We start from the raw sequence: 113,769 nt of genomic DNA, 5'->3' as shown, positions 1-113,769 counted from the left end.
CGGTTGATTTCGCGGAAGGTATCAATAAAGCCGATGGGCCCCAGCACATGGTCCATCCAGGCGCGCTCTTCGGGGCGAAAGCCCGATGTCAGTTGATTATCCGACCAGTTGGCCAGATCCAGCGTCTTGTGCGCGACGTGCCAGGTACCGCAAATGATATACTCGCGGCGTTTGCGCGCCATTTTGCCCAGATATTCCTGGTACTGATCCATGAACTGCTGCTTGGCGCGCTGATCGCGGCCGTCGGGCATCAGGAAAGACACGATGCTGAAACGGTCGTAATCCGCCTGCAGAAAGCGCCCTTCATGATCACACTGGGGAAACCCCAGCCCGTACATGATTGCCTTGGGGATTTTGCGGCAATACAGCGCCACGCCGGCGAAGTCGTCATCCTCGGCATCCAGGAAATAACCTTCGTAACCGTCGGGATAGAGAATGTGATCGCTCAGCTCGAAGCTCTTGACCCGGGTATCCTGCACGCAGACCACATCGGCATCCTGCTGCGCCAGCCAGTCCAGGAAACCACGCTCGACGGCATCGCGAATACCGTTGACATTGATGCTGGCAATTTTCATAGATCGTCCCTTTTGCGTCGCTGGTGTATGATACCCGACGTTTCCACCTTTGGGTAAATCCCCCGGGCAAAAATAGCGAGGAAAGCCGTGGCCGCATCCCTGACAGACGATTCAACGGACGTCGGCACAGACGCTCCCGACAGCCGCCTCAAGCCCTACCAGCGCGATTTCATTGCCTTTGCCATCGAGCAGGGCGTGCTCCGATTCGGCGACTTTACCCTGAAATCCGGCCGTGTCAGTCCATACTTCTTCAACGCCGGGCTGTTCCGGACCGGCGGAGCACTGGCGCGCCTCGGGCGCTTTTATGCCCGGGCCATCGTCGACAGCGGCCTCTCCGCCGACGTGCTGTTCGGACCGGCGTACAAGGGCATTCCGCTGGCCGCCGTCACCGCTGCGGCGTTGGCCGACCACCACGAGCGCGATATGCCCTACGCCTTCAACCGCAAGGAAGCCAAGGCCCACGGCGAGGGCGGCAGCATCGTCGGCGCGCCGCTTGAAGGCGATATTTTCATCATCGACGACGTCATCACCGCGGGTACCGCAGTGCGCGAAGTCATGGACATCATCGAGCAGCACAGCGCCCGCGCCTCCGGGGTGATCATCGCCCTCGACCGCCAGGAGCGCGGCCAGGGCGAGCAAAGCGCGATCCAGGAAGTCGAGAGCACCTACGGCATGCCGGTGGTGAGCATCGTCGGCCTCGACCAGGTGCTGGCCTATCTGGAAGCGCACGCCGGTCCCGAGATGCAGCCCCACGCCGAGGCTATCCGCGACTACCGCGCGCGCTACGGCATCAGCTGATGTCGGGCGGCAGCGCAGCGCCGGCAAAGCCGTTCTGCCGCCAGGCCTCGAAACTCACCAGCGCCACGGCGTTGGACAGATTCAGGCTGCGGTTGTTGGGCTGCATGGGAATCAACAGCTTGTGCGACTCGGGCAGGTTTGAGTGGGCCTCGGCTGAAAGGCCGCCGGTTTCCGAACCGAACAGCAGCACGTCACCCGGCGCAAAGGCGGCATCGGTATAAAAGCGCGAGCCGTGGGTCGTCAGCGCCCAGATCGTGCGCCCCTGCATGACCGTTTGAAAAGCGCTAAAATCCGCGTGCCGAGTGACGTTGGCCGCGTCGCGGTAGTCCAGCCCCGCCCGGCGCAGCTTGCGCTCTTCCAGATCAAACCCCAGCGGCTCGATCAGATGCAGCCGGCAGCCGTTATTGGCGGCCAGGCGCATGATGTTGCCGGTGTTGGGCGCCATGCGCGGCTCGAACAGCGCAATCTCGAACATGCTGGCTCTCTCGGGGCAAACCGCCATTATGGCAGCCCGCGCGCTGAGCGCGCCAGCGGATCATTGGCTCGCCACGTCCTTTTCACTCCCGGCAGCCCTCGCTTTATGCGGAAGGAGTCAACGCCATGAACCCCGGTATCGCCCAGCGCCTGCGCGGCCTGAACCCCAGCCAGCAGGAAGCCGTGCGCGCCATCGACGGCCCCTGCCTGGTGCTGGCCGGCGCCGGATCGGGTAAAACCAGCGTGATTACCACCAAGATCGCCTACCTGGTGCAGGAATGCGGCATGAGCGCCCGGCGTATCGCCGCCGTCACCTTTACCAACAAGGCCGCGCGGGAAATGAAGGAGCGTGTGGGCAGCATTCTCAAGGGCAAGGAAAGCCACGGCCTGCGCGTCTCGACCTTTCACACCCTGGGGCTGAATATCATCCGCGGCGAACTCAAGGCGCTGGGCTACCGGCCGGGGTTTTCGCTGTTTGATCCGGAAGATGCCCGAGCGCTACTGCGCGACCTGATGAACAAGGACGCCCAGGTCGACGCCGACCAGATCAAGGCCGTGCAGGGGCAGATCTCCCAGTGGAAAAACGACCTGGTGCTGCCCGGCGAAGCGCTGTCCCACGCCGCCGATGACAATGCCGAGCTGGCCGCGCGGGTCTACGAAGCCTACGTGCGCCACTTGCGCGCCTACAACGCGGTGGACTTTGACGACCTGATTCTGCTGCCCGTGGTGCTGCTGCGGGATGACCCCGACGCGCTGGCGCGCTGGCGTCGCAGGATCCACTACATGCTGGTGGATGAATATCAGGACACCAACGTCAGCCAGTACCTGCTGGTCAAGCTCCTCATGGGCGAGCGCGCCACCTTTACCGTGGTCGGCGACGACGATCAGTCGATCTACGCCTGGCGCGGCGCGCGGCCGGAAAACCTCGTCACCCTGGGCGAGGACTTCCCCCGGCTCAAGGTGGTCAAGCTGGAGCAGAATTACCGCTCTACGGGTACCATTCTGCGCGCGGCCAACGCCCTGATTGACCACAACCCCCACGTCTACGAGAAAACGCTGTGGTCGCAAATGGGCGACGGCAGCGCCATTCGCGTGGTGGTCAACCGCCACGAAGAAGCCGAAGCCGAGCGCGTGGCAAGCGAAATTCTCACCCGCCGGATCAAGGAATCCGCCGCCTGGAAGGATTTTGCCGTGCTGTATCGGGGCAACTTTCAGGCCCGGCTGCTGGAGCTCAAGCTGCAGCACTACCAGATTCCCTACAAGCTGTCCGGCGGCACCTCGTTTTTCTCCCGGGGCGAAATCAAGGACGCCATGGCGTACCTGCGCCTGCTGATCAACCCGGGCGACGACAACGCCTTTCTGCGCATCGTCAACGTGCCCCGCCGGGAGATAGGCCCCTCGACCCTGGAGAAGCTGGCCAACTATGCCAACGACCAGGGTACCGAACGCGGCGTGTCGCTGTTCGATGCCTGCCACGAAATGGGGCTATCCCAGCACCTGCCCGAGCGCGCCGTGGAGCGGCTGACGCGCTTTACCCGGTTTATTGACGGCACCCGTCGGCGCATGGACGAGGGCGACGCCATGGCCGCCATTCGCCGGATGCTCACGGAGATGGACTACGAGGCCTGGCTGTACCAGAACGCCAGCGCGCCGAAAGTGGCCGAGCGGCGCATGGCCAACGTGTGGACGCTGATCGACCAGCTGGAAAAGTCTCTCGATCGCGAACCGGAAGACGAAGGCCCCGACGATACGGACTCCACGGCCACCCAGACCGACAGCGTGGAAGACGCGATTTCGCGGCTGGTGCTGCGCGATATCCTCGAACAGCAGGCCGAGGAAGACGACTCCGACCGCGTGCAGCTTTTGACCATGCACGCTTCCAAGGGCCTGGAGTTTCCTCATGTGTATTTGATGGGGCTGGAAGAAGACCTGCTGCCCCACCGCAACGCGGTGGAAAACGGCACCATAGAGGAGGAGCGTCGGCTGGCCTACGTGGGCATTACCCGAGCGCGCCGGACGCTGACGCTGACGCTGGCTCGCCAACGCAAAACCTACGGCGAGCTATCCGACTGTACGCCCAGCCGTTTTCTCGACGAACTGCCCGAAGCCGATCTGGAATGGGAAGGCCGCGCCGACAAGGAAGACCCGGAAAAAAAGCAGGCCCGGGGGCAGAATGCCATCGCCGGGCTGCGTTCGCTGCTGGATTAGCGTCGCCGGCCGTTTCAGCACGGCGAAGGCGTTATTCGTCGTCCGGCACGTCCATCACCGGCTCGACCATGTAGGTTACCGCCGTGTGCATGTCGTCATCGCTCAGGCTCGGGTTGCCGCCTTTCGCCGGCATGCCGTTATACCCATTGATGGCGTGGCTCAGCAGGGTGTCAAACCCCTGGTCGGTACGCGCGGCCCAGGCGTCCTCTTCACCGCGTATCGGGGCACCGGCCGCGCCGGTTTCGTGGCAGGCGGAGCACACGTTGTTGTAAATACTCTCGCCGCCGGCGGAACCGCCGCTATCCGCACTGTCAGCGCTGGCGTCGGTGGCCGCTGACGCCGAGGCGTTGCCGCAATCCTCACTGGCCAGGCAAACCTCGCCCACCGGCGCCAGGCGCTCGGCGATATCGTCTTTATTCATGGCTGCCTGGGCGCCGGCAACACCTGCCAGTACCCCCAGAGCCACCAGACCGCTTTTGATCAGCTTTGCATCCACTCTCATTACCCCTGTTGTCTTGATGCGATTGTTGAGACGCGACTGTCTTGATGAGACTGCCTTGATGCGACTGTCGTATCCTGGAACGTATTATCGCTTGAATCCGAACGAAACACGGCGCGCAGCGGCGGCGGTCTGCCGTAACGCTCGGGCGAGCCTGTGCAAACGAGTCCATGAAAACAGTATACCGGCAACGCACAGCCCGGGAAAATGCCCGGGCGGCGGCGTGTCACGGGGTTTTCCTGCTCCCGGGCGCCGGGGCCGGCGTTCGAAGCAGTTCCCGGGAGGCCTTCCACCGCCATCATCCTGCCGATCAAGCCCCCAACACACCGCCATCGCTCGCCAGCCGCTGTATCCAGCAGTTGACGAAACTTGACCCTGATCATAAAATTTAGCCTTAGCTAACTATTTTACATCATGCAGCCTCCTCGCCATTGCCATAGGTGCTATCTCCATACCTGCTGCCGCCATGCGCGCTTCGAGTACGGAGCGTTCCGGCGACCGTCCGGCCCCTTGGTGAAAGCACTGTTCTTTCCGGCTGTAGGCTGTCTTGCCCGGCTATAAAAAGCGGGTCCTGAAAGGTTCAACAAATGATATCCATACAAGACCTCACGGTCTCATACGGTAATTACAAGGCTCTGGATGGCATAACGCTGAGCACCGGCAGGGGCCGACTGGTGGGTGTCATTGGCCCCAACGGGTCGGGCAAGTCCACCTTCATCAAGGCGATGATGGGGCTTATCCCTCGTGACCGTGGCGATATCCGCCTATTGGATAAACCGCTAAAGAAAGTCAGAAAGCGGATCGCCTATGTCCCCCAGCACACCGGCGTTGACTGGGACTTTCCCATCAATGTGATCAATACGGTGCTGCTCGGCACCTACCCGAAGCTGGGCTATTTCCGCTGGCCCGGCCGTAAAGAGAAGGCGATGGCAGCGGCCTGCCTGGAAGAGGTGGGCTTGCAGGAATACGCCAAACGGCCGATCGGTGCCTTGTCCGGGGGGCAGCAGCAGCGGGTCTTTCTGGCTCGGGCGCTGGCCCAGCAGGCCGATCTGTTCCTGCTGGATGAGCCGTTTGTCGGCATCGACGTGGGTAGCGAGGCCACCATCATCGCGGTGCTGAAACGACTCCGCGATGAAGGCAAAACGGTGCTGATTGTTCATCACGACCTGTCCCGTGCAGCCGAATACTTCGACGACCTGATTCTGCTCAACAGGAAGCTGCTCGCCTACGGAACGGCCGCCGACGTGATCGAGCCGGACCGGCTGTTCCAGGCGTACGAAAGCCAGATACCTTTCCTGAATGCAGGCTGATATGACCGTTCCAGAATTCATCAACGACATCATTCAATACGATTTTGTGCGCAAGGGCCTGTTTGCCTCGATCATGGTCGGGATCATCTGTGGCGTGCTCGGCTGCTTCATCGTCCTCCGGGGGCTTTCGCTCATGGGTGATGCCGTATCGCATGCCATCGTTCCGGGCGTTGCCATTTCCTTCATCTTCTCGATCAACATCTTCTATGGTGCCGTAGCCGCCGGCACTCTGGCGGCTTTGGGGATCGGTTATGTCCAGCAAAACAGCCGCATCAAGCAGGATTCGTCCATCGGCATTATCTTCACGGCTTTTCTGGCGCTTGGCGTCCTGCTTATTCGCCACGCCAAAAGCGGCATCAAGCTCGACAGCATCATGTTCGGCAGCCTGACATCGGTCCAGAGCAACGACATGTGGCTGACGCTGGTCATCGGTGCGATTGTGCTGGCGGCCTTGCTGCTGTTCTACAAGGAGTTGGTGGTATCGACCTTCGATCCCATCATGGCGGCGGCCTACGGCCTGCCGACCAGGCTTATCCACTATGCGCTCATGGTGCTGCTGACCCTGGTGACCGTAGCCTCGATGCAGACGGTCGGCGTCATCCTGGTGGTCTCGCTGCTGATCATGCCCGCCTCAACGGCTTATCTGCTGACCAACCGGCTCAGCATCATGATGCTGTTATCGGCGGTTTTCGGCGTCATGTCGACCCTGGTCGGGCTGTATTACAGCTTCGCCTATGACCTGCAATCCGGCGCAGTCATCGTGCTGGCCGCCTTCGTCATCTTTGTTCTGGCATTTTTCCTCTCGCCCGGTAGAGGCATCCTGTGGCGGGGTATCGGGAAGCTGTTGCGGCTGTCGCAACCGGCGTCATCGAGTCAGCAGGCCATTATTAAACTGATCAGGAAGAGGGGTTAATCACCGTGATTTTTCAACCATCCATACGTTACGTCGGCACGGGGCTGCTGGCGCTCATACTCATGATGTCGGTGGGCCATGCCGGGGCAGCAGATGACAAGCTTCAGGCTGTCGGCGACTTCACCATCGTCTCGGCTATCGTGGAAGAGGTCGGCGGGGAGCGCGTGGATGTGTATAACATCATCGATTCGGGTAACGACCCGCACGAATGGGATCCGTCGCCCCGGGACACCAAAAAGACGGCCGATGCCGACGCCGTCTTCTATTTTGGCTGGAATCTGGAAGGGATTGAAGGCGATAGTGCCGAGTATAACTGGGTCAAAAAATTGCTGCGTGCGGTCGACAAGGATCCGGATACCGTATTCACCATCTCGGACGGCATCGAGCAAAAGACAATCGGCAAAATCGAGAAAAACCAGGGCACGATCAATCCGCACGCCTTCACCAGCCCCAAAGCCGGCACCATCATGGCGAAAAACGTTCGCGATGCCCTGATCAAGGTCGATCCGGATCACAAGGAAGACTACCAGGCGAATACGGCCGCCCTGTTGGACGAACTGAAAGCGATTGACCAGGCCTATCAGGACAGGATCGAGGCGCTACCGGAAGACAACCGTGTTCTGTTCACCGGCGAGCGCGCCTTCCAGTATCTGGCCGAGGACTACGGCCTGAAGGAAGGTTTCATCTGGGAGATCGACGGCAACGAAGAAGGCACACCTCGCCAGGTCAAGCGGGCCATCAATTTTGTCGAAACGCACAACCCGCCCGCCCTGTTCCACGAATACAACGATGACAAGCGACCCATGAATACCGTTGCCGATGCCACCGGCGTCGAGGTGTCGGGCACGTTGATTTCCGATGACATAGGGGAAGCCGACAGCTACGTGGAGTATCTGACGCATAACCTGGACACCATCATCGACGGTCTTTCCCACACCGAATAGCTGGCCAGTGCGGTTGCGTATCGACAATCAGCTGCGCTGGTGATAACAACAAAAGGGCGATCACTCCGCCTTTCGGCGGCTTACGGCGGTACGCCCAAATACGCTATGATGGAAAGTCAGCCGATTTTACTTATTAACCATTCTCATTCACTCTGGGTTCTCATCCGCTGCCCCTTTATCCCGAACTGATGCGTCCATGAGTCACGACAAAAAGCCCCAAAGGGCCGCCGCCAGCAGCCCGGGCGGCGACGCCCTGCCGCCGGTCGACCAGCACGCGCGCCAGTACACGACGGTGCGCCAGGCCCACGAAACCGAGCTGATCGAGGATTACGTCGAGCTGATTGGTGACCTGCTGACGCATCGCGGCGAAGCCCGGGCGGCCGATATTGCGGCGCGCATGAGCGTTAGCCAGGCCACGGTGTCGAAGATGATCCGCCGGCTCAACGAGCTGGAGCTGGTCACCAGCCGGCCGTACCGCTCGCTGTTCCTCACCGAGTCGGGCAAGGCGATGGCGGCCCAGTCCCGGCAACGCCACGATATCGTGCTCAACTTCCTCCGCGCGCTGGGGGTCAGCGACGATGCCGCGCGCATCGACGCCGAGGGCATGGAACACCACGTCAGCGATGAAACCCTCGGCATCATGCAGCGTTTTATTGCCGCGTCGCCCAGCGCGGACGACGCCTAGCCCGGTCTTCTCAGAAACGATGCCGCAAAAGGCGCATGGCGTTCAGCGTAACCAGCACCGTGGCGCCGGTATCGGCCATCACCGCAATCCACAGGCCGGTAATGCCCAGCGCGGTGGTCACCAGAAAGATCGCCTTTAGCCCCAGCGCCAGCGCCACGTTGGTTTTGACGTTGGCCAGCGTCGCCCGGGACAGCCGGATCAGCTCGGCAATGCCGGTCACGCGGTCCTTGAGCAGCGCGGCGTCGGCGGTTTCCAGCGCTACGTCGGTACCGCCGCCCATGGCAATACCTACCTCGGCAGTCGCCAGCGCCGGCGCATCGTTGATGCCGTCGCCGACCTTGCCGATGGGCCCTCGACCACTGGCCTGCCAGGCGGCAACGCGGCTGGCCTTGTCGTCGGGCAACAGCCCGCCATGCGCTTCAATGCCCAGTGTCTTGCCAATGGCCGCTGCGCTGCGCGGGTTATCGCCGCTGAGCATCACCGTGTTCACGCCCAGCCGGGACAGCGCGGCGAGCCCCTCCCGGGCATCTTCACGGGGCTCGTCACGCAGCGCTATCAGGCCCACGGCGACGGCATCCTGCACCAGCACGGTGATGCTTTTGCCCTCTTCCTCCAGGGCCTTAATCCGCGTAGTGGCCGCCGGCGCCAGGCTGACCATTCCACCGACGTGAGCCGGGCTGGCGAGCGTTATCTCCTGGCCGTCAACCTGCCCGGCAATACCGGCACCGGCCAGGGCACGCCCTCCCGTCACGGCGGGCAAGGTCAGGTCGCGCTCACCGGCACGCGCGACAATCGCAGCGGCGATGGGGTGGCCGGACTCGCGCTCGAGCGCGGCCGCCAGACGCAGCACGTCGTCCTCCCCGATGCCCTGCCAGGCTTCAATATCGGTCACCTCGGGCGCGCCGGCGGTCAGGGTGCCGGTTTTATCCAGCACCAGGGTTTTCACCTGGCCCAGGGTTTCCAGCACCGCGCCGCCCTTGATCAGCAGCCCGCGCCGGGCACCGCTGGAAAGCCCGGCGGCAATCGCCGCGGGGGTGGAAATCACCAGCGCACAGGGGCAGGCGATCAGCAGCAGCGCCAATGCCCGGTAGACCGACTCCGACCAGGCCATGCCGACCACCAGCGGTGGCAGCAGCGCCAGCAGCAGCGCCAGCGCCACTACCGCGGGCATGTACCAGCGGGCAAAGCGGTCGATAAAGCGCGCTACCGGCGCCTTGGCGGCCTGGGCGTCTTCCACCAGGCGGATAATGCGCGCAATGGTGTTGTCTTCCGCCCGGCGGGTGACCTCGACGGTGAGCGCGCCATCATGGTTGATGGTACCCGCCAGCACCGCATCACCGGCGGTTTTATACAGGGGCTCGGCCTCGCCGCTGACCGGTGACTCGTCGAGATAGGCACCGCCCTGCTCGATACGCCCGTCGCAGGGCACCCGGTCGCCCGGGCGGATGAGCACCCGCTGCCCCGGCGCCAGGGTGTCCGCCGGTACTTCCGTGGGCTCATCGCCGTCCAGCCGCCGCGCGGTACTCGGCGCCAGGCTGGAAAGCGCCGAAATGCTTTGCCGCGCCCGGGAAGACGCCACGCCTTCCAGCAGCTCGCCCACGGCAAACAGCACCACCACCACGGCAGATTCCGCCGCCGCGCCAATCATTAGCGCCCCGACAGCGGCAATGCTCATCAGCGCTTCAATGGTAAAGATTTCCCCCACGCGCAGCGCCTGCCACGCCGACCTGACAATGGGATAAAGCCCGACCAGGGTCGCCGCCACAAAGGGCCAGCTGCCCAGCGCCGGCCAGAACAGGCGGAGCACGGCCGCCGCCGCCAGCAGCGCACCGCTGACCAGCACCAGCTTGCCCTTGGCGCTTTGCCACCAGGCGGTTTCCGGCGTCGCAACGCCGGCCGCAGACGACGTCTGTTCGTCGTGCACTACCTCGTAGCCCAGCCCGCGCATCGCCTGATCGATCGCTGCCTCATCGGGGGGCGTCTGTGCCTCAAGGAACACATCCAGCGTGCCCGCCGCGGCGTTGGCCTCGGCATCGATCACACCCTTGACGCGAGTCGCGGCCGCCACCGCCTTGCGCTCGCAGCCGCCACAGTCCATGCCGCTCACGCGGAAGCGCGCGTGCGGCGTCTGTTCGCCTTCGCCACGGTGGGCATTCAGGGTCTCGCTGGTGGATAGCGTCATTTACCTCTCCCGGCCGACTGGCCTTGCATTCCGGGTATCCACGCTCAACATAGGACCTAAAGCCACTATAGGTTCAATGCCCGTGGCAACATCCGATGGAAGACGCGAGTCGGGAGACAGACGGGGAGGCAGACATGCAGCAACAGAATACGCCGACGTTCGGCATCGGCACCCTGGCCCAGCGGGCCGGCTGCCAGGTGCAAACCGTACGCTACTACGAAAAGATCGGGCTGCTGCCCGACGCCACGCGAAACGCCGGCAACCAGCGCCGCTACCACGACGCAACGCTACGCCGGCTGACGTTTATCCGCCACGCGCGGGATTTCGGCTTTTCGGTGGAGGCGGTGCGCGAGCTGCTGGGCATGGCCGACCACCCCGACATGCCCTGCGATCACGCCGACGCCATTGCCAGACGTCATCTGGAAGAGGTGGAAGCGCGCCTCGAGCGGCTCGGCGCGCTCCGCGATGAACTCCAGCGCATGGTGGCCCAGTGCGCCGGCGGCCGGGTGGATGAATGCCGTATTGTCGAAGTGCTGAGCGACCACGACCAGTGCCTGCATACCGCCGCCCACGGCGGTCAGCGGGCGATTCGCTAACGCAGCGCGGCGCTTAAAACAGCCCCGCGTTGACCCACAGATGCACCCCCACGCTGGCCGCGTAGCCCAGCAGAATGGCGGGTGTCCAACGCAGGTGCACGGCAAAGGTATAAATGCCCCGTGCCTGCCCCATCAGCGCCACGCCGGCCGCCGAGCCCATCGCCAGCAGGCTGCCGCCCACGCCGGCGGTCAGGGTAATCAGCAGCCAGTTGCCTTCGGCCATGTCCGGCGCCATGGAGAGCACGGCAAACATCACCGGAATGTTATCCACCACGGCGGAGATCATACCCAGCACCACGTTGGCCAACACCGGGCTGCCGCCGCCATAGAGGGTTTCGGAAAGCAGGCTGAGGTAGCCGAGAAATCCCAGGCCGCCGACCGACATCACCACGCCGTAGAAGAACAGCAGGGTATCCCACTCCGACCGCGCTATGCGGCTGAAAATATCAAACGGCACCACACTGCCCAGCTGCTCGAGCTTGCGCCAGTCGCCCCGGCGGGAATAGCGCTCGCGCTTGCGCTCCAGCGAGCGCGGCAGGCTGCGGCGCAGGTAATAGCCGAAAAACTGCAAAAGCCCCAGGCCGAACATCATGCCCATGGCCGGCGGCAGGTTGAGTACCGAGTGGCACAGCACCGAAATCGCCACGGTAAACAGAAACAGCGCCACGATGCGCCGTGCTCCGCGTTTGAGCCATACGGTTTCGTTCAGCGACTCCGGCTTCTGATTGACGATAAAGAAGTTCATGATCACCGCCGGCACCATGAAATTCACGATCGCCGGAATCAACAGAGCAAAAAAACCGCCGAACGGAATCTGCCCGTCCTGCCATACCATCAGCGTGGTAATGTCGCCGAAGGGGCTGAACGCCCCGCCGGCGTTGGCGGCGACCACCACGTTCACGCAGCACAGGCTGATAAAGCGATTATCGCCTTCGGCGACTTTCAGCACCACGGCGCACATCAGCATCGCCGTGGTCATGTTGTTGGCCACGGCGGATATCCAGAACGCCAGAATCCCGGTAATCCAGAAGAGGCTGCGATAGCTGAAGCCCTTGTACACCAGCCAGGATCGCAGCTTATCGAATACCCGGCGTTCCTCCATGGCATTGATGTAAGTCATCGCCACCAGCAGAAACAACAGCAGCTCGGTATATTCCAGCAGGGTTTCGCGGAAGGCCCGCTCGGACACATCCGACATCCCGGCCTTCATGTACATCCACGCCACCAGCGTCCAGATCAGTCCGGCGGCCACCAGCACCGGCTTGGACTTGCGCATGTGCAGCACTTCCTCGCCCATGACCAGCGCATAGGCCAGCAGGAAGATGGCCACCGAGGCAATGCCGGCCACCGACAGGGTCAGATCCAGCGGCCCGGCCTCGGCAAAGGCCAGGGAGGGAAAACACAACAGACAGGCAGCAAAAAACTGCCGGCGAACCCGAAGCAAACGGGGCCGAGAAGCGGGACGGGTGGGGAGCATGGCACGGACCTTGGGGCGCGGGGGAAGGATGGAAAAGCGAAGAAAACGCGTAATGATAAGCGCCCTGAAGAAAGGCTGCAATCGCCCTGTTGCGGCCCAACGGGCCTCGACTGGGCAATATCACGAGCCGCACCGGCAGCGTGCGGCCCGGCGTGCCGAGCCTTTTAAACGGTCAGGTCCACATGCTGAAGCGTATCAACGGCGCCGTTTTCCTTCAGATAGACACCGCTGCTGCGTATTTGGCCATCCTGCTGATAATTGCTGTCATTGAGTTCAAACGGCGTAGCGGCGTTATCCAGCCCCAGAGCGCCGACGCCGTTCTCCGCCAGCGTCTCCTGGTGCATGTCACCCGACGCGTCCTGGCGCCAGATACGCAGCCGGGCAAAAACGGGATCCTGCTCATCGATCCAGCCGTTGCCATCCTCGTCGTGGGCCGCCAGATCGGCAAAACCGTCGCCGCTTTGCGGCCCGAACAGTTCCGAGCCGTCATCAATTCGGCCGTTGCCGTTACGATCCAGCGCCAGAAAACCGCTGCCCGCATCCACCACGGAAATGTTGTCTTCTTCGCCGTCGGCATCCAGGTCAAACGCCATCTTCTGACCTACCAGGTCCGCGGCATTGCCGTCGAGATTGATCACCAGCGGATCGACCTGTTCGCCGTCACCCGCGGCAAAATAGGTATCCGTCTGCTGTGTAAAGGAGCGCTGCATCTGCAAATCGAGGCTGAAGTCGAGCGAGCGGCCGTCGGCGGTATTGATCACACCCCGGGCGGAAAAGTCGGTCTGCTCGGCTTCATGGACGCGGGTATGGCGCTCATACTCGACGCCCCAGCCCTGCGATGCCTCGGACGTTTCGGCAGCTTCCTCCGGGGGAGTGTCGGCGGATTCGGACGCTTCACGGGCGGCATCCATTTTCGCCACGGCCTCGGGAGACAGCAGCTCGACCTTCCTGTCCGTGAGCGTTTCCACCACCGAGATCAACGCGCGCATACCGGGGTCGTTACGCACCTCATCCATCGCATTTTCGATTTCGCCAGCGGCGTCGGAGCCTTCCGCTGCCTTGCCCTCTGCCGGACCGGCCGAGCTTTTTTCAGCCTCGGATTGCGCCTCGGCTTTTGCCGCCGCGACGGCGGCTTCACGCGAGGCCGACGACAGAGTAACCCGCGTGGAAGCGGCCGGGGCGTCATCCTCCGACCGTGACGCTGTGGCATCCGGCGGCGAGCCGCCTACCCAGGCGCGCAATGCTTCCCGGGTCGATGATTGCCGGGTCAGCGAATGCTCGCCGGCCAACTGAATACTGGAATTGATGACCTGCATGCGACCCCCGTTGAAATGCCCTGCATGACTTTTCTCTGCATGACTTTGCCCTGCATAATCGCTTCATCGGCCGGACATCGCTTGACTTGAGCCAGCGGTTGACACCTTCCCCGGATGCTGATCGCTTAACGGCACGTTGCCGACCAGGCGAGAACTGAACTGACCCCATAAAGTTGGACGGTTCATTTAGCTGGCACCCAAGGCCTGAGTCCTGTACTGCACAGGGCTCAGGCCTTTTAGCGTCAACTTAATGCGTTCGTGATTATAGTAGTGGATGTAGTGGTCGAGTCCTCGCTGCAGTTGCTCAAGCGTCTCGAACCGATTCAGATAAAAGTACTCGGCCTTGAGGGTGCCAAAAAAGCTCTCCATCGCTGCATTGTCCAGGCAGTTGCCTTTACGTGACATGCTTTGAATCAGGGATCGCTCCTTCAGCAAGCGCCGGTAAGCCGGGTGCTGATAATGCCAGCCTTGATCGGAGTGCAGCTGCGGCTTGTCCGCTGGCTCCAACCGAGTCAACGCCTTGTGCATCATATCGATCACCAGGGAGAGCACGGGGCGCTTGCCGGTCTGGTAGGCCACGATTTCGCCGTTATAGAGATCCATGACCGGCGATAGATAGAGCTTCTGGCCGTTGACGCTGAACTCCGTGATATCGGTGACCCACTTCTGGTTCGGACGTTGTGCCTGGAACTGACGATCGAGCAGATTGGGCGCGATTCGTCCTGCGCTTCCTCGATAGGATCGGTATCGTTTTCGGCGTACCAGTGACCTCAGGCCCAGACTCTTCATCAGTCGCTGCACGGTCTTGTGGTTGACTGTCTCGCCCGCCTGTTTCAAGGCCGCGGTGATGCGACGGTAACCGTAACGCCCCCGATGGTGGTCGTAGATTTGGCGTATACGCGTTTTCAGAGCCGCGTATTTGTCACCGGTGTTCTGGGCCTTGCGTTGATAGTAAAACGTGCTGCGCGAGAGACCGGCCGCTCGCAGCAGCAAGGCGAGGGTGTGCTCATGCCTTAATCCCTGGACGACTTGCGCTTTTTGCCTCGCGCCACGTCCTGCTCTGCCTGGATCAAGGCATCGAGCTTTTTAGATAGGCGTTCTCGGCACGCAGGTAGGCGAGTTCTTTCAGCAACGCCTCTTGAGAGCGCTCTTTATCAGGTAGGGGCGGTGAAGGAGGCTTCTTTGACATCGGGCGGCGTCCTTTGCGCTGAGGTTCCAGGGCAGTCAGACCCCCACTATGGTACTGACGCTCCCATCTGCCAATAGCGCTGCGCTCACGGATATCGAACAGGGCCGCAGCCTGGCGTTGTGACAAGCCATCCCGCCACATTCGCTCAAGCACCTCCCGCTTGAAGGCCGCACTGTGGTGACTGTACTTCTTGCGCAGGCCCGACACGCCATGCTGTCGATAGGTTGCCAGCCATTGCCGGATGGTGGACACATCCACGCCATACTGGCGAGCCACTTCCCCCTGGCTGATGTCCTCGCGTAAACACTGCTGAATAACCCGCAGCTTGAAGCTCTCGTCATATTTCGCCATCAAAAACACCCCGAAGGTTGGATGATGTCCAACTTTCGGGGTGCAGTTCAGAGTCAACATGACGGGCTTTGGCCTGGCAATTGGCAGCCTGCGGCATCAGCGACGCCGACGCTGCTCCTGCCCACGACCCTGGCTCTGGCCACGGCCACGGTTATTGCCGGCGCCTTCGGTGGGCGTCAATGTTATTTCCACCCGGCGGTTTTGGGCACGACCGGCATCGGTATTGTTGCTCGCCACCGGGTTGTTCTCGCCGTAGCCTCGGGTATTCAGCCGCGAGGATGAAACGCCGTTGCGTACGAGATAGTTACCCACGGACTCTGCCCGGCGTTCGGAAAGCTTCCGGTTATAGTCGGCATCCCCGGTGCTGTCGGTATAGCCGCCGATGTTGACGCGGGTGTCGCGATACTCGCCGAGCACGCTGGATACTTCATTGAGCGCGTTTGCCGCCTGCGACGACAGATCGGACGAGTCAAAACCGAAGGTCACCTTGCTGGGCATGTTGAGCACGATGTCGTCGCCGCGACGATCCACCTCGATGCGCGACCCTTCCAGCCCCTGGCGCAGGTCCTTTTCCTGGCGATCCATGTAGGCCCCCACGCCGGCCCCGGCGGCAGCGCCCACGGCGGCGCCAACCAGCGCACGGTCACGGCGGCTGGTGCTGCCGTCACCGGACAGCGCGCCGGCGGCGGCACCGATGGCCGCCCCGATGCCCGAGCCCTTGGCCGTTGTGGAAGCACCGCCACCGTTGCGGTTATTATAGCCGCCCTGGCCGGCACAGCCGGCGAGCAGAACAGCCGCTGCCAGTGTTGCCATTACTCGCGTCATTCGCATTGCTCTCTCCTTTCTTTCGGGAGGTCATGAAACATCATCGGCGTCGTGTCTCAGCCGTCGCTGATATCCGCCAACAGTTCGTTCAAGAATAATAAACCCCGAGGCGTGGGTCGTAACATTTTGGCGGTTTCCTGCAAAAGTCCTTTTTTCACGCTGCCCTGTAACTGTTTCTGTAATACGGCCCAGGGTTGCCCCGTATGTCGCTGCCAGAGTGCTGCATCCACGCCGTCGGTCAACCTCAGCGCATTCATGCAGAACTCCAGCGGCAGCTCGTCCTCCGCTACCCTCTGCTTGCCGGCGACAAAGCCGCGCATGTCGTGCCGGCGCTGCAAGTAGGCAGTTGGCTGGCGGGTTTTCCAGCGCCGTTCGATGATCCATTCGCCCTGGTCATCAATCCGGCTGAGCTTGCCGTGGGCGCCGGCCCCGATGCCCAGATAATCGCCAAAGGTCCAGTAGTTGAGGTTATGCCGGCTATGCCGACCAGGGCGGGCATAGGCCGAAATTTCGTAGCGTGAATATCCCGCCTGCTCCAGCCGTTGATGACCCAGGTCGTTGATATCGGCGAGGGTGTCGTCTTCGGGCAGCTGCGGCGGCCGAGCATGGAACGCCGTATTGGGCTCCACCGTGAGCTGATACCAGGACAGATGCTCGGGCTTCAGCGCCAGCGCCTGCTCCAGATCGTCCAGCGCCAGCGCCGGCGTCTGGTCCGGCAGGCCGTGCATGATGTCGATATTGATATTGTCGAACCCGGCGTCGCGGGCCTGACCCACTGCGTGGATGGCCTCATCACCGCCGTGGATGCGCCCCAGCGCTGTCAGCTGTTGGGTCTGAAAACTTTGCACACCCAGCGACAGCCGGTTGATACCGGCGTCCCGATAGCCGCTGAAGCGGTGGCGCTCGGTGGTGCCGGGGTTGGCTTCCAGAGTGATTTCAATATCCGCAGCCAGCGTCAGGCGCTTGCCGACTTCGGCGAGCAGGGTCTGATAAAACGCCGGCGACAGCAGGCTCGGCGTGCCGCCGCCGATAAAAATCGCGACCAGCTCGCGTTCACCGGCCAGCGCCAGGTCCTGATCCAGGTCTTTCAGCAGTGCTGCCAGGTAGTCGCTTTCCGGCAGGTCGCGGCGGCCCGATTCGTGGGAGTTGAAATCGCAGTAGGGGCATTTGCGCACGCACCAGGGCGTGTGGATATACAGCGACAGCGGCGGCAGATTGGAGGCGGCCATCGCGCTTAACCCGCCTTGCCGTAGGCGGCCTGGAGGGCGTCGACCAGCGCCTGCATGGCGCGGCCGCGGTGGCTTAAACGGTTTTTGTCATCGGCCGGCAGCTCGGCGGCGCTCATGGCCTGACAGGGCAGCCAGAACAATGGGTCGTATCCAAAACCGCCTTCGCCGCGAGCCTGAGACAAAACCTCGCCTTCCCAGCTGCGCTGAACGATGATCGGCACCGGATCATCGGCGCGGCGCAAGTAGACCAGCACGCACCAGTAGCGCGCAGAGCGCTGCCGACCGTCGCGGCAGTCGGCCAGCGCTTCCAGCAGTTGGGCGTTGTTGCGCGCGTCACTTTTGGGCTCGCCGGCGTAGCGCGCGGAATAGATACCCGGCTGCCCGTTCAGCGCATCAACCGCCAGGCCGGAATCATCCGCCAGCGCCGGCAGACCGCTGACTCGGCTGGCCTCGCGGGCCTTGAGCAGGGCGTTTTCCACAAAGGTGAGCCCGGTTTCTTCAACATCGGGAACGCTGAAGTCTGCCTGGGGACGGACATCCAGCCCCAGCGGCTGCAGTATCCGGTCGAATTCCTTGAGCTTGCCGGCATTGCCGCTGGCAAGTATCAGGGTGCGTGTTGCGGTCATGGTGTGTCTCCCTGGTGGCCGGCCAGTGTACGCCGTGCACCGGCTGACCAAAAGAGCGCCACCCGGCGGGTATTTCACGGACAAAAAACCGCCCGACGTGACGGGCGGCTTCTGCGACAGGCGCCGGGCGGTTGCCGGCGTCAAAGTTGCCGAAACGGCGCTACGGCTCAGGTCATGCTGGCAAAGACGCTTTCGGCGGCGTCCAGGGTGTGCTGGATATCTTCGGCGGTATGGGCGCTGGACATGAATCCCGCCTCGAACGCCGAAGGCGCCAGATATACGCCCTGGTCGAGCATGCCGGTGAAAAAGCGGCGGAAGGCGTCGGGATCGCAGGCGGTGGCCTGGGCGAAGTTATCCACCCGGCTTTGGGCGGTGAAAAACAGCCCGAACATGCCGCCGGCGGACTGCGTTACCAGAGGCACGCCGGCAGCGTCGGCGCGCTCCTGAAGCCCGCTGAGCAGGGTATCGACGCGCTGGGTCAGGGCATCGTGGAAGCCCGGCACCTGAAGCTTGGTCAGCAGCGTGGTGCCCGCGGCCATGGCCAGCGGATTCCCCGACAGCGTACCGGCGTGATACACCGGCCCCAGCGGCGAGATCTGCTCCATGATCTGACGGCTGCCGCCGAAGGCGCCCACCGGCATGCCGCCGCCGACGATCTTGCCCAGGCAGGTCAGGTCCGGGGTCACGCCGTAGTGCGCCTGGGCACCGCCCATGGCCACGCGGAAACCGGTCATGACCTCGTCGAAAATCAGCAGACTGCCGTGCTCGTTGCACACCCGGCGCAGGGTCTCGAGAAACTCGGGCTGTGAAGGAATGCAGTTCATGTTGCCGGCCACCGGCTCGACAATGACGCAGGCGACCTGGTCGCCGATTTCGTCAAAGCAGGCCTCGACGCCGTCGGGGTCGTTGAACGACAGCGTCACCGTATGCTCGGCCAGCGACGCCGGCACCCCGGGGGAGTTGGGCACGCCGTGGGTCAGCGCGCCGGAGCCGGCCTTGACCAGCAGCGAATCCGAGTGGCCGTGGTAGTTGCCTTCAAACTTGACGATCTTGTCGCGGCCGGTATAGCCCCGCGCCAGGCGGATCGCCGACATCGTCGCCTCGGTTCCCGAGCTGGTCATGCGCACCATTTCCATGCTCGGAATCATCTCGCAGATGAGGTCGGCCATGGTGGTTTCCACCTCGGTGGGCGTACCGAACGACAGGCCGTTATCCAGCCGGGCGCGGACGGCGGCGAGCACGTCGCGGTCCGCGTGGCCGGTAATCATCGGCCCCCAGGAGCTGACATAGTCCACGTAGCGGTTGCCTTCCACGTCAAACAGGTAGGCGTCCTGGGCGCGCTCCATGAACACCGGCGGACGATGCATGCCCTTGAACGCACGCACCGGGGAGTTGATACCGCCGGGAATACGGCGGCTGGCCAGCTCAAACAGTTCAGCGGAAGTCGTCATGGAATCCTCTCTTGTGAACAAGTGTGGGTCGATAAGGGTTGGCGATAGAAATTAGCGATGGGGTCGGCGATACAGGTCGATGTGGACCGCCGGGAATATGGGCCAAAAAAGCTGCGATCCCGCCAAGCGTGGCAGAAAAACCCCGGCCGGCCATTAACGATACGCAAAAAAGCGATTGGGCAAACGCTGGCCGTGCGCCGGCCGGTAACCGTGTGACAGGCTTTGCCAGGCGAAATGCTGCGCCTGCTCGCAGGCAACAGTCAGCGTATCACCGGCGGCCAACCGAGTGGCCAGCGCAGCGGCCAGGGTGCAGCCGGAGCCGTGATAGGCGGCCGCCAGACGCGGCCACTGCCACTGGCGGGCGTTGTCCGGCGTGTGCAGGGTGTGGGTGACCGTTGCGTCGTTGCTGCTCGGCAGCGGATCGTCGGTGGCGGTCACCAGCACGCCCTGGCAGCCGGCCGAGAGCAGCGCCACGGCGCGTTCGGTGTCGTTGTCATCCGGCAGCTCGGGCGTCAACCGGGCGAGCTCGTGGCGGTTGGGCGTGAGGATATCCGCCTGCCCGATCAGGTTATCCACAAAGCGTTGGCACAGATCGGGAGTGGATAACTCGGCCCCGCCGCCGGCCTTGAGCACCGGGTCGATCACCACCGGTACGCCGGGAAAGCGGCGCACGATCCGCGCCGCCGCGTCGAGCGTCGCCGCATCGGCCAGCAGGCCGATCTTGATCGCCGCCACCGGCATATCGCCGAGCGTATCGACGGTTTCCTGCATGATTGCCGAGTCGACGGGCACCACCCGGCGCACATTATCGCCGTTTTGCACGGTCAGCGCCGTGGGCACGGTGAGCGCCCAGCCGCCGTTGGCGGCCACGGCTTCGCTGTCGGCCACCAGTCCGGCACCGCTGGTGGGGTCATGCCCGGCCAGCACCAGCACCGCAGGAGGCAGCGGGCGCGCCATTAAAAGGGCTTGACCACGGCAAAAATCATGATTGCTACCAGCGCCAGCACCGGCAGCTCGTTAAACCAGCGGAAAAACACCTGGGAACGCGAGCAGCGATCCTCGGCAAACTGCTTGAGATAGATCAGGCAGACGTGGTGGTAGGCGATCAGCAGCACCACGAAGAACAGCTTGGCGTGCATCCAGCCCTGGCTGAGCCAATGGGGCTGTAGCGCCAGCAGAGCGATACCCAGCACGATGACCGCAATCATCGACGGCGTCATGATGCCGCGATACAGCTTGCGCTCCATGGTCTTGAAAGTGTTCATGCTGGCGTTTTCGCCCTTGTCCCGGGCAATGGCGTGGTAAACGTAAAGGCGCGGGAGATAAAACAGCGCAGCAAACCATGTCACAACGGCCATGAGGTGAATGGCCTTCACCCATAAGTACATGCGGGCTCCTTGAGTATTCCGGCAGAATCAAGCGGTATTGCCGCTATCGGGGTTGAGCAACCGGGCCGCCTGCCGCCGCAGCGGCCAGAGCCGATTCACGGGCTGCGCCCCTCGGGGCTGCGACTCTCGGGCAGCCGGTCGGTAAAGTGGTAATAGCGTTCGATGGCGCCACGGGTGATGATACCTGAAATCCGTGCCTTGTTGAGACGCTGCCCGTGGGTCACGTACAGCGCCCCCAGGTCATCATTCTGCAGTGCCAGAAAGGCTTCGGACAGCGTGGCCTGAAGGCCGATGGGCGCAAGCTCCAGGCGCCTGCCGGGAATCTCCAGAAGGTCAATCTGGCGAAAGCCCGGCCGCCGTTGCTCAATGGCCGCTTCGTGCTCCAGCAGCCAGCGTGCCAGGATCGCGCCTTTCAGCGCCAGCAGCGGCTTGCCTTCGCCCTTGCGCTCGATAACCAGCCAGACCGGATTGTTATCCAACAGCTTGCGCGCCGTTTCCGGCGCGATGACACGCGGCGTTCGCACCAGATTGCGCTCCATGACCGCGGGAACCGAAATCCGCGACAGGGCCTGCATCAGCGGATGCTGAAGCGGGTGGCGGCTGCCGTGTACCGCGCTGATGAAAAAGCCCTTGCAGCCGGTGAGCTGGCGCGTGGTCAAGCACGCAATCACCACGGCGAGCATGCCCGGAAGCATCATGTTGGGCGTGTGGGTCAGCTCCAGCAGCGCCATCAACGCGGCCAGCGGTGCCTGCAGAATAGCCCCCATCATCGCCGCCATGCCCAGCATGGCGTACACCGTGGGGCTCGCCGAGAGCTCCGGCATCAGCTGGGTGCCCGCCAGGCCGAACAGCGCCCCGGCCGCTCCGCCGGCCACCAGAATCGGACCGATGATACTCACCGGGATGCCGCACGCCACGGTAAAGGCGGTCAGCAGCAGCTTGCCCACTGCCACGGCAATCAGTACGTCGACCGCAAGTTCGCCGCTGAAGGTCAGGCCCAGGGTGTCATAGCCCATGCCCTGCACCTGGGGGTAAAACCAGGCCACCAGGCCGACCAGCACGCCCACCAGGGCAAAACGCGCCGGCAGGGAAAGCCGGCTGAAACGCTCGGCCGCGCGCGCCAGGCGCACAAACCCCGAGGCCAGCAGGCCGATACCGAAGCCGCTGACCACGATCCAGGGCAGATTGATCAGCGATCCGAGCATTACGTCACTGGCCTGGAACGGGCGCTCAAAACCGAACGCCAGCTGCGCCATCAGCCCGCTGACGGTTGCCGCCATGATCACCGGCATGAAGCCCACAATGGTGTACTCCATCATCACCACTTCCATGGCGAAAATCACCCCGGCAATGGGCGTATTGAACGAGGCGGAAATGCCCGCGGCGGTACCGCAGGCCACCAGCACTCGCAGACTGTTGTGGGGCAGGCGCAGCTTCTGGCCCAGCCCGCTGGCCGCTGCCGCGCCGAGGTGAATGGCCGGTCCTTCGCGGCCGGCCGAGAGCCCGCCGAGGACCGAAATCAGCCCCACCCACCACTGGGTCAACCAGTTGCGCCGCGGGAAGCGCCCCTGGTGATACGTCAGCCTGTCGATGACGTGGGCCACGCCGATCTTGCGCGCGGCAGGGGTCTGACGAATCAGCCAGGCGCCGATCAACAGCACTGCCACCAGCGGCAGCAGCGCCCGCCACAGCGGCGCCAGCTGCTCAAAGGCCTCGGGGTTGCCATCGGGCATATAAACCAGCGCCCCGAGGCTCAGCATGAAGCGAAACCCGACCATGAGCGACCCGGTAATCATCCCGGCGACCAGCCCCAGAATACAGAGCTGGGGCAGCGCATCCACGTTGGCCAGCTGGCGCCGGAAACGCTCAAGGGTAAAAAACGATCGTAATACGGGTGGCACTCTGGATGTCCTTGTGTGACGTTGCTCCTGTCAGCCTGCCATTGTGTATCATAGGCGTATGAACTTCGACAGCCAGGCGCCGGACACCCGCGGCGCGAGCTCAGGCAATCAGACGGGCACCCGATAATAAGGAGGCAAACGTGATCAAGGTTGGCATAGTAGGCGGTACCGGCTATACGGGCGTAGAGCTTCTGCGCCTGCTCGCGCGGCATTCCGGCGTCAGCGTCGAGGCGATTACCTCGCGCTCCGAAGCCGGCGTCAGGGTCTGCGATATCTATCCGAACCTGCGCGGCCACTATCAAGAGCTGGCCTTCAGCGAACCCAATGCCGAGCAGCTGGGCGAAATGGACGCGGTATTTTTTGCCACCCCCCACGGCGTGGCCCACGCCCTGGCCGGCGACCTGCTGGACCGCGGCACCCGCGTGATTGACCTTTCGGCCGACTTCCGCCTGCGCGATATCGCCGAATGGGAAGCCTGGTACGGCCAGGCCCACGGCGCGCCGTCGCTGGTGAAGGAAGCCGTCTACGGCCTGCCGGAAATGAACCGCAATGCGATCAAACAGGCGCGTCTGATTGCTGTCCCCGGCTGCTACCCGACGGCCGTGCAGCTGGGCTTCATCCCGCTGCTACAGGCCGGTATGGTCGACCCCGGCCAGCTGATCGCCGACTGCAAGACCGGCGTTACCGGAGCCGGACGCGCCGCCAAGGTGGGGTCGCTGCTGGCCGAGGCGGGTGAGTCGCTCAAGGCCTACGCGGCGGGCGGCCACCGCCATCTGCCGGAAATCCGCCAGGGGCTGGTGGAGGCCCACAACGGCGAAGTCGACCTGACGTTCATGCCCCATCTGACGCCGATGATTCGGGGTATCCATGCCACGCTGTACGGCCGGCTGACCGCCGAGCCGGAAGTTGATCTCCAGGCCATGCTGGAAAGCTGGTATGCACAGGAACCGTTTGTCGACGTCATGCCGGCGGGCAGCCATCCGGAAACCCGCAGCGTCAAGGGCAACAACGTCTGCCGGCTGGCGGTGCATCGCCCGGCAGGCGGCGATACCGTGGTCGTCCTCTCGGTCATTGATAACCTGGTCAAGGGAGCTTCCGGTCAGGCGATTCAAAACCTCAACCTGATGTTCGGACTCGACGAAACGACCGGCCTTGACGCACCGGCGATAATGCCCTGACACGCGCTCTCTACCAGGCATTGTTCATACCGGCCCTGCCCGGTAAAAGTTGACCCTTTTACCGGGAATTACCCATAATCTAACGATCAGACAAGCGATTATTGACCTCCGTTACCTCTCACGCTTGCGGGAGACCACCATGAGTAGTGCCGAATCCTTTATCCCCACCCCGCTGCTGCTCTCCGACAGCGCCCGCCTGCAGCTCAAGGCGCTGGGCCAGTCGGACGGCAACCCCGAACCCCGGCTGCGCGTTTACGTCACCGGCGGCGGCTGCTCGGGTTTCCAGTACGGCTTCGACTTTGCCGACAAGGTGGCCGACGACGATACGCTGATCGAATTCGGCGACGCGGCGCTGGTCGTGGACCCGCTCTCCTACCAGTACCTGGTCGGCTCGACCGTGGACTATGAAGAAGGCCTGGCGGGTGCGCGCTTCCGCGTGGAAAACCCCAACGCCAGCTCAACCTGCGGCTGTGGCGCTTCGTTTATGGTTTAAGGACCCCACCGGGTTCAAACATGGCAACGGGCGGTTAGCGTTAAACCTTCGTTCAATCGTCCGCTTGACGCTCCGCCGGTTTCTCGCCAGAGTTGGCTTGTCCGTTACGAAAAAATCCAATAATTGCCGCGATATCAGGGCGCAGGCGCTTCTTTCTGACCCTGTTATCGGGCGCTTATCAACACGGGAAGCAGACATCATGGCGAACAAGACGCATCGCACACCGCATACCGCACCGCTGACCGGCACCCTGCTGGCCGCCGCCGTGGCGCTGGGCATGGGCAGCGCCACGGCCACCGCTGCCGAGGATCAACCCAGCGTCAACGTGGCGACCGATCCGAGCTTTGTGCCCTTCGAGATGCTCGACGAGGAAACCGATGAAATGGTCGGTTTCGACATGGATATCATCAACGAAGTGGCCGATCGCGCCGGTTTCGAGGTCAACCTGACCACCATGAAGTTTTCCGGCATCATTCCCGCCGTGCAAACCGGCAGCCAGGAAATCGCCATTGCCGGCACCACCATCACCGACAAGCGCGACAAGGTAGTGGATTTTTCCGACCCCTACTACGATTCCGGTCTGCGCCTGATGGTGCGCGACGGCAACGAGGATATCCGATCCCTCGATGACCTCGACGGCAAGACGGTGGCCACCAAGATCGGCTCCACCAGCTACGACTACCTCGAGGAAAATCTCGACGACAGTACCGAGATCACGCCCTACCCGGGCACCTCCGACATGTACATGGCACTGCTGGGCCGCAACGTCGACGCTGCCTTCTATGACGCGCCCAACGTCGGCTACTTTGCCCAAACCCAGGGCGAAGGCCGCGCCAAGGTGGTCGGCCCGCTATACGAAGGCCAGCAATACGGCATCGTCTTTCACGAGGGCAGCGAATGGATCGAGCCGGCCAACGAAGCGCTGGCCGCGATGAAGGAAGACGGTACCTACGACGACATCTATACCCAGTGGTTCGGTGAAGCGCCCGACGCCGACTGAATCTCGCCGAGCCTGATTTTACTAGTGTTTTCCCCAGGGCCGGAGGGCATTGCTCCCGGCCCTGGGTTGTTTTGATCCACCGGTTTGTATCGTCCCCTTTCAGGAGAAAACAACGTGGACGTATCCTTCAACTTTGACTGGACAGCCGCCATTGCTGCGGTACCGCACCTGCTGCCCGGCATTCCCTGGACGCTTTTGATCTCGTTCGGCGGCCTTGCCATCGGCTTTATCATCGGGATTATCTTCGGCCTGATGCGCATCAGCCGGCTACGCGGGCTGCGCTGGATGGCCGTGGTCTACATCGAGGTATTCCGCGGCACCCCGATTCTGGTGCAGGTGCTGTTCATCTTTTACGGCCTGCCCCAGCTGCTGGGCGGACCGATCAACGCGCTGACCGCGGGTATTGCTGCCGTGGCCATCAACTCCGGGGCGTATATTTCCGAGATCGTGCGCGGCGGCGTGCAATCCATCGCCCAGGGCCAGCGCGAAGCGGCGCTGTCGCTGGGGCTGTCGCGCCGCCAGACCTTTCGCCATGTCATCTGGCCTCAGGCGCTGCGGCGCATGGTGCCGCCGCTAGGCAACCAGGCGATTATCAGCATCAAGGATACCTCGCTGTTCTCGGTCATCGGCGTGGGTGAGCTGGTCCGCCAGGGGCAGATCTACATCGCCACCACCTTCACCGCCATGGAAGTGTATTTCATGGTGGCGATCCTCTATCTGGCCATTACCTGGACGCTTTCCATCCTGCTCGCACAGCTTGAGCGCAAAGGCCTCGCCGGAGAATAAGGACGCTTCATGACGACCCCAACACAATCCGATTCAAGCAATGCTCCCATTGTGGACATGCAAAAGCTCAACAAGCACTTTGGCAGCCTGCACGTCCTCAAGGATATCGACATGGAGATCACCCCCGGCGAAGTCGTGGTGGTGATCGGCGCCAGCGGCTCGGGCAAATCCACCCTGATACGCTGTATCAACGGGCTGGAAGAGTTTCAGCAGGGGGCCCTCGAGGTCGCGGGCAAGACGCTGTTGCCCCACGGCAAGGGCGGCCAGGCGCTACAGCAGATCCGCACCGAAGTAGGCATGGTGTTTCAGCAGTTCAACCTGTTTCCCCACCTCAGCGTGCGCGACAACGTCACCCTGGCCCCCATGAAGGTCCGCCGGATCAACCAGCAACAGGCAAGGGACAACGCCTTGAAGCTGCTCAAGCGCGTGGGTATCGAGGATCAGGCGGACAAATATCCGACCCAGCTATCCGGCGGGCAGCAGCAGCGCGTGGCGCTGGCTCGCGCCCTGGCCATGGAACCCCGGCTGATGCTGTTTGACGAGCCGACGTCGGCGCTGGACCCGGAGATGATCGGCGAAGTGCTCGATGCCATGCGCGAGCTGGCCCGAGAGGGCATGACCATGGTGGTGGTCACCCACGAGATGGGCTTTGCCCGGGAAGTCGCCGACCGCGTGATTTATATCCACCAGGGCGAAATTACCGAACAGGGGCCACCGGAGCAGCTGTTTGACGCCCCGCAACACGAACGCACGCAGAACTTTCTGGGCCGGATACTCAAGCACTGACTACCCGGCCTTACGGGGCCGGGGTGTGCTATTCCACCGCCGGCGTGGGGCGTACCAGAATTTCGTTGACGTCCACATGCGCCGGCTGGTCGAGGGCATACATCGCCGCATTGGCGATATCGGTATCCTTCATGGCATGGGTCGGCGGCTCATCGAAGAAGGGGGTATCCACCATGCCCGGCTCAAGCAGGGTAACGCGAATACCGGTGCCGCGAAGCTCTTCGCGCAGGTTGTAGCCGATGCCGGTTACTGCCCATTTGCTGGCGCTGTACATGGACCCGGGAATGGTGGCGCGCCCGGCGGCTGAGCCGGTCAACAGCACCTGCCCACGGCTCTCTCTGAGCGCCGGCAGCGTTGCCTGCAGGGTCAGGCCAACAGCGTAAACGTTGGTCAGCAGCATATCCTTCCACTGCTCGTGATCCGCCTCGCTGAAACCGCCCGGTGAACCGCCGCGCCCGGCGTTGGCGAATACCGCATCCAGGCGGCCAAAAGCAGCTAGCGCCTGTTCGACCATGGCGCGCTGGTCGTCCATCGACGTGACATCGCAGCTCACGGTGACCACCTGCTGCCGGCCGATCTCATCGGCGAGGGCATCGAGCTTCTCACCGCTGCGTGCGGCGAGCACCAGACGATAGCCCTTCTCCGCAGCGGCTCGGGCCGTTGCCGCGCCGATACCGCTGGAAGCGCCGGTAATCAACAATACGCGCTCGTTCATGCTGAACTCCTGTTGCAGCTAAAAGGCATAAGGCGCTCAGGTTAACGCCGCCGATTTCCCGCCCTCAACGTCTCGCTCTCTATCAGCAGGATAGTCCTGCTCGATTTCTGTTCAATACTCCCGCTTTCCGACCGTCATGGTTCGCTGTTTTGGCGTCCAACAATCGCGTTTTTCGCCCTCAGCAAGACTTTCAGCCGTTATTCCTGCCTGTGGATACGATTCTTTACACGGCTGGCCGACCACCCTTCCCGACCGCGCACTGAGCGCTTTCAGCGCTGTTCAGACAGCCGACCCCATGTTGTTCACACCCGCGGTAACAAGGGCGGTATGAATCGGTGGAAAAGCGGTAGCCAGGTGGCGCGGTGGATAAAACGGCATGTTGTCCACCGTTGATTCAAGGCTTATACGCGTCTTTCCAGCGCTTTCATCACGATGGTATCCACGTCTCAAGCAATTGATAAAATTATTAAAAGTTAGGTTTTCCACAGATTTTATCAACACCAGTAATTACAACAACAACAGAACTTCTTTTATATATATTATATTAACTGTTAACAGGCGCTCTGATGCCAAAACCGAGGTGTGGAAAAACCTGACGGTTACCCACAGGAGGTTTATACTGCCCGGCCATAAACAACCATGGTGCCTGTGCGCCGTTCCTCGATACTCATGCTCAACGGTGCCCAACGCACAAGACGAGGTGTCTCTTGAATTACCCCGACCGCTTTGACGTTATCGTCATCGGCGGTGGCCATGCGGGAACCGAAGCCGCACTGGCCTCCGCCCGCACCGGCTGTCAGACTCTGCTGCTGACCCATAACATCGAAACTCTGGGCCAGATGTCGTGTAACCCTGCGATCGGCGGGATCGGCAAAAGTCACCTGGTCAAGGAAATCGATGCGCTGGGCGGCGCCATGGGGCTGGCCACGGACCAGGGCGGCATCCAGTTTCGCGTGCTCAACGCGCGCAAGGGGCCGGCCGTGCGTGCCACTCGCGCCCAGGCCGACCGGGTTCGCTACAAGGGCGCTATTCGCCGCGTGCTGGAAAATCAACCCAATCTGACCATTTTCCAGCAGGCCGCCGGCGACCTGATCATGGACGGCGACAGCACAAGAGGCGTGGTGACCGAAACCGGTATTCATTTCCACGGCGAAACCGTCGTGCTCTGTACCGGGACTTTTCTCGGCGGGGTGATTCACATCGGGACGGATACCACCCGTGGGGGCCGCGCCGGCGATGCGCCCTCCAACGCTCTGGCCGAACGCCTGCGTGCGCTGCCGTTTCGCGTCGATCGGCTGAAAACCGGCACGCCGCCGCGGCTGGATGCCAAAACCGTGGATTTTTCCCGGCTGGATGAGCAGCCCGGCGATGATCCCGCACCGGTAATGTCGTATCTGGGCAGCCGCGATATGCATCCGCGGCAGATGAGCTGCCACATTGCCCATACCAACGAGCGCACCCACGCGATTATCCGCGATAATATCGATCGCTCGCCGATGTATTCGGGCAGCATCGAAGGCATTGGTCCACGCTATTGCCCGTCGATCGAGGACAAGGTCGACCGCTTTGCCGACAAGAGCAGCCATCAGATTTTCATTGAGCCCGAGGGTCTGGATACCCACGAACTGTATCCCAACGGTATTTCCACCTCGCTGCCGTTTGACGTTCAGCTGGAGCTGGTGCGCTCCATCGAGGGGCTGGAAAACGCGCATATTACCCGCCCGGGCTACGCCATCGAATACGATTTTTTCGACCCGCGAGACCTGCATCATTCGCTGGAAACCCGATTTGTCCACAACCTGTTTTTTGCCGGGCAGATCAACGGCACCACCGGCTACGAAGAGGCCGGTGCTCAGGGCCTGCTGGCGGGGCTCAACGCTGCCCGCCGCGCCCAGGGCCTGAACGCCTGGTGGCCGCGTCGCGACGAGGCCTATCTGGGCGTGCTGGTCGACGACCTGATTACCATGGGTACCAAAGAGCCCTACCGCATGTTCACCTCCCGGGCGGAATACCGCCTGCTGCTGCGCGAGGACAACGCCGACCTGCGTCTCACCGAAATCGGTCGCGAACTGGGGCTGATTGACGACGAGCGCTGGGAAGCGTTTTGCCGCAAGCGCGATGCCATCGAAGCGGAAACCCGCCGGCTGGCGGCCACCCGGGTGCAGCCGGCCTCCGCAGCGGGCCAGCAGCTGGCACAAACGCTGGGGAAATCGCTGACCAAGGACACCAGCCTGGCCGGTCTGCTCAAGCGTCCGGAGCTCGGCTATGCCGACGTGGCGGCCCTGCCGGGCGTCGAAGGGCAGGCGGTTGACGACCCCACCGTGGCCGAGCAGGTACAGATTCAGGCCAAGTATCAGGGCTATATCGATCGTCAGCAGGATGAGATCAACAAGCTCAAGCGTCACGAAGCCACGCCGCTCCCGGCGGTGCTGGACTACGAACAGGTCGACGGCCTCTCCAACGAAATGCAGCAAAAACTTGGTGAAGCACGCCCGGCAACGCTGGCTCAGGCATCGCGGATCGCCGGCGTGACCCCCGCGGCGATATCGATGTTGCTGGTCCACCTGAAAAAACACCGGATGCTGGAAACAGCCAGGGTGGCCAACGGATGACCACGGCCGCTCCCTACCCGTCCGAGGCGTTGCTGGCGTCCCTGGCTCCCGCCATCGGCGAGCGTCTCGAAGAAGGCCTGGCCGACCTGGGCCTGGCGGTGGATGATCAGCAACACCGCCGGCTGCTGGGGCTGGTTGCCTTGTTGCACAAGTGGAACCGGGCTTATAACCTCACCGCGGTACGCGACCCGGGCGAGATGGTTTCCCGCCATGTGCTCGACAGCGCTGCGGTGCTGCCCTTTATCCGGCCGGGGGCGCTGCTGGACGTGGGCGCCGGGCCGGGATTGCCGGGGCTGGTCCTCGCCATCCTGATGCCCGATCTCGACGTCACCCTGCTGGACAGCAACGGCAAGAAAGTCCGCTTTCAGCGCCAGGCGATCATCGAACTGGGGCTGACCAACGTGACCGCTACCCAGCAACGGGTGCAAGCCCTCGACGTTGGCGGTTTTGACCAGGTGATCTCAAGGGCGTTTGCCAGTCTGGCAGACTTCATCAGCCTGACGCGGCATTTGCCGGCGGCCGGCGGCGAGTGGCTGGCAATGAAAGGCCCGGGCGCCGATGATGAACTGGACGCTTTGCCCGCCGGAGTAACGCTCAGCCAGCACCGGCGGCTGGCGGTTCCTTTCGCCGACGCCCAACGCCAGCTTTTGATTCTGACCCCGCAAGGAGGGGAATAAGTGAGCCAAATTATTGCCCTGACCAATCAGAAAGGCGGCGTGGGCAAAACCACGTCGGCCGTTAACCTTGCTGCCAGCCTGGTCGCGCTGGGGCGTCGCGTGCTGCTGGTCGATCTTGACCCCCAGGGGCATGCCAGCATGGGCAGCGGCATTGACAAGCACGACCTCGATATCAGCGTACTTGACGTGTTGCTGGGCGAGGCCAACGCCCGGGATGCGGTTGTCGGCAATCTGCCGGCGGGCCACGATGTTCTGCCCGGTAACGGCGACCTGACCGCCGCGGAAGTCGAGCTGTTGCAGCGCGACGAACGCCAGGGCCGTCTGGCCGTGGCTCTTGGGTCGTTGAAGGACGACTACGATCTGATCCTGATCGATTGCCCACCATCGCTCAATATGCTCACGGTCAACGCCCTGACCGCCGCCGATGGCGTGCTGATTCCGCTACAGTGCGAATTTTACGCCCTGGAAGGGCTTTCGGCGCTGCTGGGCACCATCGAACAGATCCAGCAAAGCGTGAATCCCGCTCTGCAAATTTCGGGTATCCTGCGCACCATGTACGACAAGCGCATGAGCCTGACCCGGGAAGTCGACAGCCAGCTGCGCAGCTACTTCGGTGACCGGCTGCTCAAGGCCACGATTCCGCGCAACGTCAAGCTGGCCGAAGCGCCCAGCCACGGCCTGCCGGTCAACCAGTACGCGCGCCTGTCCCGTGGCAACCAGGCGTATCGTGTACTCGCCCGGGAAATGCTCAAGCGCCTGGCAGCGTGATGCCCGGGTACCGGGCCTTTGTTGAACCTTCGGTTGATGATGAGGAAAAGCCATGACGCGTAAACGCGCGCTGGGGCGCGGGCTGGATGCCCTGATCGGGACGGGGGCCGGCCCCGGGGATGACGGCCAGGTGGCGGCAGACGCCGCCAGTGTTCCCGCTGACGATCAGGCGCCGTCGGCTGCCGCCCCCGGTGCAGAAACCGAACGCCTGGAGCGACTGCCGCTCTGGCAGCTGGCCCGGGGCAAGTATCAGCCAAGGCGCGATTTTCCTCCCGAGGCCCTGGAGGAACTTGCCGATTCCATCCGCGCTCAGGGCATCATGCAGCCCATTGTGGTGCGCGCGGTAGACCGGCAGCGCTACGAAATTATTGCCGGCGAGCGCCGTTTCCGCGCCGCCCAGCTCGCCGAGCTCGACGTGATTCCCGCGATCGTCCGCGACGTTGACGACGATGCGGCGCTGGCGCTGGCGCTGATCGAAAACATCCAGCGCGAAAACCTCAACGCCGTGGAAGAGGCGCTGGCGCTCAAGCGCCTGGGTGATGAGTTCGACCTCAGGCAGCAACAAATCGCCGACACCGTGGGCAAGTCACGCACCCAGGTCGCCAACCTGCTGCGTTTGCTGACGCTGGAAAAAGAAGTGCAAACGCTGCTGGAGCGCGGCGACCTGGACATGGGCCATGCCCGGGCGCTGCTGGCGTTATCAGGCGGTCAGCAGGTAAGCGTCGCCCGGGACGTGGTCAATCGCGACCTGACCGTGCGCGCCACCGAAGCGCTGGTGAAAAGCGTCATCGATCAGGCAGCCGCGCCTCAAAAGTCGCCGGCGTCACAGCCGGCTTCGCCGGACGTGGCGCGGTTGGAGACAACGCTCAGCGAGCGGCTCGGCGCGCCGGTATCGATCCGGCAGGGAAAAAAGGGCAGGGGCGCGCTGACCATTCGCTATTCCAGCCTGGAAGAGCTCGACGGGATTCTGGGGCACATCAAATAGCAGGCTTATTAAATATCTCGCGGGCAACGCCCCCTAACTCTTCCGCTTTGGTCGTAAAAACTGCGATAACGTCGAAAAAACGCGCAGCTTGGTTGAAGGAGGGATAGCGCTTCCCTATAATCGCGCATGATTTTGCAGGCTGTGATCTCAAGCGCTTGCGCCCTGGAGACGCATGCCCTTGAAAGTGGCCTGAAGGACTATGCAACGAAACCGTTTCAAGCGCCGCCGGGGCTATGTCTACCGGCTCGCTGCCGCGCAGGTAAGCGTTACTTTTGTCTGCCTGCTGGCAGGGTTTGCCGCGGGGGGCAGCATCGGGGTGCTTTCCGCGCTGAAGGGTGCGCTCGTTGCCCTTATTCCGCAGGCGCTGTTTGTGTTGCGGGCGGGTATTCTGAATCCGCGCCTGGGCGCGCTGCAGGGCGCCAAGCGCTTGCTGCGCGCTGAAATGGGCAAGTTTGGTTTGACGGTGGCACTTTTTACTCTGACGTTCGTGCTAGCGCCCCCCTCAAACCCCGCTTTCTTCTTTAGTGCTTACGTAGCGGTTGTTCTCACGCATTGGCTGGGCCCCTGGCTTTTGCGGCGGCATCGCTCAACTTATCGAGGTAACTAGCGCCATGGCAGCAGGAAACGAAGTCGCCCCGGCTGAGTATATTCAGCATCACTTGCAGAACCTGACGTTCGGCCTCCATCCGGAAAACGGCTGGTCGCTTGCGCAAACTGCCGAGCAGGCAAGCGATATGGGGTTCTGGGCCATCCACCTGGACACCATGGGCTGGTCCCTGGGCATGGGGTTTCTGTTTATCTGGCTGTTCCGCAAGGTGGGTAACGCGGCGACTACCGGCGTGCCCGGCGTGCTGCAAAGCATGATCGAGGTGATCTTCGAATTCGTGGAAAACCTCACCCGTTCCACTTTCCACCACACCAACCCCATTATCGGGCCGCTGGCGCTGACGCTGTTCGTCTGGATCCTGATGATGAACACGCTGAAAATCATTCCGGTGGACTACTTCCCGGGCGTGTTCGCGGAGATCGGTATCGATCAGATGAAGATCGTCCCCACCACCGATATCAACGCCACCTTCGGCATGGCGCTGGGCGTGTTTATCCTGGTGCTTTACTACAACTTCAAGATCAAGGGGGCCGGCGGCTTTGCCCGGGAACTTTCGCTAAAACCGTTTAACCACTGGGCGCTGATCCCGTTCAATCTGCTGCTCGAGGTTGTCGCGCTGCTGGTGCAGCCGTTCAGCCTCGCCATGCGTCTGTTCGGCAACATGTTTGCCGGCGAAGTCATCTTCATCCTGATTGCTCTGCTGCCGTTCTGGGCAATCTGGCTGTTGGATGTGCCCTGGGCGATCTTCCACATCCTGATCGTCACTCTGCAGGCCTTCATCTTTACCGTGCTGTCCGTTGTGTACCTGAACGCTGCACACGAACGCCACTAACCCAGCAACACTTTTCACCCATAACCTGACCTAACCTCTAGGAGCACTACCATGGAACTCATCTACGTTGCCGCTTCCCTCATGATCGGCCTGGGCGCTTTGGGCACCGGCATCGGCTTTGCCATCCTGGGTGGCAAGCTGATCGAATCGACCGCACGTCAGCCGGAAATGGGCGATGAGCTGCAGGTGAAAACCTTCCTGATGGCGGGTCTGCTTGACGCCGTACCGATGATCGGCGTGGGCATCGCGATGTACCTCATCTTCGTTGTTGCCGGTTAAAACGAGCTCAGCCGAGCGCTAGCCGCTCGGTTTTGTTTCATCCCGGTCGCCACGAACTTGTCAGAGGTACATCCCTGTGAATATCAACATGACGCTAATCGGGCAGACGATCGCCTTCGCGATCTTTGTCTGGTTTTGCATAAAGTATGTGTGGCCGCCGATCAGCAATGCGCTCCATGAGCGGCAGAAAAGAATTGCTGATGGTCTGGACGCCGCAAGCCGTGCATCGCGTGACCTCGAAGTGGCGCAGGAACAGGCCAACCAGACGCTGCGCGAAAGCAAGGAGCAGGCGTCCGAGATTCTCGAGCAGGCGAATAACCGCTCTGCCCAGATTATCGAAGACGCACGCGAGGAAGCCCGCGCCGAAGGCGAACGCATGATCGACGGCGCCCGCGCCGCTATCGATCAGGACATGCAGCGTGCCCGCGAAGAGCTGCGTAGTCAGGTTGCCGATCTGGCCGTACTCGGCGCCGAGCGCGTACTGGAAAGCGCCGTCGACGAAAAAGCGCATCGCAAGCTGCTGGATAATCTGGCTGCTGAACTGTAAGGAGGAGGTAAATCATGGCGGAACAACTTACCGTCGCTCGTCCTTACGCCCAGGCAGCGTTTGACTATGCGCGCGATAATGATGTGCTCGAAGCCTGGTCAAATGCCCTGACCCTGCTGGGACAGACAACACGCGATGCAGATGCAAGTAGCCTGCTGAGCAGTCCCCGGCTGGTTAATGAGCAGAAAGTCGCCTTGCTGACCGGTATTCTGGCCGATGGCAAATTGGCCAAGGCCGCCGGCAAGGCCTTTGAACGCTTTCTGGCCAACCTGGCAGCCGAGCATCGTCTGGGCGCGCTGGACGCCATTGCCGCCCAGTTCGAGCGGCTGCGTGCAGGGCACGAGCAGCGTATCGACGTAAACGTGACGTCAGCCTTTAAGCTCGATGACAAGCAGCAAACGACGCTGCTGAACGCGCTTAAAAAACGTCTGAATCGCGAAATCTCCATTACCACTCAGGTGGATGAATCGCTGATCGGCGGCGCTATTCTGCGCGCCGGCGACACCGTTATCGATGGCTCGGTGCGCGGTCGATTGAACCGTCTTTCCGAAGCGTTGACCACTTGAGTTTGAGGGACATGGCATGCAGCAACTGAATCCTTCCGAGATCAGCGACATCATCAAGCAGCGTATCGAGAAGCTTGACGTCGCATCCGAAGCCCGTAATCAGGGTACCATCGTCAGCGTCTCCGACGGCATCGTGAAAGTTCACGGCCTCGAAGACGCGATGTTTGGTGAAATGATTGAATTTCCCGGCAGCATTTACGGCATGGTGCTCAACCTCGAGCGCGACTCCGTCGGTGCAGTCGTGCTGGGCGACTACCTGCAGCTGGAAGAAGGCATGGTCGCCGAGTGCACCGGCCGCATTCTGGAAGTGCCGGTAGGCCCCGAGCTGATCGGCCGCGTGGTCGACGCCCTGGGCAACCCCATCGACGGCAAGGGCGACATCGACGCCAAGGAAACCGACGCGGTCGAAAAGGTAGCGCCGGGCGTTATCACCCGCGAAGGCGTCGACCAGCCGATCCAGACCGGTTTCAAGGCCATCGACGCCATGGTGCCGATCGGCCGCGGCCAGCGTGAGCTGATCATCGGCGACCGCCAGATCGGTAAATCGGCCATCGCCATCGACGCCATCATCAACCAGAAAGGCAAGGGTGTGACCTGCGTTTACGTGGCCATCGGCCAGAAGCAGTCCACCGTTGCCAACATGGTGCGCAAGCTCGAAGAGCACGGCGCGATGGACCACACCATCATCGTCTGTGCCGGCGCTGCCGACCCGGCGCCCATGCAGTTCCTCGCGGCCTACGCGGGTTGCACCATGGGCGAGTACTTCCGCGACCGCGGCGAAGACGCGCTGATTACCTACGACGACCTGTCCAAGCAGGCCGTGGCCTACCGCCAGGTATCGCTGCTGCTGCGCCGTCCGCCGGGCCGTGAAGCCTTCCCGGGCGACGTCTTCTATCTCCACTCGCGTCTGCTCGAGCGTGCGGCACGGGTCAACGAAGACTACGTCGAGAAGTTCACCAACGGCGAAGTCAAGGGCAAGACCGGTTCGCTGACCGCGCTGCCGATCATCGAGACCCAGGGCGGCGACGTTTCCGCGTTCGTTCCCACCAACGTGATCTCGATCACCGACGGCCAGATTTTCCTGCAGACCGACCTGTTCAATTCGGGCATCCGCCCGGCGATCAACGCCGGCCTGTCGGTATCTCGTGTCGGCGGCTCGGCGCAGACCAAGGTGATCAAGAAGCTCGGCGGCAGCATCCGTCTGGCGCTGGCCCAGTACCGCGAGCTCGCGGCCTTTGCCCAGTTTGCTTCGGATCTCGACGAAGCCACGCGCAAGCAGCTGGAGCACGGCCAGCGCGTTACCGAGCTGATGAAGCAGAAGCAGTATTCGCCGATGTCCGTGGCGCAGATGGCGTTGACGCTATATGCGGCCAACGAGGGCCACCTGGAAGAAGTCGAGGTGGATAAAGTGCTGGACTTTGAAAGCGCCCTGCACGATTACGCCCGCGACGAGCACGCAGAGCTGATGGACAGCATCAGCCAGTCCGGCGACTACAACGACGAGACCAGGGAAGGCTTGAAGACGGTCCTCGAACAGTTCAAGGCGACTCAGACCTGGTAAAGGATTGGGCTCACCCGTGGCGGTGGGCCTGCCTGCTTTTCTGAGAGCCACGAACGAGAGGTAGATCGCTATGGCAGCTGCCAAAGAGATACGCTCCCAGATCGGGAGCATCAAGAATACGCAAAAGATTACCAGCGCCATGGAGATGGTCGCTGCATCAAAAATGCGTAAAGCGCAAGATTTGATGAAGGCCAGCCATCCTTACGCCAGGGAAATCCGCAACGTGGTGGCTCACCTTGCCGACGCCAATCCCGAGTACCGCCACGCCTACACGCTGCCGCGCGATGAAGTAAAGCGCGTGGGCTACATCGTGGTGTCCTCGGATCGTGGCCTGTGCGGCGGTTTGAACACCAACCTGTTCAAGGCCACGGTCAAGGACGCCGGCGCCTGGCGCGATCAGGACGTGGAAATGGATTTCTGCGCGCTGGGTGGCAAGGCCAGCCATTTTTTCAACAAGTATGGCGGCAGGCTGGTGGCAGCCAAAAGCGGCCTGGGGGAAGCTCCCCGGGTCGAAGACCTGATTGGTAGCGTCAAGGTCATGCTGGAAGCGTATGACGAAGGCCAGCTCGATCGTCTCTACGTGGTGCACAACGAATTCGTTAACACCATGACGCAAAAACCGGTGGTGCGTCAGCTTCTGCCGCTGTCAACCGACGTGGGCGATGACGAGACGAATCAGGAAAACGCCCGTCCCCGGAGCTGGGACTACCTGTATGAACCGGATGCCAAGGCGTTGCTTGATAGCCTGCTGGTTCGCTTTATCGAATCGCAGGTATATCAGGCGGTGGTGGAAAACGGTGCCTGTGAACAGGCGGCGCGGATGATTGCCATGAAAAGCGCGACCGACAACGCCGGCGACCTGGTCGACGATCTGGAGATGGTTTACAACAAGGCCCGTCAGGCCGCCATTACCCAGGAAATTTCCGAAATCGTCGGCGGTGCTGCTGCCGTATAACGCCTCGGGAGGCGCTGCTTCCCGGCACACAGGTTTCATTGACAGGTTTTAAAGAGGAACCAAGATGAGCGGACGTATCGTACAAATCATCGGCGCGGTGATTGACGTAGAATTCCCGCGGGACTCGGTGCCCAAGGTCTACGACGCGCTGGATATCTCCCAGTCCGAGACCGTTCTCGAAGTCCAGCAGCAGCTGGGCGACGGCGTGGTACGCACCATCGCCATGGGTACCACCGAAGGGCTCAAGCGCGGCACTGATGTAACCAACACCGGCGCGGCAATTTCCGTGCCCGTGGGCGAAGCCACGCTTGGCCGGATCATGAACGTGCTCGGCGAACCCATCGACGAGCAGGGCAAGATCGGCGAAGAAAAGCGCATGCCGATCCACCGCAAGGCGCCGGGCTATGCCGACCAGGCGGCATCGGAAGAGCTGCTGGAAACCGGCATCAAGGTCATCGACCTGGTGTGCCCCTTTGCCAAGGGCGGCAAGGTCGGCCTGTTCGGCGGCGCCGGTGTGGGCAAGACCGTCAACATGATGGAACTGATCCGCAACATCGCCACCGAGCATAGCGGCTATTCCGTATTTGCCGGCGTGGGCGAGCGTACCCGCGAGGGTAACGACTTCTACCACGAGATGACCGAATCCAACGTGCTGGACAAGGTATCGCTGGTCTACGGTCAGATGAACGAGCCGCCGGGCAACCGCCTGCGCGTGGCGCTGACCGGCCTGACCATTGCGGAAAACTTCCGCGATGAAGGCCGCGACGTGCTGCTGTTCGTCGACAACATCTACCGCTATACCCTGGCGGGCACCGAGGTATCGGCGCTGCTGGGCCGGATGCCGTCCGCGGTGGGTTACCAGCCGACGCTGGCCGAGGAAATGGGCGTTCTCCAGGAGCGTATCACCTCGACTCGCGAAGGCTCTATCACATCCGTTCAGGCCGTTTACGTGCCTGCGGATGACCTGACCGACCCCTCGCCGGCAACCACCTTCTCGCACCTGGATGCGACCGTGGTACTCGCGCGTTCCATCGCCGAGCTGGGTATCTACCCGGCCATCGACCCGCTGGACTCCACTTCCCGCCAGCTGGCACCGGAAGTGGTCGGCGACGAGCACTATGCCGTGGCCCGGGGCGTGCAGGGCGTGCTGCAGCGCTATAAGGAGCTCAAGGACATCATCGCGATTCTGGGCATGGACGAGCTGTCCGACGAAGACAAGCTGTCCGTTTCCCGGGCGCGCAAGATCCAGCGCTTCCTGTCGCAGCCGTTCTTCGTTGCCGAGGTGTTTACCGGCTCGCCGGGCACCTACGTATCGCTGAAAGACACCATTGCGAGCTTCCAGGGCATCCTCAACGGTGACTACGACGAGCTGCCGGAGCAGGCGTTCTACATGGTTGGCACCATCGACGAAGCCGTCGAAAAAGCCAACAAGATGCAGCAGTAAGCCCGTTCCCCAGGGAGGTTCGCCATGGCGAATAGTGTGAATTGCAACATCGTCAGCGCCGAAGCATCGATTTACTCGGGCAGCGTTGAACAGGTGATTGCGGCTGGCTCGGCGGGTGATCTCGGTATTCTGCCGGGCCACACTCCGCTGCTGACGTCGCTGAAACCGGGGCCGGTACGCGTGAAGATCGAAGGCGGCGACGAGGAAAACTTCTTCGTTTCCGGTGGCTTCATGGAAGTACAGCCCGACGTTGTGACGATTCTGGCGGATTCGGCCATTCGGGCGCACGATCTCGATGAAAAGGCCGCCGAAGAGTCTCGCCGCGAAGCGCTGCACTCGCTGAACGAAAAATCGGCCGAGCTCGATTACACCCGGGCATCGGCCGAGCTGGCCGAAGCGGTCGCCAAACTGCGTACGATACAGCAGTTGCGCAATCGGCTTGGCTAGCGCATAGCGCGGTAGATACCCGATAGCGCCCTCTGGCTCTCCGACGGAGCTAGGGGGCGCTTTTTTTGTCCGAGCGGTGTTTTCCCTGTCTGGTAGTATTGGGAAACAGAACAGCAGACGATACCCGTTTGTCGTAATAACCGCTTCCTGCACAAGCCGCGACGCGCCATTGTCGTGTGATGCGGATGCACCGGTCCTTGCGGCAAACGACCCTGTCGTCATAGCAACCGCTGCGCGGAGGATAGCCCATGGCGCTCGATGACAAGACGCTGGATGCGTTGAAACAGGATTTGCTCAGGCTGCACGACACCGCCGCGCCTGAGCAGGGATTCGGGTCGGCGGACCGCGAAATGCTGGCCGAGCGGCTGAGTGAAATCCGCTCCCCGGATATCGGCGAGATAGTCGAAAGCCTGATCGAGGATGAGGATGCGCCGCAGGCGGCGATGGCCACCCTGGGCTTGCTCGCCAATGATCGTGCGGCCAACGTGCTGGGCTATCTGCCCGGCAACCATCAGCTGATGATCATCGGTGCGCTGGACGATGTGAGCGGGCTCAAGCTGCTGGAAGAAATGGGCTCGGACGAGCGCGCCGACCTGTTCAATCTGCTGGACGACGACCGTCGTGAAGCCCTGCTGCGGCGCATGGCGCGCAAGGAACGCGAAGACCTCAAGCGTTTGGCCAGCTATGAGGAGGGCTGTGCCGGCGCCATCATGACCTCCGACTATGTTCCCATTGCCAGCGGCATGACGGTATCCCGGGCGCTGATGCGGGTGCGCCAGACCGCGCCCGATGCCGAAACCGTGTATCAGCTGTATATCCTCGCCGCCGACGGCGGTCTGATCGGCACCATGTCGCTGCGCCAGCTGATGGTGGCACGCCCCGGTGCGGTCGTTGATGACCTCATGATTCGCGACGTTATCAGCGCCACGGTGGACGAGCTGCAGGAAGAAGTGGCGCGTATTGTCGCCCGCTATGACCTGATCGCCCTGCCGGTAATCGACGATGAGAACCGCATGGTGGGAATTGTCACCCACGACGACGCCATGGACGTGGCGGAGTCCGAGGCTACCGAGGATATCCACAAGGGGATGTCGATCGGGCAGCTGGAAGACGGCATCAGCCGGGTACCGCTGCGCACGCTGTACCGCAAGCGGGTGTTCTGGCTGGTACTGCTGGTGTTTGCCAACCTGTTTTCCGGTGCCGGCATTGCCTATTTCGAGGACACCATTGCCGCCCAGGTCGCGCTGGTGTTCTTTTTACCGCTGCTGATCGGCAGCGGGGGTAACGCCGGCGCCCAGGCCGCTACGCTGATGGTGCGCGGCATGGCCACCGGCGACGTGGGCGTCAAGGACTGGGGCAAAATGCTCGGCCGCGAACTGCTTGTCGCCGGCTCGCTGGGACTGACCATGGCGATTGCCGTGGCGCCTATCGGCATCATGCGGGGCGGCAATGCGGTGGCGCTGATTGTGGCCACCAGCATGATCACCATTGTGCTGTTCGGCAGCCTGTTGGGCATGTGCTTGCCGTTTGTGCTGGAGCGCTTCAAGCTTGACCCGGCGACGGCCTCGGCGCCGCTGGTGACCACCCTGATCGACGCCTCGGGCGTGGTGATCTACTTCAGCATTGCCACGGCGGTGCTGTCCGGGGTCGGCGGCTAGCCGGGCGATGACCGTCAATCGGCAGCGTGGCTGGTCGCTCGGGTAATGAACAGCACCTCGACGTTACCCAGCCATGTCACATCGTCGGCCAGCGCCTTGAGCTGGCTGGCCAGACATTGCGGCGGCTGATGCACAGGATCGCCGATAATCAGCGAAACCGAGACGCGACCGCCGAGATAATGCAGCTGGAGCTCCGCCCGGGTACGCCATACCGGGTGGGCATACCAGCGATTATCCAGAGTCGCCTCGACCTCGGGGCGCAGCGGCAGCCCGGGTAGCTGGCTGGGATCGCCTTCGCCGGCGTCGTCTTCGGGGTCGATGTGGAAGGTGACATCGGTGAGCGAAGGGAAGGTGTGGCGCAGCCGGCGGCTGACTTCGTTGCCGATTTCGTGGGCTTCGGAAACGCTTACCCGCCGGGCGACCACGACGTGCAGGTCGACGATCACCCAGCCCGCCGATCGGCGTGTGCGCAGGTCGTGGACGCTTTCCACGCCCGGGACGCCTTCCGCGACGTCGTGCATTTGGCGCTGGGCATCGTCGGGCAGGGCAGTGTCGACCAGCTCCCGGGCCGATTCCCACAGCAGGTCCCAGCCAACTTTGCCCACCAGCAGGCCAACGATGGTAGCCGCGGCGGCATCGACCCAGCCCAGCCCCATCTGGGCGGCGATCATGGCAATCAATACCACCACCGTGGACAGCGCATCGCTGCGGGCGTGCCAGGCGTTGGCTTCCAGCAGCCGGGAACGCACTCGCTTGGCCACGCGCATGGTATAGCGGAAAATCCATTCCTTGGCGACCAGCGCCAGCCCGGCCAGGAGTATGGCCCAGAGCCCCGGTTGGGGTACCTGTCGGCCGCTGAACAGCCGTTCCAGACTCGACCAGGCAATTCCCCCGGCGACAAAGATCAGCACGCTGCCTAGCAGCAGGGTGGTCAGGGTTTCAATGCGGCCGTGACCGTACTGGTGGTCGTGATCGGGCGCCTGATGGCCATAATGAATCGCGGCCAGCACAAAACCGTTGGTGACCAGGTCGGAAAGCGAGTGGACGCCGTCGGCGATCAGCGCCGACGAGCCCACCCAGAATCCCGTGGCCATCTTGAGCAGGCCCAGCCCGCCATCCAGCCAGGCACCCACATGGGTGACGTGCCTGGCGTCGCGGCTCATCTGTTCTTCCTGCCGTTCAGCGCTGTGGTGCATGGGTCACCTTGACCGAATCACTGGTTTGAATCACTGGTAAAAAGGAGGCGGTAGCCATTGTAACGCAACCGGCCGCCGCTTTGCCGGCGGTGAGGACGGACCAGGGCGGACAGTACGTCGTTATACCTGTATTCTGAGGCGCCAGTGATACAATCAACGGGCCCCGGTATCAACGCACCTCGGTGCCTACTGACTCTTGCAGGTTAATGGAATGGATTGGCTACAAGTCGTTGTGTTGGCCGTGGTGCAGGGATTCACCGAGTTCTTGCCGGTCTCGAGCTCGGCGCACCTGATTTTAATCCCCGCGCTGACGCCCTGGAATGATCAGGGCCTGGCCTTCGACGTCGCTCTGCATCTGGGTAGCCTGCTGGCGGTGATGGCCTGCTTTCGTCACCAAATCATCGCCATGCTGCAAAGCAGCCTCGCCGCGCTGAGAGGGCGCGGCGTCGATACCGAAGCGCGGCTGGCGCTGGCCCTGGTATTGGCGACGCTGCCGGTGTGCGCCATCGGCTTTGTGCTGCACGACCTTATCGAAGGCCAGCTGCGCACTACGCCGGTTATCGCCGCGGCAATGATCGGCTTTGGTCTCCTGCTGGGCTATGCCGACCGTGGCGAGGTCGGGCAGCGGGACGAATACCGGGTGCGCGGTCGCGATATCGCGATTATCGGCTTGGCGCAGGCGCTGGCGCTGATTCCCGGCACGTCGCGCTCGGGCATTACCATGACCGCCGCTTTATTGCTGGGGCTGGGACGTGAAGCGGCGGCGCGGTTTTCGTTTCTACTCTCGATCCCGGTGATCATCCTCGCCAGCGGTATGGAAATCCTGACCCTGAGCCGCCAGACGGCGCCCATCGACTGGGCCACGCTATTGTGGGGTACGGCACTGGCGGGAATCAGTGCCTATCTGTGTATTCGCCTGTTCCTGGCGTTTATTACCCGGCTGGGTATGCAGCCCTTTGTGGTGTATCGCCTGATTCTGGGCGCATGGCTACTGTGGTTGTTTTATGGATAAAGGCAGGTCATTCCCGAGTCACTCTTCTGCTCAAGAGCAAGCCGGATTCAGATACAGGCAATCATCATGCGTTACGTAACAGTCAGACCCCTGGTCGTCGGGGTGAGCATTTTGCTGCTGGCAGCGCTTTCCGGCTGTCAGGACGGGGCTACGACCGGGGAGCCGGTACGCTTCGAGGGCAGCGTGTTCGGCACCTTTTACCAGGTGACCCTGGCCCGGTCGTTGGGTCAGGACGAGAAGGCTGCGCTGGAAGAGGGGTTTCTGGAAGAGCTGGAGAGCGTCGACAAAACCATGTCGACCTACCGCGATGACAGCAACCTGGTCGCCTTTAATCAGGCGCCGCTGGATGAATGGCAGCCGTTACCGGCGCCACTGGTCAAAGTCATGTCGATCAGTCAGCAAATATCCCGGCAAAGCGACGGCGCGTTTGACGTGACCATCGGCGGGCTGGTCAATCTGTGGAGTTTCGGCCCCGAGGCGCGCCCGGAAAAAAGCCCCGACGATGACGAGCTGAACACCCGTCTTGCCCAGGTGGGCTTTGATGCCCTGGAAGTGGACGACAACAACCGCCGAGCCCGGCGTGAGCGCGATGTCTTCGTCGACCTTTCCGCCGTGGCCAAGGGGTATGCCACCGACCGCGTGGCCGCCTACCTGGACGCCCAGGGTATCGAAAACTACCTGATCAATCTGGGCGGTGATCTGCTCACCCGCGGGTATCGCGACCCCGACGACAGGACCCCGTGGCGGATCGGCATCGAAAAGCCGCAGGCAAACGGCCGCAGCGCCCAGTACATCATCCCGCTGTCGGGCATGTCGGTGGCCACATCGGGGGATTACCGCAACTATTTCGAGGAAGACGGCCAGCGGTTCTCGCACACTATCGACCCGCGCACCGGTCGGCCCGTTACCCATTCGCTGGCTTCCGCGACCGTGGTGCACCCGTCCAATGCCCGAGCTGACGCCTGGGCCACGGCGATGACCGTACTCGGCAGTGAAGACGGTATGGCGCTGGCGCGCTCGCTGGATCTCCGGGTGCTGATGCTGGTGCGCGACGGCGACGGCTGGCAAAGTCTGGCCAGCCCGACCTTTGCCGACTTTATCGGCGATAACTTCATGGCCGGCCACAACGTTCGGGTGGCCAACGACCCCGCCGAGACACAAGGAAATGCTGATGCACGATGAGCTGGATATTGTCGTTCTTGCCGCCGGTCAAGGCACGCGTATGCGTTCGCGCCTGCCCAAGGTGCTGCATAAGCTGGCCGGCAAACCCATGGTTCGCCACGTTCTCGATACCGCCTCGGGCCTGAACCCGCGGCAAACGCAGGTGGTGATCGGCCACGGTGGCGATACCCTGCGCGAGGCGCTGGCCGATCTGCCGGTACGTTTCAGCTTTCAGGCCGAACAGAAGGGCACCGGCCATGCGGTAGCGCAAACGCTGGAACAGCTGGGTCACGGCAAGGTGCTGGTGCTTTACGGTGATGTACCGCTGATTCGCCGGGATACGCTGGCTGCGCTGCTCGAGCGCGTGGACGAGGAGCAGATGGGGCTTCTGACCGTCACCATGGACAACCCCGACGGCTACGGGCGGATCAAGCGCGACGCGGCCGGCAACGCCGCGGCGATTGTCGAGCAGAAGGACGCCAGCGCCGCAGAACTGGCGCTGACCGAGTGCAATACCGGCATCATGGCGATGACCGCCGCCCAGCTCAAGCGCTGGATGCCTCGTCTCTCTGCCGATAACGCCCAGGGTGAATACTACCTCACCGACGTGATCACCATGGCCGCCGACGACGGCGTCGGCGTGGCCACGGCCCAGCCGGCCACCAGGGTCGAAGTCCAGGGGGTGAACAATCGCGCTCAGATGGCCGAGCTCGAGCGCGCCTGCCAGCGCGGCTACGCCGAACAGCTGATGGCCGACGGTGTCGCCCTTGCCGATCCTTCAAGAGTCGACGTGCGCGGCACTCTCAGCTGTGGTCACGACGTGTTTATCGACGTGGGCTGCGTGTTTGAAGGCGACGTCAGTCTTGGCGAAGGCGTACAGGTAGGCCCCTACTGCGTGATCCGAGACGCCACCCTGGGAGCCGACAGCGTGGTGGCAAGCCACAGCGTGCTGGAACACTGCGTGGCCGCCGGGCGTAACGCCATCGGCCCCTACGCCCGATTGCGCCCGGGGACTCGGCTGGCGGTGGCCGCCAAAGTGGGCAACTTCGTCGAAACCAAAAACGCCGACGTGGGGGAAGGTAGCAAGATCAATCATTTGAGCTACATTGGCGACGCCGCTCTGGGAAGCGGGGTAAACATCGGCGCGGGGACGATTACCTGTAATTACGACGGGGTCAACAAGCACCGCACGCGGATCGATGATCACGCCTTTATCGGTTCCAATACTTCGTTGGTAGCCCCGGTCAGCGTCGGCCAGGGCGCGACCGTGGGCGCCGGCTCAACCATCGCCCGGGACGTGTCCGACCATGCGCTGGGCCTGACGCGAGCGCCCCAGCGAGAAAAGGCCGACTGGCCGCGTCCGCAAAAACGCGATTGAGACAGCGATTCAACCGCGACGCGTCCTCCCACCCGGCGCGTCCGCCGTCCGGATACCGGTACTGAACAAGGAGAAACGCCATGTGTGGCATTGTCGCCGCCGTTGCCCAGCGCAACGTGGAAGGCATCCTGCTGGAAGGCCTCAAACGCCTGGAGTATCGCGGCTACGACTCTGCGGGCATGACGGTGATGCACCGTGACGCGTTAACGCGTCATCGCGCCGTGGGCAAGGTCGCGGCGCTGGAAGAATGTCTGACGGACGCGCCGCTGCCGGGCAGAGCGGGCATTGCTCATACCCGCTGGGCCACCCACGGCAAGCCCACGGCGGCCAACGCCCACCCGCACCACAGCGATGATCAGGTAGCGGTGGTGCACAACGGTATTATCGAAAACTTCGAGGGGCTCAAGCGCGAGCTGGAAGCCGACGGCTACACCTTTACCTCTCAGACCGACACCGAAGTCATCGCCCACCGCCTGGCGGCGATGCTGGCCGAGGGCGTGACGCTATTCGAAGCGGTGCAGCAAACCCTGGGCACGCTGGGCGGAGCTTATGCGCTCGGGGTAATGAGCCCGCAGGAGCCCGACGTGGTGATCGGTGCTCGCCAGGGCAGCCCGCTGGTGGTGGGCGTCGGCATCGACGAGGCCTTTCTGGCGTCGGACCCGCTGGCGCTTTTGCAGGTGACCGACCGCTTTATCTACCTCGAAGAAGGCGACCTGGTCGAGCTGAAAGACGGCGGCCATATCTGCATCATCGACCGCCAGGGTCAGCGCGTCGAGCGGCCGGTGCATACTTTCGAATACGCCGACGGCGCGGCGAGCAAGGGCGACTATCGCCACTTCATGCTCAAGGAAATTTTCGAGCAGCCCGCCGTCATACGTACCGCCCTGGAAGGCCGGCTGGGCAAAACCGGCGTGCCGGCGGAAAGTTTTGGCCCCGACGCGCCGGGGCTTTTTGCCCGCACCCGCCAGATTCAGATCATCGCTTGCGGCACCAGCTATCATGCCGGGCTGGTAGCGCGCTACTGGCTGGAGCGCTACGCCGGCGTGCCGGTGCAGGTTGAGGTGGCCTCGGAGTTTCGTTATCGCCATCCGGTGGTGGCCGACGGTACTCTTTTTGTCACGCTGTCGCAGTCCGGCGAGACCGCCGATACCTTGGCGGCGCTGCGCTTTGCCAAGGGGCTGGGCTACGTGGGGTCGTTGGCCATCTGCAATGTGCCCGGCAGCTCGCTGGTGCGTGAATCCGATATTGCCCTGATGACTCACGCCGGCCCCGAGATCGGCGTCGCTTCGACCAAGGCGTTTACCACCCAGCTGGTGGCACTGATGCTGCTGACGCTGGCACTGGGCAGGGACCGGGCGTCGGGCGATGAACAGGCCGCGATGGTCAACGCGCTCAAGACCCTGCCGGACACCTGCCGGCAGGTGCTGTTGCTGGATGATGACATCGAGGCGCTGGCGCAGGCGTTTGCCGAAAAGCGTCACGCGCTGTTTCTGGGGCGCGGGGCGCACTTCCCCGTGGCGCTGGAAGGCGCGCTCAAGCTCAAGGAAATCTCCTACATCCACGCCGAGGGCTATCCCGCCGGCGAGCTCAAGCACGGTCCGCTGGCGCTGGTGGACAGCGACATGCCGGTGATCTCGGTGGCGCCCAACGACGCCCTGCTGGAAAAGCTCAAGTCCAATCTTCAGGAAGTTCGCGCTCGCGGGGGGCAGCTGTTCGTTTTCGCCGATGAGGGTGTTGGTATTGATGACAGTGACGACGACGTCCAGGTACTTCACCTGCCCGGCGTTCACGAAGCGCTGGCGCCGCTGCTCTACACCCTGCCGCTGCAACTCTTGAGCTACCATGTTGCAGTGCTCAAGGGAACCGACGTTGACCAGCCGCGTAACCTGGCCAAATCGGTCACGGTGGAATAGAGCGCAAGCCCAACCAGTACGCAGGGAGGATCATGAGTCTCAAGCTGCCGGTGAGCCGTTATCAGTCGTTATCGTTGACCTCCGGCCCGGCGCCGCTGCGCGATGCTTCGGTAGACTCCACGAGTATGCGCGCGGCCAGATGCTTAAGCTTGTTCCATACGGCGTCGTCGATGGTGATGCCGTCGAGCATGGCGCGTTCCCGGCTGGCCAGCAGTGCCGATTCCCGATGACAGGCCAGCAGCTCGTAGTCGTAGGCCGAGCGCATATCGGGCAGTAGTTCGACGTGATTGGCCAGAATTAGTGTCACGCCGTCGTTGTGCGCGTTTTCGACCGGCACCTGGTTGATCGCATATACGCGGATCTCGGGCACCTGACCATTGGCGCGAAATCCCACGACCTGCTCGATCAGCGGGCGTTGACCGTTGCGCCAGAAGGCGGTGACGTTCATACCACGCCCGGCAATCCGCGCCAGATAGCCCATGATCAGCTGGCGATTGTGGCAGCGGCGTATCTTGATCACCGCCAGACCCCGCGCCCGCGCCTTGGCAAAGCCCAGTTCCAGCGCCAGGCTGGAGCTGCTTAGTACGCTGTAACTTTGGCCGTCGAGCACTGCCAGGTCATCATCGGCATAGATCGTCGCCGGTGCGCGCGCCGGCTCCTGCTGTTCGGCGAGCACATGGTCGAGGCCGCGGTTGAGCGCTTCCAGCCCGTCGAGCTCGTGTAGCTGCATCCACGCCACCATATCGGCAGCATCGCTGGCATCGCCGTCGGCAAAGCCCATACCCAGAAACGCCTTGCGGCAGAGCCCCTGTAGTTCGTTGTAGGAGACCTTCATGATGCGACTCCGTTGGTTGCCTGGGTGTCCGTCATGGCGCCCTGCGCCGTAGCGCAAGAGCTTGCCTCGAGCACGGGTTCCAGCGGGAACCCCCAGTCGTCGAAATCACGCAGGTCGTCGGGCTCGGCGTTGAGCTCCTCGACCAGCGGCGCGCCCTGAAACAGCGTAATACGCACCCAGCGGTCCGATTTGGGATCGAAGCGCCCGGCACCGAAAAACGAGAGTTTGGTACGCAGCAGGTGCATGGGCTGCATATTACGGTCCCAGAGGTTGGCTCGAATGTCGCCGAAGCGTGTTTCCGCCATGGTCTGGATGCGCCGCACGATATCCTTGTAGCGCGAATGCTCGATCAGAAAATCCACGACAGTAGCGTGGGGTTGAGCGTCGAGATACGCGATGACAGCGCGATGGGTGTCGACGACCCGAGGAGCAATGGCCAGTTTGAGTTCACGGTCAACGCCGGGGTCGTGCCCGCGCACCCCAAGGCGCGGCTCTTCCTTTTCCACCGAGCGGTACCAGAACCAGTAGCGGCTGTCGGGGTCGTCGAAGTCGTAGGCCAGCGCCCAGTCGTAGTGGGTTTCAATGAGCTGTTTCAAGCGCACCAGCGGCATTTCCGGCGTTAGCTCCAGCTCTTCGTCCACGCCCATGCGATTTTCGAACGGCTCGACAATCGCCGGGTACAGCTCCAGCAGCAGAGTATTGATCAGTTCCTGGGTTTCCAGCGAAAAGGCTCGGTGGCCCCATTCGGTCAGTTCCTGCCAGAGGTTGTCGGTGAGCGGGACCTGCGCCAGCCAGGTAGACACCTCGGGCAGCTCCGATACCGTCGCGGCGTTGCGCTTTTCCTGGTCGGCATCGGCGGTCAGGGTCTGCGCCAGATGGCATCCGGCACGGTCGAGAAGCGCCAGCAGCCGCTCGCGCTGATCCTCGCTCGGCGGCTGGGCGTGGATCTGGGCCAGCGCCTGTTCGCGGCTGGCTACCCAACGCTCGATCAGCTGCGGGTGATTGATCAAAAACGGCGCCATGCCCAGCCCCGTGGAGTTGCCGATACCCAGGTAGCGTTTCAGCGGCGTTGCCAGGTCAACGGCAACACCCGGCGCCTGGCAGCGGGCAATATGCTCGACCTGCTGGATGGAAAAGTGGCGCAGCAGGTAGACTGCGAGCATCTGTGCGGAAAACGGCCGCTGAAAGTCGGGGTTGTCCCTGAGCCGGCCGAAGTCGGCGATGCCGAACTTGCCGTTGCCGTACACCGCAGTAGTGCGGTAAAGATAGCCCACCCGAGTCAGCCAGGCCGGATCCGGCTGGCGACCCGCTGAAAGCGCCTGGCTAAAGGCATTGAAGTTGCGCAGGCTGCGGTTGGCCCGGGACAGTACCAGCAGGCGCGGGTGCTGGCGGCCGGCTTCCTGCAGCGGCACGTTGGCCGCCATCTGTTCCAGCAGGGCATCGTCCACCTCGCCTTCGACAACGCCGAAGGTGACGTCCCAGGCCTCGGCAATCACCCGGTCCGAGCGTGCGTCATCGGGCAGCGGCTGGGAAAAGATGACCCCGTGATAGCGCCCGCACGGCGTTTGCAGCCGGTAAATGGCGGTGCCGTGGCCGTTGCTGTCCAGCTCAAAACGGGTGGCGCTGATCTGCCAGCGCTGGCGCGCCATCTGGCGTATCAGGCTGCGGGTAAAGCTCAGACGGCTGGCGTGCAGGCTGCCAAGCCGTTCAAGATCCATCACCCGCTCCGGCGCGCGCAGGCGCAGGCTTTCTTCGCGCGGGGAAATACGTTCCATCATGTTACACCTCCCGTGACGGCGCGCGTCAGGCAACCGAGGCCACCGCGCGTCGGGGCGCGGTGGTGCGTTCCAGCAGGGCGACCCAGTTTTGCCCCATGATGCCGGCGACTTCGTGCTCGGCGAAGCCAACGTCTCGCAGCCCGGCGACCAGATTGGGGAAGTCGCGGTTATCGCGCAGCCAGGGCAGCGGAGCGGGCCAGCCGGCGTTGCTGGCACTGCCTTCGCCGTAGTCCATGTCCTTCGACCAGCGGCCGTTGCGCATCCACTCGAGTACCGAGGTGGGCTGGTTCTGGCACAGGTCGGTGCCGATGCCCAGATGCTCCACGCCGACCTTGTCCGCGGTGCGGGCGATCATCGCGCAGTACTCGGCCAGGGTGCAGTCGGGGCCGTTCTTCAGGTGGAAGGGGTAGGCCGAGAAGCCCAGCAGGCCGTTGCTCTCGGCGATGGCGCCGAGCACCCTGTCCGACTTGTTGCGCCTGGCCGGCTGCCAGGCCGCCGGGTTGGCGTGGGAGATAATCACCGGGCGCTCGGAGAGTTCAATCGCCTCAAGGGTCGAGCGCTCGGCGCTGTGGGACATGTCGATGACCATCCCTACCCGGTTCATTTCGCGGATGACCTGGCGGCCAAAGCGGGTAATACCGCTGTCTTCGGTCTCGTAGCAGCCGCAGGCCAGCAGGGTCTGATTGTTGTAGGTCAGCTGCATGATCAGAAGGCCCAGATCGCGCATGACCGCGACCATGTCGATATCGTCCTCGATGGGCGAGCAGTTCTGCGCGCCGAGGAACACACCCACGCGGCCCTGCTGGCGTGCGCGGTGGATGTCCGCCGGCTCGCGTACCGGCATGATCAAATCGCTGTGCGCCTCGAAGCGGCGGTTCCACTCGCCCATCCGCGAGAGCGTTTCGCGGATGGTTTCGTGGTAGACCAGCGTGGCGTGTACGGCGTCGACGCCGCCTTCGCGCATCTGCTGGAAAATCTCGCGCGACCAGTTGGAATACTGCAAGCCGTCGACGATCAGCATGTCCCGTGACATATCGGCCTCCTCACGCTTTGACTCGGTTGGCTTTGGCTCAGTTGGCCTTGATATAACTGGTTTTGACCACGGTGTAGAACTCCCGGGCGTAGCGCCCCTGCTCGCGCGGGCCGAAGCTGGAGTTCTTGCGCCCGCCGAAGGGCACGTGGTAATCGGTACCGGCGGTGGCCAGGTTGACCATCACGCAGCCGGTTTCGGCGCGCGCCTTGAACTCGGTGGCCAGCGCCAGCGAATCGGTGATGATGCCCGCAGTCAGGCCGTACTGGGTGTCGTTGAGCACCTCGATGGCCTCGTTGGCATCGGCTACCCGAATGACGCAGGCGACGGGGCCGAAGACTTCCTCGCGGTTGACCGCCATGTCGTTGGTGGTGTCGACCAGCAGCGTTGGCGCCATGAAGTAGCCGTCGGTGTCGCGCGCCAGGCGCTCGCCGCCGAAGGCCAGGGTGGCGCCGTCGTTTTGCGCGCGCTCGACCCATTCGAGGTTCGAATCAAGCTGGCTCTGGCTGGCCAGGGGACCGACGTTCACGCCGTCTTCCAACGCTCGGCCGACTTTTGCCTGTTCCAGTTTCTGCGTCAGCTTCTCAACGAAGGTGTCGTGCACCTTGTCGGTGACGATCAGCCGGGAGGAGGCGGTGCATTTCTGCCCGGTGCCCGAGTAAGCGCCGGCGAAGGCGGCCTCCACGGCCAGGTCGAGATCGGCGTCGTCGGCGACGATCAGTGCGTTCTTGGAGCCCATTTCCAGCTGGCACTTGACCAGGTTGGCCGCGGTGGCAGAAGCCACTCGGCGGCCCACTTCCAGCGAGCCGGTAAAGCTCAGGGCGTGAATGTCCGGGTGTGAAATCAGCGCGTCGCCCACCGAACTACCGGTGCCCATGACCAGGTTGAAGGTACCGGCGGGCAGGTTCTGGCGGCTGATAATCTCGGCCAGCGCCCAGGCGCTGGCGGGCACCAGGTTGGCGGGCTTGAAAATCACCGCGTTGCCGAAGGCCAGCGCCGGGGCGATCTTCCACACCGCGGTAGCCAGCGGGAAGTTCCACGGGCTGATGATGCCCACCACGCCCACCGGCTCGCGGGTAATATCGACCTCGACACCCGGGCGTACCGACTCGGCGCGCTCGTCGATCTGGCGCAGCACCTCGGCGGCGTAGTAGTGGAAAAACTGCCCCGAACGGTGCACCTCGCCCACGCCTTCGGCCAGCGGTTTGCCTTCTTCGCGGGAAAGCTGTTCACCCAGCTCGGCCTTGCGCGCAATCAGCTCATCGCCGATCGCCATCAGCGCGCCGTAGCGGTGCTCCAGGCCGGTTTTGCCCCAGACTTTTTGCCCTTCACGAGCGGCAGCGACGGCTTCGTTCATTTGGCCTACGCTTGCCTGGGCGTAGTGGCCAAGGACGTCGCTCAAGTCGGACGGGTTGCGGTTTTCAACCTGACTTTCGCCCTCTACCCACTGGCCGTTGAGGTAAAGCGCATGGATCCGGGAATGAGACGGGGACTGTGCCTGTGTCATGACTACCTCCTTGAACGTTGGTAATGACAGGCTAGGCGCGCAGTCTGTATAAAGATAATCAATAATAAATACTGATTGATCAGCTTTACTTACCATCCTGCCATGTTCGGGGATAGCCGCTGTGTCAGTCGTTTCAGGAGGAGTGTGATGCTGCCCGAGCTCAAGATAACACCGCTGCGCTACGTGCTGGCGGTGGTGGATCAGGGCGGTTTCCACGCCGCCGCACGCCAGGTGCACCGCACCCAGCCGGCGCTGTCGATGGCGATCCGCGAGCTGGAAAACCGCCTGGGCGAAGCGCTTTTCGAGCGTGGCAACCAGGCGACGCTAACGCCTTTTGGCCGCTACTGCGTACCGCGCTTTCGCGAACTGCTGACCCAGCACGACCGGCTGAGCGGCGAGCTTGTCGCCCAGGTCGAGCGCCAGGCCGGGCATCTGGACATGGCCGCGGTGCCCTCGGTTGCCAGCCGCTTGATGCCCCGGCTGCTGGCCGACTTTGTCGCCGACTATCCGGGCATCCGCGTGAGCCTGCACGACGGTACCGCCGATTTTGTCCGCGACCAGGTGTTGGCCGGTGAGGTCGATCTGGGATTGACGAGCCTGGGGGAAGGAAACGCCGCGTTGAGCTTTACCCCGTTGCTACGCGACGCGCTGGGCGTGGTCTGCCGCGACGATCATCCGTTCGCCGGCCGGGAGGCGGTGCACTGGCAGGAGTTGATGGGAGAAAGTCTGATCGGCAACGGCACCTCAAGGCTGCTGCAGGGCACCGATGCTGCGGCGCTGCGCGATCACCATGCCTTTTATATTTCCAACATGGTGTCGCTGACGGCGATGCTGGTGGCGGGGCTGGGGGTGACCACGCTGCCGCAGCTGGCGTTTCCCGAGGAGTACCAGCGGCTGCGGTTTGTGCCGCTTAGCGAGCCCCGGGTCGCGCGTGAAATCGGCCTGCTGCAGCTTGCCGGGCGCAGCCTGTCGCCCGGCGCCAGTGCCATGGCCGATTTCATCACCCGCGCGCTGGCCTAGCTTTATCGCCCTTCAAGGCCCGCCGCGCGGTCTTTGGGTGCCGCCGCCGGGCGCCAGAATCGCCGTAGGCCGGTGATGACGACCAGCAGCGTGGCAACACCGGCGAGGCCGCCAAGCCAGGCGGCACCCGTCGCTCCGGCGACGAAGAACGCCACGATCCCCGAAGTGCCGGCGCTCAGCGCGTAGGGCAGCTGGGTGCGAACGTGGTCGATGTGATCGCAGGACGACCCCGCCGAGGAAAGGATGGTGGTATCCGAAATCGGCGAGCAGTGGTCGCCGAAGATGCCGCCGCTGAGCACCGCGGCGATGGCCAGCGCCAGCGGCATGTCCAGCGCCATGGCGACCGGCATGGCAATGGGGATCATGATGGCGAAGGTGCCGTAGGAGGTACCGGTGGTAAAGGCGACGAGCGAGCCGATAAGAAACAGCAGCACGGGAATCAGGCTCGGCGCGACCCCGGCCTGGGCCAGCGAGACCAGATAGTCGGCGGTGCCCAGCGCCTCGGTTACGCTACCGATTGACCAGGCCAGCGTGAGGATGATGTAGACCAGCGTCATGCTCTTGATGCCGGTCACCAACAGCTCCATCGCTTCACGAAAATCGAACAATCGCTGCGCAAGGCCCATGCCCAAAGCAACGCTGACGGCGAGGAAGGTCGCGATGAGGATCGACTTGCCGCCGTCGGCCTCGCCCATGGCGGTAATCAGGCCGTTGTCGGGGAAGCCCCCGGTCCACAGGAACAGCACCGGAATGAGCCCCACCAGCACCGCGATGGGCACCAGCATGTTGCGCTTGAGCGAATGTTCTTCGGCGACGCCGGCCATCTCGGTAACTTCGCGATCCGAGGGAGGCTGGGCATCGTCCGCCAGCAGCTTGCCTGTTTCCCGGGCGCGTTTTTCGGCCTGGGCCATGGGGCCGAAGTCGCGCTGGGTAACGACGATGATCAGAATCAGCAGCAGCGCCAGCCAGGCATAGAAGTTGAGCGGAATCGACGACAGATAGATCAGGTATTCAGAGCCCGTCATGTCCATTTTGGTCAGCTGGGTGCCGATCAGCCCCATGACGAAAACCACCCAGGTGGAGACCGGCCCCAGCAAGCACATCGGCGCCGAGGTCGAGTCGACCACGTAGGCCAGCTTTTCCCGGGAGACGCGCATGCGGTCGGTAATCGGCCGCATGACGCTGCCCACCGTCAGCGCATTGAAGTAGTCCTCGAAGAAGATCAGCACGCCGAACCCCAGGGTGGCGCCCTGGGCGCCCCGGGACGTCGCCACCCGCGAGGCAATCGCCCGCGCAATGGCGTGGGCGCCGCCGGTTCGCTGCAGCACGGTAATCAACACCCCGAACAGGCCGCAGTAGATCAGCACGGTGACGCTCCATTCGTCGCCCACACTGGGGATGATGAAGTCGTCGAAGCTGCTGTAGAGCCCGGCCGCCGGGTTGCCGCCGCTGAGCATGGTGGCGCCCAGCCAGACCCCGCAGAACAGCGCGGGAATAACGTTGCGGGTTACCAGCGCCAGCACGATGGCCAGCAAGGGGGGAAGCAGGGAGTACAGGCCAAAGGACATTGTGAATATCTCTTGGAGGATTGTTATGGCTGTTATCGGGGACGCGGCGGCAGGCCCAAACGCTCGCCCGGAGTGCCCAGGCAGCGTTCGACGGCGGCGGCCACCGCCAGCAGCTGCGGCTCGGCAAACCCGGGCACGGCGAGCTGTAGCCCCACCGGCATGCCCACATTATCCGCGCCGATAGGCAGACTCAAGGCGCACCAGCGCAGGTAGTTGATGAAGGCCGTATGCCGCAGAATCTGCGCGTCGGCGGCGGCGTAGGTCGAGGGTGTTGCTACCTCGTCACGACGCGGCGGCGTCAGCGGTGTGGTAGGCAATACCAGCGCATCGATGCCCGCCGCGCGAAAGCGCAGCGCCGCTCTCTGCCCCAGATGCTGAAAGTCGGCCAGGCGCTGGCGGTAATCGGCTGCCGAGAGGTCTCCCCCCTGTGCCACCGACTCGGCCAAAAGAGGCCCCAGCTGCCGGCGCCGGGACGGCAGCTTGAGCGCCAGAAATGCCTCCAGCTCGGCGGCGACCAGCCCGCCCGACCGAAACAGCGCGTCGGCGTCGCGCGCCTCGGGAAAATCGATATCGACGCACCGGGCGCCCGTGGTCTCCAGCTCGCGTAGCACTCGGGCAAAGGTCTCGTCGATCCCCGCCTCGGCGTTGACTCGCGGTGCGCTATTCAACACGCCCAGCCGCAGCCTGTCCAGCGGTCGCGGCGCTTTTGGCACCATGGGATCACCGCAGGCGCTGAGGGCGGCCTCAAGGTCGGCAACGCTGGCGGTCATCACGCCCAGACTGTCGAGGGTGTGGCTGAGTGGCACCACGCCCTTCATCGGCCAGCGGCCGGCGGTCAGCTTGAGCCCTACCCCGCCGGTCATCGCCGCCGGCACGCGGATCGATCCCGCGGTGTCCGACCCCAGCGCCAGCCAGGCGCTGCCCTCGGCAATACTGACCGCCGCGCCGCTCGACGAGCCGCCGCATACGCGGTCGGTATCCCAGGGGTTGCGCGGCCCCTGGCCGTCCGGGGTGACGCCAACGCTGGTAAAGGCAAAGGGAACGCTGCGGGTGATCCCGGTAAACAGCGCGCCGTCGCGGCGGCATCGGGCAGTGACCGTGGCATCACCCTGCCAGGCAGCGGGCAACGGCTCTGCGCAGCCGGCGTGCAGCGGCCAGACGGCGAGGCCGATATTATCCTTGACCGCAACCGGCAGTCCGTACCAGGGGCCGCAGGCAGTGCCGGAGCGGGCCTGCGATACCAGGCTTTTAGCCTGCTCGCGCACCCTGTCCGGCGCCCAGGCGGTGTAGCCCTGCCAGGCAGGCACCCGGGCTGCCAGCGCATGCTCGGCGACGTCGATGAGCGACTCGGGGCGGTGGCGTAGCTTTTCCAGCGCCGCCGCCAGGGGAGACGAGTCCGGGGAATTAGCCATGCTTACGTTTTGTTTACTTCCCGATACAAAAGCTGCCGAAGATCTCACCCAGGAGGTCGTCGGCGCTGAACTCGCCGGTAATTTCTCCCAGCGCCTGCTGGGCGTCGCGCAGGTCCTCGGCAAGCAGCTCACCGGCGCCAAAGCCGGACAGTTGGCCCTGACCGTTGGTCAACGCCTCGGCCGCGCGATCCAGCGCGTCCAGATGCCGTCGGCGCGCGGAGAAGCGACCCTCGGGGGTGGCGTTGAAGCCCATGATGGCCTTCAGATGCTCTTTCAGGTTATCCACACCCGCTCCGGTTTTGGCCGAGAGACGGACGATAGGATGAGGTGTGGATAAGTCGGTTTCCGGGGGTTCTTCGCTGGTATCGATCTTGTTGCGCACCAGCGTCAGACGGTTGGTATCCGGCAGGCGGTCGACAAACTCCGGCCATATAGCGTGGGGGTCGGTGGCATCGGTGGCCGAGGCGTCTACCAGCAGCAACACGCGGTCGGCGGTTTCGATTTCTTCCCAGGCACGAGCGACGCCGATTTTTTCCACCGCGTCCGGCGTGTCGCGCAGCCCCGCGGTATCGATGACGTGCAGCGGCATGCCGTCGATGTGGATATGTTCGCGCAGCACGTCGCGGGTGGTGCCGGCGACGTCGGTGACAATCGCCGTGTCCTGCTCGGTCAGCATGTTGAGCAGGCTCGATTTACCCGCGTTGGGTCGCCCGGCAATTACCACGCTCATGCCCTCGCGCATCAGCGCGCCCTGGCCGGCCGCAGCGCGAACCGCGCCCAGCTCGTCCATCACTGCGTTCAGCATGGCGGCAACCCGGCCGTCGCCAAGAAAGTCGATTTCCTCTTCGGGGAAGTCGATGGCTGCCTCGACATAGATGCGCAGTTCGATCAGCTTTTCCACCAGCGCTGCCACTCGTCGGGAAAATTCCCCCTGAAGCGAGCGCACGGCGTTTTCCGCTGCCGAGCGCGAGTTGGCCTCGATCAGGTCGGCAATGGCTTCAGCCTGAGCCAGGTCGAGCTTATCGTTGAGAAACGCCCGTTCGGAAAATTCGCCGGGGCGTGCGAGGCGCGCGCTCAGCGCTACACAGCGCGATAACAGCAGATCCATGATCACCGGGCCGCCGTGGCCGTGGAGCTCCAGGACGTCTTCGCCGGTGAAGGAGTGCGGTCCGGGGAAATACAGCGCCAGGCCTTCGTCGATAATATCGCGCTCGCCGTGAAAGGCGTCCCTGTAGAAAGGACCATAGTGGGCGTAGCGCGGCGCCGGGCACTGGCCAAGCATGGTAGCGGCTATTTGCCGGCAGTCAGGGCCGGATACGCGGATGATGCCGACACCGCCGCGCCCGGGCGGCGTGGCCAGAGCCGCGATGGTATCGGGAGCGTAAAGGGTTGGGGGCATGGTGCGCCTCGTGGTGTGAATAGGTGCCTCCCTGAACGCCAAACCCCCGCCTTGAGCGGGGGTTGGATCAAACAGGAAAGCACCGGGTCAGCGGGTTTCCTTGCCTTTGCCGATATTGGGATCGTTTTCAATCTGTCGCGTAATGAAATACTGCTGGGTGATGGAAATGCAGTTGTTGACCACCCAGTAGATCACCAGACCGGCGGGGAACCACAGGAAGAAGAACGTAAAGATGATCGGCAGCATCTTCATGATCTTGGCCTGCATCGGATCCGGTGGCGTCGGGTTCAGCTGCTGCTGAACAAACATCGAGGTGCCCATGAGGATCGGCAGGATGAAGTACGGATCCTTGATCGACAGGTCCTGAATCCAGAACATGAACGGCGCGTGGCGCAGCTCAACGGATTCCAGCAACATCCAGTAAAGCGCGATGAAGACCGGCATCTGCACGACAATCGGCAGACAGCCCCCCAGCGGATTGATTTTCTCCTTCTGGTAGAACTTCATCATTTCCTGGGACATTTTCTGGCGATCGTCGCTGTAGCGCTCCTTGAGGCGCTTCATTTCCGGGCCAAGCTTGCGCATCCGTCCCATGGAACGGTAGGCCTTGGCCGACAGCGGGAAAAGCGCGGCCTTGACCAGCACGGTCAGCAACACGATGGACCAGCCCCAGTTACCGATCACGCTGTGGATCTTGTTCAGCAGCCAGAAAAGCGGGTTGGCAATAAACCACAGCCAGCCGTAATCCACGGTCAGGCGCAGGTTGGGGGCCACCTCTTCCAGGTAGTCCTGAACCTTGGGTCCCATGTAAAGCGTGGCGCTAAGCGTTGACGTATCGTCGGCGCCGACATCCCGGGTAGGGCCGGCAAAGGCGGCCACGTTGCGATCCTTCGAATCGGTCGTGGCGTAGAACAGATTCTGCTGGTTCTGCGGTGGTGCCCAGGCCGAGGTAAAGTAGTGCTGGATAATCGCTACCCAGCCGCCTTCCGCTTCGCGGTTTTCCACGCTGTCGGCCTGAATATCCTCGAAGTCGACCTTCTCGTAGCGGTTTTCCGGCGTGGAGTAGGCGGCCCCCAGAAAAGAGCGCATGCGCACGCCCGAGCCGCTGGTGGGATCCGGGCTGTCATCGCGTACCAGCTGGCCGATAAAGCGCGCACTGACCGGCTTATCTCCCTGGTTATCCACCATATAACGCACGTTGACGGCGTAGTCGCCGCGCTCAAAGCTCAAGCGCTTGGTGATGGCGACGCCGTTGACTTCCGCCGTCAGGTCGACGTCGAGTTTGTCCTGGCCTTCACCCAGGTGGTACTCGGTGCTCTCGGGCGTGAAGGCGATACGGCTGGCCTCGCCGTCAAGCTGCAGGCCGGAGCGCGCAACATAGCTGCGGACACTGTTATCCGACAGCAGCACGTAGTTGCGCCCGGTCTCCAGCGCTTGCTTGTGCTGCGGCAGAGCCGCATAGACGATATCGCCACCGTGCGGATCAATGCGCACGTCAAGCACGTCGGTGGTGACGGCAATAAAGTCACGGCCTTCGTTCTCGTTGGCGTCGGTATCATCGGCGAGGGACTGGTTATCGCCGCTGTTGGCTGACGTCGTCTTGCTGGGTACAGACAGGCTGCCGTTTTCCGCATCGCTGTCCGGGGGCGTGTTGTCGCCGGCCGACGTATTTTCCCGGGTACTTTCGACGGCGGCTGAAGGCTCAGCTGACTGGCCGTAGTCCTGGTTCCATTGAACCACCAGCAGATACGCCAGCACTGCCAATGGAATCACTAATATCAGTCGTTTAACGTCCATGAGGGTTCTGCCCGCTGGGTGATGATCATGCAATGGCGCAGTGTCGTTTTACTCGACCCATGACACACGAAAGCCTGCCGTGCGGCAGGCCGGGGTCGAGCGGCGAAGTGTTGACATCAAGCATCACGTTTTGTGCCGGTCGGCGCGGACGCGGTGTCGAAACGTCGGGCATCGCGCTGCAGCCGTTTCCACATGCCGTGCAGTTGGCGCTGTAGCGTGGCGTTATCCAGATCATCAACGCCGCGTCGTGCCAATAACACGATATCGAGTGTGGGCAGCTGTTGCTGGCGCAAGCGGAACGATTCGCGTGCCAGACGCTTGAAGCGATTACGCTGTACGGCCAGCTTCACGTTTTTTTTACCGGCAACCAGTCCGATCCGGGTATGACCGCAGGAGTTGAAGCGCGCCAGCGCCAGCATACCCTTGGCATGAACCTTGAGATCGGCCTGTGCGAAAACGTAACGGAAATCCCCGGCGTTCAGCAGACGTAATGACCGGGGAAAACCTTGACGGGACACACGCAAGCTGAAATCAGGCGCTCAGACGCTTGCGGCCCTTTGCACGGCGACGTGCGATGACGGCACGGCCGCTTTTGGTAGCCATACGGGCACGGAAGCCGTGCATGCGCTTGCGCTTGATAACGCTGGGTTGAAAAGTGCGTTTCATAACTTATTCCCACGTGGTTTGAAGACGGGTTTGAGGACTGGTTTCAAGGACTGGCTTCACAGGGAGCGTCAATACATGAAAACCCGTGGCGGCACCTTGCCGAACGGGAGGATCCAATTCAAGACCGTGAATTGTAGAGCTTTCATTGGTCCGGTGCAATTTTTCCATGCCGGAGCCCGGGAAGCGGTTGTGGATAGCGGCCCTGGCAGGCGTTGAAACCCGCCCATGTCGGCACTGAGCGGCTTTTGTCCTTGATCGGGATCTTGAATCAAGCGTCTTGAATAAGGGCTTTGATAAAGCCCGGGTTTCAGGGCTCGGGTAGGGCTCAGCAAATCGGAAATGACTTAACTACGTCGCAGCGGGTCGTTTGCCGGTGACGATGGCGCATGGCGCAACAATTACTATAATTATAACAGATTAATGCTGTTATTATTGATGGGGATAATTTTTGTGGATAAACGCATATTTATAATTTTATACAAGAGGTTATTGTTATAATAACCCGGTGTAAAACCATCGGAAAACAAGCGTATCAGCTGTGGGGCAGTGGTGAACAGAAATCGCCAGGGCAAATAAACGCCCGGTTGTGCATAAATTATAACGGGGAGGTCCCTGTGTTGACCATAGGGTTATCCACAGGTGTTTTCGGCGCTTTTGGTATGTGGATAACAGGGGCTTTGGGCGCTACAATGGCCGGCCTTTTTCAACTTCAACCGATGGTGAAATGAGTGTCGCTCGCGCTTTGGCATCAGTGTCTGGACTATTTGCAAGATGAGCTGAGCTCCCAGCAGTTCAACACCTGGATACGTCCGCTGCAGGCGGAGCAGGGAGAGACCAACGAGATTTTCCTGCTGGCACCCAACCGCTTTGTACGCGACTGGGTAAGCGACAAGTACGCCGGGCGTATCAGCGAGCTGATGCGTGAGCTGGCCCCCACCAGACCGCCGCGAGTCAGCTTGAGTGTGGGCAGCCGTCGAGCCGCGGCGCCGGCCCCTCAGCCGCGGGATCTGGGGCATCCGGTATCTGCGGTGCCGTCCGGAAAGAGCGCACCGTCGGTTCAGCCGCCGCCCCGTGGGGATATCGCCGATGAGCGTGAGATCAATCGGTTGAGTCAGGAAACCACGCATCGCCAGGGCGGCGGCCGTCAGGTGCAGGTCGAAGGTAGCCTCAAGCACGGAAGCGGACTCAACCCCAACTTCACCTTTGATACCTTTGTAGAGGGTAAGTCCAACCAGCTGGCCCGGGCGGCGTCGCGTCAGGTATCGGAAAATCCGGGCGGCGCCTATAACCCGCTGTTTCTGTATGGCGGCGTCGGGCTGGGTAAGACCCACCTGATGCACGCTGTGGGCAACGCCCTGGCCGGGCAGAGAGAAAACGCGCGAGTGGTTTATCTGCATTCCGAACGCTTTGTCGCCGACATGGTCAAGGCGCTGCAGCTCAACGCCATCAACGATTTCAAGCGTTTTTACCGCAGCGTGGATGCCCTGCTGATTGATGATATTCAGTTTTTTGCCGGCAAGGAGCGCTCCCAGGAAGAGTTTTTCCACACTTTCAACGCTCTGCTAGAGGGCGGTCAGCAGATGATCCTGACGTCCGATCGCTATCCCAAGGAAATCAACGGCGTTGAAGAGCGTTTGAAGTCGCGCTTTGGCTGGGGGCTGACCGTGGCTATCGAGCCGCCCGAGCTGGAAACGCGGGTCGCGATTCTGATGAAGAAGGCCGACCAGGCAAAAGTGGATCTGCCCCACGACGCGGCGTTTTTCATCGGGCAAAAAATCCGCTCCAACGTCCGCGAGCTTGAGGGTGCCCTGAAAAAGGTTATTGCCGATTCACACTTCATGGGCAAGCCCATCACCCAGGATTTCATTCGCGAGTCGCTGAAGGATTTGCTGGCACTTCAGGATAAGCAGGTCGGTGTGGATAACATTCAGCGAACCGTCGCCGAGTACTATAAAATCAAGGTGGCAGACCTGTTGTCCAAGCGGCGTTCGCGCTCGGTGGCTCGCCCCCGACAGGTCGCCATGTCGTTGGCCAAGGAGCTGACCAATCACAGCCTGCCCGAAATTGGCGATGCCTTCGGGGGACGCGACCATACAACGGTGCTGCACGCCTGTCGCAAGGTGAAGGCGCTGCAGGAAGACAACGCCGATATCCGCGAAGATTACAAGAACCTGCTGCGCCTGCTGACCAGCTGAAACCACTGATCGCCCGGGATTCCAGCCCGAGTCACAACTTAACGTCAAAACCGGAGCCCTGATGCAATTTTCCATTTCCCGAGAAGCACTGCTGCGGCCGCTGACATTGGTGGCGGGCGTCGTTGAACGTCGCCAGACGCTGCCGGTGCTGTCCAACGTACTGATTGAGCTCGATGGCGATCAGGTTGCCCTGACCGGCACCGACCTCGAGGTTGAGCTGATCGGCCGGACCGTGGCCAGCGTGGTCGAGCAGCAGGGCGCGGCGACTGTGCCGGCGCGCAAGTTGATGGATATCTGCAAATCGCTGCCCGAGCAGTCCGACATTCAACTGTCCGTGGAAGACGGACGCGCAGTGCTGACCAGTGGACGTTCGCGTTTCACGCTATCGACCCTCCCGGCGGCTGAATTTCCCAATATCGAGGAAACCGATGCCAGTCAGGAACTCAGCATTCCTCGGGGTACGCTCAAGCACCTGATCGAGTCCACGGCTTTTGCCATGGCGCAGCAGGACGTGCGCTATTATCTCAACGGCATGCTGCTGGAAATGCAGAGCCAGCTGCTGCGTGCCGTGTCAACCGACGGACACCGTCTGGCCATGTGTTCCCGCGAGCTGGAAGTCAACGTCGATGAGCCGCAGAAGCTTATCGTGCCGCGCAAGGGCATCCTCGAACTCTCCCGCCTGCTCGATGACAGTGACGAGCCGCTCAGCCTGACGCTGGGCGCCACGCATATCCGCGCGCATACCGGCGATTTCACGTTCACCTCGAAGCTGATTGATGGCAAATTTCCCGACTATGAACGGGTCATCCCGCGCGGCGGCGACAAGGTTGTACTGGCCGAGCGTACCGAGCTGCGTCAGGTGTTGTCGCGCACGGCGATTCTCTCCAACGAGAAGTATCGCGGTATTCGCCTCTACCTGGAACCGGGTAACCTCAAGGTAATGGCCAATAACCCCGAACAGGAAGAAGCCGAGGAAAGCGTCGCGGTGGAATACGATGGCCCGGCGATGGAGATGGGATTCAACGTGGGGTATCTCATCGATGTCATGGGCGTGATCAATGAAGATCGCGTACAGATGACCTTTGCCGATCCCAATAGCAGCGCCCTGCTCGAAGAGCCCGGCGGCGGCGATGCGCTTTACGTAATTATGCCAATGAGGCTGTAATGAGCCACCCGCCCGAATGAGCATCGAACGGCTAAGCTGTCATGGCCTGCGTAATCTGCAGCCGTTGACGCTGCATCCCGCCCCGGGCATCAATCTGGTGACCGGCGCCAATGGCAGCGGCAAAACCAGTTTGCTGGAAGGCTTGTACATTCTGGGAATGGGACGCTCTTTTCGCACTCGCCAACTGAAAAACGTGATTCAGCACGAGGCGGACGAGTTGACCCTGTTCGGCCGTTTGGCGGGGGATGATGAGAACCCCGGTACCAGCCTGGGCGTGCGCCGGCCAAGAGAAGATCGGGAGCTGGAGCTGCGTCTCGGGGGTGAACGCCCGGCGCGCCTTTCCGAGCTGGTGGGAACTCTGCCGCTACAGCTGATCAACCCGGATGCGTTTCGTCTGCTGGAAGGGCCGCCGGCCAGGCGGCGTGAGTTTCTCGACTGGGGTGTGTTTCACGTGAAACACGAGTTTCTTACTGGCTGGAAGCGTATGCGCCGGGCGCTGAAACATCGGAATGCCCTCCTCAGACGTGGTAAACTGGGGGGCGGTACCGACGTCAGCCAGCTGGATGCATGGGAGCATGAGTTGGCAACCCGGGGAGAGCAGGTCGACCGGTTGAGGCGTGATTGGTTCAGCGCTTTTTTACCCCTGTTTGAGCAGACGCTGGATGCGCTGATGCCGCTGGAGCGGCTGACCCTGCACTATGCTCGCGGTTGGGATAAAAAGCGATCCCTCGCCGAGGTGTTGCAGGCCGCTCGGGAAACCGATGAACACATGGGTTTTACCCAGCAGGGGCCTCAGCGTGCGGACCTGCGCATTCGCGTCAATAAAAAGCCGGCAGTCGAAGTGCTTTCCAGAGGCCAGCAGAAGCTGGTAGTGAGCGCCATGAAGCTCGCTCAGGGCCGGCTTCTGGAAAGTCAGTCAGGACCGGGTGCCGCACAGCGGCACTGCGTTTATCTGATTGATGACCTGCCCGCAGAGCTGGACAGCTACTATCAACAGCGCTTCTGCGAGCTGCTTGAATCAATGCAGTGTCAGGCATTTATTACCAGCGTCGAACCGAACGTCCGCTGGCTCCCTGAAACAAAAGCCTCTGTGTTTCACGTGAAACAATCGGCTCCGGGAGAGCCGGGCCAGAGTTGGCTGGTCGACGGACACTAGGCAGCAGGGTGCAAGACAGATGTCACAACGGAGTGGTCAATGAGCGATCAGGCTTACGATTCATCGAGTATCAAGGTGCTCAAGGGACTGGACGCAGTGCGCAAGCGTCCGGGCATGTATATCGGTGATACCGACGACGGCACCGGCCTGCACCACATGGTCTTCGAGCTGGTGGATAACTCCATCGACGAAGCGCTTGCCGGCTATTGCAGCGAAATTCGGGTCATTATTCACCCGGATGAATCTGTCACCGTCAGCGATAACGGCCGCGGTATTCCCACCGAAATCCACAAGGAAGAGGGTGTTTCGGCTGCCGAAGTCATCATGACGGTGCTCCACGCCGGCGGTAAGTTCGATGACAATTCGTACAAGGTATCGGGCGGGCTGCACGGCGTGGGTATCTCCGTGGTCAACGCGCTGTCGGAAGAGTTGCGCCTGACTGTCTGGCGCCAGGGCGATGTGTTCGAGCAGATCTATAACGACGGCACGCCACGGGCGCCGCTTGATGTTGTCGGTACCACCGAAAAAAGCGGGACCCGGGTGCATTTCCAGCCGTCGGTGGAAACCTTTACCAACATTGAATTCCATTACGACATTCTGGCCAAACGCCTGCGTGAGCTGTCTTTCCTCAACTCCGGCGTTGCCATTCGCCTGACCGACGAGCGCAGTGGCAAGGAAGAGCTGTTCCATTATGAGGGCGGGCTCAAGGCCTTTGTGGAATACATCAACACCACCAAGACGGTGCTGAACCCGGTGTTCCATTTCACTTCGGACGAGCGGGAAGACGGCATTGAAGTGGAAGTGGCCATGCAGTGGAGCGATACCTTCACTGAAAGCATCTTCTGCTATACCAACAACATTCCCCAGCGCGATGGCGGCGCCCACCTGGCGGGATTCCGGGCATCGCTGACGCGTACGCTCAACCACTATATCGAGGCCGAGGGCCTGCTGAAAAAGGCCAAGGTCAGCACGGCGGGAGACGACGCCCGGGAAGGGCTGACGGCCATTGTCTCGATCAAGGCGCCCGATCCCAAGTTTTCCTCGCAGACCAAGGAAAAGCTGGTATCCAGCGAAGTTAAAACGGCTGTCGAGCAGGAAATGGGGCGCCTGTTTGCCGATTACCTGGTCGAAAAGCCCAACGAAGCCAAGGCCATCGTCAACAAGATGCTGGATGCCGCCCGGGCCCGTGAAGCCGCGCGCAAGGCGCGGGACATGACCCGGCGCAAGGGCGCGCTGGATATCGCCGGCCTGCCCGGCAAGCTGGCCGACTGCCAGGAAAAGGATCCCAATCTGTCCGAGCTCTACCTGGTGGAGGGCGACTCCGCCGGCGGTAGCGCCAAGCAGGGCCGCGATCGGCGCACCCAGGCCATTCTGCCGCTCAAGGGCAAGATCCTTAACGTGGAAAAGGCGCGCTTCGACAAGATGCTGTCATCCGCCGAAGTGGGCACGCTGATTACCGCGCTGGGGTGCGGCATTGGCCGTGAGGAGTTCAATCCGGACAAGCTGCGCTACCATTCGATCATCATCATGACCGATGCCGACGTTGACGGCTCGCATATTCGTACGCTGCTGTTGACGTTCTTCTTCCGCCAGATGCCTGAACTGATCGAGCGCGGCCATGTGTATATTGCCCAGCCGCCGCTGTACAAGATCAAGCGCGGCAAGCAGGAGCTGTATCTCAAGGACGAGCAGGCCATGGTCGACTACCTCACCAGCACGGCGCTGGACGGCGCACAGCTGCACGTTAACGCCGATGCCCCGGGCATTGGGGGGTCGCAGCTCGAAGCGTTGGTGACCGAGTATCGCGGGGTGATGAGCCGTATTGAGCGGCTGTCGCGGATCTATCCGCTCGCCGTGCTGGAAGAGGCCGTGTCAGTGTCGGCGCTGTCCGGTGAGAGCTGCCTCAAGGATCGCGTCACCATGCAGAACTGGATCGACGAGCTCCAGCAGGCCATGGACAACAAGGCGGCCCGGGAAGGCGGGGCGCGTTACCATTTTTACCTCCATGAAGACGAAGAGCGCGGGCTTCATCTGCCGGCGGTTGCACTGGTCGCCCACGGCGTTACCACCAACTATGTCTGGGGGCTGGATTTCTTTGAAAGTGCCGACTACCGGGCAATGACCGCGCTGGGGGAAACCCTGGACGGCTTGCTGGAAGAGGGCGCCTGGATTGCCCGGGGCGAGCGCAAGAAGCCGGTTGCCAGCCTGTCGGAAGTGCTGGCCTGGCTGATGCACGAAGGGCAGCGCGGACTTTCGGTTCAGCGCTACAAGGGGCTGGGGGAAATGAACCCCGAGCAGCTGTGGGAAACCACTATGGACCCCGACGGCCGGCGTATGCTTCGCGTCACCATCGAAGACGCCATGGCGGCAGACATGATGTTCAATACCCTGATGGGGGACGAGGTAGAGCCGCGCCGTGACTTTATCGAGTCCAATGCGTTGGTCGCCAATCTGGATATTTAACTCCAGCGTAAAACCTTAAAAAGCCGTGTTTCACGTGAAACACGGCTTTTTTTTGCACAACCAACCTGGAGATTGTCTTACTGCGTTCGCAATGAACCAGCGTAGAGGGTAGCCACCTGTTGGTTTGCTAACCCAGCAGCCAGTCAACAAAAGCCGCCAGGTCATCAAAAATCGGCGTATCCCCAGCGTATCCTCCTTTGGCCTCGGTTCGCGCGCCCTTGCCGGTACGTACCAGCGCCGGGCGGGCTCCGGCGGCTTCGCCCGCCTGGAGGTCGCGCAGGCTGTCGCCCACCATCCAGCTGTTTTGCAAGTCGGGCAGGTTGAGCGCTTCCTGTATTTGATATAGCAGTCCCGGCAGCGGCTTGCGACAGTCGCAGCTGTCTTCGGGGCCGTGGGGGCAGTAGGCAATGGTATCGAGTCGACCGCCGGCGTTTTCCACCACCGTGTTCAGTTGCGCATGCATTGTGTCGAGCGTGGTGGCGTTTAGATAGCCCCGAGCGATACCCGACTGGTTGGTGGCAACGGCCAGGGTGTAGCCGGCTTGGGTCAGCCGGGCGATGGCGTCAATCGCCTGTGGGTAGACGATGAATTCGTCCAGGGTTTTGACGTAGGCGTCGGAGTCCTGGTTGATGACGCCGTCGCGGTCGAGAATGATCAAGCGCTCGGCGGCAAGAGACGGGGATATGTTGGCGGTCACGGGTATATCAACTCGGGGCTATTGGTCATGAATGTTTCACGTGAAACACGCTAAAGAGAACACGGGATGACAAAAAAAGCCCGGCAACAGCCGGGCTTGAATCGGGCCTGATAATATCAGCCAGCTTGGCTGGCGTTACTGAGGCAGCTCGGCAATATCCGCGACTTCGAGGAACAGCGCTTGCAGGCTGGCCAGCAGCGCCAGGCGGTTGTGGCGCACGGCGTCGTCGTCGGTCATGACCATCACCTGATCAAATAAGCTGTCTACCGGCTTGCGTAGCGTGGCCAGCGCATCCAGCGTCTCGGTGTAGCGGTCATCGGCCAGCAGTGGTGCGACGCTTTTCCGGCGCTCGCTTAGCGCTTCGAATAGCGCCTTTTCCGCCGGCTCGCTGAGCCGGTCGGCGTTCACATCCGTGCTGCCGTCGTGGTTCTGTTTGGCGAGGATGTTCGACACGCGCTTGTTGGCCGCAGCCAGCGCGGCGGCTTCGTCGCGCTGGGCAAACGTCTTGACCGCGTACAGCCGGCGGGCAAAATCCAGCGGCCGTGTGACCGGGCGCTTGCGTACCGACAGGTACATCTCGGCGCTGATGCCGTCGTCCTGACCCCAGGCGCGGAAGCGGTCGAGCGTGTAGGTCAGCACGTCGTCGACCACCGTCTCTGCCCTGGGCAGATCGGTGTGCTGCTCGGCGGCAAGTGTCAGCAGTTCGCGCAGGTCCAGATCCAACTCGCCCTTGACCAGGATGTTGATCACGGCGATGGACGCCCGGCGCAGTGCGAACGGGTCCTTGGCGCCGGTGGGGCGCTGACCAATGCCGAAGATGCCGGTCAGCGTATCCAGGCGGTCGGCCAACGCCACCGCCTTGCCGGTCGCGGTTTGCGGGATCGAATCGCTCGCGAAGCGCGGCAGATACTGCTCTTCCAGCGCGATGGTGACATCACTGGCCTCGCCGTCTTCGGCGGCGTAGTAGCGGCCCATTACGCCCTGAAGTTCGGCAAATTCCTGCACCATTTCGGTGACCAGGTCGCACTTGGCCAGCTGGGTGGCGCGCTTGGCGTGGGCCGGCTCGCCGCCGATTTTATCGGCAATAAAGGCGGCCACGGCCTCGCTGCGCTGTGCCTTGTCGGCCAGGGTGCCCAGCTTGTGCTGGAAAACCATGCTGCCCAGTTCGGGCAGGCGGCTCGCCAGGGTGCGCTTGCGGTCGGCGTCGAAGAAGAAGACGGCGTCGGCCAGGCGCGGACGAATGACCTTTTCGTTACCCGCAATCACCTGGTCCGGGTCGAGGCTTTCGATGTTGGCCACGGTAATGAAAAGCGGCTTGAGCTGGCCGTTGTCGTCGAGCAGGTGGAAATACTTCTGGTGTTCCTGCATCGAGGACACCAGGCATTCCGCCGGCACTTCTAGAAAGCGCTGATCGAAGCTGCCGGTCAGCGCGACCGGCCATTCCACCAGGCCGGCGACTTCGCGCAGCAGATCTTCGTCAATCACCGCCCGGGCGTCGTTGACTTCGGCCTCGGCCAGGACCTGCTCGCGGATGCGCTCACGTCGCTGCTCGCGGTCGGCCAGCACATAGGCGTTTTCCAGCGCGGCGACATAGTCGTCGGCGTGTTTCAGCGGCAGCGCCTCCGGGGCGTGGAAGCGGTGGCCGTAGGTGGTGCGGCCGGCGGTGAGGTTCAGCGCCTCGGCGGGGATGACCTCGCTACCATACAGCGCAACCAGCCAGTGCACCGGGCGGGAAAACTCGGTGCGCGAATCGCCCCAGCGCATGTATTTGGGGACCGGCAGGTCGCCGATGGCCTTGTGCAGAATACCGGGCAGCAGAGCCTGAATCCCTTCGCCGGTCTGCTGTTCGCGAAAGCCCAGCCAGGTGCCTTTCGGTGTTTCCAGCTCGATCAGCTGGTCCACACCGACGCCGCAGGAGCGGGCAAAGCCCTCGGCGGCTTTGGTCGGCGCGCCGTCCTTGAACGCCGCAGCGAGCGCCGGGCCCCGGCGTTCGACTTCGCGGTCGGGCTGCCGGGCGGCAAGCTCGGTAACTTCCACCGCCAGCCGGCGCGGCGAAGCCAGCGCGCGGACTCGGCCAAAGGGAATCTCGGCGGCTGCCAGGCCGTTTTGAATGCCGCTGGCAAAGGCGTCGGACAGGGCATCCAGGGCCACCGGCGGCAGTTCTTCACAGCCGAGTTCGAGTAACAGCGTATCCGTGGCCATCAGGCATCTCCCTGGTCGTTCACAGGTTCTTTGTTTATCGGGTCGTCGTTGAGCAGCTCGTTGCGCAGCGCTTCGGCGGCCAGCGGGAACCCCGCTGCCTTGCGCGAGGCGTAGTAGGCGCTGGCCACGTTGCGGGCCAGGGTGCGCACGCGCAGGATGAAACGCTGACGTTCGGTGACCGAAACGGCATGGCGAGCATCCAGCAGGTTGAAGGTGTGCGAAGCCTTGAGCACCTGCTCGTAGGCGGGCAGTGGCAGTTCGGCCTCCAGCAGGCGCGCACATTCGCCTTCCTGGTGGTCGAAAGCCTTGAACAGGTAGTCCACGTCGGCGTGTTCAAAGTTATACGCCGACTGCTCGCGCTCGTTTTGCAGGTAGACATCGCCGTAGGTGACCTTGCTGCCGTCCGGGGCGACGGTCCATACCAGATCATAGACGCTGTCGACATCCTGGAGGTACATGGCGATGCGTTCCAGACCGTAGGTCAGCTCGCCGGTCACCGGATGGCATTCGATGCCGCCGGCCTGCTGAAAGTAGGTAAACTGGGTGACTTCCATGCCGTTGAGCCAGACTTCCCAGCCCAGTCCCCAGGCGCCGAGTGTGGGCGACTCCCAGTTATCCTCGACAAAGCGCACGTCGTGAACCTGCAAGTCGAGCCCCAGGCTTCTGAGCGAGCCCAGGTAAAGCTCCTGAAAACGGGCCGGGGACGGCTTCATCACCACCTGAAACTGGTAGTAATGTTGCAGGCGGTTGGGGTTTTCCCCGTAGCGGCCGTCGGTGGGGCGCCGCGACGGCTGCACGTAGGCGGCGTTCCAGTTTTCCGGGCCGATGGCGCGCAGGAACGTGGCCGGGTGGAAGGTGCCCGCCCCCACTTCCATATCCAGCGGCTGCAGTACCACGCAGCCCTGTTCGGCCCAGTATTGTTGCAGGGCCAGGATTAATCCCTGGAACGTCGACACGTCGGGTGTCGAGCTATTGGTTGAAGCACTCATCGCGAAGTCCCGTTGGCCATGAATTCAGAGGGCGTCAAGTATACAATTCATGGCAGGCAGGTTATAGGCGCGCGCCGTTCGAGCGTGCTCTTACAGTTCATCAGTAAACAGCCCACAGAAATCAGCATGCTTCAGGAGCCAGTATGATTGTAGTCACAGGCGGGGCCGGGTTTATCGGCGCCAATATTGTCAAGGCGCTGAACGCGCGGGGGCGCACCGACATCATGGTGGTGGACGACCTGCGCGACGGCACCAAGTTCGTCAACCTGGCAGACTTGACGCTTGCCGACTACCGCGACAAGGACGCCTTTATTGACGATGTGCGCGCCGCCCTGGCCGGCGAGCACACCGACCTTCCGCCGATCGAGGCGATTTTCCATGAAGGCGCCTGTTCGGATACCACTGAGTGGGACGGCCAGTTCATGCTGGAAAACAACTACGCCTATTCGCGCACGCTGCTCGATTACTGCGACCGCTACGGCGTGGCGTTTTTGTACGCCTCCTCGGCGGCGACCTACGGCGGCAGCAGCGTGTTCAAGGAAGCCTCCGAATTCGAGAAACCGCTCAACGTCTACGGCTATTCCAAGTTGCTGTTCGACCAGCACGTGCGCGAGCGCTGGGACGATCTGGGCTGTCAGGTCGTGGGTTTTCGCTACTTCAACGTCTACGGCCCCCGCGAGCAGCACAAGGGCAAGATGGCAAGCGTGGCGTTCCATCACCACACGCAAATCAGCAACGGCGAAAATCTCAAGCTGTTCGGTGCCTACGACGGCTACGAGGCGGGCATGCAGAGCCGTGATTTTGTCTACGTGGGCGATGTGGTCGACGTCAATCTGTGGTTTCTGGATCACCCCGAGCGCTCGGGCATCTTCAACCTGGGCACCGGCCGGGCCGAGCCGTTCAAGGCCATCGGCGAAGCCGTGATCGACTTCCACGGCAAGGGGCGTATCGACTACATCAATTTCCCCGAAAGGCTGAAAGGCCGCTACCAGAGCTATACTCGGGCGGATATCGAGCACCTGCGCGGGTCCGGCTGCGACGTTGAGTTCAGCACCGTGGCCGAAGGCGTGGCGGCGTACCTGGAGTGGCTGAATGGCTGAAGAAGCACCCCGCTTTCTGGTGGTGGGTCCGTCCTGGGTGGGCGATATGGTCATGGCCCAGAGCCTGTTTATCACGCTCAAACGCTGCTACCCGGCGGCGACCATCGGCGTGGTGGCGCCACCCTGGTCGCAGCCGATTTTGGCGCGTATGGCCGAAGTCGACGCCGTGCATCCGCTGGCGGTGAAACACGGCGAGTTCGGCTGGAAAACCCGCCGGGTGCTTGCCCGAAAGCTGCGCGGCCGCTACGACCGTGCCATCGTGCTGCCGCGCTCGTGGAAGTCGGCGCTGGTACCGTTTCTTGCGCGTATTCCCGAACGGGTGGGATTTCTCGGCGAACAGCGTTACGGGCTGCTGAACGAGCGCCGGACGCTGGACAGGCAGCGGCTCGACCAGACAGTCAAGCGGTTTGTGTCGCTGGGGTTGCCCGATTCGCCAACCGGCAGCGGTGACTTCGACTGCCCCGCGCCGCAGCTGCGTATCGACAGCGATAATCGCGCGCAGCTGCGACAGCGCCTCGGACTCAGCGAACGCCCGGCCATCGCCATGATGCCCGGCGCCGAGTACGGCCCGGCAAAGCAGTGGCCGCTGGCGTACTTTCATGAACTCGCCGAGCGGCTGATCGACGACGGTTTCGCCGTGCGAGTGGTCGGCGGACCCGGCGATCATGCGGCGGGGGACGACATCGTTGGCGGGCTGTCTCACGCGCACAGCGCCCATGCCCACAATCTGTGCGGTGCGACCTCGCTGGTGGATGCGGTCGATCTGTTGGCAGACTGCGAGCAGGCGGTAACCAACGACTCCGGCCTGATGCACGTTGCCGCCGCGGTGGGCACCCGGGTCCAGGCGATTTACGGTTCCTCGACGCCGGACTACACGCCGCCGCTGACCGAGAATACCCGCGTGCATTATCTGGCGCTATCCTGTTCGCCGTGTTTTCAGCGTGTCTGCCCGCTGGGGCATACCAACTGCCTCTGGCATCTGGGCGTCGAGCGGCTCTATCAGGGCATCCATCAGGATCAGGCCAGCGTTTAGCCGGTGCCGGTGAGCACGCTAGCGGGATTCATCCGCCGAGGAATCGGCGTCCCGGCGCCGGGGCGCCAGTCCTTCCCAGAGGCGGTGCTGCAGGCCGTTTTCTTCCAGCAGCCGGGCGTTGATCTTTTCCTTGCCATAGCGCTCCAGCAGCGTATGGGTATCCGGTTGCAGCAGTGAGACGCCGAGCCCGGCCTGGTGGTGTGAGGGCGGATAGCCCAGGGCGTCGAGAATCGTGGGAAAGAGGTCCACAATCGAGGCGCGCCGGGAAATCCGCCGGGTTTCCAGGCCGTTGCCCAGCAACATGAAGGTATTTTCCCGCGGCAGGCTGACCAGCTGATCCCACACCGAGACGCGCATGGACAGATGATCGCTGGCCACCACGACGAGGGTATCGTCCAGCAGCCCGTCGTCCTCGAGCCGCTCGACCAGCTGGCGAGCCAGCCAGGCGGAACACTTGACCGAATAGAGGATATCTTCGCCGTCCCACTCGCCCTGGCGCTCGCGGCAGCTGCGAGCGGGAAAGCCCACCGGCGCGTGGCCGGCAAGGCTGATGTTGACCACCCCCCAGGGAGCATCGCTGTCGGCATCCAGGCGCTCGATCTCGTCGGCGGTCAAGTCGTAGAGGGTGTCGTCGTACAGCCCCCAGTCATTGATATAGGCGGGATCTTCAAGCCCTTCCTTGAGTTCGTCGAGGCCGCGGACGTTGTCAAAACCGTGGCCTTCGTAGAAACGACCCTTGCCGGCAAAGGCCTTGCTGGCACCGCCGAGATAGCTCAGCCGATAGCCCTGGTCATCCAGCAGGTCGCCCAGGCAGTCAACGCCCGGCACTACCTCGGCCAGGGGTTCAAACTGGCGGTCGTGCACCAGCCCGGCCGGCATCAGGGGCGTGCCGCATTGGCTGCCGATCATCCCGGCCATGGTCCAGCCGGTGTTGTTGGTCTGCTCCACGCCCTCGAACACGACGCCTTTTTTGCCCAGCGCGTGCAGGTCGTCGTAGGCATCACCGAATTCAGGGTTGCCGTAGGTGCGTTCCAGGCTTTCCAGGTACAGGATCAGCAGGTTGGGCGGATCCTCCTGGCGGTGAATCACCGGCGCCTCGTAGTGGCTGTCCAGCCAGTCGCCGTCTTCGGTTACCACCGCCGCACTGCGCTGCCCCACGCCCAGCAGCAGCGGGTTGCCGACAAGCAGCGCCAGGGCAATCAACGGCTCGATACGTCGCAGGCGCGAGTCGTGACGTACCAGCCAGGTAAAGGCGCCCAGCAGTCCCAGCATGGACAATGAATAGAGCCCTGCCGCGACCAGGCGCTCGCTGCCGCCGTGGTCGGTAATACCCGCCTGTATATGAAAAAAGACGGCGCCCAAGTCCACGTTGCCAAAGCTGTCGGCGAGATAGACGTAAAGCCCCCAGAGGCATAGCGGCACCAGCGACCAGGGCCAGGCCTTGCGATAGCCACCGGCACCGCTGCCTGCCCGCAGCTTCAAGCCCAGCGCACCGGCGAGTACGGCCACGCACGGCAGCGACCACCAGGGCAGGCGCGTCAGGGTGATCAGGCTGTAACCCAGACCCAGGCCGAGCGCGGTGGTCGGTATCCAGTTCACGGGCGTCAAGCGGGCAGACATGGGCAAGCGGCTTCCTTGGAGAGTGCGTCGTGCGCGGTCGGGCAGCATGTTGATCAGCCGCTTTGACGACCGACGCCGATGTAACGCAGCCCGGCTTCTGCGGCACTGTCCAGCTGATACAGATTGCGTCCGTCGATAACCAGTCGATCGTTAAGCTCAGCGGCCAGCCAGTGCAGGTCGACGCTGCGAAATGCTTTCCATTCGGTACAGATGACCAGCGCATCGGCGCCCTTGATGGCCTGAATGCGGTCGAAAGTGAGCACCAGATCGTCGCGTTCGCCGTAAATCCGCCGGCACTCGGCCATGGCTTCGGGATCGAAGGCCTGCACATTGGCACCAACCTGCCACAGGGCTTCCATCAGTTCGCGGCTGGGAGCCTCGCGCATGTCGTCGGTATCCGGCTTGAACGCCAGCCCCCAGACGGCAATAGTTTTGCCCGCCAGGTTGCCCAGTGCGTTTTCGAGTTTGGCAAACAGGGTGCGTTTCTGGGCGTAGTTGACCGTTTCCACCGCGCTGAGCAGTGTCGTTGGGTAATCGTGTTCCCGGGCCGTGCGCTCAAGGGCCTGAACATCCTTGGGAAAGCAGGAGCCGCCGTAGCCGCAGCCCGGGTAGATGAAGTGATAGCCGATGCGCGGGTCGCTGCCCATGCCACGACGGACTTCTTCTACATCGACGTCCAGCCGTTCGGCCAGGCAGGCGATTTCGTTCATGAAGCTGATCTTGGTCGCGAGCATGGCGTTGGCCGCGTACTTGGTCAGCTCGGCGGCGCGTACGCTCATGAACATCAGCTTGTCGTGGTTGCGGTTGTAGGGTGCGTAGCAGGCGCGCATGCGCTCTTTTACATGCTCGCTCTCGGTACCCACGATAATCCGTGCGCCTCGGGTAAAGTCGTCAATTGCCGCGCCTTCCTTGAGAAATTCCGGATTGGAGCAAACGTCGAAGGGCAGCGCCTCGTTGCGTTCGGCGAGCGCCTTGGCCACCGCCGCGTGGACCCTGTCGGCGGTGCCTACCGGCACGGTGGATTTGTCCACAATCAGCTTGTAGCCGTTCATGTGCTCGCCGATACTTCCGGCCACGGTAAGCACGTGGCGTAAATCAGCGCTACCGTCTTCGTCCGGCGGCGTGCCTACGGCGATGAACAGCACTTCGCTGTGGGTAACGGCCAGAGCGGTATCGGTGGTAAAGCGCAGCCGGCCGGCGGCCACGTTGTCCTGGATCAGCCCTTCCAGGCCGGGCTCGAAAATGGGCACTTCCCCGGCTTCAAGACGTTGGATGCGCGCGGCGTCAACGTCCATGCAGATAACCTGGTGGCCCACATCGGCCAGGCAGGCGCCGGCAACCAGCCCGACATAGCCGCTGCCGAAAACGCTAATGTCCATGTTGTGACCTTGTCTGAAGTGATAAGCGCACGTGAATAACGGTAAAAATCTTATCACGCAGACAAAAAAACGGCACGACCCGTAAAGGCCCGTGCCGTCTTGTTCATCGTCGCCGGCCAGGTGCGTGGCCGGAGCGCAAGGGCTCAGTGTTGGGATGCGTGGTTGGCTGCCAGCACGTCGGCCTTGATCACGTTCTGCTCGGCGATCAGATCGTTAACCACCGCGCGGCTTTCCTTGTAGTGCTCGGTGGTCTTGTGCTCGGCAAGCGCTTCCTTGCTGGCGTAGATTTCGTACAGATGAATCAGGTCGGGATTTTCCTGGTCTTCCAGCACGTCAAACACATGGCAGCCCGGCTCTTCACGTACGGAGGCCTCGGCGTTGGGTAGCATGGCGCGCAAAAACGCTTCGCGCTTGCCGGGTTTGAGCTGGGTCTGAACAATAATGCAGTACATGTTGACTCCCTGAGTTGAAAACTACCGGTTGACGGCCGGACTGGCGGCCCATATCTTCTAGGTAAGAGGTAGTGGAAAATATTTCCACAAATGTTCGGTAACGGCAATTTTCCACCAAAAGCCCCCTGCGTTTCAACTTACAGGATTCCAACTCACGGGGTTTCAACTCATAGGGTTTCAAATCACAGGAGAATTCATGCAACGTCCACCCGCGTTTAACGGCATGCGCCATATCGCCCTGCAGGTGCAGGACCTGGAAGCCTGCGAGCGTTTCTATACCGATGTGCTGGGCATGTCGCTGCTGCGCCGCGCCCACGAAAACCTCGTTTACCTGACGCTGGGCAACGATAATTTCTCGCTCGCTCGCGCCAAACAGGATACCGGCAGCAATCCTCAGCGCCTCGACCACTTCGGCTTTGTGGTCGACAACAAGGCTGATGTCGACAAGTGGTACGACTATCTGGTTGAGCAGGGTATCAAGGTATCCCGCGAGCCCCATGAACACGGTGATGGCGGTTATAGCTTCTACTGCCTCGACCCCGACGGCAACAGCGTCCAGCCGCTGTACCACCCCAGCGTCTCCGGCCAGACGTTCAGCGAAGCCGGTGGTTGAAAGCCGTGCTACCGTCTTTCCTTACAAAATAGCAAATACTTTTTCGTAAGTTGCCAGTAAGTGACGTGAACGAAGGTGATACGGGGGGATAAGTCGCGGAAAGCAGGCGCGCAGTGTATGATCCCGATGAGCTTCCTTTCTTAGATGTAGGGTCCCTGATGATCAAATGAGTGATAGAAGTTACCCTCTGCTGATAGCAAGAGAGCTTCTACAGCAGTTCATCCGGGAGCAGAGACATGGACATCAAGCTGCATAAGCAGGCCACCACCACACCAAAGATCCGTGCTGACATCCAGGCAGCGCCCGCCAGCATCAGCGATAGCGAGTTGGCGCGCCAGTACGGTGTTGGTGATTCGACGATACGCCGTTGGCGGTACCGCGACGATGTTCATGATCGGTCCCATACACGCCATAACCTGCTGGCTACGCTCACGTCCGAGCAGGAGGAAGTGCTGATCGCCGCTCGCGAGTTCCTGCGCCTCGGTCTGGATGACTTGCTCGTCGTGGCACGTGAGTTTCTGAATCCTCGGTTGTCACGCTCCGGCTTGCATCGCATGCTTAAGCGCCGTGAGGTGCCGACACTCGCGGAACTGGCCCGTCAGGATGCCGGAGATGATGGCAAGCCTCGGCACAAGCCCTTCAAGGACTACGAGCCTGGGTATGTGCATGTCGATATCAAGCACCTGCCCCAGATGCCCGACGAGGAGCAAAAGCGCTACCTATATGTTGCCATCGACCGTGCCACACGTTGGGTCTATCTGGAAGTCAGGCGCAGCCAGTCCGCCAGGGATGCCAAGGCGTTCATGAAGTGTGTGGAGGAAAAGGCGCCCTTCACGATCCAGACGGTGCTGACTGACAACGGCAAGTCGTTCACCGATCGCTTCACGCGGGCAGGTGAGCGCAGGCCCAGCGGCCGCCATCCCTTCGATCTGGAGTGCCAGGCCCATGGTATCGACCATCGCCTGATCAAGCCGGGAAGGCCGCAGACGAACGGTATGGTAGAACGGTTCAACGGCCGCATCAGCGACGTGCTGGCCACCCGGCGCTATACCTCAGGCGAGGATCTGGAGCAGACGCTCAAACGCTACGCTTGGCTGTACAATCACCACATCTCGCAGAAGGCACTGCATCATCAATCACCGATTGCGGCGATGAAGGAGTGGCAGGCCAAGCGACCTGAGTTATTTACCAAGCGGGTTGTTAATCACACGGGACCCGACACTTAGAGGTCTACGGAATCTTTTGCCACTTGTCTTGAGGTAAGCAGGGCAAGCATGCTGGTTGCTCAACGGTCGCGAATAGAGGCCTAAAAGCTTGCGGTTTCGGGCTTTTGGGCCTTCTTTTTTATTAGCGTCTGATCAGGATGTTGGATATAACCATGAAAAGCAAAATATTACACGTATGCAATACGGACAAGTTTATACCCAGCTTTATTTCTTTTGTGGAAGAGTATATGGGGTTGGATGAACACCTGTTTTTTCTGATTGGTGATCACCAACAGCACCCTGTCAGGCAGACTCAGTCGGTCGAAAAGATCCCGCAGGGAGCACTAAGCCACTTTCTGGGATATATGCGCCTTGCTTTTTACATGCATCGGGCAGAAAGGATCATACTCCACGGGTTGTCAAAAAAGAAAATAGAGAAACTCCTGTTTTTCATGCCCTGGGTGTTGAAAAAATGCTATTGGCTTATATGGGGGAGTGACCTTTACCTGTATAAAACCGCCCGGCACAAGAAAGGCTGGAAAAAGCGCGAGTTCTTTAGAAGACCGGTCATAAAGAAGATGGGCCACCTGGTGACCTACGTGGAAGGCGATGTGGCTCTGGCAAGACAGTGGTATGGCGCGGAAGGTATTTATCACGAATGCCTGATATACCCAAGCAATTTATACAAGGCGTATAAGCTTGAGGAGAAAGCCGAGGGAAGGATCAATATTCAGGTGGGCAACTCGTCAGACACGGCTAATAACCATGCGGATGCCTTCGACAAGATTGCTCCCTACAAAGAAAATGATATTCACTTATACGTCCCTCTTTCTTACGGTAATGCCAAAAATGCCGTGAAGGTGCAGCAGGAAGGAAAGGTGATATTCGGCAAGAAGGTAACGGCCTTGCGTGATTTTTTACCACTGCAAGAATACTACCGGATACTGGCTTCCATCGATATTGCCGTGTTCAACCACAAAAGGCAGCAGGCCATGGGCAATATTATCACCCTGCTGGGAATGGGGAAGACGGTCTATTTAAGAGAGGGAGTTGCGCACAAGGAACTTTTCGATCGGTTGGAAATAGCGTGCTTCGACGTGGAGAATTTTTCTCTTGAGCTGCTGTCTGCCGAAGAAAGGGAGAAAAACGTAGCCCGGGTCAGGGAGGTTTTCTCCCAGGAAAGGCTAATAAACCAGCTCAGGGATATTTTCGGGAGATAGCATGGCTTACTTATCGCAGCAAGCCCTCGAAGCAATGGGATTTAAAAAGATTGGTAATAATATCAGGATAAGCGATAAAGCAAATATCTACGACTGCGATGAAATCGAACTGGGCGATAATAGCCGTATCGATGATTTCTGCGTTGTGTCCGGCAGAGTCAAGATCGGAAGATTTTGCCATATTACCCCAATGTGTCTCGTGGCGGGCGGAAAACCGGGCATTAAAATGGATGATTTTTGCACGTTGGCTTACGGTGTGAAAGTTTTCTCGCAGACCGATGACTATAGCGGGGAAACTTTGACGAACTCGAATGTGCCCGAAAAGTTTAAACAGGAAGTCTTCTCCCGAGTGACGCTTGGCAAACATGTCATTGTGGGCGCCGGCTCCGCTGTAATGCCGGGCGTGGATATTGCCGAGGGATGTTCCGTGGGTGCCATGTCATTGGTGAACAAGAGTACGGAAGCTTGGGGAATTTATGTAGGCAGCCCGGCAAGGAAAATCAAAAACAGAAAAAAAGACATGCTGGATCTGGAGCGGCAGTTTTTGCAGGAGTTTTACCAGAGTGATCAACTTTAACATTCCTCCTTACACCGGTAACGAAGAGCCCTATGTCATCCAGGCTATGCGTAGCCCAAAGATATCCGGCGACGGCTCTTTCGGAAAGCAGTGCCAGCAGTGGTTCGAAACGCACCTGCCCTGCCACAAGGCGCTGCTGACGCCTTCTTGTACTGCCGCGCTGGAAATTTCGGCCATGCTGGCGGGTATTGCTCCGGGAGATGAAGTCATCATGCCGAGCTATACGTTTGTCAGCACGGCCAATGCCTTCGCCCTGCGCGGTGCGAACATTGTGTTCGTCGACGTGCAGCAGGAGACGATGAATATTGATGCCGAGCGGGTTCGAGAGGCCATGACGGACAAAACGAAGGCCATCGTGGTGGTGCACTATGCCGGCGTGGCCTGCGATATGGACCGGATAATGGCGGTGGCTCGGGAGCAGGGCGTGTTGGTCATCGAGGACGCTGCCCAGGGCATGATGGGAGAATATAAAGGCAGGGCGCTGGGTACCATCGGGCACTTGGGCACCTATAGCTTCCATGAAACCAAAAACTATACCAGCGGCGGCGAAGGCGGGCTGCTGATCATCAATGACGCCCGCTTTGTGGAAAAGGCTGAAGTTATACGCGAGAAAGGTACCAATAGAAGCCAGTTTTTCCGCGGCCAGGTGGATAAATATACCTGGGTAGATACGGGAAGCAGCTATTTGCCCGGCGAGCTTCAGGCGGCTTACCTCTGGGGGCAACTGGAAAAGGCTGACGAAATAAACCAGCAGCGACTGGGAGCGTGGTCCTGCTATTGGGAAAAGCTGCAACCGCTTGCAGAAAAGCACGCTTTTTCTCTGCCCATGATACCCGCCGATTGCCGGCATAATGGCCATATGTTCTATCTCAAGGTGGCTAATCTGGAAGAAAGGCAGCGCCTGATCGGCTACTTGAAGGACTGCGGCGTGATGGCGGTTTTCCACTATGTGCCGCTGCATTCTTCGCCTGCGGGCAGGAAGGCCGGGCGATTTGCCGGCGCTGACCGGCATACGACAAGAGAAAGCGAGCGGCTCCTGCGGCTGCCCCTGTGGTATGGCATAGGGGAGGCGGACATCGACGTGGTGGCTGAGGCGATCGAACGATTCTTTATTGCTGAGGCGTGAGGGGGCAGTGGTTTTTCAGCCCACTGCCTGCTACTTGTCATTATGAGCAGCGCGACGACGTGGCGATCTCGTATGGAGCGCTAAGCGTCCGGCGAACGTTGGGTACGCGCCAGATAGCGTTCAAACACCATTAGCGCGGTGAGTCTTTCACGGCGAGGCTGAAAAAACGCGTCGATGTAGCGGTTGGCATTATCGATAATAGCTTTGGCTTCGTTGGGGTGGGCCAGATAGTAGTCAATCTTGTCGTCCATGTCGGAGAAGTCGTCTTTAACTTCGACATAGTGGTAGCCCGGCACCAGCGTGCCTTCCATGAACCAGGTCTCAAAAATCGGGCGCTTCATAAAGCACAGCGAGTTGGACGCCATGATCCACTTCAGGTTGGTGGCCACGTCGTTGCCCTCGATGCTGAAGATGAATTTGTGCTCCAGCTGCTGCTCGATGGCCATGAACGGCTCACGGTAGGTGGCGGTTTCCGCTTTGTCGTCGGTAGCGCCGACGTCGCAGCGGAGCAGGCCGTAGCACTGTTCAAGAAAGTGCCGTCGGTGGGGCTGAGTGGCCGCGCCTCGCCATACCAGTCCATCTTTTTTATCGTCGTAGCGCCAAGAGTCTTTTACCGTGTAAAAATGACGCACGCTATCAAGCTTGAGCAGTATAGAGTTGCGGTTATCGCCATGAATCGGCCGACTTTTGACGAAAGTAGGCATCTCAGGCACAAACGTCTTGTCTCCGAAGCGATAGTGGTAGCTGGCCGCGGGAGTGAAGTGCTTGGCTACGTGATAAAAGTCCAGGTGGTAGGTGGATTTTTTCGAGCGAATGGCAAAGTCTCGGTTGAGCGTGGCGTCGTCGGCAAGCGGGACCTGCTCATCCAGCCGGTTATAATAGGCCACCCGCGCCATGATGATCTCCTGCTCGGCAGTGGGGAGGGTATCAAAGGCGGCAAGCAGCGCCCGGCGGCGGCGGCGGAATAGGCCGCGCGGGAGTAAGGCAGCCAGTAGGCCAGCCGTATAAAATTTCAGCTTGTGCGACTGGTAGGCATACTTTCCATTCATCATTGGGCAAAGACAACTAAACAGTACGGGATTGAGCAAGAGGACGGTAAAGCGCCAGATAGGCATTGGCCATGGCCTCGGGCGAATAGATGGATAGCCGCATGTGGGCGTTTCGCGTCAGCGACTGACGTAGCGCCGGGTCGCGTAGCCGGGTCAGATTGCTGGCAAGGGCTTCGTCGTCGCCGGGCGTAAACAGCAGCCCCGTTTCACCATCGCGAACGATATCCGGAATGCCACCGACCTTGCTCGCCACCACGGGAACGCCGGCGCGCATGACGTCCAATAACACCGAGCCCAGCCCTTCATTACGCGAAGGAAAGGCAAAGGCGTCCAGTGCCGGCAGATAGTCGCCGATGTTGGGCTTGAACCCGGCCCAGATGACGTTATCCATATCGGCACTTTCTTCCTTAAGGGCAATCTCGTCTTCCCCACGGCCAAAAAACACGAACCGCATGTCCGGCTGGGTGTGGCGCAGCCTGCGAGCGGCATCAAGTAGCACCCGCTGCCCTTTGTGGCGGTCGATCAGGGCACCCGCGTGGCCGACGAGAAAGCGTCCGGGATAGCGGGCGCGAAAGGCTTTGGCAACGTCGGGATCCGGTGCCAGCGGGGTAAAAGCGCTGGGAATTTGTGCCACCGGGTGCGGAGTAAACGGCTGCACTTTGGCAGCGATGACCCGGGACAGCGCCACGCAGCGGTAGGCGTTACGATAAAAGGCGCGGTTGCTGCGCTTTTGTTTGATCGGCGTATCTACCCGCCGAGTTATCAGGTACGGCGTTTGGTACAGTTTGTGGTGTAGCCAGGCCCAGTGCACGGCTCTGGCCTCGTGAGCGTGCACCAGGGTAGCGCGCCTGGCTCGGCGGTGGCCGGCCAGCTGATGGGAGGCGCTGACAAAACGCACGCCGGGCGTTTGTGCAAGCTCCGCGCGCAGCGGCGAGTCCGGCCGGCACACCAGCGTTTGGTACGCCACGCCGGGTTTGTTGGCTAGCGCCTGAATCAACAGCACGGTTTGTCGCTCGCCGCCGCGAAACCCGCGGGCCAGATTGGCATGGATGATGTGCAAGGACGCCTCGCAGAATATTAGTCATGGCGTTTGTAGGGCTAATGGCGGCTATAGTAGCATCAGCTTCCTATCCTGACAGGACGTTTGACATGCTGGCTGAGCTAAGTGCCGTGGTTATTACGCGTAACGCGGCGGCGACTCTGGCGCGCACCCTGGACGCGCTCGACGGCGTCGGCGAGGTGGTGGTTTACGATAACGGCTCCAACGACGACACCCTGGATATTGCCCGGCGCTACGCCAATGTCTCGCTCCATCAGGGGGAGTTTTTCGGCTTCGGTCCGACAAAGCGCCATGCGGTATCGTTGGCCCGTCACGACTGGATTCTGTCCCTGGATGCCGATGAAGCGCCGGATATCCGGCTGCTCGAGTCGCTGGCCGGGTGGCTGCCCGGGGCTAAAGAGCAGCAGGTGGTAGAAGTGCATCGAGAAAACTGGCTGCTGGGCCGGCCCGTGCGCCATGCGGGCTGGGGCAACGACTGGCTGGTGCGCGTATTTCACCGGCGCCAGCATAACTTCAACGATGCCATGGTACACGAGTCGGTGGTGGTATCGACCACTGCGCAGACTCTGCGTCTGAACGGCTGCCTCAGCCACCTGGCCGTTACCGAATTGGGCCAGTTTTTGGACAAGATCAATCGTTATTCGGGAATTCGCGCGCGTTCGGATACGTTACGGGTATATCCTGTCGCGGTGATTGTACTCAAAACCGCGTTTGCCTTCTTGCGCACCTACTTGCTGCAGCGTGGCTGTCTCGACGGCTGGCGTGGGCTGGTAATCGCCGTGGCCAACGCCAACGGCGTGTTCTGGAAATACATGAAACGCCGCGTCCGCAACCTGTAACCGCGCTCTGGATATTCTGTCCTCATGACCCATGCCGCTTTACCAATGGCTGATTCCGGCACAAGTGTGTGGCAGTGCTGGCTGACCAGTGCTGCCGTTTTTCTTTTCGCTGGCCTATCCCTGGTAGCCCCTTCGGGCTATTCGCTGGGCCCTCTCTTCCTGCTGCTGGCAAGCGCAACGCTTGCGGTGTGGCGCCCAGGCCTGCGGCCCTGTCGCGACGACTGGTTGTTCATTCTGGCGCTGTGCGCCTATACCGCCGTGGTGGTGGCTGGAGCGCTGTGGCACGGTCAGAGTATCAACTCGGTGGACCGGCCACTGCGCTTCTGGCTGGCGCTGCCGGTACTGCTCTGGTTGATGGCCTACCCGCCCAAACTGGCGGCGATCTGGTCGGGGTTGGTGCTTGGCGCCGTGGGGGCGGCCGGGTTTGCCTTTTATCAGCATGGCCAAGGTGCTGCGCGGGCTTATGGCTATATGCACCCTATTCAGTTTGGCAATATCAGCCTGCTGCTGGGTGTTTTCTGTTTGGCTGGGCTGGGCTGGGCGTGGCAGCGCTGCCGTCGCGTGGTTTGGGTGGCACTGCTGGGGCTGGGCGCCGCGAGCGGTATTCTGGCTTCGCTGTTATCCGGCAGCCGGGGCGGTTGGGTGGGTTTGCCGCTGGTGTTTTGGGTGCTGTACCGCGCTTATGGCAAAGGCATGTCGCTCAAGGTAAAGCTCGCGGCATTAGCCGTGGTGCTGGCCATGGGATGGGTGGCCTATGAGTTGCCGCAGACCGGGGTCAAGCAACGGGTGGCTCAGGCGATAGATGATGTTGCTCTATATGTCAGCGGCAAAAAACAGGATACCTCGGTTGGGTTGCGTTTCGAGATGTGGCAGGGCGCGGTCCGCTTGATAGCGGACAAGCCGCTAATGGGCTGGGGAGATAGTGGCTATCGCGACGGCGTAATGGACCTCACGGAACGCGGAGTGGTTCACCCTGGGGTGGCTAATTACGGCCACGCGCATAACCAGTTTCTGGATACGCTGGCCAAGCAGGGGGTGCCTGGCTTGATCGCTCTGTTACTGCTCTTTTTCCTGCCCTTGCGTCTTTTCTGCAGATATCTCGGAGATGAGGATCCCGGCCTGCGTTCGCTGGCTACAGCCGGGGCGCTGCTGTGCGTAGCTCATGTGGATTTCAGCCTTACCCAGGCCGGTTTCAACCATAATAGCGGTGTCATGGTATACGCGTTCTGGCTGGTGATCTGGTGGGGTACCCTGCGAAGTTATCGTCAATATGGATTAGTCGCCACAGAGACAGTCGACATGAGGACAGGTCAATGAAAATCGCGCTGATCCATATGCGCCACGCTGCCTCCGGGGGTACCGAGCGCTTTCTCAATGCGCTATCGCGTTATCTGGCCGAGCGCGGTGAGGATGTGACGATTATTTGCCGTTCTCATGTAGCACCGTCGCATCCGGCTATACGATTTGTATGCCTGCGCTCGTTCAGTGTGGGCAAGGCTCAGCGAATGTGGCGCTTTGCCAGGGCGGTGGAGCGCCACGTCAAGGCGGCGGATTACGACCTGGTCTACGGGCTGGGCAAAACCTGGACTCACGATATGCTGCGCATTGGCGGTGGCACTATCCATAATCATATGGCGTCCCGCTACCGGCGTCGCTGGCGCAGAAAAGACAGGGTGGCGGCGCGTATTGAGGCAAAAGCGATGGCGCCCGGTGCGTATTACCATGTGGTGTCCAATTCCCGGCAAAGCGACGAAGAAATTGCCGATGTTTACGCTGTGCCCACGGAAAGACGCTCGGTGATCCACAATTTTGTTGATACCCGTCATTTTGACCCTGAACGGTGGTGTAATGATGCCCGGCTGCTGGCCGGCGAGCTGGAACTTGCCGATGAGAGGCCCGTATTCCTGTTTCTGGGCACCGGCTATCAGCGTAAAGGCCTGGCTTCCACGCTTGAGGCCTTCGCCCGGCTGGCTATTAACGCCACGCTGCTGGTGGTGGGGCGTGACTCCCACGAGGCGGACTACCAGGCGTACGCGCGGCGCTTGGGGATCGCGGACAAGTGCCGTTTTCTCGGCGAGCAGTCATCGCCCGAACGCTACTTTGTGCTGGCGGATTGCTACCTGCTGCCGGCGCATTACGAACCCTTCGGCTTTACCGTGCTGGAAGCGCTTGCCTGCGGCACGCCGGTGGTGACGACCCAAAGCTGCGGAGCGAAAGAGGTGGTCACGCCGGAGGTCGCAACGGTCATCGACCGGGCCGCGAATATTGAAGCGCTGGCTGCGGCCATGGCGCACTGGGCGGGGCGCAAGGGCGAGGCGGCGCTTGCCGAGCGCTGCCGGGAGCTGGCGCTGTCGCTGGATATAGATGCCATCATGGAGGAAAACTACCAGCGTATTGTGGACGTGTACCGGCAGAAGCAGGCTCGGCGATGCTGAATGTGACCGAGTGGAACGTCGTGGGACGGGGCGATGAGCGCCTCTGCTATCAAGACCCCGACGACCCCGCGCGCTGCGTCAAGCTTAGCCGGCGCGATAAGGCCAAGCAGACCCGCCGCGAGCGGCGCTATTTTGCCCGCCTCAAGCGCCGCGGGGTGCCATTTACGCTTATCCCCGAGTTTTACGGCGCGGTGGAAATGGGCGACATGGTTGGCATCGAGCAGGAGCTGGTGCTTGACGAGAGGGGCGCGCTGCCGCCCAACGTGGGGGATTACCTGGAGCAGCCGCTGACGTCCGTGCAAATCGAACGTTTCTGGGCCGGGCTGGACGCACTCAGGGCCTACCTGCTGGCGTATAACGTCGTTCCCTGCGACCTGGTCATGAGCAACCTGATGGTTATCGAGCGCGATGACGCCACCACGGTCATGCTCATCGACGGCCTGGGCGCCTCGGAGGTGATTCCGCTGCCGGAATATATTCCCTGGTTGGGGCGACGCAAGATTCGCCGCAAGTGGGATCGCTTCATGGCCAAAACGGTGATGCCGCACGTTGCCAGAGACATTGCCCGGAATCAGGGGCGGCCGCCTACATAGAGTCTTTACGGCAAAATCGCCACCGCCGTGCGGAAATAACCTGGCCGGTGATGACCGCTTTTCGCCAGCCCCCGTGCCTCTATGCCCCTGGTTGCTGATGGAATAAACAATGTCACGACAGTTCCCCCTACCGCCCAATAGTGATCCCGCCTTTGCGTCGCTGGCTGATGCCCGGATGTACTGGCCGGTGCAATACGCGCGCCTGCAGGCGTCGCTTCGTGAAGGCTTTCAGGCAAGAGTCGGCGTCCCTTTTGAGCGACTGTTGCTGCACTGGTGGCAGCAGGATGGTCCGGGGAGCCGATGGGTCGAGCGTCGGGGGGCTTCCGCGTCGGGCCGTCGAGTACGCGCAGGGTGATAGTCTGGTCGTCCGGGTAAATCCGCGTGAACTACTGCGTATTCGCGATTGGCGCGGGCTTGCCAAACAACAGCGGCCTTCTTCATCGACGTTTATCTGGAAGGGAGACTGGGACTTGCGGCGCGGTGACTTGCGCCAGGGGTCGCGCTATCGCTTTATCAGCGACCTGGTAGCGCATCGCGATAATCTCGATGGTAGTGGGGCTTTTTCACATTTTAACGCGCGCCTGGTCGCGGGCCACCCGTGGTCGTCGCACCAGCAGGGCCTGTTGCTCGACTCGGAAACACGCATTCTGACGTTTTTACGCGTTTATCTGCAGTTCATGGATGATATGGCGTGCAACGGCTTTGATTATCATAAAGGCAAGGACGAGCTGGGCGTGGCGGTTAGTCGCGAAGGGCGCTTGATCAAGTTGAATCGCGGGCTGCACCGACTGGCGATGGCGCAGTACCTGGGGTTACCGACCATTCCGGTCAAGGTAAAGGCCGTTCACCGCGACTGGTGGCAGGGTGTCACGCGGGGTGTTCGGGGCGCCGAGGCGCTGGCGCGGGTGGCTGCCGCCTTGCCGAATTGCACGCCGGAGACGGCGCCCGGCGCTCTGGATCCAGCGTGAATTGCCGCCGGCTGCGGTCTAGCCCCGGTAGCCTGCCCTGATCCGGTCGAAGGCGCGCGCTGCTGCATCCGGCACGGCAAATTTGCCCAGCGAGCGCTCGAGACGCGCGAGGTTGGCCCGGCGCCATTTTCCTGATGCGCGCAATCGGCAGCGGTCGAGATCAATCAGCCAGGGTGTCCTGTCGGCGTCGACAAGAATGTTACGGGCGTTGAGATCGACGTGGTCGAGCCCGGTGTCGTGAAAGCGGCGGATCATTTGCCCCACCCGTTCCAGGAGTTCGGGGGTGGCGTCGTTGTTTTTCAGTAGCGTTGCCAGCGCCCGAGCGCCGGCAATGCGCCGGGTGATCAACGTTGCCTCGTAGGTCAGCCCGCGGCGGGTAACGCAGGTGGCCACCGGGCGGGGCACCGGCAGACCTTGGCTAAAGAGTTCAGCGGTCAGGCGCATTTCGCGAAAGGCGCGGGTGCGCTCGGCACCGGCCCACAGGTAGCGATCTTCGCTCAGCCTGGCTATCAGCCCGCCACGCCGGTAGGGGCGCAGTGTCCACTCCATGTTGCTATCGGGGCAGGGGGCGACGAAGAGGCTGCTGCCACGCCCGGGCGCTTCGCCGATCACCAGCCCGCGCGCATGCCAGATAGCCGGAGAGAAGTCGTCCGGCGTTAGCGGCTGGGGGTGGCGGGAACAGGTTTTTGGCCGTTGTTTTTGGCGCAAACATGGCGCCTCACATAGAATGTCGGCATCGTGTAGTATCAGACTTTTTTTCTGCCGGAGTGCCGCTAAGCGCATGACGTCCTCTCTGCCTGCCAATCCCCGCCATATTGCCATTCTGCGCCTTTCCGCGCTGGGTGATGCGTGCAATCTCGTGCCGACGATACGCGCGCTGCAGCGCCGCTGGCCCGAGGCTCGTATTACCTGGATCATTGGCAAGGGGGAGCACAGTTTACTGACCGGGCTTTCCGGCGTCGACTTCGTGGTCTATGACAAGGCCAGCGGATTCGCGGGGATGCGCGCGCTGTGGCGCCAGCTGGCCGATACTCGCTTTGATGTGCTGCTGCACATGCAGCAGGCCCTGCGCGCCAGCGTGCTGTCCCTGGGCCTCAAGGCTGATGCTCGGCTGGGGTTTGACAAGGCACGGGCCAAGGACTGCCAGCACTGGTTCACCGGCCACCGATTGGCGCCGCATCCCCGGGCGCACGTGCTGGAATCGTTCATGGACTTTGCTCGGGCGTTTGGGATCGAAGACGATCGCCTGGCATGGCACCTGCCGGTGCCGCCGGAGGCGTACGACGAAGCCCGCCAGCTTAGTGGTGAGGCGCCGTACCTGGTGATCAACCCTTGCAGCAACGTGCGGCTGCGCAATTTTCGCAACTGGTCGGTCGAAGGCTATGCCAGCGTGATCGAGCACGCTTGGGTGCAGCACGGCCTGAAAAGCGTGCTGACCGGTGGCCCCAGCACCATCGAGCAGGAAACCGCCGAGCAGATACAGGCCTTGTGCCAGCCGGAAAGCGTGATCAACGCCGTCGGTGCTACCTCACTCAAGGGAATGCTGGCGCTGCTGGAACGCGCTCGCGCGGTGATTGCGCCGGATACCGGTCCGGTACACATGGCCAATGCCCTGGGCACACCAACATTGGGGCTCTTTGCGACGACCAATCCGCAGCGCGCCGCGCCGTATTGCTGGCGTGATTTTGCGGTCAATGCCTATCCGTTGGCGGTGCGCACCTATTTGCATAAAGCCGTCGGGGATGTGTCCTGGGGGCAGCGCGTGCGTCACGCCGACGCCATGCGGCTCATCGAGACCCGCGAGGTCGTGGCCAGGCTGGAAGCGCTACTCGAACACACCGGAAGGACGACCGATGAACGTTGATCTAAGCGCCCTGGAACAGGCTCGCGTACTGGTCGCGGGTGATGTCATGTTTGATCGCTACTGGCACGGGCCGGCCTCGCGGATTTCTCCCGAGGCGCCGGTGCCGGTAGTACGGGTGGAAGACGCCGACGACCGTCCCGGCGGGGCGGCCAACGTCGCACTGAATATTGCCTCGCTGGGGGCAAGCGCGGGGCTGGCTGGCGTGGTGGGTGACGACGACAACGCCAGTATGCTCGCCGGGCAGCTGGCAACGGCAGAAGTGAGCACCTACTTTCAGCAAAGCGCCGCCGTGCCCACGATGACCAAACTGCGGGTGATGAGCCGTAACCAGCAGCTGCTGCGCCTCGACTTCGAGCAGCGCCTGGATAACGTGGATACCACCGAGCTGGTGGATCACACTCGGCAAGCGCTGGCTCAGCATGATGTGCTGGTTTTGTCGGACTACGGCAAGGGCACGCTCAACCGCGTCGAAACCTTTATCGAGGCCGCTCGTCGGGCGGGCAAGCGGGTGCTCGTGGATCCCAAGGGTACCGACTTCAGCAAGTACCGCGGTGCCAGTCTAATAACACCCAATCTGAGCGAGTTCGAGGCCATCGTCGGCCGCTGCGAGACCGACGCCGAGCTGGCCGAGCGGGGCGAAGCCCTGCGCGCCGAGCTTGATCTGGAAGCCCTGCTGATCACCCGCAGCGATAAGGGCATGACGCTGATCCGCGCAGGCGAGCCGCCGCTGCATCTGCCCACCCGGGCTCGCGAAGTGTTCGACGTGACCGGCGCCGGCGATACCGTGATTGGCATGATGGGGCTGGCGCTGGCTGCCGGGCACGACTTTGCCGATGCCATGACGCTGGCCAACCTGGCCGCCGGGCTGGTGGTGGCCAAGCCCGGCACCGCGACGCTCTCACTGGGCGAGCTGTACACCGCGCTGCACGGCGATGCGCTGGGCGAATTCGGCGTCGTGGAGCAGCTGCCGGTGGTCAATGCGGTGCGCGCCGCCCAGGCCCGGGGTGAGCGCGTGGTGATGACCAACGGCTGCTTCGATATCCTCCACGCTGGGCACGTCGCCTACCTGGAGCAGGCGCGCGCGCTGGGTGACCGGCTGGTGGTCGCGGTGAACGACGACGCCTCGATCGCCCGGCTGAAAGGCGACGATCGCCCGATCAACCCCCTCGAACGGCGCATGCAGGTGCTTGCCGGGCTGGGCGCGGTGGACTGGGTGGTGCCGTTCAGCGAGGACACCCCGCAATCGCTGATCGAGACGGTGCTCCCCGACGTGCTGGTCAAGGGCGGCGACTACCGCCCCGAGGATATCGCCGGCGGTGAGGCCGTGCGTGCCAATGGCGGCGAGGTGAAAGTGCTGAGCTTTGAAGACGGCGTTTCCACCTCGGCGATGATCGACACTATCCGCAGCCGTGGCCGCTAGATGACTCACCGGCCGCGCCTTGCCTGCTCCCGAATGGCCTATTCTGCCGCGCTCTACGCGCTTGCACCGCTGATTATCAAGCGCGTGTGGCGTGAGTGGTTGCCCACTTATCCGCGTCGTCAGCGGCTGGGCCTGGGGCTGAATCTGCCTGATGCAAAGGGCCTGCCTACGCTCTGGCTGCATTGCGCCTCTGTCGGTGAGGTGCGCGCCGCTCGCCCGTTGATCGAGGCGCTGCTGGAACGCTACGTAGGCTACCGCCTGCTGGTCACCACCATGACCGCCACCGGGGGCGAACAGGTGCAAGCGCTTGCCAACCGGTTACCCGAAGGGACGGGAGAGCGGCTGATACACCGCTTTGTGCCGCTGGACTGGCCGGGCAGCGCGCGGCGCTTTGTTGCCCGGGTACGCCCGGCGCTGGCGGTAATGTTCGAGACCGAGCTGTGGCCCAACCTGCTTCACGCCTGCCGCCGCGCCGAGGTGCCGGTGGCGGTGGTCAACGGCCGGCTATCGCCGCGGGCCTTTGACCGCTATCGGCGTATTCGCTCGCTGATGGGCCAGGCACTGGGCAATGTCAGCTGGCTGGCGGCCAAGTCCGGTGCCGATGCCGAGCGCTTTGCCGCGCTGGGCATGGCGCGCGAGCGTATCGACGTGGTGGGGTCGCTGAAGTTTGAGGTGACGCGGGATGCCGGTGTTTACAAGGTAAGCAAGGGCTTGCGCACCGCTATCGGCGAGCGGCCGGTGTGGGTAGCAGGCTCGACCCGCGACGGCGAGGAAGCCGCGCTGTTGGATGCGCATCAAACGCTGCGCCGGCGCTACCCCGACGCATTGCTGGTGCTGGTGCCGCGCCATCCCCAGCGTTTTGATGCTGTGGCCGACGAGTGCCGGGCGGCAGGCTTTGACACCGCTCGGCGCAGCCTGGAAGAGCGGGTCACGCCGGAAACGGCGGTGTATCTGGGCGATACTCTGGGCGAGCTGGGCGCGCTCTACGCCGCCGGCGCCATCGCCTTCGTCGGCGGCAGCCTGGTGCCGCTGGGCGGGCAGAACGTCGTCGAGCCGGCGAGCCTCGGGCGGCCGGTGCTGACCGGCCCTTCGCTGGAGAACTTCAGCGACGTGGCCGTGCCGCTGGAAGCCGCCGGGGCGCTGGCAACTGTAGCCGATGCCGCCGGTCTGGCCGAGGCGCTGATTGACGCTTTTGAAAACCCCGACGAAACCCGCCGGCGGGGGAAGGCCGGCGAGCAGGTCGTTGTCGAACAGCGCGGCACCCTCGAGCGCACCCTGAGCGGGCTGGGTCGGCAGCTTTCGCCGGAAGCACGGTAATGCACCGGTTATTGCCCCGCGATTCGTTCCACACTGTCGTCCTTGCCCAGCAGCAGTACATCGGCGCCCCGGGCAGCGAACAGTCCGTTGGTGACGACGCCGGCAATGGCGTTGAGCCGGGCTTCCATCGCCAGCGGATCGTCGATCATGAAGTCGTAGCAGTCGATGATCGGGTTGCCGTTATCCGTTGTGACTCCCTGCCGGTACACCGGGCTGGCGCCCAGCTTCACCAGCTCGCGTCCCACGTAGGAACGGGCCATGGGGATGACCTCGACGGGCAGGGGGAAATCGCCCAGCTGCGCGACATATTTGGAGGCGTCGGCGATGCAGATAAAACGCTCGGCGCACGCCGCCACGATCTTTTCCCGTGTGAGGGCCGCGCCGCCGCCCTTGACCATTCGTAAGTGATCGCTGACTTCATCGGCGCCGTCGATGTAAAACGGCAGGGTGCCGACGCTGTTAAGCTCAAACACCTCGATACCCCATGCCTTGAGGCGCTCGGCGCTGGCCTCGGAGCTGGCCACCGCGCCCTGGAAGCGGTCGCGTAGTGGCCCCAGCCGGTCGATAAAGAGATTGACGGTAGAGCCCGTGCCGATACCGAGCACGGTGTTGCTGTCCAGCGAGGGTTCGATTTCCTTGATGGCGGCGTCGGCGACGGCAGCCTTGAGTTCGTCCTGGGTCATGCAAGCCTCTGGTCGAAAGATCATCGGGGCGGTGAAGTGCATAGTATAGCGCCACGATGCCGCGCTGCCGATGCTGGACGCGCCCGGTAACAGTCTGCTAACAATAGCGGGCTACCCGAATTGTTTACAAAAAACCGAGTCCTCCTCTTTAACTCCGCCTGCGTGCGGCTTCTATCCGTGAGATACCAGAATGCTCGAAGCTACCGTGAAGAAGATTCTCCAGGCCCGTGTTTATGATGCCGCCTGCGAGACGCCGATTTCCTCTGCTGCTTTTCTGTCACGTCGCTTCGGTAACACCATTCTGATCAAGCGCGAGGATCTGCAGCCGGTGTATTCGTTCAAGATTCGCGGCGCCTACAACAAGATGGCGCAGCTGACCGATGAGCAGAAGGCCAGGGGCGTGATCGCTGCCTCGGCCGGCAACCATGCCCAGGGGCTGGCCATGGCGGCCACTCGCATGGGGGTGAAAGCTACCATTGTAATGCCGCGCATCACCCCGGAAATCAAGGTCGCGGCGGTGCGTGCCCGGGGCGCCAAAGTGGTGCTCAAGGGCGATGCGTTCAGCGAGGCCGCCGAGCACGCCCGTGAGCAGGTGGAAGAGCACGGCTATACCTACATTCCCCCTTTTGACGATATTGATGTCCTCGCCGGCCAGGGAACCGTGGCCGTGGAAATGTTGCGCCAGCATGCCGACCCGCTGGATGCCGTCTTTGTCCCCGTGGGCGGCGGCGGACTGATCGCCGGGGTGGCCGCCTACATCAAGTATCTGCGCCCGGAGATCAAGGTGATCGGCGTGGAGTCCGAGGACAGCGCCAGCCTCAAGGCTGCATTGGACGCCGGCCGGCGCGTTACCCTGGATCAGGTGGGCGTGTTTGCCGAGGGCGTCGCGGTCGCTCAGGTGGGTGAGGTGCCGTTCGCGGTCATGAAAGATCTCGTGGACGATGTCATCACCGTGACCGCCGATGAGATGTGTGCCGCGGTCAAGGATATTTTTGAAGACACGCGGGCGGTATCGGAAACCTCCGGCGCGCTGTCGTTGGCCGGACTGAAAAAATATATTCAGCAGACCGGTGCCCAGGGCGAAACGCTGATGTGTGTCAACTCCGGCGCCAATACCAACTTTGATCGCCTGCAGCATATTGCCGAGCGTACCTCGCTGGGCGAGCAGCGCGAGGCGATTCTGGCCGTCACCATTGCCGAGAAGCCCGGGAGCTTCAAAAAGTTCTGCCGTACCCTGGGCAAGCGGATGGTTACCGAGTTCAGCTACCGCTACGCCGATGACAGCGAGGCGCATATTTTTGTCGGCGTGCAGGTCAAGCCCGGTGGTGACGATCGCCAGGCGGTGATTCGGAAGCTCCAGGAGGCGGGCTATCAGGTAGAGGATTTCACCGATAACGAGCTGGCCAAGCTGCATATTCGTCACCTGAGCGGCGGTCGCCCCAGCGCCGACGTGCCGGAAGAGCTGTACCGTTTCGAGTTTCCCGAGCGTCCGGGCGCGCTGATGAACTTCCTCACCAAACTGCCCCACAACTGGAATATCTCGCTGTTCCACTACCGCAACCACGGCGCCGCCTATGGCCGCGTACTGGTGGGCATGCAGGTTTCCAACGGTGACAGCGATCATGTGGAAGAGCATCTCGACGCCATTGGCTACCGCTATTGGCAGGAAAGCGATAATCCGGCCTATCGCCTCTTCATGGCCTGAGCTGGAAACGCTGTTCGCGCCTCGATCTGCGCCGTTGTGCACAAAATAGCGATTTGATGCTCATTTTCGACGTTGTCAACGACCGCCCAGGCAGCTTATAGTCATGGTTAATACGACGGCAGGCTCATAGGAAAATCATATAGCGCCTGCCGACGGTCATGATGTTGTCAAGGTCCGGCGCTAGGCCGGATCCATTTTCCTGGAGAAGCGGTATGCGTCGCAAAAAGCCGGACATGATTACGGCACTTACGGTAGTCTTTCTGCTGGGCATTCTGGCCACGGGATATGCTCAGGCCCTGTCCGGCAGCTAAACGACGACCGAGGCCTGTATCTGGCCAATAAGTGAAAACGGGCTGCGCCTCCAGGGCGCAGCCCGTTTTTCAATGTCCGTTTTTCAATGCCGCTTTTTTAATATCGTTTTTCATCTCAATACCGCCATGCGATAGCGACGAACGCGCTTCAACGGCGGACGATGCCGGCATCGGTAGCAATCGCGCCGAGGGGGATATCCCAGGGCTCAACCGGCAGTGTTTCCACTTCCTGACAGGCGTGGGCTACGCCGATGAGCGTCGGTGCCGGGCGCCGATAGCGCATGAAGGCCAGGGTGCGGTCGTAAAAACCGCCGCCCATGCCCATGCGGTTGGCGCGGGCGTCAAATCCCACCAGCGGTACGATCAGAGTATCCAGCGCCCAGGCCGGCAGGCGGTTCTGGCGGCGCGCGCTGAATGCCGCCGCCGGTTCACGAATGCCAAAGCGATTCCGAACCATCGGCGTATCAGGGCGGTAGGCCACAAACCACAGGGCGTTATCGGCCAGCGGCCGCAGTACGGGCAGATAGACGCTGACCCCGCGGCGATACAGCCAGGGCAGGAGCGGTTGCGGGTCGATTTCGCCGCCAAAAGGCAGATACAGGCTGATACGCCGGGCGCGTTGCAGCTCGGGCAGGGTTTTCAACCGGCGGCAAAGCCGAGCGGCAGCGGCGCGCTGCTGTCGTGATGAGAGTGCCCGGCGGCGGCGTTTCAGTTCGCGGCGCAAGGTCGGCTTGGTCGAATCGGCAACGGGGGCCGGTACCGCGGAGGAGTGTCGCGTAGCGGGCGTAACCGGATTGGCTGGCATGGGGTGATCACTACCGGCAAGGCGTGTGGTGGGCAGGTTCTCCGGAATGCCGCTGTTGCCATTGCCCTGAACCTAAAGGTTCAGGTCGGGAGGCCTCAGCCGAACCGTCAGGCTTTCCGTCGCACGGACATGCACACGGGTCCGGCTAGCGTGGCCTCCCTGGGTATAGCGCATAGGCTCGAGGGACTGTAGCAACTGGCGCACATCCCAGAGAACACCTTAATCCTACCAGAGCCGATGGCCGGGCCAAAGCCCGGGAGCCCGAGAAAAGGGCCGCTCGAGCCAGGGCGCCAGGATGGAGCGATGCGCTATGGCTGGCGATCCTTCAGCGCTTCATCCAGGCGTTCACCCAGGCGAGTCAGCTCGGCTTCACGGTCGCTGCGCTCGTCCAGCGCTTCCAGCAGCTCGTGGGTGATATTCAGCGCGGCCATGACCGTCACCCGGTCATTGCTCAGCGCCGAGCTTTGCGACTGGATGCCTTGCATGGCGCGATCCAGGTAGCGTGCGGCTCGCGACAGCTTGTCTTCCGCGCCCGGGTCGCAGGCAATGGTGTAGTGCCTGCCCAGCAGGGCGATTTCCGTGGTTGGACGCTTGGCGTCACTCATCCATTACTCCAGCGCAGGCCATCAGGGAATCTATGCGTTAACATGCCCGGATGGGCACGTAAAGCGAGGCTTGGTCCGGCGGATTGCCGGGCAAGACAAGCGGCTTAACTATAAGAGAGCCGCCGCGCCGGGGTCAACGCGCACGCCGGCGGGTGCCGTGAGCGTGCCCTTTCCATCATCATCTTACCCTGCCAAACGGATCGCCCTTGTATGTCTCTGATCGATGAACGCCAGGATTTTTCCGATGTTGCCGACGTCTTTTTGCTCCACGGCAGCATGCAGTCGCCGGCCTTTCTGGACGGCCGGCTATGCGCTCTATTGGCGCTCAAGGACGCCACTGCCGAGCAGTGGCTGGATGAGGTCTGTACCAGCCTGGGCATTGAGCAGCCGCAGGATTCGGCCAGTGCCGAGCGTCTGCTGGGCTGGCGCCGTCAGACGCTGGACGCTCTGAGCGCCAACGACATGAACTATGCCCCGTTGCTGCCCGACGAACTGTTTTCGCTGGCCGAGCAGGCGCGCGGCCTCCAGGAATGGACGCTGGGCTTTCTTGAAGTGCTCGAAGACACCGTGGACGACGACCTGCGCCAGCAGTGGTCATCGCCGCTGTGCGACGCGCTGGATGACCTGCCGGCGCTCAGTCGGATGGAAACCGATATCGAGGCCAGCGCCGAGAATGAAAACGATCTATTTGCGCTGACCGAGCACGCCCGCATGGCCGCCATGATGCTGTATACCGAACAGCACCCGGGCCAGCCTCAGGTTGAGCAAAGCGACGCCAGCCTTCATTAACCTCTCCATCCGACGCCTTCAGCAGGCTGTCGGCCTTTCACCCATCAGGAGCCTTCATGCTACCCGAGTCCCTGCCGCGACCGGCGGCGATCACCCCCGATGCCTACGCCACGCGTCGTACCGCGCTGATGGCCCGGCTGCCCGCCGACGCCGCCGTGATAATGCCCGGCGCCTCGCTGGTAACACGCTCGAAAGACAGCGAGTTTGCCTTTCGTCAGAACAGCGACTTCCACTACCTGACCGGCATTGTCGAACCCGATGCGCTGCTGCTTTTGCTGCCCGGCCGCGACGCCGGCGAAGCCGTAGTGTTCTGCCAGGATCGCGACCCGCTATGGGAAGCCTGGACCGGCCGCCGCCTGGGCGCCGCTGGTATGGTCGCCGAACACGGCGTGGATGAAGCCTTTGAAAACGCCGAGCGCGAGTCGCAGCTGGCCGCGCTGCTGGAGGGCCGCGAGCAGCTCTACGTTGCCTTTGATGACCCGGAGGCCATGGCACTGGCCGAGCAGACATACGCAGCGGCCACCGGCGGTCGCCGTGGGCTTCCTCCCGTGAGCGGGTTTCACGATGTCAGCCCGCTGATTCACGCCATGCGCCAGCGCAAGACGCCGGATGAGCTGGCCCTGATGCGCCATGCCGGCGAGATTTCCGCCCGCGCCCACAGCCGCATCATGCGCGCCTGTCGGCCGGGTCTGTTCGAGTATCAGCTGCAGGCCGAGCTGGAGCATGAGTTTGTCTGGCAGGGCGGCAGCGGGCCGGCTTACAGCACCATCGTCGGGGGTGGCGCCAACGCCTGCGTGCTGCATTACGTGGAAAACAGCGCCCCGCTCAATGACGGCGACCTGGTGTTGATTGACGCAGGCGCCGAATTTGACCTCTACGCCGGCGATATTACCCGCACCTTTCCCGTCTCGGGACGCTTTACCGCGCCGCAGCGCGAGCTTTACGACGTGGTATTGAAGGCTCTGGAAAATGCCGTGGCCGCGATCGGCCCGGGTGCTACGCTGAATGGCATCCATCAGAACGTGGTCCGCGATATGACGGCGGGGCTGATCGAGTTGGGGCTGCTGTCCGGTAGCGTTGACGAGCGCGTTGCCGACAGCAGCTACCGGCGCTTCTATCTGCACGCTACCTCTCACTGGCTGGGGCTGGACGTTCACGATGTGGGCAACTACCGCCGGGCCGACGGCACGCCGCTGCCGCTGGAACCCGGAATGGTGCTTACCGTGGAGCCGGGTCTGTATATCCCCGATGCCGAGGATATCCCCGAGGCTTATCGGGCGACGGGTATCCGCATCGAGGATGATGTTGCCGTTACCGCCGATGGCCATGAGGTATTGACCGCCGGCGTGCCCAAGCAGGCTGCTGATATAGAGGCGTTAATGGCCAATCAGTAACCAACTGATATTCGTTTCAGCCATCATTACGTAAATTACATTACGGCCGAGTCGCTGCGCCGCTGTGCGCGCCCGTCATGGCGCCGGGCAGAAAGTACGTGCCGTTCAGGAGTCAGCTATGGAGACATCCGCGCAAACGCTCACCCACGACCTGGTGATTGTGGGGGGTGGCCTGGTGGGCGCCAGCCTTGGTTGTGCGCTGGCGCCGCTGATGGAGCGCTACGGGCTCCGGGTGGCGATTATCGAAGCGGCGCCACTGCCGGCGTCACCGCAACACGAGGCGTGGCAGCCCAGCTTTGATGCTCGCGCCAGTGCCATTGCCGAAGGCTCGGCGGAGCGCTTTCGGCGTCTCGGGGTCTGGTCCGAGATGCGCCGCGAAGCAGCGCCGATTCGGCATATACATATCAGCGAACGCGGGCGGCTGGGCGCCACGCGTCTGGATGCCCGGGACGTCAACGTGGAGGCTCTGGGCCATGTGATTCCCAACGCCTGGATGGGGCGGGTGCTGCACCGGCAGCTGGCAGAGATGGAAGAGCTGGCGCTGGAATGGCACTGCCCGGCCAGGGTGGAGCGTATTGCCCCGGTGGCTGCCGGGCACTCTCTGGCGCTCTCCGACGGCAGTGAGCTGGTTGCCGGTCTGACCGTCCTCGCGGATGGCGGTCGGTCGGGCCTCAAGGAGCAGCTCGGCATTCACAGCCAGGCCGGGGATTACGCACAAACCGCGCTGATTGCCAACGTGGAAGTCAGCCAGCCGCATCATGGCGTCGCCCATGAGCGCTTTACCGCGGAAGGCCCGATCGCCTTGCTGCCGCTGGCGGGGAACACCATGGAGCTGGTCTGGACGCACCCGGAAGGGGACGAGAAAGCCCGCATGGATCTTTCCGACGGGGATTTTCTGGTAGCGCTGCAGCGTGCGTTTGGCGACCGAGCCGGGCGTTTTACCCGAGTGAGCAAGCGTTACGCCTATCCGCTGTCGCTGGTGACGGCAGAAGAGACCGTCCGCCCGGGGCTCGCAGTATTGGGCAATGCCGCCCATGCCCTGCATCCGGTGGCCGGCCAGGGATTCAACCTGGCGCTCCGCGGGGTCACCGATCTGGTCGACGCGCTGGAGAGCAGCCTGTCCGAAGGCAGGGTGCCCGGTGATATGGCCACACTCGGTGCTTTTGACCGCAAGCGTGCCCGGGACCGGCGTAGCGTGGTGCGCTTCAGCGACGGCCTGATTCGTCTATTTGGTGCACAATGGCCGCTGCTGCCCCAGGCGCGTGCCGCCGGGCTGGTGGGGCTCAACCTGGCCGGGCCGCTGCGGCGCGATGTGGCGCGCCGGGCCATGGGGCTGGAGCGCTAGCCGGCCGGATCGCGTACAGCGCCGGGCGGCTTTCGACATTTGGGTGGAATCTGGCACATCTCATACCGAATCACAGCGGTTGCCCCAGCCGGAAGAAAGGCCAGACAGCGATGAAACGGTGGCAATGGGATGACGAGGACGGTGGCTTTAACAGCGGTGGTTTCAACAGCGGCGGCTTCAAAAACGGTGGCGACGACAATGCAGGAACAGCAAACGGCGGGCGCGGATTTTGACGCCCTGATTGTAGGCAACGGCATGGTGGGAACGGCGTTATGCGCGCTGCTGGCGGAGGCCGGTATGCGCGTGGCGCTGGTTGAGGCACAGCCCGGGCCGTTGAGGCTGGAAGAGCTCGGCGAGGCGCCGGCGCCCCGGGTCAGCGCGCTGTCGCCGGTTTCCGTGCGGTTGCTTGAGCATCTCGGGGCCTGGCCGCTGATGACGAAAAAGCGGGTGACGCCGTATCGCGCCATGAGTGTCCGGGATGCGGAAGGCAGCGGTCGAATTGCCTTCAGCGCCGATGAGGCGGGCGTGGCCCAGCTGGGGTATATCGTCGAGAACAACCTGACCACGGCCGCGTTGAACGCCAGGGTGCTGGAGCACCCCGGCGTCACGGTATTTTACGGTTCGCGCGTCAAGGCGCTGCAGACGACCGCCACCGGGCGCTGGTTGCGGTTGGAGAACGGGCGCACGCTTGGCGCCCCGCTGGTGGTGGCCGTCGACGGGGCGCGCTCGGTATTGCGCGATATGGCCGACATCGATGTGGCCGAAGACGATATGGATCAGCATGCGGTGGTGACCACGGTGCGCTGCGAGTACCCCCACGGCGATACCGCGCGCCAGGTCTTTGTTGACGGCCAGCCGCTGGCCTTTCTGCCGCTGACGGTCGCCGGTGACGATCGTTACTGCTCGATTGTCTGGTCGGTCGATCCGGCACGCGCGCAGGCGCTGGAGGCCATGTCGCCTGCGGCATTGGGAGAGGCGCTGAGCGAGGCGTTTGAGCACCAGGCCGGGGAGGTAGAGGTGTGTGACCGTGCCTACCGTTTTCCTCTGGTGCAGCGCCATGCGCATCGCTACACGGCACCGCACTTTGCCCTGGTGGGTGACGCGGCCCACAGCATTCATCCGCTGGCGGGGCAGGGCGTCAACCTGGGGTTGATGGATGCCGCCGTGCTGGCAGAGGAAGTCACAACGGCCTTTCGGCGCGGTGCGCCCTGGGGCGATGAGCGTGTCCTGCAGCGTTATGCGCGCCGTCGCCGGGCGGATAACGCTGCCATGCTGAACCTGATGAAAGCGTTCAAGGTGCTCTTTGGTATTCGCCATCCCGGGGTACTGTTGGCGCGCAACGCGGGGATGAGCGGCCTGCATCGGTGGGTGCCCCTCAAGCGGGCGATCATGCGGCAGGCGGTAGGAGAGCGCGGCCGCCTGCCGCAAAGCTGCCGCTAGCGCTGGCGGCCGTTGACCACCTTGAGCGCCTTGAGAAGATTGAGCGCCTCGCTCAGCTGGTAGTCGTCGCGTAGCCGTGACGTGCTGTCGGTCCGGCTATCCCGGGAGCTACCCGGTGCGTCCAGATGGCCTTCCAGGTCGGCTTCATGCAGTTCAAAGCGGCTATCGGCGATGTCCAGCTGCCCGCGCACTACGTCCACGTCGGGCTGGATGCCCTGCGCCTGGATCGAACGGCCGTCGGGGGTGTAGTACAGCGCGGTGGTCAGCTTGATGCCTTCGTTGTCCCCCAGCGGCATCACCTGCTGCACCGAGCCCTTGCCAAAGCTGTCGGTGCCCATGATCACGCCGCGGTCCTGATCCTGCAGAGCGCCGGCGACGATTTCCGCCGCCGATGCACTGCCGCTGTTGACCAGAACGGCCAGTGGCACATCGCCACCGGGCGTTGCCGGAGTGGCCGAAAATGACATCCGGCTATCGTCCAGGCGCCCTTCGGTGTAGACCACGCGGCCCCGGTCCAGAAACAGGTCGGCCACGTCAACGGCGGCCTGGAGCACCCCGCCGGGATTGTTGCGCAAGTCCAGCACCAGACCGTCGAGCTGACCGCCTTCGGCGTCGTTTTGCATCGCCTCGATCGCCTGCTGGGCCTGTTCGGCCGTGCGTTCCTGGAACTGACTGATACGCAGGTAGCCATAGCCCGGCGCCAACGACTCATGCTTGACGCTTTGGGTCTGGATCTGTTGCCGGGTCAGGGTGAGCTGGCGCGGGCTGTCCTCGCCATCGCGCAGCACGGTAATCTCGAGCTCGCTTCCCGGCTCCCCGCGCATCAGCTCCACGGCCTTATGCATGGGCATACCGTCCGTGGAGATGTTGTCGATGCGCAGGATCACGTCCTGCGACATCACGCCGGCCCGAGAGGCCGGGGTATCGTCAATGGGCGTGATCACCGTAAGACGGTCGTCCTGCATGCCGACTTTAATGCCGATGCCGCCAAATTCGCCACTGGTGGATTCCTGGAGGCTTTGATACTCCTCTTCGTTCAGGTAGGCGGAGTGCGGGTCAAGCTCGCTGATCATGCCGCGCATGGCATTGCGCAGCAGGGTCCGGTCGTCCACATCTTCCACATAGGCGCGCTTGATGTGCTCGAAGACGTCGGCAAAGCTCTGGATCTCTTTCAGCGGCAGGGCATCGGCGGGCGGCTTGGGCTCGGAGGCCGATGCGGCCGGTGGCAGGCAAAGCACGGCGGCCGGCAGCAGCGCGGCCACAATACGCCGTGTTGTAGGTCGTTGCAGGATAGCAAATGGCGTCATCGTAACTCCGCAGGGCGATCGGCGGCAGATGCCGCCGGAAAAAGTCGGTCGCGCAAGCTTATCCCGTCAACGGCGGGCAAGCCAATGTTCGGGATTGACGGGCCGGCCGTTGCGGCGAAACTCGAAATACAGCGCGGCGTGGGGCTGTCCGCCGCTGTTACCCACGTGGCCGATGGCGTCACCGGCATCGACCTTTTCACCGGGCGTGCGGGTGAAACGCTGCAGGTGGGCGTAAAGGGTCATGACGTGATCGCCGTGGTCGATGATCAATAGATTGCCGAAGCCGCGCATCCAGTCGGCAAATACCACGCGGCCTTGGTGTACGGCCTTGACCGGTTGGCCCGCATCGGCGCTGACCAGAATGCCGCTGTTATGCACGCCCTTGCGATGGTGAAAGCCGGCGGCCAGCGACCCCGGCACGGGCCAAGGCAGCTCGCCTTGCTCCCCGGCGATTTGCGTGCCGGGCGTGGGGCCCGACAGTCGAGCCATTTTTTCGCGTATTTCTTCCAGACGCTTGTCGGCGGCTTCGCGGTCTTCCCTGAGCTCGGCCAGATGTTGGCTCTGGCTTTGTTCGCGCTGCCCCAGGGTATCAAGAAGTTCACGGCGTTTGGCGGTGCGCTTGGCCAGCGTCGCGCTTTTTTCCTTGAGGGTCTGGTTGGTCGTTTCCAGGCTGGCCTGGCGTTCGGCCAGCTCGGCGGCGTTTTCCGCCAGAGCCTCGTCCAGTTTGGCGATATCCGCCAGGCGTTGGTTGCGTGCCTGTGTCAGCCGATTGAGGTAGGCCTGCATGCGATCCACCCTGGCCGGATCGCCCTGGTTGAGCAGCAGCTTGAGCTGCGGGGCATCGCCCAGCCGGTACAGCGCGGCGAGCTGTTGGCCCAGCGCGTCCAACTGGGCCTGGCGGGTGGCTTCAAGGCGCTCACGGCGCTGGTTCAGCGCTTCGCTTTCGTCGGTCAGCCGGCGCCGCCTGGCCTGAACCTCGTCCAGCCGTTCATGGAGATCAGCCAGCGCTACCTCGACGTCGTGCAGCTTTTGCTCGGCATCGCTGCGCGCTTTCTCGGTGGTGGCCAGGCGCTCCGATGCTGCCTGGATATCTTCTCCCAGCGCATCGAGCTTTTCCCTAGCGGCCTCGGCATCCGGCCGCGCGTGGGCCGATAGGGCGCTCAGGCTCAGTGCGCACAGCAGCAGTACGCTGATGGCGATGCGCCGCGGGTTGGTCCAGCGCTGCAATTCAGCCCAGCTGCAGCAGTGGATTGCCGGTCATGGCCGCGGGGACCGGCTGATGCATCATCGTCAGCAGCGTGGGCGCCAGGTCGCACAGCCGGCCGTCCTGGAGTTCGACGGTGCGTTGGCCGACGTAGACCAGCGGAACGGTGAAGGTGGTATGCGCGGTTTGGGGCGCGCCGGTGACCGGGTGCACCATCTGCTCGGCGTTGCCGTGGTCGGCGGTAATCAGGCAGGCGCCGCCGGCCCGTTCAATGGCTTCCACCACACGGCCTACGCAGCGGTCGACGGTTTCAATCGCCTTGACGGCGGCATCGTAGTCGCCGGTATGGCCGACCATGTCGCCGTTGGCGTAGTTACAGATGATCAGGTCAAAGCTGTCGTCGTTGATGGCGCCCACCAGGCGGTCGGTGACGTCGATGGCGCTCATTTCGGGCTTTTCATCGTAGGTGCGCACGTCCTGGGGAGAGGGCAGCAGCAGGCGTGTTTCGCCCGCGAACGCTTCCTCGCGCCCGCCGGAAAAGAAGAAGGTAACGTGCGGATATTTTTCCGTTTCGGCGATGCGCAGCTGTGTCAGCCCGCGATTGGCGACGACTTCGCCCAGGGTATCGGTGAGGTTGTCCGGCGGGAAAGCCACCGGCGCCGGGATATCCTCGGCATACTGCGTCATCATCACCAGCCCTTCGCCGGCCAGCACCGGGCGCGAGGTGCGCTCAAAGCCGTCGAAATCGGGCTCGGTGAAAACGCGCGCCAGCTCCCGGGCGCGATCGGCGCGGAAGTTGGCAAAAATGGCCGCGTCGCCGTCTTCGATTACCACCGGGGCTTCGTGGACATGCATGCTGGTTGCAGTGACGAATTCGTCGGTTTCGTCACGTTCGTAAGCGTCGCGCAGCGCGGCTTCGGCGCTGATGGCATGGAAGTCGGCCTTGCCTTCGGTGAGCAGCTCGTAGGCGCGGGCCACACGCTCCCAGCGGTTGTCCCGGTCCATGGCGTAAAACCGCCCGATGATGGAGGCAATAAAGCCGTGGTCGGCACCGGCCAGCTCAGCCAGCCGGGCGTTGGTGCGCTCCAGCGAGTCCATGGCGCTTTGCGGCGGCATGTCGCGACCGTCGAGGAAGGCATGCACGTAGATGCGCTGGGCGCCGCGACGGGCCGCGAGCTCGGCCAGAGCGATGATGTGGTCTTCGTGGCTGTGTACGCCGCCGGGGGACAGTAGGCCCATCAGGTGAACCGCGCGGCCCTGTTCCACGGCATCGTCAATGGGCGTGGTCAGCGTCGTGTTGAGGTCGAGGTCACCCTCGTCCACGGCCCGGGTGATCCGGGTAAAATCCTGCGAGACAATACGCCCGGCGCCGATGTTCATGTGCCCGACTTCGGAGTTGCCCATCTGTCCATCCGGCAGCCCGACATGATGACCGTCGGTATGCACGAAGGCGCGGGGACGTTCGGCCCAGAGGCGATCCATATTCGGCGTATGGGCGCCGGCAACGGCATTGTGCTGGCTGTCCGGGTTGTGCCCATAACCGTCCAGAATGATCAGCGCTACCGGGCGCGGCGTGGTTGCAGTGCTCATGGAAACCTCGTGTCATTGGGCCGGGCGCCGGCGTGGCGCGGCGCCGCAGCGAATGCCGGATGAGGCGCATCATACCCCAGGCGGGCTGGTGTCGTCATGGCGGGGTATGCTCGTGGCAGGCCGGGGTGTGTATACTGTGCGCCTGGCGGTCACAAGGTAGCTGCCGCCAACCTGTTGACGGTTGGGTCCAGTAGGATGGTCGCTCCCGTCTGCCAGCCCGGGCGGATGAGCATCGACGACCCACAAAGACTATAGACCAAGAGATTGAGCGCGCGATGATCGATCAGCTGTTTGAATTTGCACAGAACCATTTGCTGCTGGTGGGGGCCTTTTTGCTGGTGCTGCTGGCCTGGCTTTTGTATGAAACGCGCAGCGCCGCGAGCAACGGGGTTACGTCGGGGGAAGCGACGCATCTGATCAACCGTGAAAACGCCGTGGTGCTGGATATCCGTGAAGACAAGGAGTTCAAGGCCGGGCATATTGCCGGTGCTCGCCATATTCCCCAGAGCAAGCTGGATGACCGTATGGCCGAGCTGGACAACAGCAAGGACAAGCCGGTCATCATCGCGTGCAAGCATGGCCAGAGTTCCGGCGTGGCGCAGGCTAAGCTGGCCAAGGCCGGCTTTGAGCGCGCACTGAAGCTCAAGGGCGGCATGGCGCAGTGGCAGGCCGACAGCCTGCCCGTGGTGAAAAAATAAGCCTTGTCACCGTAGCGCTGACAACATTTCTTCCAGTCCAACTTTCAGGAGGCCTTCATGGCAGACGATAACAACCCGCAGCAGGCCGGCGCGGCAGATGAAAAACCCAAGCTGACGTTTTCGCTGCAGCGTATCTACGTCAAGGATATTTCCTTTGAGGCGCCCAATTCGCCCGGGGTGTTCAAGCAGCCGTTCAAACCCAAGGTCAATCTGGATCTGGATACGTCCAGCACCCAAATTGCCGATGATCAGTATGAAGTCGTGATCAAGGTAACCGCTGAAGTCAACGACAGCGAGAGCGGCACCACCTCGTTTCTGGTGGAGGTCGAGCAGGCCGGCCTGTTCCGCATTGCCGGCATCGAGGGCGAGCAGCTGGATCAGACACTGGGCGCCTTTTGCCCCAATCTGCTGTTCCCCTACGCTCGGGAATGCGTGGATAGCCTGGTCAACCGTGGCGGCTTCCCGCCGCTGATGCTCTCGCCGGTCAATTTCGATGCCATGTACGCCCAGCGCAAGAAGCGCGAGGCACAGGCCGATAACGCCGAATAAACCATGCAGGCTGAGGAGTGGTACGCCGCGCATGGCCGGATGCCGCGCCTGTATGTGCCGGCGACGCTGGAGCCCGGGGGCGAGGTAACGCTGCCCGACGGTCCGGCGCATCACCTGACTCGAGTGCTGCGGCTGGCCGCCGGCGCGCCGCTGGTGCTGTTTGATGGCCAGGGTCAGGAGGCCGGCGTACGGCTTGCGGAGGTGTCGCGCAAACACGTTCAGGTGCGCGTGGAAGCCGTGTGGCCCGGGCGCCTTGAGTCGCCGCTGGCGGTGCATCTCGGGCAGGCGGTTTCCAAGGGCGACCGCATGGACTATGCCATTCAGAAAGCCGTGGAGCTGGGCGTGGCGGCGATAACACCGCTGTATACCCGCCACGGGGACGTTCGCCTGAAAGGCGAGCGCGAAGCCAAAAAGCTGGCCCACTGGCAGGCGGTGGCCGCCAGTGCCTGCGAGCAGTGCGGTCGCGCAACGCTGCCGCCGGTGCACCCGCCTCAGCGTTTGGGCGACTGGCTCCAGGCGCGCGACGAGTCGCTGCGGCTGATGCTGCATCCTGCAACGGAAAGCGCGCTTGAAGCAGCCAACGCGCCTGCTACGGCGGCGCTGCTGGTGGGCCCCGAGGGCGGGCTTTCAGCCGACGACGTGACGGCGGCGCAGGCAGCGCGGTTTGCTCCGCTTACCCTCGGGCCAAGGATTTTACGAACCGAAACGGCCCCCGTCGCTGCGCTGACGCTGCTGCAATATCGTTTTGGCGACCTTTGAGAAATCGGTTACTTGCAAGGAGCTGTTGGTCATGCCACAGGAAACGTCCCGCCCATCGTTCAGCGCCACCGAGACTTCCGCCCGTATCGGCGAGGTGGCGTATTTGCCGGTGGTGACGGTGAATAACACCGGCGCGTTTCTGCGCTGGGGGCAGCCCAGCGATGTGCTGCTGCCGTTCGCCGAGCAGCTGTTCCGCCCGGACCCGGGCAAACGCGTGCTGGTCATGCTGTACGAGGATGATCAGGCGCGCCCGGTCGCCTCGATGCGCCTGGAGCGTTTTCTCAGCGACGATGCCTGGGCGCTGGAAAACGGTGAGGCGGTCTCTCTTGTGGTAGCCGAGCGCACCGACCTGGGCATGAAAGTGGTGGTCAATCATCGCTACTGGGGGCTGATTTACGCCGACGAGATCAGCCAGCCCCTGCGCCGCGGGCAGGCGTTGCCGGGCTTTGTCAAACAGCGCCGTGATGACGGTCGCCTGGATATTTCCCTGCTGCCGTCCGGCAGTGCCCGGTTGGATGTCGTGGGTGAGCAGGTGCTGAAAGCCTTGCGCGAAAGCGGTGGCTACCTGCCGCTGGGCGATAAAAGTGCAGCCGCCGACATCAAGGCGCGGCTGGGGGTGAGCAAAAGCGCTTACAAACAGGCGACCGGCCGGCTTTATAAACGCGGTCTGGTCACGCTCGAGCCCCAGGCCGTGCGCCTGACACCGGGCGGGCCGGAAAGCCCGGCCTGATCGTGCCGTTGCCGGGAAGCGGTTGGGTCCGCTGTCCTGCGCAGGCATAATGCCGGCCCTGACACACTCCCGAGCGCGTTTTCCCGATGCGCTGGTTGCCGAATGGTGATTGCGATGAGCCAAGCAAGTCTGCATTTGGGCGTGGTGATGGACCCCATCACCGATATTGCCTACAAGAAAGATTCCACCATGGCCATGCTATGGGCCGCCCAGGATCGCGGCTATACGCTGCATTACATGGAACAGGAAGACCTGTTTCTCAACGCCGGGCAGGCCTACGCGCGCATGCGCCCGCTAACGGTCCATCGTGATCCCGACCACTGGTACGACATGGGGGAGGCCGACGCCCGGCCGCTGGCTGAGCTTGACGTTATCCTGATGCGCAAGGATCCGCCGGTCGACGCTGATTTTCTCAATGCCGTGCACTTGCTTGGGTTTGCCGAACGTGACGGCGTGCTCGTGGTGAATCCCACGCCGTCGCTGTTGACCTGTAATGAAAAGCTCTTTGCCCAGCAGTTTCCCGAGTGCTGCGCGCCCACTCTGGTATCGGCAAGCGATGCTGTGCTGCGGGCGTTTCATGCCGAGCACGGTGATGTGATCTTCAAGCCGCTGGACGGCATGGGCGGCAGCGGCATTTTTCATATCGCACCGGACGGCCGCAACCTCGGCGCGGTGATCGAGCAGCTGACGCTGGGCGGCACGCGGCAGGTCATGGCGCAGCGCTACCTGCCGGCGATCAAGGATGGCGACACGCGCATTCTGCTGATCGACGGTGAGCCGGTGCCTTACGGGCTGGCACGAGTGCCGCTGGCCGGGGAGACCCGCGGTAACCTCGCGGCCGGCGGTCAGGGCATCAGCCGTGAGCTGACAGCTCGCGATCGCTGGCTGGTCGAGCAGGTGCAGCCAACGGTGCGCCGGCTGGGGCTGATCTTTGTCGGGTTGGACGTGATTGGTGATTACATTACCGAGATCAATGTCACCAGCCCTACCTGCCTGCGCGAAATAGATGATCAGCGTGGCACTCGTATCGCCGACCAGCTTCTGGACGCAGTGGCACGCCGTCTATAGGCCTTTTCTATAGGCGCTTCCTATAGAAGCTGTCTACAGGAGCTGTTTATAGAAGCTGCCTATAGAAACTGTGCCAGCGTGTTTTGCTCGGGTGCCTCCATGCGCTCGGGCGTATGGCCACCGAACCTATTAGCCGCCGGCGTTATGTCGGCGACGCCGGGAGACTCATGCAAAGTTTGACGAACCATTTTCTACTGGCCATGCCGCACATGGACGAGTCCGATTTCGCCGAAAGCCTGATTTATCTGTGTGATCACGACGACAACGGCAGCATGGGGGTTATTGCCAACCGGCCGCTGGACTTTACCCTGGATGCCCTGTTTGACCAGCTGGAGCTGGGCGGCAGCCAGAGCCTGCACCGCAATGCGCCGGTATACTACGGCGGCCCCATGCACAAGGACCGCGGCTTTATCCTCCATCGCGGCAATAGCGATGACTGGGATTCGAGCCTCCAGGTGACCGACGAGCTGGCGCTGACCACATCGATGGATATGCTAAAGGCGCTGGCCAACAACGAAGGGCCCGAACGCTATATTGTCTGCCTGGGCTGCGCCGGCTGGGAAGTGGGCCAGCTGGAAAACGAGATCAAGGACAATGCCTGGCTGGTCGTTGAAGGCAATTCCAGCGTGTTATTTGAAACGCCGCCGGCCGAACGCCTGACGGCAGCGGCGGGGATTCTCGGCGTCGACCTGAACCTCATGACCCCCGATGCCGGGCACGCCTGATGGCCGCTGACGGGCAGCGGCTGGTGTTGGCGTTTGATTTTGGTGCCCGGCGCATCGGTGTAGCGGTGGGCAACGAAATGCTGCACAGCGCCAGGGAGCTGGCACCGCTCACCGCGCGGGACGGTATTCCCGACTGGCAGAAGGTAACCCGCCTGCTGGAAGAGTGGCAGCCGGATCTGCTGGTGGTCGGGCTGCCGTTGCACATGGACGGCAGCGAGTCCGACATGAGTGTGCGGGCGCGCAAGTTCGGCAACCGCCTCCACGGGCGCTACGGCAAGCCGTGCCGAATGGTGGATGAGCGTGGCTCTACCCGGGAGGCCAAGCAGATCGCCCATGAAGCCGGCCATTCGGGCAACTACCGCCATGATAGTGTCGACGGCATCGCGGCGGTGCTGATTCTGGAGGGCTGGTTTGCCCACCGCGAAGGCCTGCCAGGCGGGCGGCAGCAGGATTGACCCTGGATTCTGCCAGCGTCACGCATCCAGCGTTCCCAGCCTTTCGGGTACCCACCAGCCGACCGGGCGCCTGTCCTTTTCGATCAGTTCTTCCACCTGCAGCAGGGTGGCAAAAATGGCCATACGGACCGGAATGCCGTTATCGGTCTGGCGGAAAATCGCCAGCCGCGGATCGCCGTTCAGGTCAACGTCAAGATCATTGGCGCCGGCACGGCTATCCCGCGGGAGCGGGTGCATGATGATGGTGTCCGGCGTGCAGCGCTGATCCATGAAACGCTTGTTGACCACAAAGTCATCGGATACGCCGGCAAACGTTTCGCTCATCTCGCTGGTAAAGCGCTCCTTCTGAATGCGAGTCGTGTACACCACGTCCAGGTCGCTGAAGTCGTCGGCCAGACTGTCGCGCAGTTCAATGCGATGCCCGCGTGACGCCACGCGCTCGATAAGGTCGGACGGCATTCCCAGGCCGGGCGGAGCAACCAGAGTGATGCGCATGGGGTCATACAGGGAAAGCAGTTTGAGCAGCGAATGTACCGTGCGCCCATGAAGCAGATCCCCGGTGAGCAGGATATGCGCCCCGGCCAGCGTTTTACCTAGCTGCGCAAACTCCTTATCGATGGTGTAAAGGTCCAGCAGTGCCTGGCTGGGGTGCTCGCCGGCCCCGTCACCGCCGTTGATAACCGGCACGTTGGTTGCATCGGCAAACTCGGCGACCGAGCCCTGCTCGGGATGACGCATGACGATGGCATCGCAGTAGCCGCTCATGACGCGGCTGGTATCGTAAAGCGACTCCCCCTTGGCCATCGACGAGAAGGTGAAGCCGGTAGTGTCGCAGACGCTGCCGCCCAGGCGGCAGAACGCCGCATGAAAGCTGACCCGGGTGCGCGTACTGGCTTCAAAAAACAGGTTGCCGAGCACGGCACCTTCCAATGCGCGCGTTGTTTCACGCCGGCCGGCAATGGGTTCCATGCGTGCCGCAACACGCAACAGGTGGTCAACGCGGTCCCGGTCAAGCGTGTCAACGGAAAGCAGGTGCGGGTTCATCCAGGTGGGCTCCCTGAGTCAGGTAAATGGCAGCCTTTGGCAGGCTGGGGCATCATGCAATTAAGCGGTGGCATCAGTTTACCCGTACGCGCCGGCCAGACCGAAATGCTTTTTCGCGCCTTACCACAGCAAAATTCCGATTTCTTTTTGGCGTCCCCTTGCCAACCACCTCCACAGCCCTTATAGTACGCATCCGCTGCCGGCGACGCCCCGCGTTGCCGGCGGTGCAGGGCCTGAAAAAGCCTTGCCTGTCAGTCGGTTACACGATGTCTTGGTTTGGTTTTATTTTTCATCGTCGTTGACAGAGATTTAACAGGGTGT

General features: G+C 62.3%; 104 protein-coding genes and 1 other RNA gene (1 of these 105 only partly in view). 62 read left to right on the top strand and 43 right to left on the bottom strand.

All coding sequences use genetic code 11. The features are described from left to right. Positions 1-575, bottom strand: partial view of an exodeoxyribonuclease III gene (locus C793_RS0101535; protein ID WP_017429183.1) — the 5' portion only. Its footprint begins 193 nt before the window's first position; 575 of the gene's 768 nt are visible here — the first part of the coding sequence; it begins with the start codon at positions 573-575; its stop codon lies beyond the left edge, outside the window. 87 nt (positions 576-662) lie between these two features. Here C793_RS0101535 and pyrE point away from each other — a divergent pair, with 87 nt between their 5' ends. After that, positions 663-1,373 (top strand): orotate phosphoribosyltransferase, encoded by a 711-nt coding sequence (gene pyrE, locus C793_RS0101530; RefSeq protein WP_017429182.1) that lies wholly within the window; start codon positions 663-665, stop codon positions 1,371-1,373. On the opposite strand, the gene C793_RS0101525 is transcribed toward pyrE, so the two are convergent. Next, positions 1,366-1,848, bottom strand: a complete 483-nt coding sequence (locus C793_RS0101525) for a tRNA (cytidine(34)-2'-O)-methyltransferase (RefSeq protein ID WP_017429181.1) — start codon at positions 1,846-1,848, stop codon at positions 1,366-1,368. The genes pyrE and C793_RS0101525 overlap by 8 nt on opposite strands. A gap of 125 nt (positions 1,849-1,973) precedes the next feature. Between C793_RS0101525 and rep the strand changes: the two genes are divergently transcribed. Next, entirely contained in the window at positions 1,974-4,055 is a 2,082-nt protein-coding gene (gene rep, locus C793_RS0101520; RefSeq protein WP_017429180.1) for a DNA helicase Rep, read from the top strand. Between the two features lie 31 nt (positions 4,056-4,086). On the opposite strand, the gene C793_RS0101515 is transcribed toward rep, so the two are convergent. After that, positions 4,087-4,557 carry a c-type cytochrome gene (locus tag C793_RS0101515; protein WP_017429179.1) on the bottom strand — a complete coding sequence of 157 codons (471 nt, stop codon included), beginning with the start codon at positions 4,555-4,557 and terminating at the stop codon, positions 4,087-4,089. A 584-nt stretch (positions 4,558-5,141) separates the two neighbouring features. On the opposite strand from C793_RS0101515, the gene C793_RS0101510 reads away from it, so the two are divergent. The 4 genes from C793_RS0101510 to mntR all read left to right on the top strand — a co-directional run bounded on the left by C793_RS0101510 (position 5,142) and on the right by mntR (position 8,406). After that, the gene (locus tag C793_RS0101510; protein ID WP_017429178.1) at positions 5,142-5,864 is read left to right on the top strand and encodes a metal ABC transporter ATP-binding protein; all 723 of its coding nucleotides are present in this window, start codon (positions 5,142-5,144) and stop codon (positions 5,862-5,864) included. Between the two features lies 1 nt (position 5,865). Continuing rightward, complete coding sequence (locus tag C793_RS0101505; protein ID WP_051038320.1) at positions 5,866-6,777, top strand: metal ABC transporter permease; 912 nt, start codon at positions 5,866-5,868, stop codon at positions 6,775-6,777. 5 nt (positions 6,778-6,782) lie between these two features. Then, complete coding sequence (locus C793_RS13305) at positions 6,783-7,721, top strand: metal ABC transporter solute-binding protein, Zn/Mn family (RefSeq protein ID WP_017429176.1); 939 nt, start codon at positions 6,783-6,785, stop codon at positions 7,719-7,721. A gap of 196 nt (positions 7,722-7,917) precedes the next feature. Beyond that, the gene (gene mntR / locus C793_RS0101495; protein WP_017429175.1) at positions 7,918-8,406 is read left to right on the top strand and encodes a manganese-binding transcriptional regulator MntR; all 489 of its coding nucleotides are present in this window, start codon (positions 7,918-7,920) and stop codon (positions 8,404-8,406) included. Between the two features lie 10 nt (positions 8,407-8,416). Here mntR and C793_RS0101490 read toward each other — a convergent pair whose 3' ends face one another. Beyond that, complete coding sequence (locus tag C793_RS0101490; protein WP_017429174.1) at positions 8,417-10,588, bottom strand: heavy metal translocating P-type ATPase; 2,172 nt, start codon at positions 10,586-10,588, stop codon at positions 8,417-8,419. A 134-nt stretch (positions 10,589-10,722) separates the two neighbouring features. On the opposite strand from C793_RS0101490, the gene C793_RS0101485 reads away from it, so the two are divergent. Further along, entirely contained in the window at positions 10,723-11,184 is a 462-nt protein-coding gene (locus C793_RS0101485; protein WP_017429173.1) for a MerR family transcriptional regulator, read from the top strand. 13 nt (positions 11,185-11,197) lie between these two features. Here the strand turns inward: C793_RS0101485 and nhaD are convergent, their stop codons facing one another. The 10 genes from nhaD to C793_RS0101430 all read right to left on the bottom strand — a co-directional run bounded on the left by nhaD (position 11,198) and on the right by C793_RS0101430 (position 22,937). Next, on the bottom strand, positions 11,198-12,661 hold the full coding sequence (gene nhaD / locus C793_RS0101480) for a sodium:proton antiporter NhaD (RefSeq protein WP_017429172.1): 1,464 nt from the start codon (positions 12,659-12,661) through the stop codon (positions 11,198-11,200). A 164-nt stretch (positions 12,662-12,825) separates the two neighbouring features. Then, positions 12,826-13,977 carry an SPM autocatalytic domain-containing protein gene (locus C793_RS0101475; RefSeq protein WP_017429171.1) on the bottom strand — a complete coding sequence of 384 codons (1,152 nt, stop codon included), beginning with the start codon at positions 13,975-13,977 and terminating at the stop codon, positions 12,826-12,828. Positions 13,978-14,163: 186 nt separating this feature from the next. Further along, a protein-coding gene (locus C793_RS14190; protein ID WP_156804829.1) for an IS3 family transposase occupies positions 14,164-15,517 on the bottom strand; the annotation gives its coding sequence in 2 pieces (ribosomal slippage) (positions 14,164-15,064 and positions 15,063-15,517; 1,356 coding nt in all). 96 nt (positions 15,518-15,613) lie between these two features. After that, entirely contained in the window at positions 15,614-16,348 is a 735-nt protein-coding gene (locus C793_RS13295; protein WP_051038318.1) for a YiaD family glycine zipper/OmpA-like lipoprotein, read from the bottom strand. Between the two features lie 50 nt (positions 16,349-16,398). Next, the gene (hemW, locus tag C793_RS0101455) at positions 16,399-17,571 is read right to left on the bottom strand and encodes a radical SAM family heme chaperone HemW (protein ID WP_017429168.1); all 1,173 of its coding nucleotides are present in this window, start codon (positions 17,569-17,571) and stop codon (positions 16,399-16,401) included. 5 nt (positions 17,572-17,576) lie between these two features. Then, on the bottom strand, positions 17,577-18,197 hold the full coding sequence (rdgB, locus tag C793_RS0101450; protein WP_017429167.1) for an RdgB/HAM1 family non-canonical purine NTP pyrophosphatase: 621 nt from the start codon (positions 18,195-18,197) through the stop codon (positions 17,577-17,579). Positions 18,198-18,364: 167 nt separating this feature from the next. Continuing rightward, positions 18,365-19,648, bottom strand: coding sequence for a glutamate-1-semialdehyde 2,1-aminomutase (hemL, locus tag C793_RS0101445; protein WP_017429166.1), 1,284 nt, complete (start codon positions 19,646-19,648; stop codon positions 18,365-18,367). A 153-nt stretch (positions 19,649-19,801) separates the two neighbouring features. Next, entirely contained in the window at positions 19,802-20,605 is an 804-nt protein-coding gene (gene thiD, locus C793_RS0101440; RefSeq protein WP_017429165.1) for a bifunctional hydroxymethylpyrimidine kinase/phosphomethylpyrimidine kinase, read from the bottom strand. Beyond that, positions 20,605-21,036 (bottom strand): protoporphyrinogen oxidase HemJ, encoded by a 432-nt coding sequence (gene hemJ / locus C793_RS0101435; RefSeq protein ID WP_017429164.1) that lies wholly within the window; start codon positions 21,034-21,036, stop codon positions 20,605-20,607. Before hemJ ends, thiD begins: the two co-directional genes overlap by 1 nt. A 95-nt stretch (positions 21,037-21,131) precedes the next feature. Then, positions 21,132-22,937, bottom strand: coding sequence for a chloride channel protein (locus C793_RS0101430; RefSeq protein ID WP_017429163.1), 1,806 nt, complete (start codon positions 22,935-22,937; stop codon positions 21,132-21,134). A 140-nt stretch (positions 22,938-23,077) separates the two neighbouring features. On the opposite strand from C793_RS0101430, the gene argC reads away from it, so the two are divergent. The 5 genes from argC (at position 23,078) to C793_RS0101405 (ending at position 27,180) form a co-directional block, all read left to right on the top strand. Next, positions 23,078-24,115: an N-acetyl-gamma-glutamyl-phosphate reductase gene (gene argC / locus C793_RS0101425; protein ID WP_017429162.1), complete on the top strand. Its 1,038-nt coding sequence runs from the start codon at positions 23,078-23,080 to the stop codon at positions 24,113-24,115. Between the two features lie 139 nt (positions 24,116-24,254). Beyond that, a complete protein-coding gene (gene erpA, locus C793_RS0101420) occupies positions 24,255-24,608 on the top strand; it encodes an iron-sulfur cluster insertion protein ErpA (RefSeq protein WP_017429161.1) in 354 nt (117 codons plus the stop codon). A gap of 199 nt (positions 24,609-24,807) precedes the next feature. Continuing rightward, positions 24,808-25,608, top strand: a complete 801-nt coding sequence (locus tag C793_RS0101415) for a transporter substrate-binding domain-containing protein (RefSeq protein ID WP_017429160.1) — start codon at positions 24,808-24,810, stop codon at positions 25,606-25,608. Positions 25,609-25,722: 114 nt separating this feature from the next. Continuing rightward, entirely contained in the window at positions 25,723-26,394 is a 672-nt protein-coding gene (locus C793_RS0101410; protein WP_017429159.1) for an amino acid ABC transporter permease, read from the top strand. A 9-nt stretch (positions 26,395-26,403) separates the two neighbouring features. Continuing rightward, positions 26,404-27,180: an amino acid ABC transporter ATP-binding protein gene (locus C793_RS0101405; RefSeq protein WP_017429158.1), complete on the top strand. Its 777-nt coding sequence runs from the start codon at positions 26,404-26,406 to the stop codon at positions 27,178-27,180. Between the two features lie 28 nt (positions 27,181-27,208). Here C793_RS0101405 and C793_RS0101400 read toward each other — a convergent pair whose 3' ends face one another. Beyond that, positions 27,209-27,895, bottom strand: a complete 687-nt coding sequence (locus C793_RS0101400) for an SDR family oxidoreductase (RefSeq protein WP_017429157.1) — start codon at positions 27,893-27,895, stop codon at positions 27,209-27,211. Between the two features lie 707 nt (positions 27,896-28,602). Here C793_RS0101400 and mnmG point away from each other — a divergent pair. The 14 genes from mnmG (at position 28,603) to mgtE (ending at position 41,833) form a co-directional block, all read left to right on the top strand. Next, positions 28,603-30,507, top strand: coding sequence for a tRNA uridine-5-carboxymethylaminomethyl(34) synthesis enzyme MnmG (gene mnmG, locus C793_RS0101395; protein ID WP_017429156.1), 1,905 nt, complete (start codon positions 28,603-28,605; stop codon positions 30,505-30,507). Then, positions 30,504-31,184: a 16S rRNA (guanine(527)-N(7))-methyltransferase RsmG gene (gene rsmG, locus C793_RS0101390; RefSeq protein WP_017429155.1), complete on the top strand. Its 681-nt coding sequence runs from the start codon at positions 30,504-30,506 to the stop codon at positions 31,182-31,184. Before mnmG ends, rsmG begins: the two co-directional genes overlap by 4 nt. After that, the gene (locus C793_RS0101385) at positions 31,185-31,952 is read left to right on the top strand and encodes a ParA family protein (protein WP_017429154.1); all 768 of its coding nucleotides are present in this window, start codon (positions 31,185-31,187) and stop codon (positions 31,950-31,952) included. A gap of 52 nt (positions 31,953-32,004) precedes the next feature. Next, positions 32,005-32,937, top strand: a complete 933-nt coding sequence (locus C793_RS0101380) for a ParB/RepB/Spo0J family partition protein (protein ID WP_017429153.1) — start codon at positions 32,005-32,007, stop codon at positions 32,935-32,937. 199 nt (positions 32,938-33,136) lie between these two features. Then, on the top strand, positions 33,137-33,544 hold the full coding sequence (locus C793_RS0101375; RefSeq protein ID WP_017429152.1) for an ATP synthase subunit I: 408 nt from the start codon (positions 33,137-33,139) through the stop codon (positions 33,542-33,544). Positions 33,545-33,548: 4 nt separating this feature from the next. After that, positions 33,549-34,376 carry a F0F1 ATP synthase subunit A gene (gene atpB, locus C793_RS0101370; RefSeq protein ID WP_017429151.1) on the top strand — a complete coding sequence of 276 codons (828 nt, stop codon included), beginning with the start codon at positions 33,549-33,551 and terminating at the stop codon, positions 34,374-34,376. A 51-nt stretch (positions 34,377-34,427) separates the two neighbouring features. Continuing rightward, on the top strand, positions 34,428-34,655 hold the full coding sequence (gene atpE / locus C793_RS0101365) for a F0F1 ATP synthase subunit C (protein WP_017429150.1): 228 nt from the start codon (positions 34,428-34,430) through the stop codon (positions 34,653-34,655). 76 nt (positions 34,656-34,731) lie between these two features. Next, positions 34,732-35,202: a F0F1 ATP synthase subunit B gene (locus C793_RS0101360; protein ID WP_017429149.1), complete on the top strand. Its 471-nt coding sequence runs from the start codon at positions 34,732-34,734 to the stop codon at positions 35,200-35,202. A gap of 14 nt (positions 35,203-35,216) precedes the next feature. Continuing rightward, positions 35,217-35,768 (top strand): F0F1 ATP synthase subunit delta, encoded by a 552-nt coding sequence (locus C793_RS0101355; protein ID WP_017429148.1) that lies wholly within the window; start codon positions 35,217-35,219, stop codon positions 35,766-35,768. Between the two features lie 16 nt (positions 35,769-35,784). Next, positions 35,785-37,329, top strand: coding sequence for a F0F1 ATP synthase subunit alpha (gene atpA, locus C793_RS0101350; RefSeq protein ID WP_017429147.1), 1,545 nt, complete (start codon positions 35,785-35,787; stop codon positions 37,327-37,329). A 70-nt stretch (positions 37,330-37,399) separates the two neighbouring features. Beyond that, on the top strand, positions 37,400-38,284 hold the full coding sequence (atpG, locus tag C793_RS0101345) for a F0F1 ATP synthase subunit gamma (protein ID WP_017429146.1): 885 nt from the start codon (positions 37,400-37,402) through the stop codon (positions 38,282-38,284). A 64-nt stretch (positions 38,285-38,348) separates the two neighbouring features. Next, positions 38,349-39,728 carry a F0F1 ATP synthase subunit beta gene (atpD, locus tag C793_RS0101340; protein ID WP_017429145.1) on the top strand — a complete coding sequence of 460 codons (1,380 nt, stop codon included), beginning with the start codon at positions 38,349-38,351 and terminating at the stop codon, positions 39,726-39,728. Between the two features lie 24 nt (positions 39,729-39,752). After that, positions 39,753-40,175 (top strand): F0F1 ATP synthase subunit epsilon, encoded by a 423-nt coding sequence (locus tag C793_RS0101335; RefSeq protein WP_017429144.1) that lies wholly within the window; start codon positions 39,753-39,755, stop codon positions 40,173-40,175. A gap of 248 nt (positions 40,176-40,423) precedes the next feature. After that, a complete protein-coding gene (gene mgtE, locus C793_RS0101330; RefSeq protein ID WP_017429143.1) occupies positions 40,424-41,833 on the top strand; it encodes a magnesium transporter in 1,410 nt (469 codons plus the stop codon). Between the two features lie 14 nt (positions 41,834-41,847). Here the strand turns inward: mgtE and C793_RS0101325 are convergent, their stop codons facing one another. Next, positions 41,848-43,029 carry a cation diffusion facilitator family transporter gene (locus tag C793_RS0101325; RefSeq protein WP_017429142.1) on the bottom strand — a complete coding sequence of 394 codons (1,182 nt, stop codon included), beginning with the start codon at positions 43,027-43,029 and terminating at the stop codon, positions 41,848-41,850. Between the two features lie 211 nt (positions 43,030-43,240). On the opposite strand from C793_RS0101325, the gene C793_RS0101320 reads away from it, so the two are divergent. The 4 genes from C793_RS0101320 to glmS all read left to right on the top strand — a co-directional run bounded on the left by C793_RS0101320 (position 43,241) and on the right by glmS (position 48,493). Next, positions 43,241-44,041 carry an undecaprenyl-diphosphate phosphatase gene (locus tag C793_RS0101320; RefSeq protein WP_017429141.1) on the top strand — a complete coding sequence of 267 codons (801 nt, stop codon included), beginning with the start codon at positions 43,241-43,243 and terminating at the stop codon, positions 44,039-44,041. 66 nt (positions 44,042-44,107) lie between these two features. Next, complete coding sequence (locus C793_RS0101315; RefSeq protein ID WP_017429140.1) at positions 44,108-45,223, top strand: FAD:protein FMN transferase; 1,116 nt, start codon at positions 44,108-44,110, stop codon at positions 45,221-45,223. Next, complete coding sequence (gene glmU, locus C793_RS0101310; protein WP_017429139.1) at positions 45,213-46,580, top strand: bifunctional UDP-N-acetylglucosamine diphosphorylase/glucosamine-1-phosphate N-acetyltransferase GlmU; 1,368 nt, start codon at positions 45,213-45,215, stop codon at positions 46,578-46,580. The genes C793_RS0101315 and glmU overlap by 11 nt, the downstream gene beginning before the upstream one ends. A gap of 80 nt (positions 46,581-46,660) precedes the next feature. After that, positions 46,661-48,493: a glutamine--fructose-6-phosphate transaminase (isomerizing) gene (glmS, locus tag C793_RS0101305; protein ID WP_017429138.1), complete on the top strand. Its 1,833-nt coding sequence runs from the start codon at positions 46,661-46,663 to the stop codon at positions 48,491-48,493. A gap of 61 nt (positions 48,494-48,554) precedes the next feature. Here glmS and C793_RS0101300 read toward each other — a convergent pair whose 3' ends face one another. From C793_RS0101300 to C793_RS0101285, 4 genes are read right to left on the bottom strand one after another with little or no spacing between them, the layout of a single operon-like run. Continuing rightward, positions 48,555-49,328, bottom strand: coding sequence for an Ldh family oxidoreductase (locus tag C793_RS0101300; protein WP_017429137.1), 774 nt, complete (start codon positions 49,326-49,328; stop codon positions 48,555-48,557). After that, positions 49,325-51,106, bottom strand: a complete 1,782-nt coding sequence (locus C793_RS0101295; RefSeq protein ID WP_017429136.1) for a hypothetical protein — start codon at positions 51,104-51,106, stop codon at positions 49,325-49,327. Before C793_RS0101295 ends, C793_RS0101300 begins: the two co-directional genes overlap by 4 nt. A gap of 25 nt (positions 51,107-51,131) precedes the next feature. Further along, positions 51,132-52,139, bottom strand: a complete 1,008-nt coding sequence (locus C793_RS0101290; protein WP_017429135.1) for a dipeptidase — start codon at positions 52,137-52,139, stop codon at positions 51,132-51,134. A gap of 37 nt (positions 52,140-52,176) precedes the next feature. Continuing rightward, entirely contained in the window at positions 52,177-53,643 is a 1,467-nt protein-coding gene (locus C793_RS0101285) for an aldehyde dehydrogenase family protein (protein ID WP_017429134.1), read from the bottom strand. A 147-nt stretch (positions 53,644-53,790) separates the two neighbouring features. Here C793_RS0101285 and C793_RS0101280 point away from each other — a divergent pair, with 147 nt between their 5' ends. Further along, entirely contained in the window at positions 53,791-54,663 is an 873-nt protein-coding gene (locus tag C793_RS0101280) for a LysR substrate-binding domain-containing protein (RefSeq protein WP_017429133.1), read from the top strand. A gap of 2 nt (positions 54,664-54,665) precedes the next feature. Here the strand turns inward: C793_RS0101280 and C793_RS0101275 are convergent, their stop codons facing one another. The 6 genes from C793_RS0101275 to rpmH all read right to left on the bottom strand — a co-directional run bounded on the left by C793_RS0101275 (position 54,666) and on the right by rpmH (position 61,505). Next, positions 54,666-56,231, bottom strand: a complete 1,566-nt coding sequence (locus C793_RS0101275) for a Na+/H+ antiporter NhaC family protein (protein WP_017429132.1) — start codon at positions 56,229-56,231, stop codon at positions 54,666-54,668. Positions 56,232-56,263: 32 nt separating this feature from the next. Next, positions 56,264-57,643: an amidase gene (locus C793_RS13290; protein WP_017429131.1), complete on the bottom strand. Its 1,380-nt coding sequence runs from the start codon at positions 57,641-57,643 to the stop codon at positions 56,264-56,266. Positions 57,644-57,656: 13 nt separating this feature from the next. Beyond that, entirely contained in the window at positions 57,657-59,042 is a 1,386-nt protein-coding gene (mnmE, locus tag C793_RS0101265; RefSeq protein ID WP_017429130.1) for a tRNA uridine-5-carboxymethylaminomethyl(34) synthesis GTPase MnmE, read from the bottom strand. A gap of 87 nt (positions 59,043-59,129) precedes the next feature. Next, positions 59,130-60,839 carry a membrane protein insertase YidC gene (yidC, locus tag C793_RS0101260; RefSeq protein ID WP_026106035.1) on the bottom strand — a complete coding sequence of 570 codons (1,710 nt, stop codon included), beginning with the start codon at positions 60,837-60,839 and terminating at the stop codon, positions 59,130-59,132. A 116-nt stretch (positions 60,840-60,955) separates the two neighbouring features. Next, on the bottom strand, positions 60,956-61,357 hold the full coding sequence (rnpA, locus tag C793_RS0101255; protein WP_026106034.1) for a ribonuclease P protein component: 402 nt from the start codon (positions 61,355-61,357) through the stop codon (positions 60,956-60,958). Between the two features lie 13 nt (positions 61,358-61,370). Continuing rightward, entirely contained in the window at positions 61,371-61,505 is a 135-nt protein-coding gene (gene rpmH / locus C793_RS0101250) for a 50S ribosomal protein L34 (RefSeq protein ID WP_017429127.1), read from the bottom strand. A gap of 728 nt (positions 61,506-62,233) precedes the next feature. On the opposite strand from rpmH, the gene dnaA reads away from it, so the two are divergent. The 4 genes from dnaA (at position 62,234) to gyrB (ending at position 68,484) form a co-directional block, all read left to right on the top strand. After that, positions 62,234-63,700 (top strand): chromosomal replication initiator protein DnaA, encoded by a 1,467-nt coding sequence (gene dnaA / locus C793_RS0101245; RefSeq protein ID WP_017429126.1) that lies wholly within the window; start codon positions 62,234-62,236, stop codon positions 63,698-63,700. Between the two features lie 61 nt (positions 63,701-63,761). Then, positions 63,762-64,865 carry a DNA polymerase III subunit beta gene (gene dnaN / locus C793_RS0101240; RefSeq protein ID WP_017429125.1) on the top strand — a complete coding sequence of 368 codons (1,104 nt, stop codon included), beginning with the start codon at positions 63,762-63,764 and terminating at the stop codon, positions 64,863-64,865. A gap of 16 nt (positions 64,866-64,881) precedes the next feature. Further along, on the top strand, positions 64,882-66,021 hold the full coding sequence (recF, locus tag C793_RS0101235; protein ID WP_017429124.1) for a DNA replication/repair protein RecF: 1,140 nt from the start codon (positions 64,882-64,884) through the stop codon (positions 66,019-66,021). A gap of 39 nt (positions 66,022-66,060) precedes the next feature. After that, positions 66,061-68,484 carry a DNA topoisomerase (ATP-hydrolyzing) subunit B gene (gene gyrB, locus C793_RS0101230; protein WP_017429123.1) on the top strand — a complete coding sequence of 808 codons (2,424 nt, stop codon included), beginning with the start codon at positions 66,061-66,063 and terminating at the stop codon, positions 68,482-68,484. A 127-nt stretch (positions 68,485-68,611) separates the two neighbouring features. On the opposite strand, the gene gmhB is transcribed toward gyrB, so the two are convergent. The 3 genes from gmhB to glyQ form a co-directional block, all read right to left on the bottom strand. Next, a complete protein-coding gene (gene gmhB / locus C793_RS0101225; protein ID WP_017429122.1) occupies positions 68,612-69,181 on the bottom strand; it encodes a D-glycero-beta-D-manno-heptose 1,7-bisphosphate 7-phosphatase in 570 nt (189 codons plus the stop codon). Between the two features lie 135 nt (positions 69,182-69,316). Further along, positions 69,317-71,383 carry a glycine--tRNA ligase subunit beta gene (gene glyS / locus C793_RS0101220; RefSeq protein WP_017429121.1) on the bottom strand — a complete coding sequence of 689 codons (2,067 nt, stop codon included), beginning with the start codon at positions 71,381-71,383 and terminating at the stop codon, positions 69,317-69,319. Beyond that, positions 71,383-72,372 (bottom strand): glycine--tRNA ligase subunit alpha, encoded by a 990-nt coding sequence (gene glyQ / locus C793_RS0101215; protein ID WP_017429120.1) that lies wholly within the window; start codon positions 72,370-72,372, stop codon positions 71,383-71,385. Before glyQ ends, glyS begins: the two co-directional genes overlap by 1 nt. Positions 72,373-72,515: 143 nt before the next feature. On the opposite strand from glyQ, the gene rfaD reads away from it, so the two are divergent. After that, positions 72,516-73,472, top strand: a complete 957-nt coding sequence (gene rfaD / locus C793_RS0101210; protein WP_017429119.1) for an ADP-glyceromanno-heptose 6-epimerase — start codon at positions 72,516-72,518, stop codon at positions 73,470-73,472. Continuing rightward, positions 73,465-74,505, top strand: a complete 1,041-nt coding sequence (gene waaF / locus C793_RS0101205) for a lipopolysaccharide heptosyltransferase II (RefSeq protein WP_017429118.1) — start codon at positions 73,465-73,467, stop codon at positions 74,503-74,505. The genes rfaD and waaF overlap by 8 nt, the downstream gene beginning before the upstream one ends. A gap of 18 nt (positions 74,506-74,523) precedes the next feature. Here the strand turns inward: waaF and C793_RS13285 are convergent, their stop codons facing one another. The 3 genes from C793_RS13285 to C793_RS0101190 all read right to left on the bottom strand — a co-directional run bounded on the left by C793_RS13285 (position 74,524) and on the right by C793_RS0101190 (position 77,956). Further along, on the bottom strand, positions 74,524-76,125 hold the full coding sequence (locus tag C793_RS13285; RefSeq protein WP_017429117.1) for a sulfatase-like hydrolase/transferase: 1,602 nt from the start codon (positions 76,123-76,125) through the stop codon (positions 74,524-74,526). A 53-nt stretch (positions 76,126-76,178) separates the two neighbouring features. Then, entirely contained in the window at positions 76,179-77,504 is a 1,326-nt protein-coding gene (locus C793_RS0101195) for a UDP-glucose dehydrogenase family protein (protein ID WP_017429116.1), read from the bottom strand. A gap of 143 nt (positions 77,505-77,647) precedes the next feature. Further along, a complete protein-coding gene (locus C793_RS0101190; protein WP_017429115.1) occupies positions 77,648-77,956 on the bottom strand; it encodes a putative quinol monooxygenase in 309 nt (102 codons plus the stop codon). 196 nt (positions 77,957-78,152) lie between these two features. Between C793_RS0101190 and C793_RS0101185 the strand changes: the two genes are divergently transcribed. The 5 genes from C793_RS0101185 to rffA all read left to right on the top strand — a co-directional run bounded on the left by C793_RS0101185 (position 78,153) and on the right by rffA (position 82,697). Further along, entirely contained in the window at positions 78,153-78,569 is a 417-nt protein-coding gene (locus tag C793_RS0101185) for a VOC family protein (RefSeq protein WP_017429114.1), read from the top strand. Positions 78,570-78,805: 236 nt separating this feature from the next. After that, positions 78,806-79,795 carry an IS481 family transposase gene (locus C793_RS0101180; protein WP_017429113.1) on the top strand — a complete coding sequence of 330 codons (990 nt, stop codon included), beginning with the start codon at positions 78,806-78,808 and terminating at the stop codon, positions 79,793-79,795. Positions 79,796-79,947: 152 nt separating this feature from the next. Further along, entirely contained in the window at positions 79,948-80,994 is a 1,047-nt protein-coding gene (locus C793_RS0101175; protein WP_017429112.1) for a TDP-N-acetylfucosamine:lipid II N-acetylfucosaminyltransferase family protein, read from the top strand. A gap of 1 nt (position 80,995) precedes the next feature. Then, positions 80,996-81,571 carry an acyltransferase gene (locus tag C793_RS0101170; protein ID WP_017429111.1) on the top strand — a complete coding sequence of 192 codons (576 nt, stop codon included), beginning with the start codon at positions 80,996-80,998 and terminating at the stop codon, positions 81,569-81,571. Then, the gene (rffA, locus tag C793_RS0101165; RefSeq protein ID WP_017429110.1) at positions 81,558-82,697 is read left to right on the top strand and encodes a dTDP-4-amino-4,6-dideoxygalactose transaminase; all 1,140 of its coding nucleotides are present in this window, start codon (positions 81,558-81,560) and stop codon (positions 82,695-82,697) included. The genes C793_RS0101170 and rffA overlap by 14 nt, the downstream gene beginning before the upstream one ends. An 80-nt stretch (positions 82,698-82,777) precedes the next feature. Here the strand turns inward: rffA and C793_RS0101160 are convergent, their stop codons facing one another. Continuing rightward, complete coding sequence (locus tag C793_RS0101160; protein ID WP_169330540.1) at positions 82,778-83,593, bottom strand: glycosyl transferase family 90; 816 nt, start codon at positions 83,591-83,593, stop codon at positions 82,778-82,780. Positions 83,594-83,762: 169 nt separating this feature from the next. Next, entirely contained in the window at positions 83,763-84,806 is a 1,044-nt protein-coding gene (locus C793_RS0101155) for a glycosyltransferase family 4 protein (RefSeq protein WP_017429108.1), read from the bottom strand. An 89-nt stretch (positions 84,807-84,895) separates the two neighbouring features. On the opposite strand from C793_RS0101155, the gene C793_RS0101150 reads away from it, so the two are divergent. The 5 genes from C793_RS0101150 to C793_RS14030 all read left to right on the top strand — a co-directional run bounded on the left by C793_RS0101150 (position 84,896) and on the right by C793_RS14030 (position 89,641). Further along, on the top strand, positions 84,896-85,645 hold the full coding sequence (locus tag C793_RS0101150) for a glycosyltransferase family 2 protein (protein ID WP_017429107.1): 750 nt from the start codon (positions 84,896-84,898) through the stop codon (positions 85,643-85,645). A 24-nt stretch (positions 85,646-85,669) separates the two neighbouring features. Beyond that, on the top strand, positions 85,670-86,962 hold the full coding sequence (locus C793_RS0101145) for an O-antigen ligase family protein (protein ID WP_245550178.1): 1,293 nt from the start codon (positions 85,670-85,672) through the stop codon (positions 86,960-86,962). Further along, positions 86,959-88,080, top strand: a complete 1,122-nt coding sequence (locus C793_RS0101140; protein ID WP_017429105.1) for a glycosyltransferase — start codon at positions 86,959-86,961, stop codon at positions 88,078-88,080. The genes C793_RS0101145 and C793_RS0101140 overlap by 4 nt, the downstream gene beginning before the upstream one ends. After that, entirely contained in the window at positions 88,074-88,673 is a 600-nt protein-coding gene (locus tag C793_RS13280; protein ID WP_017429104.1) for a YrbL family protein, read from the top strand. The genes C793_RS0101140 and C793_RS13280 overlap by 7 nt, the downstream gene beginning before the upstream one ends. A 470-nt stretch (positions 88,674-89,143) precedes the next feature. Then, complete coding sequence (locus C793_RS14030) at positions 89,144-89,641, top strand: hypothetical protein (protein ID WP_017429103.1); 498 nt, start codon at positions 89,144-89,146, stop codon at positions 89,639-89,641. Positions 89,642-89,659: 18 nt separating this feature from the next. Here the strand turns inward: C793_RS14030 and C793_RS0101125 are convergent, their stop codons facing one another. Beyond that, positions 89,660-90,424, bottom strand: a complete 765-nt coding sequence (locus tag C793_RS0101125) for a 3-deoxy-D-manno-octulosonic acid kinase (RefSeq protein ID WP_026106030.1) — start codon at positions 90,422-90,424, stop codon at positions 89,660-89,662. On the opposite strand from C793_RS0101125, the gene C793_RS0101120 reads away from it, so the two are divergent. The 3 genes from C793_RS0101120 to C793_RS0101110 are packed head-to-tail and all read left to right on the top strand — an operon-like array spanning position 90,423 to position 94,242. Continuing rightward, a complete protein-coding gene (locus C793_RS0101120; protein WP_017429101.1) occupies positions 90,423-91,505 on the top strand; it encodes a glycosyltransferase family 9 protein in 1,083 nt (360 codons plus the stop codon). The two genes, C793_RS0101125 and C793_RS0101120, sit on opposite strands and share 2 nt — an antisense overlap. After that, entirely contained in the window at positions 91,495-92,925 is a 1,431-nt protein-coding gene (gene hldE, locus C793_RS0101115; RefSeq protein WP_017429100.1) for a bifunctional D-glycero-beta-D-manno-heptose-7-phosphate kinase/D-glycero-beta-D-manno-heptose 1-phosphate adenylyltransferase HldE, read from the top strand. Before C793_RS0101120 ends, hldE begins: the two co-directional genes overlap by 11 nt. A 33-nt stretch (positions 92,926-92,958) precedes the next feature. Next, positions 92,959-94,242 (top strand): 3-deoxy-D-manno-octulosonic acid transferase, encoded by a 1,284-nt coding sequence (locus C793_RS0101110; RefSeq protein ID WP_017429099.1) that lies wholly within the window; start codon positions 92,959-92,961, stop codon positions 94,240-94,242. An 8-nt stretch (positions 94,243-94,250) separates the two neighbouring features. Here C793_RS0101110 and rpiA read toward each other — a convergent pair whose 3' ends face one another. Then, the gene (rpiA, locus tag C793_RS0101105; RefSeq protein ID WP_017429098.1) at positions 94,251-94,925 is read right to left on the bottom strand and encodes a ribose-5-phosphate isomerase RpiA; all 675 of its coding nucleotides are present in this window, start codon (positions 94,923-94,925) and stop codon (positions 94,251-94,253) included. A gap of 190 nt (positions 94,926-95,115) precedes the next feature. Here rpiA and ilvA point away from each other — a divergent pair, with 190 nt between their 5' ends. Beyond that, positions 95,116-96,630: a threonine ammonia-lyase, biosynthetic gene (gene ilvA / locus C793_RS0101100; RefSeq protein WP_017429097.1), complete on the top strand. Its 1,515-nt coding sequence runs from the start codon at positions 95,116-95,118 to the stop codon at positions 96,628-96,630. Positions 96,631-97,089: 459 nt separating this feature from the next. On the opposite strand, the gene C793_RS0101090 is transcribed toward ilvA, so the two are convergent. The 3 genes from C793_RS0101090 to C793_RS0101085 all read right to left on the bottom strand — a co-directional run bounded on the left by C793_RS0101090 (position 97,090) and on the right by C793_RS0101085 (position 98,351). Further along, positions 97,090-97,746 (bottom strand): 5-formyltetrahydrofolate cyclo-ligase, encoded by a 657-nt coding sequence (locus C793_RS0101090; protein ID WP_083871870.1) that lies wholly within the window; start codon positions 97,744-97,746, stop codon positions 97,090-97,092. A gap of 34 nt (positions 97,747-97,780) precedes the next feature. Then, a non-coding RNA gene (gene ssrS / locus C793_RS14185) (6S RNA) lies at positions 97,781-97,963 on the bottom strand. A gap of 91 nt (positions 97,964-98,054) precedes the next feature. Continuing rightward, entirely contained in the window at positions 98,055-98,351 is a 297-nt protein-coding gene (locus C793_RS0101085; RefSeq protein ID WP_017429094.1) for a cell division protein ZapA, read from the bottom strand. 210 nt (positions 98,352-98,561) lie between these two features. Between C793_RS0101085 and C793_RS0101080 the strand changes: the two genes are divergently transcribed. The 4 genes from C793_RS0101080 (at position 98,562) to C793_RS0101065 (ending at position 103,319) form a co-directional block, all read left to right on the top strand. Next, positions 98,562-99,140, top strand: a complete 579-nt coding sequence (locus C793_RS0101080; protein WP_017429093.1) for a UPF0149 family protein — start codon at positions 98,562-98,564, stop codon at positions 99,138-99,140. 56 nt (positions 99,141-99,196) lie between these two features. Beyond that, positions 99,197-100,534 carry a Xaa-Pro aminopeptidase gene (gene pepP / locus C793_RS0101075; protein WP_017429092.1) on the top strand — a complete coding sequence of 446 codons (1,338 nt, stop codon included), beginning with the start codon at positions 99,197-99,199 and terminating at the stop codon, positions 100,532-100,534. A gap of 118 nt (positions 100,535-100,652) precedes the next feature. Beyond that, a complete protein-coding gene (gene ubiH / locus C793_RS0101070) occupies positions 100,653-101,879 on the top strand; it encodes a 2-octaprenyl-6-methoxyphenyl hydroxylase (protein ID WP_017429091.1) in 1,227 nt (408 codons plus the stop codon). Positions 101,880-102,077: 198 nt separating this feature from the next. Beyond that, on the top strand, positions 102,078-103,319 hold the full coding sequence (locus C793_RS0101065; protein WP_017429090.1) for a UbiH/UbiF/VisC/COQ6 family ubiquinone biosynthesis hydroxylase: 1,242 nt from the start codon (positions 102,078-102,080) through the stop codon (positions 103,317-103,319). Here C793_RS0101065 and C793_RS0101060 read toward each other — a convergent pair. The 3 genes from C793_RS0101060 to gpmI form a co-directional block, all read right to left on the bottom strand. Continuing rightward, on the bottom strand, positions 103,316-104,626 hold the full coding sequence (locus C793_RS0101060) for a S41 family peptidase (protein WP_051038317.1): 1,311 nt from the start codon (positions 104,624-104,626) through the stop codon (positions 103,316-103,318). The two genes, C793_RS0101065 and C793_RS0101060, sit on opposite strands and share 4 nt — an antisense overlap. Before the next feature lie 66 nt (positions 104,627-104,692). Then, positions 104,693-105,853, bottom strand: a complete 1,161-nt coding sequence (locus C793_RS0101055; RefSeq protein ID WP_017429088.1) for a murein hydrolase activator EnvC family protein — start codon at positions 105,851-105,853, stop codon at positions 104,693-104,695. Between the two features lies 1 nt (position 105,854). Next, positions 105,855-107,420: a 2,3-bisphosphoglycerate-independent phosphoglycerate mutase gene (gene gpmI, locus C793_RS0101050; protein ID WP_017429087.1), complete on the bottom strand. Its 1,566-nt coding sequence runs from the start codon at positions 107,418-107,420 to the stop codon at positions 105,855-105,857. A gap of 275 nt (positions 107,421-107,695) precedes the next feature. Here gpmI and C793_RS0101045 point away from each other — a divergent pair, with 275 nt between their 5' ends. From C793_RS0101045 to ruvX, 7 genes are all read left to right on the top strand, one after another. Further along, positions 107,696-108,118 (top strand): rhodanese-like domain-containing protein, encoded by a 423-nt coding sequence (locus tag C793_RS0101045; protein WP_017429086.1) that lies wholly within the window; start codon positions 107,696-107,698, stop codon positions 108,116-108,118. A 57-nt stretch (positions 108,119-108,175) separates the two neighbouring features. Continuing rightward, positions 108,176-108,667 (top strand): protein-export chaperone SecB, encoded by a 492-nt coding sequence (gene secB / locus C793_RS0101040; protein WP_017429085.1) that lies wholly within the window; start codon positions 108,176-108,178, stop codon positions 108,665-108,667. 3 nt (positions 108,668-108,670) lie between these two features. Then, positions 108,671-109,426 carry a 16S rRNA (uracil(1498)-N(3))-methyltransferase gene (locus C793_RS0101035; RefSeq protein WP_040475209.1) on the top strand — a complete coding sequence of 252 codons (756 nt, stop codon included), beginning with the start codon at positions 108,671-108,673 and terminating at the stop codon, positions 109,424-109,426. A gap of 31 nt (positions 109,427-109,457) precedes the next feature. After that, positions 109,458-110,156 (top strand): CvfB family protein, encoded by a 699-nt coding sequence (locus C793_RS0101030; protein ID WP_017429083.1) that lies wholly within the window; start codon positions 109,458-109,460, stop codon positions 110,154-110,156. A gap of 114 nt (positions 110,157-110,270) precedes the next feature. Next, complete coding sequence (gene gshB / locus C793_RS0101025) at positions 110,271-111,224, top strand: glutathione synthase (RefSeq protein WP_026106028.1); 954 nt, start codon at positions 110,271-110,273, stop codon at positions 111,222-111,224. Between the two features lie 167 nt (positions 111,225-111,391). Then, positions 111,392-111,949 (top strand): YqgE/AlgH family protein, encoded by a 558-nt coding sequence (locus C793_RS0101020; protein WP_017429081.1) that lies wholly within the window; start codon positions 111,392-111,394, stop codon positions 111,947-111,949. Beyond that, positions 111,949-112,404 (top strand): Holliday junction resolvase RuvX, encoded by a 456-nt coding sequence (ruvX, locus tag C793_RS0101015; protein WP_017429080.1) that lies wholly within the window; start codon positions 111,949-111,951, stop codon positions 112,402-112,404. The genes C793_RS0101020 and ruvX overlap by 1 nt, the downstream gene beginning before the upstream one ends. An 18-nt stretch (positions 112,405-112,422) precedes the next feature. On the opposite strand, the gene pyrB is transcribed toward ruvX, so the two are convergent. Further along, entirely contained in the window at positions 112,423-113,448 is a 1,026-nt protein-coding gene (gene pyrB / locus C793_RS0101010; protein ID WP_017429079.1) for an aspartate carbamoyltransferase, read from the bottom strand. Positions 113,449-113,769: the final 321 nt, after the last annotated feature.

Origin of the sequence: Vreelandella jeotgali Hwa (assembly GCF_000334215.1) — a bacterium.
Taxonomy (GTDB): Bacteria; Pseudomonadota; Gammaproteobacteria; order Pseudomonadales; family Halomonadaceae; genus Vreelandella; species Vreelandella jeotgali.
The sequence above is the reverse complement of the archived record's forward strand: the minus strand, read 5'-3'. Positions and strand labels throughout refer to the sequence as shown.

Excerpts from the sequence above, each read along its gene's own strand:
- C793_RS0101510 (WP_017429178.1), top strand. The coding sequence starts at position 5,142 with ATGATATCCATACAAGACCTCACGGTCTCATACGGTAATTACAAGGCT.
- atpB (WP_017429151.1), top strand. The coding sequence starts at position 33,549 with ATGGCAGCAGGAAACGAAGTCGCCCCGGCTGAGTATATTCAGCATCAC.
- C793_RS0101280 (WP_017429133.1), top strand. The coding sequence starts at position 53,791 with ATGCTGCCCGAGCTCAAGATAACACCGCTGCGCTACGTGCTGGCGGTG.
- recF (WP_017429124.1), top strand. The coding sequence starts at position 64,882 with ATGAGCATCGAACGGCTAAGCTGTCATGGCCTGCGTAATCTGCAGCCG.
- C793_RS0101490 (WP_017429174.1), bottom strand. The coding sequence starts at position 10,588 with ATGACGCTATCCACCAGCGAGACCCTGAATGCCCACCGTGGCGAAGGC.
- C793_RS0101485 (WP_017429173.1), top strand. The coding sequence starts at position 10,723 with ATGCAGCAACAGAATACGCCGACGTTCGGCATCGGCACCCTGGCCCAG.
- hldE (WP_017429100.1), top strand. The coding sequence starts at position 91,495 with ATGAACGTTGATCTAAGCGCCCTGGAACAGGCTCGCGTACTGGTCGCG.
- C793_RS0101170 (WP_017429111.1), top strand. The coding sequence starts at position 80,996 with ATGGCTTACTTATCGCAGCAAGCCCTCGAAGCAATGGGATTTAAAAAG.
- C793_RS0101145 (WP_245550178.1), top strand. The coding sequence starts at position 85,670 with ATGACCCATGCCGCTTTACCAATGGCTGATTCCGGCACAAGTGTGTGG.
- C793_RS0101150 (WP_017429107.1), top strand. The coding sequence starts at position 84,896 with ATGCTGGCTGAGCTAAGTGCCGTGGTTATTACGCGTAACGCGGCGGCG.
- hemJ (WP_017429164.1), bottom strand. The coding sequence starts at position 21,036 with ATGTACTTATGGGTGAAGGCCATTCACCTCATGGCCGTTGTGACATGG.
- dnaN (WP_017429125.1), top strand. The coding sequence starts at position 63,762 with ATGCAATTTTCCATTTCCCGAGAAGCACTGCTGCGGCCGCTGACATTG.
- C793_RS0101060 (WP_051038317.1), bottom strand. The coding sequence starts at position 104,626 with ATGACGCCATTTGCTATCCTGCAACGACCTACAACACGGCGTATTGTG.
- gyrB (WP_017429123.1), top strand. The coding sequence starts at position 66,061 with ATGAGCGATCAGGCTTACGATTCATCGAGTATCAAGGTGCTCAAGGGA.
- C793_RS0101375 (WP_017429152.1), top strand. The coding sequence starts at position 33,137 with ATGCAACGAAACCGTTTCAAGCGCCGCCGGGGCTATGTCTACCGGCTC.
- C793_RS0101110 (WP_017429099.1), top strand. The coding sequence starts at position 92,959 with ATGGCCTATTCTGCCGCGCTCTACGCGCTTGCACCGCTGATTATCAAG.
- atpD (WP_017429145.1), top strand. The coding sequence starts at position 38,349 with ATGAGCGGACGTATCGTACAAATCATCGGCGCGGTGATTGACGTAGAA.
- C793_RS0101290 (WP_017429135.1), bottom strand. The coding sequence starts at position 52,139 with ATGTCACGGGACATGCTGATCGTCGACGGCTTGCAGTATTCCAACTGG.
- C793_RS13285 (WP_017429117.1), bottom strand. The coding sequence starts at position 76,125 with ATGTCTGCCCGCTTGACGCCCGTGAACTGGATACCGACCACCGCGCTC.
- rpmH (WP_017429127.1), bottom strand. The coding sequence starts at position 61,505 with ATGAAACGCACTTTTCAACCCAGCGTTATCAAGCGCAAGCGCATGCAC.
- C793_RS0101080 (WP_017429093.1), top strand. The coding sequence starts at position 98,562 with ATGTCTCTGATCGATGAACGCCAGGATTTTTCCGATGTTGCCGACGTC.
- C793_RS0101355 (WP_017429148.1), top strand. The coding sequence starts at position 35,217 with ATGGCGGAACAACTTACCGTCGCTCGTCCTTACGCCCAGGCAGCGTTT.
- gshB (WP_026106028.1), top strand. The coding sequence starts at position 110,271 with ATGAGCCAAGCAAGTCTGCATTTGGGCGTGGTGATGGACCCCATCACC.
- C793_RS0101090 (WP_083871870.1), bottom strand. The coding sequence starts at position 97,746 with ATGCCAGCCAATCCGGTTACGCCCGCTACGCGACACTCCTCCGCGGTA.
- C793_RS0101120 (WP_017429101.1), top strand. The coding sequence starts at position 90,423 with ATGACGTCCTCTCTGCCTGCCAATCCCCGCCATATTGCCATTCTGCGC.
- C793_RS0101405 (WP_017429158.1), top strand. The coding sequence starts at position 26,404 with ATGACGACCCCAACACAATCCGATTCAAGCAATGCTCCCATTGTGGAC.
- C793_RS0101030 (WP_017429083.1), top strand. The coding sequence starts at position 109,458 with ATGCCACAGGAAACGTCCCGCCCATCGTTCAGCGCCACCGAGACTTCC.
- mntR (WP_017429175.1), top strand. The coding sequence starts at position 7,918 with ATGAGTCACGACAAAAAGCCCCAAAGGGCCGCCGCCAGCAGCCCGGGC.
- atpG (WP_017429146.1), top strand. The coding sequence starts at position 37,400 with ATGGCAGCTGCCAAAGAGATACGCTCCCAGATCGGGAGCATCAAGAAT.
- C793_RS0101475 (WP_017429171.1), bottom strand. The coding sequence starts at position 13,977 with ATGCAGGTCATCAATTCCAGTATTCAGTTGGCCGGCGAGCATTCGCTG.
- atpA (WP_017429147.1), top strand. The coding sequence starts at position 35,785 with ATGCAGCAACTGAATCCTTCCGAGATCAGCGACATCATCAAGCAGCGT.
- C793_RS0101020 (WP_017429081.1), top strand. The coding sequence starts at position 111,392 with ATGCAAAGTTTGACGAACCATTTTCTACTGGCCATGCCGCACATGGAC.
- rfaD (WP_017429119.1), top strand. The coding sequence starts at position 72,516 with ATGATTGTAGTCACAGGCGGGGCCGGGTTTATCGGCGCCAATATTGTC.
- pepP (WP_017429092.1), top strand. The coding sequence starts at position 99,197 with ATGCTACCCGAGTCCCTGCCGCGACCGGCGGCGATCACCCCCGATGCC.
- C793_RS0101285 (WP_017429134.1), bottom strand. The coding sequence starts at position 53,643 with ATGACACAGGCACAGTCCCCGTCTCATTCCCGGATCCATGCGCTTTAC.
- mnmE (WP_017429130.1), bottom strand. The coding sequence starts at position 59,042 with ATGCCCCCAACCCTTTACGCTCCCGATACCATCGCGGCTCTGGCCACG.
- erpA (WP_017429161.1), top strand. The coding sequence starts at position 24,255 with ATGAGTAGTGCCGAATCCTTTATCCCCACCCCGCTGCTGCTCTCCGAC.
- C793_RS0101085 (WP_017429094.1), bottom strand. The coding sequence starts at position 98,351 with ATGAGTGACGCCAAGCGTCCAACCACGGAAATCGCCCTGCTGGGCAGG.
- C793_RS0101190 (WP_017429115.1), bottom strand. The coding sequence starts at position 77,956 with ATGTACTGCATTATTGTTCAGACCCAGCTCAAACCCGGCAAGCGCGAA.
- C793_RS0101325 (WP_017429142.1), bottom strand. The coding sequence starts at position 43,029 with ATGCACCACAGCGCTGAACGGCAGGAAGAACAGATGAGCCGCGACGCC.
- rep (WP_017429180.1), top strand. The coding sequence starts at position 1,974 with ATGAACCCCGGTATCGCCCAGCGCCTGCGCGGCCTGAACCCCAGCCAG.
- C793_RS0101175 (WP_017429112.1), top strand. The coding sequence starts at position 79,948 with ATGAAAAGCAAAATATTACACGTATGCAATACGGACAAGTTTATACCC.
- C793_RS0101505 (WP_051038320.1), top strand. The coding sequence starts at position 5,866 with ATGACCGTTCCAGAATTCATCAACGACATCATTCAATACGATTTTGTG.
- rdgB (WP_017429167.1), bottom strand. The coding sequence starts at position 18,197 with ATGACCGCAACACGCACCCTGATACTTGCCAGCGGCAATGCCGGCAAG.
- ubiH (WP_017429091.1), top strand. The coding sequence starts at position 100,653 with ATGGAGACATCCGCGCAAACGCTCACCCACGACCTGGTGATTGTGGGG.
- mgtE (WP_017429143.1), top strand. The coding sequence starts at position 40,424 with ATGGCGCTCGATGACAAGACGCTGGATGCGTTGAAACAGGATTTGCTC.
- C793_RS0101320 (WP_017429141.1), top strand. The coding sequence starts at position 43,241 with ATGGATTGGCTACAAGTCGTTGTGTTGGCCGTGGTGCAGGGATTCACC.
- C793_RS0101295 (WP_017429136.1), bottom strand. The coding sequence starts at position 51,106 with ATGATGGAACGTATTTCCCCGCGCGAAGAAAGCCTGCGCCTGCGCGCG.
- C793_RS0101195 (WP_017429116.1), bottom strand. The coding sequence starts at position 77,504 with ATGGACATTAGCGTTTTCGGCAGCGGCTATGTCGGGCTGGTTGCCGGC.
- thiD (WP_017429165.1), bottom strand. The coding sequence starts at position 20,605 with ATGGCGCGCCCGCTGCCTCCTGCGGTGCTGGTGCTGGCCGGGCATGAC.
- rpiA (WP_017429098.1), bottom strand. The coding sequence starts at position 94,925 with ATGACCCAGGACGAACTCAAGGCTGCCGTCGCCGACGCCGCCATCAAG.
- glyQ (WP_017429120.1), bottom strand. The coding sequence starts at position 72,372 with ATGAGTGCTTCAACCAATAGCTCGACACCCGACGTGTCGACGTTCCAG.
- C793_RS0101525 (WP_017429181.1), bottom strand. The coding sequence starts at position 1,848 with ATGTTCGAGATTGCGCTGTTCGAGCCGCGCATGGCGCCCAACACCGGC.
- C793_RS0101180 (WP_017429113.1), top strand. The coding sequence starts at position 78,806 with ATGGACATCAAGCTGCATAAGCAGGCCACCACCACACCAAAGATCCGT.
- nhaD (WP_017429172.1), bottom strand. The coding sequence starts at position 12,661 with ATGCTCCCCACCCGTCCCGCTTCTCGGCCCCGTTTGCTTCGGGTTCGC.
- atpE (WP_017429150.1), top strand. The coding sequence starts at position 34,428 with ATGGAACTCATCTACGTTGCCGCTTCCCTCATGATCGGCCTGGGCGCT.
- pyrB (WP_017429079.1), bottom strand. The coding sequence starts at position 113,448 with ATGAACCCGCACCTGCTTTCCGTTGACACGCTTGACCGGGACCGCGTT.
- ilvA (WP_017429097.1), top strand. The coding sequence starts at position 95,116 with ATGCTCGAAGCTACCGTGAAGAAGATTCTCCAGGCCCGTGTTTATGAT.
- glmU (WP_017429139.1), top strand. The coding sequence starts at position 45,213 with ATGCACGATGAGCTGGATATTGTCGTTCTTGCCGCCGGTCAAGGCACG.
- waaF (WP_017429118.1), top strand. The coding sequence starts at position 73,465 with ATGGCTGAAGAAGCACCCCGCTTTCTGGTGGTGGGTCCGTCCTGGGTG.
- C793_RS13280 (WP_017429104.1), top strand. The coding sequence starts at position 88,074 with ATGCTGAATGTGACCGAGTGGAACGTCGTGGGACGGGGCGATGAGCGC.
- yidC (WP_026106035.1), bottom strand. The coding sequence starts at position 60,839 with ATGGACGTTAAACGACTGATATTAGTGATTCCATTGGCAGTGCTGGCG.
- C793_RS0101035 (WP_040475209.1), top strand. The coding sequence starts at position 108,671 with ATGCAGGCTGAGGAGTGGTACGCCGCGCATGGCCGGATGCCGCGCCTG.
- C793_RS0101380 (WP_017429153.1), top strand. The coding sequence starts at position 32,005 with ATGACGCGTAAACGCGCGCTGGGGCGCGGGCTGGATGCCCTGATCGGG.
- hemW (WP_017429168.1), bottom strand. The coding sequence starts at position 17,571 with ATGGCCGCCTCCAATCTGCCGCCGCTGTCGCTGTATATCCACACGCCC.
- secB (WP_017429085.1), top strand. The coding sequence starts at position 108,176 with ATGGCAGACGATAACAACCCGCAGCAGGCCGGCGCGGCAGATGAAAAA.
- C793_RS0101160 (WP_169330540.1), bottom strand. The coding sequence starts at position 83,593 with ATGGCGCGGGTGGCCTATTATAACCGGCTGGATGAGCAGGTCCCGCTT.
- glyS (WP_017429121.1), bottom strand. The coding sequence starts at position 71,383 with ATGGCCACGGATACGCTGTTACTCGAACTCGGCTGTGAAGAACTGCCG.
- C793_RS0101275 (WP_017429132.1), bottom strand. The coding sequence starts at position 56,231 with ATGTCCTTTGGCCTGTACTCCCTGCTTCCCCCCTTGCTGGCCATCGTG.
- gpmI (WP_017429087.1), bottom strand. The coding sequence starts at position 107,420 with ATGAGCACTGCAACCACGCCGCGCCCGGTAGCGCTGATCATTCTGGAC.
- glmS (WP_017429138.1), top strand. The coding sequence starts at position 46,661 with ATGTGTGGCATTGTCGCCGCCGTTGCCCAGCGCAACGTGGAAGGCATC.
- C793_RS13290 (WP_017429131.1), bottom strand. The coding sequence starts at position 57,643 with ATGGCTAATTCCCCGGACTCGTCTCCCCTGGCGGCGGCGCTGGAAAAG.
- C793_RS0101140 (WP_017429105.1), top strand. The coding sequence starts at position 86,959 with ATGAAAATCGCGCTGATCCATATGCGCCACGCTGCCTCCGGGGGTACC.
- C793_RS0101300 (WP_017429137.1), bottom strand. The coding sequence starts at position 49,328 with ATGAAGGTCTCCTACAACGAACTACAGGGGCTCTGCCGCAAGGCGTTT.
- C793_RS0101400 (WP_017429157.1), bottom strand. The coding sequence starts at position 27,895 with ATGAACGAGCGCGTATTGTTGATTACCGGCGCTTCCAGCGGTATCGGC.
- C793_RS0101065 (WP_017429090.1), top strand. The coding sequence starts at position 102,078 with ATGCAGGAACAGCAAACGGCGGGCGCGGATTTTGACGCCCTGATTGTA.
- C793_RS0101315 (WP_017429140.1), top strand. The coding sequence starts at position 44,108 with ATGCGTTACGTAACAGTCAGACCCCTGGTCGTCGGGGTGAGCATTTTG.
- C793_RS0101125 (WP_026106030.1), bottom strand. The coding sequence starts at position 90,424 with ATGCGCTTAGCGGCACTCCGGCAGAAAAAAAGTCTGATACTACACGAT.
- ruvX (WP_017429080.1), top strand. The coding sequence starts at position 111,949 with ATGGCCGCTGACGGGCAGCGGCTGGTGTTGGCGTTTGATTTTGGTGCC.
- C793_RS0101335 (WP_017429144.1), top strand. The coding sequence starts at position 39,753 with ATGGCGAATAGTGTGAATTGCAACATCGTCAGCGCCGAAGCATCGATT.
- C793_RS13295 (WP_051038318.1), bottom strand. The coding sequence starts at position 16,348 with ATGCGAATGACGCGAGTAATGGCAACACTGGCAGCGGCTGTTCTGCTC.
- rsmG (WP_017429155.1), top strand. The coding sequence starts at position 30,504 with ATGACCACGGCCGCTCCCTACCCGTCCGAGGCGTTGCTGGCGTCCCTG.
- C793_RS0101045 (WP_017429086.1), top strand. The coding sequence starts at position 107,696 with ATGATCGATCAGCTGTTTGAATTTGCACAGAACCATTTGCTGCTGGTG.
- C793_RS0101515 (WP_017429179.1), bottom strand. The coding sequence starts at position 4,557 with ATGAGAGTGGATGCAAAGCTGATCAAAAGCGGTCTGGTGGCTCTGGGG.
- hemL (WP_017429166.1), bottom strand. The coding sequence starts at position 19,648 with ATGACGACTTCCGCTGAACTGTTTGAGCTGGCCAGCCGCCGTATTCCC.
- C793_RS0101185 (WP_017429114.1), top strand. The coding sequence starts at position 78,153 with ATGCAACGTCCACCCGCGTTTAACGGCATGCGCCATATCGCCCTGCAG.
- C793_RS0101415 (WP_017429160.1), top strand. The coding sequence starts at position 24,808 with ATGGCGAACAAGACGCATCGCACACCGCATACCGCACCGCTGACCGGC.